80 protein-coding genes and 2 tRNA genes (1 of these 82 only partly in view) are annotated in these 86,405 nt (G+C 62.4%); 40 read left to right on the top strand and 42 right to left on the bottom strand.

Going from position 1 to position 86,405, the window contains the following annotated elements; all coding sequences use genetic code 11:
• Nucleotides 1-66: 66 nt before the first annotated feature.
• Nucleotides 67-402 carry an AAA family ATPase gene (locus ACSZPK_RS23780; protein WP_437884050.1) on the bottom strand — a complete coding sequence of 112 codons (336 nt, stop codon included), beginning with the start codon at nt 400-402 and terminating at the stop codon, nt 67-69.
• 507 nt (nt 403-909) lie between these two features.
• Here ACSZPK_RS23780 and ACSZPK_RS23775 point away from each other — a divergent pair.
• Nucleotides 910-1,197 carry a DUF1778 domain-containing protein gene (locus ACSZPK_RS23775; RefSeq protein WP_437884049.1) on the top strand — a complete coding sequence of 96 codons (288 nt, stop codon included), beginning with the start codon at nt 910-912 and terminating at the stop codon, nt 1,195-1,197.
• The gene (locus ACSZPK_RS23770; RefSeq protein WP_437884048.1) at nt 1,194-1,502 is read left to right on the top strand and encodes a hypothetical protein; all 309 of its coding nucleotides are present in this window, start codon (nt 1,194-1,196) and stop codon (nt 1,500-1,502) included. Before ACSZPK_RS23775 ends, ACSZPK_RS23770 begins: the two co-directional genes overlap by 4 nt.
• 371 nt (nt 1,503-1,873) lie before the next feature.
• Here the strand turns inward: ACSZPK_RS23770 and ACSZPK_RS23765 are convergent.
• The 9 genes from ACSZPK_RS23765 to thrS all read right to left on the bottom strand — a co-directional run bounded on the left by ACSZPK_RS23765 (nt 1,874) and on the right by thrS (nt 9,316).
• Nucleotides 1,874-1,950, bottom strand: a tRNA-Pro gene (locus ACSZPK_RS23765).
• A 76-nt stretch (nt 1,951-2,026) separates the two neighbouring features.
• Entirely contained in the window at nt 2,027-2,383 is a 357-nt protein-coding gene (locus ACSZPK_RS23760) for a MerR family transcriptional regulator (protein ID WP_437884047.1), read from the bottom strand.
• A complete protein-coding gene (ihfA, locus tag ACSZPK_RS23755; RefSeq protein ID WP_437884046.1) occupies nt 2,364-2,666 on the bottom strand; it encodes an integration host factor subunit alpha in 303 nt (100 codons plus the stop codon). Before ihfA ends, ACSZPK_RS23760 begins: the two co-directional genes overlap by 20 nt.
• 3 nt (nt 2,667-2,669) lie before the next feature.
• Nucleotides 2,670-5,048 (bottom strand): phenylalanine--tRNA ligase subunit beta, encoded by a 2,379-nt coding sequence (gene pheT, locus ACSZPK_RS23750; protein ID WP_437884045.1) that lies wholly within the window; start codon nt 5,046-5,048, stop codon nt 2,670-2,672.
• 41 nt (nt 5,049-5,089) lie between these two features.
• Nucleotides 5,090-6,106 (bottom strand): phenylalanine--tRNA ligase subunit alpha, encoded by a 1,017-nt coding sequence (pheS, locus tag ACSZPK_RS23745; protein WP_437884044.1) that lies wholly within the window; start codon nt 6,104-6,106, stop codon nt 5,090-5,092.
• Nucleotides 6,107-6,201: 95 nt separating this feature from the next.
• The gene (gene rplT, locus ACSZPK_RS23740) at nt 6,202-6,558 is read right to left on the bottom strand and encodes a 50S ribosomal protein L20 (RefSeq protein WP_044874620.1); all 357 of its coding nucleotides are present in this window, start codon (nt 6,556-6,558) and stop codon (nt 6,202-6,204) included.
• Nucleotides 6,559-6,587: 29 nt separating this feature from the next.
• The gene (gene rpmI / locus ACSZPK_RS23735; RefSeq protein WP_044401775.1) at nt 6,588-6,782 is read right to left on the bottom strand and encodes a 50S ribosomal protein L35; all 195 of its coding nucleotides are present in this window, start codon (nt 6,780-6,782) and stop codon (nt 6,588-6,590) included.
• 60 nt (nt 6,783-6,842) lie between these two features.
• The gene (gene infC / locus ACSZPK_RS23730) at nt 6,843-7,394 is read right to left on the bottom strand and encodes a translation initiation factor IF-3 (protein WP_437884064.1); all 552 of its coding nucleotides are present in this window, start codon (nt 7,392-7,394) and stop codon (nt 6,843-6,845) included.
• On the bottom strand, nt 7,394-9,316 hold the full coding sequence (gene thrS, locus ACSZPK_RS23725; RefSeq protein WP_437884043.1) for a threonine--tRNA ligase: 1,923 nt from the start codon (nt 9,314-9,316) through the stop codon (nt 7,394-7,396). Before thrS ends, infC begins: the two co-directional genes overlap by 1 nt.
• A 428-nt stretch (nt 9,317-9,744) precedes the next feature.
• On the opposite strand from thrS, the gene ACSZPK_RS23720 reads away from it, so the two are divergent.
• Nucleotides 9,745-9,960 (top strand): hypothetical protein, encoded by a 216-nt coding sequence (locus tag ACSZPK_RS23720; RefSeq protein ID WP_437884042.1) that lies wholly within the window; start codon nt 9,745-9,747, stop codon nt 9,958-9,960.
• A 331-nt stretch (nt 9,961-10,291) separates the two neighbouring features.
• Here ACSZPK_RS23720 and ACSZPK_RS23715 read toward each other — a convergent pair.
• A tRNA-Val gene (locus ACSZPK_RS23715) sits at nt 10,292-10,368 on the bottom strand.
• Nucleotides 10,369-10,543: 175 nt separating this feature from the next.
• Between ACSZPK_RS23715 and ACSZPK_RS23710 the strand changes: the two genes are divergently transcribed.
• On the top strand, nt 10,544-11,827 hold the full coding sequence (locus ACSZPK_RS23710; RefSeq protein ID WP_437884041.1) for an NAD(P)/FAD-dependent oxidoreductase: 1,284 nt from the start codon (nt 10,544-10,546) through the stop codon (nt 11,825-11,827).
• A gap of 3 nt (nt 11,828-11,830) precedes the next feature.
• Here the strand turns inward: ACSZPK_RS23710 and ACSZPK_RS23705 are convergent, their stop codons facing one another.
• The 11 genes from ACSZPK_RS23705 to pqqA form a co-directional block, all read right to left on the bottom strand.
• A complete protein-coding gene (locus ACSZPK_RS23705) occupies nt 11,831-13,561 on the bottom strand; it encodes a PAS domain-containing hybrid sensor histidine kinase/response regulator (protein ID WP_437884040.1) in 1,731 nt (576 codons plus the stop codon).
• On the bottom strand, nt 13,545-14,708 hold the full coding sequence (ercA, locus tag ACSZPK_RS23700) for an alcohol dehydrogenase-like regulatory protein ErcA (protein ID WP_437884039.1): 1,164 nt from the start codon (nt 14,706-14,708) through the stop codon (nt 13,545-13,547). Before ercA ends, ACSZPK_RS23705 begins: the two co-directional genes overlap by 17 nt.
• Nucleotides 14,709-14,784: 76 nt before the next feature.
• Nucleotides 14,785-16,623 (bottom strand): alpha/beta hydrolase family protein, encoded by a 1,839-nt coding sequence (locus ACSZPK_RS23695; RefSeq protein WP_437884038.1) that lies wholly within the window; start codon nt 16,621-16,623, stop codon nt 14,785-14,787.
• Nucleotides 16,623-17,006 (bottom strand): roadblock/LC7 domain-containing protein, encoded by a 384-nt coding sequence (locus ACSZPK_RS23690; protein ID WP_437884037.1) that lies wholly within the window; start codon nt 17,004-17,006, stop codon nt 16,623-16,625. The genes ACSZPK_RS23695 and ACSZPK_RS23690 overlap by 1 nt, the downstream gene beginning before the upstream one ends.
• Before the next feature lie 15 nt (nt 17,007-17,021).
• Complete coding sequence (locus ACSZPK_RS23685) at nt 17,022-17,549, bottom strand: GTP-binding protein (protein ID WP_437884036.1); 528 nt, start codon at nt 17,547-17,549, stop codon at nt 17,022-17,024.
• Nucleotides 17,546-18,196 (bottom strand): hypothetical protein, encoded by a 651-nt coding sequence (locus ACSZPK_RS23680; protein WP_437884035.1) that lies wholly within the window; start codon nt 18,194-18,196, stop codon nt 17,546-17,548. Before ACSZPK_RS23680 ends, ACSZPK_RS23685 begins: the two co-directional genes overlap by 4 nt.
• A 291-nt stretch (nt 18,197-18,487) precedes the next feature.
• Nucleotides 18,488-19,633: a pyrroloquinoline quinone biosynthesis protein PqqE gene (gene pqqE, locus ACSZPK_RS23675; RefSeq protein ID WP_437884034.1), complete on the bottom strand. Its 1,146-nt coding sequence runs from the start codon at nt 19,631-19,633 to the stop codon at nt 18,488-18,490.
• Entirely contained in the window at nt 19,605-19,874 is a 270-nt protein-coding gene (pqqD, locus tag ACSZPK_RS23670) for a pyrroloquinoline quinone biosynthesis peptide chaperone PqqD (RefSeq protein ID WP_437884033.1), read from the bottom strand. Before pqqD ends, pqqE begins: the two co-directional genes overlap by 29 nt.
• On the bottom strand, nt 19,871-20,623 hold the full coding sequence (pqqC, locus tag ACSZPK_RS23665) for a pyrroloquinoline-quinone synthase PqqC (RefSeq protein ID WP_437884032.1): 753 nt from the start codon (nt 20,621-20,623) through the stop codon (nt 19,871-19,873). The genes pqqD and pqqC overlap by 4 nt, the downstream gene beginning before the upstream one ends.
• 17 nt (nt 20,624-20,640) lie before the next feature.
• Nucleotides 20,641-21,555 (bottom strand): pyrroloquinoline quinone biosynthesis protein PqqB, encoded by a 915-nt coding sequence (gene pqqB / locus ACSZPK_RS23660; RefSeq protein WP_437884031.1) that lies wholly within the window; start codon nt 21,553-21,555, stop codon nt 20,641-20,643.
• Between the two features lie 55 nt (nt 21,556-21,610).
• Entirely contained in the window at nt 21,611-21,682 is a 72-nt protein-coding gene (gene pqqA / locus ACSZPK_RS23655) for a pyrroloquinoline quinone precursor peptide PqqA (protein WP_437884063.1), read from the bottom strand.
• 379 nt (nt 21,683-22,061) lie between these two features.
• On the opposite strand from pqqA, the gene ACSZPK_RS23650 reads away from it, so the two are divergent.
• The gene (locus tag ACSZPK_RS23650) at nt 22,062-23,987 is read left to right on the top strand and encodes a sigma-54-dependent Fis family transcriptional regulator (protein ID WP_437884030.1); all 1,926 of its coding nucleotides are present in this window, start codon (nt 22,062-22,064) and stop codon (nt 23,985-23,987) included.
• Nucleotides 23,988-24,094: 107 nt separating this feature from the next.
• On the opposite strand, the gene putP is transcribed toward ACSZPK_RS23650, so the two are convergent.
• Together putP and putA are read right to left on the bottom strand one after the other, a co-directional pair.
• Nucleotides 24,095-25,585, bottom strand: coding sequence for a sodium/proline symporter PutP (gene putP / locus ACSZPK_RS23645; protein ID WP_437884029.1), 1,491 nt, complete (start codon nt 25,583-25,585; stop codon nt 24,095-24,097).
• Nucleotides 25,586-25,979: 394 nt separating this feature from the next.
• The gene (gene putA, locus ACSZPK_RS23640) at nt 25,980-29,159 is read right to left on the bottom strand and encodes a bifunctional proline dehydrogenase/L-glutamate gamma-semialdehyde dehydrogenase PutA (protein WP_437884028.1); all 3,180 of its coding nucleotides are present in this window, start codon (nt 29,157-29,159) and stop codon (nt 25,980-25,982) included.
• 725 nt (nt 29,160-29,884) lie between these two features.
• Here putA and ACSZPK_RS23635 point away from each other — a divergent pair.
• Both ACSZPK_RS23635 and ACSZPK_RS23630 read left to right on the top strand, forming a co-directional pair.
• Entirely contained in the window at nt 29,885-30,043 is a 159-nt protein-coding gene (locus ACSZPK_RS23635) for a SymE family type I addiction module toxin (protein ID WP_437884027.1), read from the top strand.
• 387 nt (nt 30,044-30,430) lie between these two features.
• On the top strand, nt 30,431-30,682 hold the full coding sequence (locus ACSZPK_RS23630; RefSeq protein WP_437884026.1) for a SymE family type I addiction module toxin: 252 nt from the start codon (nt 30,431-30,433) through the stop codon (nt 30,680-30,682).
• Nucleotides 30,683-31,133: 451 nt separating this feature from the next.
• Here the strand turns inward: ACSZPK_RS23630 and ACSZPK_RS23625 are convergent, their stop codons facing one another.
• From ACSZPK_RS23625 to ACSZPK_RS23610, 4 genes are all read right to left on the bottom strand, one after another.
• Nucleotides 31,134-32,147 (bottom strand): IS110 family transposase, encoded by a 1,014-nt coding sequence (locus tag ACSZPK_RS23625; protein ID WP_437884025.1) that lies wholly within the window; start codon nt 32,145-32,147, stop codon nt 31,134-31,136.
• 238 nt (nt 32,148-32,385) lie between these two features.
• Entirely contained in the window at nt 32,386-32,676 is a 291-nt protein-coding gene (locus ACSZPK_RS23620) for a type II toxin-antitoxin system RelE/ParE family toxin (protein WP_437884024.1), read from the bottom strand.
• The gene (locus ACSZPK_RS23615; RefSeq protein WP_437884023.1) at nt 32,673-32,945 is read right to left on the bottom strand and encodes a CopG family ribbon-helix-helix protein; all 273 of its coding nucleotides are present in this window, start codon (nt 32,943-32,945) and stop codon (nt 32,673-32,675) included. Before ACSZPK_RS23615 ends, ACSZPK_RS23620 begins: the two co-directional genes overlap by 4 nt.
• Before the next feature lie 66 nt (nt 32,946-33,011).
• Complete coding sequence (locus tag ACSZPK_RS23610) at nt 33,012-33,704, bottom strand: NUDIX hydrolase (protein ID WP_437884022.1); 693 nt, start codon at nt 33,702-33,704, stop codon at nt 33,012-33,014.
• Between the two features lie 141 nt (nt 33,705-33,845).
• Between ACSZPK_RS23610 and ACSZPK_RS23605 the strand changes: the two genes are divergently transcribed.
• Genes ACSZPK_RS23605 through nadE form a run of 3 tightly spaced genes read left to right on the top strand, consistent with a single transcriptional unit; the run spans nt 33,846 to nt 36,532 of the window.
• The gene (locus ACSZPK_RS23605; protein ID WP_437884021.1) at nt 33,846-34,493 is read left to right on the top strand and encodes a nicotinamidase; all 648 of its coding nucleotides are present in this window, start codon (nt 33,846-33,848) and stop codon (nt 34,491-34,493) included.
• A 2-nt stretch (nt 34,494-34,495) separates the two neighbouring features.
• A complete protein-coding gene (gene pncB, locus ACSZPK_RS23600) occupies nt 34,496-35,689 on the top strand; it encodes a nicotinate phosphoribosyltransferase (RefSeq protein ID WP_437884020.1) in 1,194 nt (397 codons plus the stop codon).
• Nucleotides 35,690-35,704: 15 nt separating this feature from the next.
• Nucleotides 35,705-36,532 carry an ammonia-dependent NAD(+) synthetase gene (gene nadE / locus ACSZPK_RS23595; RefSeq protein ID WP_437884019.1) on the top strand — a complete coding sequence of 276 codons (828 nt, stop codon included), beginning with the start codon at nt 35,705-35,707 and terminating at the stop codon, nt 36,530-36,532.
• A 106-nt stretch (nt 36,533-36,638) separates the two neighbouring features.
• On the opposite strand, the gene dcd is transcribed toward nadE, so the two are convergent.
• On the bottom strand, nt 36,639-37,205 hold the full coding sequence (gene dcd, locus ACSZPK_RS23590; RefSeq protein WP_068826228.1) for a dCTP deaminase: 567 nt from the start codon (nt 37,203-37,205) through the stop codon (nt 36,639-36,641).
• A 164-nt stretch (nt 37,206-37,369) separates the two neighbouring features.
• On the bottom strand, nt 37,370-38,149 hold the full coding sequence (locus tag ACSZPK_RS23585; RefSeq protein ID WP_437884018.1) for a type IV pili methyl-accepting chemotaxis transducer N-terminal domain-containing protein: 780 nt from the start codon (nt 38,147-38,149) through the stop codon (nt 37,370-37,372).
• A 393-nt stretch (nt 38,150-38,542) separates the two neighbouring features.
• Here ACSZPK_RS23585 and ACSZPK_RS23580 point away from each other — a divergent pair, with 393 nt between their 5' ends.
• Both ACSZPK_RS23580 and ACSZPK_RS23575 read left to right on the top strand, forming a co-directional pair.
• On the top strand, nt 38,543-38,716 hold the full coding sequence (locus tag ACSZPK_RS23580; RefSeq protein WP_437884017.1) for a DUF1427 family protein: 174 nt from the start codon (nt 38,543-38,545) through the stop codon (nt 38,714-38,716).
• A gap of 20 nt (nt 38,717-38,736) precedes the next feature.
• Nucleotides 38,737-39,705, top strand: coding sequence for a quinone oxidoreductase family protein (locus ACSZPK_RS23575; protein ID WP_437884016.1), 969 nt, complete (start codon nt 38,737-38,739; stop codon nt 39,703-39,705).
• Between the two features lie 87 nt (nt 39,706-39,792).
• Here ACSZPK_RS23575 and ACSZPK_RS23570 read toward each other — a convergent pair whose 3' ends face one another.
• Nucleotides 39,793-39,969: a hypothetical protein gene (locus ACSZPK_RS23570; RefSeq protein ID WP_437884015.1), complete on the bottom strand. Its 177-nt coding sequence runs from the start codon at nt 39,967-39,969 to the stop codon at nt 39,793-39,795.
• A gap of 268 nt (nt 39,970-40,237) precedes the next feature.
• Between ACSZPK_RS23570 and ACSZPK_RS23565 the strand changes: the two genes are divergently transcribed.
• Both ACSZPK_RS23565 and ACSZPK_RS23560 read left to right on the top strand, forming a co-directional pair.
• Complete coding sequence (locus ACSZPK_RS23565) at nt 40,238-40,447, top strand: cold-shock protein (RefSeq protein WP_437884014.1); 210 nt, start codon at nt 40,238-40,240, stop codon at nt 40,445-40,447.
• 245 nt (nt 40,448-40,692) lie between these two features.
• Nucleotides 40,693-41,322, top strand: a complete 630-nt coding sequence (locus tag ACSZPK_RS23560; protein WP_437884013.1) for a hypothetical protein — start codon at nt 40,693-40,695, stop codon at nt 41,320-41,322.
• 55 nt (nt 41,323-41,377) lie between these two features.
• On the opposite strand, the gene ACSZPK_RS23555 is transcribed toward ACSZPK_RS23560, so the two are convergent.
• The 4 genes from ACSZPK_RS23555 to ACSZPK_RS23540 form a co-directional block, all read right to left on the bottom strand.
• The gene (locus tag ACSZPK_RS23555) at nt 41,378-42,007 is read right to left on the bottom strand and encodes a DsbA family protein (RefSeq protein WP_437884012.1); all 630 of its coding nucleotides are present in this window, start codon (nt 42,005-42,007) and stop codon (nt 41,378-41,380) included.
• A gap of 10 nt (nt 42,008-42,017) precedes the next feature.
• Complete coding sequence (gene trhO, locus ACSZPK_RS23550; RefSeq protein ID WP_437884011.1) at nt 42,018-42,956, bottom strand: oxygen-dependent tRNA uridine(34) hydroxylase TrhO; 939 nt, start codon at nt 42,954-42,956, stop codon at nt 42,018-42,020.
• Nucleotides 42,957-43,077: 121 nt separating this feature from the next.
• Nucleotides 43,078-43,386, bottom strand: coding sequence for a BolA family protein (locus ACSZPK_RS23545; RefSeq protein WP_437884010.1), 309 nt, complete (start codon nt 43,384-43,386; stop codon nt 43,078-43,080).
• Nucleotides 43,387-43,399: 13 nt separating this feature from the next.
• The gene (locus tag ACSZPK_RS23540; RefSeq protein ID WP_437884009.1) at nt 43,400-43,912 is read right to left on the bottom strand and encodes a DUF2059 domain-containing protein; all 513 of its coding nucleotides are present in this window, start codon (nt 43,910-43,912) and stop codon (nt 43,400-43,402) included.
• Between the two features lie 379 nt (nt 43,913-44,291).
• Here ACSZPK_RS23540 and ACSZPK_RS23535 point away from each other — a divergent pair, with 379 nt between their 5' ends.
• The 6 genes from ACSZPK_RS23535 (at nt 44,292) to ACSZPK_RS23510 (ending at nt 51,944) form a co-directional block, all read left to right on the top strand.
• Entirely contained in the window at nt 44,292-46,439 is a 2,148-nt protein-coding gene (locus ACSZPK_RS23535; RefSeq protein WP_437884008.1) for a TonB-dependent receptor, read from the top strand.
• A gap of 62 nt (nt 46,440-46,501) precedes the next feature.
• Nucleotides 46,502-48,082 carry a flavin monoamine oxidase family protein gene (locus ACSZPK_RS23530; RefSeq protein WP_437884007.1) on the top strand — a complete coding sequence of 527 codons (1,581 nt, stop codon included), beginning with the start codon at nt 46,502-46,504 and terminating at the stop codon, nt 48,080-48,082.
• A gap of 17 nt (nt 48,083-48,099) precedes the next feature.
• Complete coding sequence (locus ACSZPK_RS23525; protein ID WP_437884006.1) at nt 48,100-48,600, top strand: RidA family protein; 501 nt, start codon at nt 48,100-48,102, stop codon at nt 48,598-48,600.
• Between the two features lie 232 nt (nt 48,601-48,832).
• Complete coding sequence (locus ACSZPK_RS23520) at nt 48,833-51,259, top strand: TonB-dependent receptor plug domain-containing protein (RefSeq protein ID WP_437884005.1); 2,427 nt, start codon at nt 48,833-48,835, stop codon at nt 51,257-51,259.
• Nucleotides 51,260-51,354: 95 nt separating this feature from the next.
• Nucleotides 51,355-51,633: a type II toxin-antitoxin system RelE/ParE family toxin gene (locus tag ACSZPK_RS23515; protein WP_437884062.1), complete on the top strand. Its 279-nt coding sequence runs from the start codon at nt 51,355-51,357 to the stop codon at nt 51,631-51,633.
• 8 nt (nt 51,634-51,641) lie between these two features.
• A complete protein-coding gene (locus ACSZPK_RS23510; protein WP_437884004.1) occupies nt 51,642-51,944 on the top strand; it encodes a HigA family addiction module antitoxin in 303 nt (100 codons plus the stop codon).
• A gap of 40 nt (nt 51,945-51,984) precedes the next feature.
• Here ACSZPK_RS23510 and ACSZPK_RS23505 read toward each other — a convergent pair whose 3' ends face one another.
• Nucleotides 51,985-52,431, bottom strand: coding sequence for a bifunctional diaminohydroxyphosphoribosylaminopyrimidine deaminase/5-amino-6-(5-phosphoribosylamino)uracil reductase RibD (locus tag ACSZPK_RS23505; RefSeq protein ID WP_437884003.1), 447 nt, complete (start codon nt 52,429-52,431; stop codon nt 51,985-51,987).
• A complete protein-coding gene (locus ACSZPK_RS23500) occupies nt 52,431-53,753 on the bottom strand; it encodes an LLM class flavin-dependent oxidoreductase (protein ID WP_437884002.1) in 1,323 nt (440 codons plus the stop codon). Before ACSZPK_RS23500 ends, ACSZPK_RS23505 begins: the two co-directional genes overlap by 1 nt.
• Nucleotides 53,754-53,972: 219 nt before the next feature.
• Here ACSZPK_RS23500 and ACSZPK_RS23495 point away from each other — a divergent pair, with 219 nt between their 5' ends.
• The 15 genes from ACSZPK_RS23495 to ACSZPK_RS23425 all read left to right on the top strand — a co-directional run bounded on the left by ACSZPK_RS23495 (nt 53,973) and on the right by ACSZPK_RS23425 (nt 75,567).
• Nucleotides 53,973-55,556 carry an FAD-binding protein gene (locus ACSZPK_RS23495; RefSeq protein ID WP_437884001.1) on the top strand — a complete coding sequence of 528 codons (1,584 nt, stop codon included), beginning with the start codon at nt 53,973-53,975 and terminating at the stop codon, nt 55,554-55,556.
• Nucleotides 55,553-55,906: a 4Fe-4S dicluster domain-containing protein gene (locus tag ACSZPK_RS23490; RefSeq protein WP_437884000.1), complete on the top strand. Its 354-nt coding sequence runs from the start codon at nt 55,553-55,555 to the stop codon at nt 55,904-55,906. The genes ACSZPK_RS23495 and ACSZPK_RS23490 overlap by 4 nt, the downstream gene beginning before the upstream one ends.
• A gap of 12 nt (nt 55,907-55,918) precedes the next feature.
• Nucleotides 55,919-56,917 carry an ABC transporter substrate-binding protein gene (locus ACSZPK_RS23485; RefSeq protein ID WP_437883999.1) on the top strand — a complete coding sequence of 333 codons (999 nt, stop codon included), beginning with the start codon at nt 55,919-55,921 and terminating at the stop codon, nt 56,915-56,917.
• Complete coding sequence (locus tag ACSZPK_RS23480) at nt 56,914-58,023, top strand: alkene reductase (protein WP_437883998.1); 1,110 nt, start codon at nt 56,914-56,916, stop codon at nt 58,021-58,023. The genes ACSZPK_RS23485 and ACSZPK_RS23480 overlap by 4 nt, the downstream gene beginning before the upstream one ends.
• Nucleotides 58,020-59,354, top strand: a complete 1,335-nt coding sequence (locus ACSZPK_RS23475) for an LLM class flavin-dependent oxidoreductase (protein WP_437883997.1) — start codon at nt 58,020-58,022, stop codon at nt 59,352-59,354. Before ACSZPK_RS23480 ends, ACSZPK_RS23475 begins: the two co-directional genes overlap by 4 nt.
• Nucleotides 59,351-60,037 (top strand): peroxiredoxin-like family protein, encoded by a 687-nt coding sequence (locus tag ACSZPK_RS23470; protein ID WP_437883996.1) that lies wholly within the window; start codon nt 59,351-59,353, stop codon nt 60,035-60,037. The genes ACSZPK_RS23475 and ACSZPK_RS23470 overlap by 4 nt, the downstream gene beginning before the upstream one ends.
• Before the next feature lie 152 nt (nt 60,038-60,189).
• The gene (locus ACSZPK_RS23465; RefSeq protein ID WP_437883995.1) at nt 60,190-62,685 is read left to right on the top strand and encodes a TonB-dependent receptor plug domain-containing protein; all 2,496 of its coding nucleotides are present in this window, start codon (nt 60,190-60,192) and stop codon (nt 62,683-62,685) included.
• Nucleotides 62,686-62,703: 18 nt separating this feature from the next.
• Complete coding sequence (locus ACSZPK_RS23460) at nt 62,704-63,564, top strand: TauD/TfdA dioxygenase family protein (RefSeq protein WP_437883994.1); 861 nt, start codon at nt 62,704-62,706, stop codon at nt 63,562-63,564.
• Nucleotides 63,561-64,901 carry an LLM class flavin-dependent oxidoreductase gene (locus ACSZPK_RS23455; protein ID WP_437883993.1) on the top strand — a complete coding sequence of 447 codons (1,341 nt, stop codon included), beginning with the start codon at nt 63,561-63,563 and terminating at the stop codon, nt 64,899-64,901. The genes ACSZPK_RS23460 and ACSZPK_RS23455 overlap by 4 nt, the downstream gene beginning before the upstream one ends.
• Complete coding sequence (locus ACSZPK_RS23450; protein ID WP_437883992.1) at nt 64,898-66,250, top strand: NtaA/DmoA family FMN-dependent monooxygenase; 1,353 nt, start codon at nt 64,898-64,900, stop codon at nt 66,248-66,250. Before ACSZPK_RS23455 ends, ACSZPK_RS23450 begins: the two co-directional genes overlap by 4 nt.
• A 68-nt stretch (nt 66,251-66,318) precedes the next feature.
• Nucleotides 66,319-68,445, top strand: a complete 2,127-nt coding sequence (locus ACSZPK_RS23445) for a TonB-dependent receptor family protein (protein WP_437883991.1) — start codon at nt 66,319-66,321, stop codon at nt 68,443-68,445.
• Nucleotides 68,446-68,455: 10 nt separating this feature from the next.
• Nucleotides 68,456-69,796, top strand: a complete 1,341-nt coding sequence (locus ACSZPK_RS23440) for an LLM class flavin-dependent oxidoreductase (protein WP_437883990.1) — start codon at nt 68,456-68,458, stop codon at nt 69,794-69,796.
• Nucleotides 69,797-69,848: 52 nt separating this feature from the next.
• Nucleotides 69,849-72,305: a zinc-dependent metalloprotease gene (locus tag ACSZPK_RS23435; protein ID WP_437883989.1), complete on the top strand. Its 2,457-nt coding sequence runs from the start codon at nt 69,849-69,851 to the stop codon at nt 72,303-72,305.
• Nucleotides 72,306-72,353: 48 nt separating this feature from the next.
• Entirely contained in the window at nt 72,354-74,462 is a 2,109-nt protein-coding gene (locus ACSZPK_RS23430) for a TonB-dependent receptor family protein (protein ID WP_437883988.1), read from the top strand.
• 22 nt (nt 74,463-74,484) lie between these two features.
• Nucleotides 74,485-75,567, top strand: a complete 1,083-nt coding sequence (locus ACSZPK_RS23425; RefSeq protein WP_437883987.1) for an ABC transporter substrate-binding protein — start codon at nt 74,485-74,487, stop codon at nt 75,565-75,567.
• A 172-nt stretch (nt 75,568-75,739) separates the two neighbouring features.
• Here the strand turns inward: ACSZPK_RS23425 and mapR are convergent, their stop codons facing one another.
• Entirely contained in the window at nt 75,740-77,149 is a 1,410-nt protein-coding gene (gene mapR, locus ACSZPK_RS23420) for a GntR family transcriptional regulator MpaR (protein ID WP_437883986.1), read from the bottom strand.
• 250 nt (nt 77,150-77,399) lie between these two features.
• Between mapR and ACSZPK_RS23415 the strand changes: the two genes are divergently transcribed.
• The 4 genes from ACSZPK_RS23415 to ACSZPK_RS23400 all read left to right on the top strand — a co-directional run bounded on the left by ACSZPK_RS23415 (nt 77,400) and on the right by ACSZPK_RS23400 (nt 81,914).
• A complete protein-coding gene (locus ACSZPK_RS23415) occupies nt 77,400-79,070 on the top strand; it encodes a nitrite/sulfite reductase (RefSeq protein ID WP_437883985.1) in 1,671 nt (556 codons plus the stop codon).
• On the top strand, nt 79,067-79,576 hold the full coding sequence (locus ACSZPK_RS23410; protein WP_437883984.1) for a DUF934 domain-containing protein: 510 nt from the start codon (nt 79,067-79,069) through the stop codon (nt 79,574-79,576). The genes ACSZPK_RS23415 and ACSZPK_RS23410 overlap by 4 nt, the downstream gene beginning before the upstream one ends.
• Before the next feature lie 62 nt (nt 79,577-79,638).
• Nucleotides 79,639-81,594, top strand: a complete 1,956-nt coding sequence (gene cyoB, locus ACSZPK_RS23405; RefSeq protein ID WP_437883983.1) for a cytochrome o ubiquinol oxidase subunit I — start codon at nt 79,639-79,641, stop codon at nt 81,592-81,594.
• Nucleotides 81,595-81,680: 86 nt separating this feature from the next.
• Nucleotides 81,681-81,914, top strand: coding sequence for a hypothetical protein (locus ACSZPK_RS23400; RefSeq protein WP_437883982.1), 234 nt, complete (start codon nt 81,681-81,683; stop codon nt 81,912-81,914).
• A 27-nt stretch (nt 81,915-81,941) separates the two neighbouring features.
• Here the strand turns inward: ACSZPK_RS23400 and ACSZPK_RS23395 are convergent, their stop codons facing one another.
• The 3 genes from ACSZPK_RS23395 to ACSZPK_RS23385 form a co-directional block, all read right to left on the bottom strand.
• Nucleotides 81,942-83,240 carry an NAD(P)/FAD-dependent oxidoreductase gene (locus ACSZPK_RS23395; protein ID WP_437883981.1) on the bottom strand — a complete coding sequence of 433 codons (1,299 nt, stop codon included), beginning with the start codon at nt 83,238-83,240 and terminating at the stop codon, nt 81,942-81,944.
• Nucleotides 83,241-83,498: 258 nt separating this feature from the next.
• Nucleotides 83,499-83,921, bottom strand: coding sequence for a RidA family protein (locus ACSZPK_RS23390; RefSeq protein WP_437883980.1), 423 nt, complete (start codon nt 83,919-83,921; stop codon nt 83,499-83,501).
• A gap of 33 nt (nt 83,922-83,954) precedes the next feature.
• Entirely contained in the window at nt 83,955-85,094 is a 1,140-nt protein-coding gene (locus ACSZPK_RS23385; protein WP_437883979.1) for a tyramine oxidase subunit B, read from the bottom strand.
• Between the two features lie 225 nt (nt 85,095-85,319).
• Between ACSZPK_RS23385 and ACSZPK_RS23380 the strand changes: the two genes are divergently transcribed.
• On the top strand, nt 85,320-86,150 hold the full coding sequence (locus ACSZPK_RS23380) for a helix-turn-helix domain-containing protein (protein WP_437883978.1): 831 nt from the start codon (nt 85,320-85,322) through the stop codon (nt 86,148-86,150).
• 104 nt (nt 86,151-86,254) lie between these two features.
• On the opposite strand, the gene ACSZPK_RS23375 is transcribed toward ACSZPK_RS23380, so the two are convergent.
• On the bottom strand, nt 86,255-86,405 hold the 3' portion of the coding sequence (locus tag ACSZPK_RS23375; RefSeq protein WP_437883977.1) for an arylesterase. Its footprint extends 464 nt past the window's final position; the window shows 151 of its 615 coding nt (coding positions 465-615); the start codon falls outside the window, past its right edge; it ends in the stop codon at nt 86,255-86,257.

Below are 86,405 nucleotides of genomic sequence, written 5' to 3'. Positions count from 1 at the left end.
CATCTGCTTCATCGTGATACTCGGGCAACGGGATCGGCGTATTTCAACAGAAACGGGAAGTTAAATTCAGAGTTTCCTTAGCTCCGCCTCCGCAGCTAGCAATGCATTTTCTGCCTCAATGTTCCCTTCGTTGAGGGTGAAAACACCGGGCTGCGAGCTCTCTTGAAAATGGTTATCCATGAAAATGTGGTTGTAGACCACCAGCTCACGGTCAGGGTTTTGAGGTTGAACGTCGCAGTCGGAGTAAATCAGGTCGCCGGGATCCTGGAGGTAATTACCGATGGTGGTCTTACCCGTGCCATTGTGACCGTAGAACATGTTGACCTTGGTCAGCGGCCCGATCGTCAAATTCGTAACCGGGGAATAGCTAGTCACGCCTCGCAGAATGATTTGCTTTATCACTGGACAGTCCCATCGAGAAACGGCTACCAAGGTTCCATCCTAGTTCTGAGCAGTGAGATTAGGAAGCCATCATTACAAAGCACATTTTCAGTCGAGGATCACCTCGAAGGGGATGAGCCAGATTTATTAACGGAAGACTGACTGCTTTTGGCCGATTCTGTTGAAAAAGTCGGCCTCTGGGAGAACTGCTTTTTAGCAGTTCAAAAAACGCTCAATTCTGGCGTTGCTGTGTAAAAACCAAGACAGCTCCGTCTTCTGCCTTCTGAGCAAGCCAGATTTCAACGTCGCCCCCCTTTCGTGAGCAAAATCGCGGAGGGACTTTTTCAACAGAATCAGTCGAAAGCAGCCGTCATCTGGCTAAAAAAGCACGCCCTGAATCACTGATCCAACCGGTACAGGAAAGCATCTCCACGAAGCTCCTGGAGGCTATCAGTACGAAGAGACATCGATAAGGCACCACTTTGACGTACGATACTTCACATCAACCTTGGAGAGGCCACTTTCGCCATGAACACAGCCTCAGACACCAAGCAGAAACGGATCAACCTCCGCTTGCAGGACAGCGCCAAGAAAACCCTGGAACGCGCCGCGAGCTTCGAGGGCAAGACCGTCAGCCAGTTCATCCTGAACAGCGCACTGGCGCATGCCGAGAAGACCATTCACGAGCGTGAGGTCATGAGCCTGAAGGCGAGCGATGCAGAAGCGTTCTTCGATGCGCTGAGCAAGCCGGTCATGTTCAACAAGAAGTTGGCCGCCGTCCTTGAGAGTCATGGACAGCGTATCACCAGCCAATGAGCGAGCGAGTCGATCTGCTCATCACGCCATTGGCCACCAACCATCACCGGGCCGGCTTCCAGTGCGGCGTAGACGCACTGGACGACTACCTACACAAGCAAGCCGGCCAAGACGTGAAGCGCCGCGTTAGCCGTGTATTCGTCGCCACCACGCTGGAGCACCCAGACGTCATCACGGGTTGCTACACCCTTTCCAGCCTGTCGATCGAGTTCGACCAGCTTCCCGAAAAGCTTGCTCGCAGACTGCCCCGTCATCCACTCTCCGCCGCCTCGCCATCGGCCAGGATGCTCAGGGTCGTGGCATAGGCGGATTGCTGCTAGCCGATGCCATCAAGCGCACGCTGGCCGTCAGCAATCAGATCGCAATCTACGCCCTGGTCGCCGACGTCATCGACGACCGGGTTCGGGGATTCTACGAGCAATACGGGTTATTGCCGCTTGGCTCAGGTAGCCGTCGCTAGTTCCTGCCACTGCAATCCTTTTAATCACTCGCCAGACAGGAGCGCCCCTGTCGGCTCAGCTCACACGAAGCCCTCCACCGATCCCTCCTCACGGGTAGTGACCAGCGCAAAAAACTGCGTGGGGCAAAAAGTGGGGCAAAAATCGGAAGCCTTCAAAAACCACCAGGCATAAAAAAATCCAGTCACTGTTAAGTGACTGGATTTCTTGAGGTTTTTTGGTCGGGACGGAGTGATTCGAACACTCGACCCCTTGCACCCCATGCAAGTGCGCTACCGGGCTGCGCTACGCCCCGACATGCTTTCACCTAAGTAAAAAGCGAATGAACTATAAACTAAGCATATGAATTATGGAAGGTTTTTCTTGAAATTTTATTTACGCAAAACCTGTAGCACATCTTCAAGCTCGACGATCATCTGCCGGATCAGTTGCTTGTATTGGCCGCTATCATCCTTAACTTCATCACTAGACAGCCGCTGTCGAGCGCCGCCGATGGTGAAGCCTTGATCGTAGAGCAACCCACGGATCTGACGAATCATCAGCACGTCCTGACGCTGGTAGTAGCGACGGTTACCGCGTCGTTTGACAGGATTGAGCTGCGGAAACTCCTGCTCCCAGTAACGCAGAACATGCGGTTTCACAGCACAAAGATCACTGACCTCACCAATAGTGAAGTAACGTTTGCCGGGAATAGGTGGCAGTTCGTCGTTATGACTTGGTTCCAGCATAGGCCTCGACCCTGGCTTTCAGCTTCTGGCCCGGACGGAAAGTGACGACGCGGCGGGCGGTGATTGGGATTTCCTCGCCCGTCTTGGGATTGCGCCCGGGGCGCTGACGTTTGTCGCGCAGATCAAAATTGCCGAAACCGGACAGTTTGACCTGCTCGTTATCTTCCAGAGCGTGACGGATTTCCTCAAAAAACAGTTCGACCAACTCCTTGGCTTCCCGTTTATTCAGGCCTAGCTCGTCATACAGACGTTCCGCCATCTCAGCTTTAGTCAGAGCCCCCATACGCTACTTCCTTAACGTGGCGTTGAACCTTTGTTCCAGGGAGGTGAGTATGTTCTGGGTCGCGGCGCTCACCTCATCGTCATTAAGAGTGCGGGATGGATGCTGCCAGGTCAAGCCAACGGCGAGGCTTTTTCTAAGCGGATCAATACCTTTACCCTGATAGACGTCAAACAGCCTGAGGTCCGTCAACCACTCGCCTGCCGCCGCACGTATCGCCTCAAGGATGTCCTCGGAGGATTGTGCACGATCGACCAGTAACGCCAAATCGCGGCGCACTTCCGGGAAACGCGACAACTCCTTGAACGCGGGCATGCGACCGGATACCACTTCGGCCAGCAGTAGCTCAAACAGGAAGACTGTCTGATCGAGCCCTAGCTCGGTCACCAGTTGCGGATGCAACGCACCGATATAGCCGACTAACACGCCATTCCGCTCGATTCGGGCACATTGACCTGGATGCAACGCAGGGTGCTCACCCGGAGCGAAGCGGTATTCACCCAGCGCGCCGGCATACCCCAGGATGGCCTCGACGTCTGCTTTCAGGTCGTAGAAATCAACGGGCTCACGAACGTTCGACCAGGCTTCGGGCTCACGGCCACCGGTAATCACACCGGAGAGCATAGCCTCTTGCTTCAGTTCCCCCAGTTGCCCCACGAACCGTAGACCGCTTTCGAACAGACGTATGCGCGACTGCTGGCGGTTTAGATTGTGCTGCAGCGCCTTGACCAGACCCGGCCAGAGTGAGGAGCGCATGGCCGACATGTCCGCGGAAATCGGGTTGGCCAATTGCAGCGGCTGTACGCCTGGACTGAACAACTCGAACAACTTGGGATCAATGAAGCTGTAAGTGATCGCCTCCTGGTAGCCGCGAGCAACCAGCAGGCGACGCAGCGCCGGCAACTCAGCACGTGCCTCGGCTTTCGCCTGGGGTGCCAAACGCGCCTGCGGGTAACGCACCGGCAGACGGTTGTATCCATACAGACGCCCCAGTTCCTCGATCAGGTCGACTTCCAGGCTGATATCGAAGCGGTGACTCGGGATGCCAACACTCCACTGCCCTGCCTCTTGCACCTCGACCTTCAAACCCAGCGCGGTGAGCATCCGCTCGACATCGCTTACTTCGAGATCCATTCCCAGCATCTGGCTGACACGCTCGGCACGCAGGGTGATCAGCGCCAATTGAGGCAAATCGGCCGTACTGGCGACCTCGATGATCGGACCGACTTCACCGCCGACGATCTCCAGCAACAACGCAGTGGCGCGCTCCATGGCCGCACGCGCCAGGTCGAAATCGACACCACGCTCGAAACGATGCGAGGACTCTGTATGAAGGCCGTAGGAGCGGGCCTTACCAGCCACGGAGATGGTGTCGAAGAACGCGCTTTCCAGGAACAGGTCACGGGTCTTGGCACTGACACCGCTGTGCTCTCCCCCCATCACACCCGCAATCGCCAGGGCACGCTGATGGTCAGCGATGACCAGCGTATCGGCACGCAGAGCCACCTCCTGGCCGTCGAGCAGAACCAGCTTCTCGCCCTCTTCCGCCATGCGTACACGGATACCACCCTGGATCTCATCCAGGTCGAAGGCGTGCATGGGCTGACCCAGTTCGAGCATCACGTAGTTGGTGATATCGACGGCAGCATCGATGCTGCGGATATCGGAGCGACGCAAGCGCTCGACGATCCACGCGGGGGTCGGGCGGGACAGGTCGACGTTACGCACCACACGCCCCAGATAACGCGGGCACGCCTTGGGCGCCAACACCTCGACCGGACGCGTCTCATCCAGACTGACAGCAGCCGGTACGATTGAGACTGGCGACACCACAGCGCCATATATGGCTCCGACTTCACGGGCCAACCCCGCCAGGGACAAGCAGTCGCCCCGGTTCGGCGTCAGGCCCAGCTCGATACTGGCGTCGTTGAGCTCCAGGTAGGTGCGGATGTCCTGGCCAACCGGAGCATTGGCCGGCAGCTCCAGCAGACCATTGTTATCGTCGCTGATCTGCAGTTCGGATGCCGAGCACAGCATGCCGAACGACTCAACACCACGCAGCTTGGCCTTCTTGATCTTGAAATCGCCAGGCAACTCGGCACCGATCATGGCGAACGGAACCTTGATACCGGGGCGCGCGTTCGGCGCACCGCAGACGACCTGGAAAGTTTCGCTGCCACTGCTGACCTGGCAGACGCGCAGCTTGTCCGCATCGGGATGTTGCTCGGTACTGAGGATTTCACCTACGACCACACCACTGAAGGCGCCTGCCACCGGAATGACGGCATCTACTTCCAGACCGACCATGGACAAACGGGCCACCAGTTCCTCACGGGAAACCGCTGGATTGACCCAGCTGCGCAGCCACTGCTCACTGAATTTCATACTGTCTGTTCTCCTTTGAACGAATTCGATCGTGCCGTGCTCTAGCGAAATTGCGCCAGGAATCGCAGGTCGTTATCGAAGAACAGGCGTAAGTCGTTGACGCCATAACGCAGCATGGCCAGGCGCTCTACGCCCATGCCAAAGGCGAAACCAGAGAATTTCTCCGGATCGATTCCAGACATGCGCAGTACATTCGGATGCACCATGCCGCACCCCATCACTTCCAGCCAGCCGGTCTGCTTGCACACGCGACAGCCCTTGCCGCTGCACATCACGCATTGCATGTCGACCTCAGCAGACGGCTCGGTGAAGGGAAAGAAGGACGGACGAAAGCGGACGCCCAGGGGCTTCTCGAAAAACACCCGGAGGAATTCCTCGATAGTGCCCTTAAGGTCGGCGAAACTGATGCCCTCGTCGATCAGCAGGCCTTCGACCTGGTGGAACATCGGCGAGTGGGTGATATCGGAGTCGCAGCGATAAACACGGCCCGGGCAGACGATACGGATCGGCGGCTGCTGCGATTCCATGGTGCGTACTTGGACCGGCGAGGTGTGGGTGCGCAGCAGCATGTTCGCATTGAAATAGAAGGTGTCATGCATCGCCCGCGCCGGGTGGTGGCCAGGGATGTTGAGCGCTTCGAAGTTGTGGTAGTCGTCTTCGACTTCCGGACCTTCGGCAACGCTGTAACCGATGTGGGTGAAGAATTGTTCGACTCGCTCCAGTGTGCGAGTGACCGGATGCAGGCCACCAGACTGCTGACCACGGCCAGGCAGCGTGACGTCGACCTGTTCGGAAGCCAGCTTCTCCGCGAGCAGAGCCTGCTCCAGCACGAGTTTGCGGGCGTTCAGTGCATCCTGAACCTGATTCTTGGCAGCGTTGATCAGGGCACCCGCCTTCGGGCGTTCCTCTGCCGACAGTTTGCCCAGGGTCTGCATGAGGACGGTCAGATCGCCCTTCTTGCCCAGGTACTGAACCCGGAGCTGTTCCAGGCTGTTGACGTCTGTGGTGTTTAGCACGGCCTCAAGCGCTTGCGAGACCAGTGCATCCAGGTTTTCCATGTATGGACTCCAGATACGAAATAGGGGAAGAGCTGAAAGGCTCTTCCCCTATCTTTGACGTTGCCACCAGGCAAGCCCGGTGATTGTCGGGGGACTTAAGCCAGAACGGCCTTAGCTTTCTCGACAATCGCAGCAAACGCCGCTTTTTCGTTCACTGCCAGGTCAGCCAGGACCTTACGGTCGATCTCGATGGCCGCTTTTTTCAGGCCAGCGATCAGGCGGCTGTAGGACAGGCCGTTCTGACGAGCACCAGCGTTGATACGAGCGATCCACAGAGCGCGGAACTGACGCTTGCGCTGACGACGGTCACGGTAGGCATATTGTCCTGCCTTGATCACCGCCTGCTTGGCAACGCGGAACACGCGCGAACGTGCGCCATAGTAGCCTTTGGCGAGTTTCAGAATCTTTTTGTGACGAGCACGAGCGATAACGCCACGCTTAACACGAGCCATGAGTAATTACCTCTAAGTATCTTGACCGATTAACGAACGCGCAGCATGCGCTCGACTTTTGCCTTGTCCGACGGATGCATCAACTCGCTACCGCGCAGTTGACGCTTACGCTTGGTGGACATTTTGGTCAGGATATGGCTTTTGAAAGCGTGCTTGTGCTTGTAGCCCGAAGCAGTTTTGAGAAAACGCTTCGCAGCGCCGCTCTTGGTTTTCATCTTTGGCATGTTTGGTACTCCGCATTCATTAACAACTGATAACCATCAGGCCTGCCAGTGCCCGGGAGGTTATTTACGCTTCTTGGGAGCGATGACCATCATCAGCTGGCGTCCTTCCAGCTTGGGATGCTGTTCAACGGTGCCGAGTTCGGCGAGGTCGGCTTCGACCCGCTTCAACAGCTCCATGCCCAACTCCTGGTGGGCCATCTCACGACCGCGGAATCTAAGCGATACCTTAGCCTTGTCCCCATCTTCAAGGAAACGTACCAGGTTGCGTAGTTTTACCTGGTAATCCCCTTCTTCCGTCCCTGGACGAAACTTGATTTCTTTGATCTGCTGCTGATGCTGGTTCTTCTTCGCAATAGCAGCCTGCTTTTTCTTTTCGAACAGGTGCTTGCCGTAGTCCATGATCCGGCAAACCGGTGGCACTGCATCGGCGGAAATTTCCACCAGATCCAGCTTTGCCTCGTCGGCAGCGCGTAGCGCTTCATCGATCGAAACCACACCAATCTGTTGGCCGTCGGCACCGATCAAACGAACTTCACGTGCTGTGATGTTCTCGTTGATCGGCGCCTTTGGGGCGGCCCGCTTATCCTGTCTCATATCACGCTTAATAATGATTACTCCGTATCTTGGCGACCACGCCGGGAAACCGCTTGCTTGAGCTGTTCAGCGAACTGATCGAGGGGCATGGAGCCCAGATCGAGGCCTTCGCGGGTGCGCACAGCAACGGATCGAGTCTCAACTTCCCTATCTCCGATAACCAGAAGGTAAGGAACCTTGAGCAAAGTATGCTCGCGGATTTTAAAGCCGATCTTCTCGTTTCTCAAGTCAGACTTGGCACGAAATCCGCTTTGATTGAGGGTTTTCTCCACTTCGAGGGCAAAATCGGCCTGCTTGTCGGTGATATTCATTACCACCGCCTGGGTCGGCGCCAGCCAGGCCGGGAACGAACCCTCGTAGTGCTCGATCAGAATACCGATGAATCGCTCGAACGAACCGAGAATGGCCCGATGCAGCATGACAGGCGTCTTGCGGCTATTGTCCTCGGAGACATAGCTCGCCTCCAGGCGCTGCGGCATATTGGGATCGTATTGCAACGTGCCGCACTGCCAGGCACGCCCCAGGCAGTCGAGCAGCGTGAACTCGATCTTCGGACCATAGAACGCACCCTCGCCCGGCAGGTATTCCCACGGCAAGCCCGCATCATTCAATGCATCAGCCAGCGCCGCCTCGGCACGATCCCAGAACGCATCGTCACCGACACGCTTGGCCGGACGCGTGGACAGCTTCATCTTGATGTCGCTGAAGCCGAAGTCCGAATAAACCTGCAGCGTCAGCTTGATGAAGTCCGCCGCCTCTTTCTTTACCTGTTCTTCGGTGCAGAAGATGTGCGCGTCATCCTGAGTGAAGCCACGTACGCGCATGATTCCGTGCAGGGCGCCCGACGCCTCGTTGCGGTGGCAGGAGCCGAACTCGGCAAGACGCAACGGCAGCTCACGATAGCTCTTCAGGCCCTGGTTGAAGATCTGCACATGGCACGGGCAGTTCATCGGCTTGATCGCGTAGTCGCGGCTTTCCGACTCGGTGGTGAACATGTTGTCGGCGTAGTTGCCCCAGTGACCGGACTTCTCCCACAGGATGCGATCGACAACCTGCGGCGTACGCACTTCCTGGTAGCCGTTTTCGCGCTGCACGCCGCGCATGTACTGCTCCAGCACCTGATAGACGGTCCAGCCATTGGGATGCCAGAACACCATACCCGGTGCCTCCTCCTGGGTATGGAACAGGTCCAGGCGCTTGCCGATCTTGCGATGGTCACGCTTCTCGGCCTCCTCGATACGCTGGATATAGGCAGCCAACTGTTTCTTGTCGGCCCAGGCCGTACCGTAGATGCGCTGCAATTGCTCGTTCTTGGCGTCGCCACGCCAGTAGGCACCAGACAGCTTGGTCAACTTGAACGCCTTGAGGAAACGCGTATTGGGCACATGCGGCCCACGACACATGTCCACATATTCCTCGTGGTAGTACAAGCCCATCGCCTGTTCATCAGGCATATCGTCGACCAGACGCAGCTTGTAGTCCTCGCCACGCGACCTGAAGACATCGATGACCTCGGCACGCGGCGTCACCTTCTTGATGACGTCGTAGTCCTTGTCGATCAGCTCTTTCATGCGCGCTTCAATGGCCGCCACGTCATCCGGCGTGAAGGGGCGCTCGTAGGCGATATCGTAATAGAAGCCTTCATCGATGACCGGACCGATGACCATCTTTGCAGTGGGATAGAGCTGCTTGACCGCATGACCGATCAGGTGAGCACAGGAGTGGCGGATGATGTCCAGCCCCTCTTCATCCTTCGGCGTGAGTATCTGCAGCGTTACGTCGTTTTCGATCAAGTCGCACGCATCAACCTGCCTGCCATCGACCTTACCAGCAAGAGTGGCCTTGGCCAGCCCAGCACCAATTGATTGAGCCACTTCAAGCACAGTGACCGGTTTATCGAACGAACGCTGACTGCCGTCGGGAAGAGTAATGATGGGCATGGCGCCTCCTCTCCTAGTGGTGACCCCTACGAAAGGCCACATGGGTTGGGATGAGCCAGGAAGCGATCCGACGGTATGCCTGCCTGACAATGGCAGAGCCTTTCGGCTAACCAAACGGACCAGAGTCACTGGAAGTAAAAAACGAATGCTTTCAGAAAGTTATGCCGCTGACAAGTAAAGCAGACAAAAAAGGCAACATTCGAGCGTCCATCAGAGCATCCCGCCCAGGCAGGACCAAACACAATGCCCACTCAACAAGACACAAAGAGATATTGTTTTGCCATCATTCAATGGTAAAACAATCCCCACGAGCACAAGAATCCCAAGGGGGAACTCAACACCCACCCAACACAGAAGTGCTGAACCACAAGCTACTGGCGCACTCATACGCAGCAGACCAGCGCACTTGAATAACAAGAGACTCCAGCATGATCAGAACCGATGAAATCGCTCAGCAATTGAACCGATACATGGCAGGGTACGATTGCAAGGTCGAACGCAAGCAGGATCACTCCTTGACACTGCTGGTGACCCACCTGGCAAGCGACGAAACCCTGACGATCATTGGCTTTTGCGAAGAAGAACTTGAGTCAGAAAGCTCCATACGCCATATGGCCAGCGCGCTGTCCAAGGAGCTGGCCTGAAACGCCAGCGGTGACAACAAGTGATTTGCTATTCCCCTACAGGTGGCTTGCACGGAATGACGCTGAAATCGCCCCAAGCAAGTCTTCAACATCAATGAGCCAACGCCTCCGGGGAAGTAGCTGGTCGATACACGCAAGCGCTGATGGATCATGCCAATGGAAAAACGACCGAGCACTACGCAGTCAGGACACGAGAAAAAGAAGTGAGCTATCAGAGATAGAAAGCTGGCCTGAAGCTTCAGTCGGGCGGAGTTTTCGCCCAAAATCTCCCAAAACAAAAAGGGCGACCCTTTTGGATCGCCCTCTAAGCCCCGCACGATGCGGGCTTGTTTGGTAGGCACAATTGGATTCGAACCAACGACCCCCACCATGTCAAGGTGGTGCTCTAACCAACTGAGCTATGTGCCTGTCGTGTGGGGCGCATTCTACTGAGACACACAGTAGAGTCAACTGTTTTTTTCGCTAAGCTGCTGAAAAAGTGGATTTTTATTTGTCTGGGGTGAGAGTGGATATTTCTTGATCAGCTCTCTTATGCCAGGTAGCATCCAGACAAATGTAAAATATAAAAAACAGGCCTTTCGATATGACACACACAGCATATCCCTCCTCCTATTACGCCGCGTCAGCCAAGCATGCACCTGCACGCCCAGAGCTTCAGGGGAAAGCCGAAACCGATATCTGCGTGATCGGCGCTGGCTATACAGGCCTGTCCACTGCCCTGTTTCTTCTGGAGCATGGTTTCCGGGTCACGGTTCTGGAAGCGGCCAAGGTCGGATTCGGCGCTTCGGGTCGCAATGGCGGGCAGATCGTCAACAGTTATAGCCGCGATATCGATGTCATCGAACGTACCGTGCCGGCCCGGCAGGCTCAACTGCTCGGACAGATGGCGTTCGAGGGCGGTCGCATCATCCGTGAGCGCATCGACAAGTACCGAATCGACTGCGACCTGAAGAATGGCGGTGTATTCGCCGCTCTGAACAGCAAGCAGATGGGCCATCTCGAAGCCCAGAAAAAACTCTGGGAGCGCTATGGCCACAACCGCCTTGAGCTGCTCGATGCCAGGAAGATACGTGAGATGGTCGCCACCGAAGCCTACATCGGCGGCATGCTCGACATGAGTGGCGGGCACATTCACCCACTCAACCTGGCCCTTGGCGAAGCCTCCTCCATAGAATCGCTCGGTGGCGTGATCCATGAACAATCACCGGCAATACGCATCGAGCGTGGCGCCAACCCGGTCGTGCATACGCCTCGGGGATGCGTCAGGGCCAAGTTCGTGGTGGTCGCCGGTAATGCCTACCTGGGCAACCTGGTGCCGGAACTCGCAGCCAAGTCGATGCCCTGCGGCACCCAGGTCATCACCACCGAGCCTTTGCCTGACGACCTGGCCAACAGCCTGCTGCCACAGGATTATTGCGTCGAGGACTGCAACTACCTGCTCGACTATTACCGCCTCACTGCGGACAAGCGCCTGATCTTCGGCGGCGGCGTGGTCTATGGCGCTCGTGATCCGGCCAACATCGAAGCGATCATCCGTCCGAAGCTGCTCAAGGTCTTCCCGCAACTCAAGGACGTGAAGATTGATTACGCCTGGACCGGCAACTTCCTGCTGACCCTGTCGCGCCTGCCCCAGGTCGGTCGCATTGGCGACAACATCTATTACTCCCAGGGCTGCAGTGGGCATGGCGTGACCTATACCCACCTCGCTGGCAAGGTGCTGGCAGAGGCACTGCGTGGCCAGGCCGAGCGTTTCGATGCCTTCGCCTCCCTGCCACACTACCCCTTCCCTGGCGGGCAACTGCTGCGAGTACCGTTCAGCGCCTTGGGCGCCTGGTACTACACCTTGCGCGACAAACTGGGTATCTGACGCCTAATCGGCGACCATCTGGCTGAGCACGGCGCGCAGCTTGCCTGGCCGCACCGGCTTGTTCAACAAGGGAACGCGCAGAGCCTGTAGCTGCTGCCGACACTCATCGGAGCGGTCAGCGGTGATCATTACGGCAGGCACCGGTTGAGCGAAGTGTCGCCGCAGTGACTGGATGACTTCGCTACCGATAACGCCGTTGTCCAAGTGGTAGTCGATCAGCAATACATCCGGCGCCGCTCCGTGCAACTGCGCCAATGCGTCCTTCTCGTTCGCTGCGGTGATCACCTCGCAGCCCCACTGACCAAGCAATGCAGCCATGCTCAGCAGTATCTCGGGCTCATTGTCGAGAACCAGCAAGCGCTTGCCCGGCAACGGATTACCGGGACGTGCCATTGCCCTCGACGGCAGGGCGGGCTCGACTGGCACGGCGCTAGACAACGGCACCAGCACACTGAAGCAGGAACCCCGGCCGGGCCGGGAGCGTACATCGATGCGATAACCAAGAATGCCGGCGATTCGCTCGACGATGGCCAGCCCCAGGCCGACTCCCTTGCGATTGACCGAACGACCGGCATCCAGTTGATGGAACTCGCGAAAGATCGCCTGCAACTGATCCTCGGCAATCCCCCGCCCACTGTCCCATACCTCGATACGCAGCAGCTCGCCCTGGCGCCGCGCGCCCAGCAGCACGCCACCGCGCTCGGTATAGCGGCAGGCATTGCTGAGGAAGTTACGCAGGATGCGACTGAGCAGACGTGCATCGGTATGCAGCACATAGCGCGGAATCCGAGCGCGCAGCCGCAGGCCGCCCTGGGCGGCAACCGGCTCGAACTCCGAGGCCAGTGGCCCAAGCAACTCGTCGAGGCGATAGTGATCGAGGTCCGGCCTGATCGCCGCCTGGTCCAGCCGGGAGATATCCAGCAGATCCGAAAGCAGGTCTTCCGCACCTTCCAGCGCCTGATGAGCACGTTCGACCAGGTTCATGCTCGCGGTCTCCAGCGAGCGCTCACGCAAGGTGGAGATCAGCAGGCGCGCAGCATTGAGCGGCTGCAAGAGATCATGACTGGCCGCCGCCAGGTACTTGTCCTTGCTGCGGTTGGCCTCTTCGGCCACGTCACGCGCCTTGCGCAGTTCCTCCTCGGCACGCACCCGTTCGCCGATCTGCTCCAGCAGGTTCTCGTTGGCCATCAGCAATTCGTTGGTGCGCGACGCCACCCGCCGCTCCAGTTCCTCGTTGAGTTGTTGCAGACGCAACTGGGCCTGGCGGCGTTCGGTGACATCGGCGACGAAGCCTTCGATCAGTCCCGGCTCGTCGGGCTTGAGCAGGATGTTCATGACCACGTTGATGACCTTGCCGTCGCGACGCCGCAATCGCGTCTCGTAGCCAACCAGGCTGCGTTGCCGCAGCACGTCGCGTATCGCCTTGAGTTCCTCGCTACCGCCCAGGAACAGGTGCCCGGCCAGATGGCTGGCCGACCACAGCACCTCTTCCGGCGCCTGATAGCCGAGCATGCGCGCCAGGGCCGGGTTGGCGGCACGCACGCCCTGCTCGAGACTGGCCTGGAAGATGCCATGCACGGCATTCTCGAACAGCCATTTGTAGCGATTGCGTTCTTTCTCGAGCTCGTCGAGACGATCGACCAGTTCGGCGTAGTGACTCTTGCGTGCGGACTGGCTACCTAACCCCAGTAAACCGGTCAGAGCACCTTGCGGGTCGTCAGAGAGCTTCGCCATAGACCACTTCGACATCACGCACGCTGGAGATGCGCGGATTGGTGAGGATGCACGGATCGTCCATGGCATGGCGCGACAGGAAGGGAATATCGGACGAGCCGACGCCATGCAGGCGCAAGGTCTCGTGGAAGCCCACGGCGCGCTTGAAATTGATCAGGTGCTCGATCAGGCGCATGCGCACCTGCGGATGGGTCATGCCACGGCAATCGATCCCCAGGGTCTCGGCAATCACGCGAAAACGATCGGGGGCAGCGCTGTAGTTGAACGCCACCACATGCTCGACCAGCGCCGCATTGCACAGCCCATGGGGCAGATCGAGAAAACCGCCCAGGCTGTGCGACATGGCGTGCACCGCGCCGAGGATCGCGTTGGAGAACGCCAACCCCGCCTGCATGCTGCCCAACATGATCTTTTCGCGCAGCGCTATGTCGTGGGGGCTGGCGATCATCTTCACCAGGTTGCCGTTGATCAGGCGCATCGCCTCCAGGGCATGGGTATCGGTCAATGGCCCGCTGCCGGTGGAGACGAAGGCCTCGATGGCGTGCACCAACGCATCGATGCCAGTACAGGCGGACAGGAACGGGTCCATGCTGACCGTGGTTTCCGGGTCGATCAGCGACACATCCGGCACCACCGCCTTGCTGACGATGGAGAACTTCATTCGCTCTTGCTGGTTGGAGATGATCACGAACTGTGAAACATCGGCCGAAGTGCCGGCAGTAGTCGGAATGAGGATCAGCGGCGGACTGGGCACCCGAATGGTATCCACGCCCTCGAATTCGAGAATGCTGCGGCCATGAGCCGCGACAATGCCGATAGCCTTGGCGCAATCCATGGGGCTGCCGCCGCCCACTGCGACGATCACGTTGCAGCCCTGCTCGCGATACAGCTCGGCACCCAACATGACTTCCTCGACCCTGGGATTGGGCGAGACCTGGGTGTAAAGCGCGTAGTCGATGCCATTATTCGCCAGGCTGGCCTCGACATCGGCCACCCAACCGGCAGCCACCACGCCGGGGTCCGACACCAGCAAGACCTTGCGGGCACCGAAGGTCATGGCGAAGTTGGCGACGTTATGGCGGCAGCCGGCACCGAACACGATCTCGGGAGAAACGAACTTGCGCAGCGAGCTCAAGGTCTGGGACATGGTCATTTCTTGTTATAAAACGTTGCGCCCAGCCTACTGAAATCCGCGGCCTTTGCAATGCACCCAAGGGCGTAGATCAATGGTTACCGAGCTGGCGTTGATAAAACGCCAGTTCGGCCTCCATGACTTGCGCCAGGTGACGGGCCTGACGGAAACCGTGGCGCTCATCGGCGAACAGGTGGTACTCCACTTCGACCCCTCGCGCGTGCAAAGCCTCGACCATCGACTCGGTCTGCGCCGGAGGCACCACGGCGTCCAGCCCCCCCTGAAAGAAAATCACCGGCACGGTGATGCGATGGGCATGCAGCAGCGGGGTGCGAGCCTGATAACGCAGGGCATCGGCCTGCGGGTCGCCGATCAGCCAGTCCAGGTAGTCGGACTCGAACTTGTGGGTGATCTTGCCCAGCGCCAGCGGATCACTGACCCCATACAGGCTCGCGCCGGCACGAAAAACCCGCTGGAAAGCCAGGGCACAGAGGGCCGTGTAGCCACCTGCGCTGCCGCCCCGAATGAACGCCTGAGCCGGCTCGATCCGCCCCTGCTCGCCCAATACCCGCACCAGTTCGCAAGCATCGGCCACATCGACTTCGCCCCAGGCATGCCGCAGGTGCATGCGCCCAGCCCGGCCAAAGCCGCTGCTACCACGGTAATTCAGGTCGGCCACGGCAAAGCCGCGCTGGGTCCAGAACTGGATACGCGGATCGAACACCGGATAGCAGGCCGACGTGGGCCCTCCGTGCACGAACACCACCAGCGGCGGCCGTACGGCAGGGTCGACCTCATAGGCAGTATTGCTGGGTGGGTAGAAGAAAGCATGGGCCTGCCCCTCGCCGCTGGCGAAGGTGATCGCCTCGGGGCGCGAAACCTCCTCGCTCGCCAGTGGCTGCTCGCCACCGCCCAACACCTCGACAGCGCCACTGCAACGCTCAATGGCGATTACCGCTGAGGTGCAGTCCGGCGCCGCGGCAATGGCATAAAAAAATTGCTCGTCGGCGGCCAACTGGCGGAACCGCGTATAGCCCGGCGACAAATGCCGCTCGCCACCGGAACCGGCCTCGAGCAGCACACCGAAACCCTCTTCGAAACGACTCAGCAGCCAACTGTCACCCAGCGCCAGAGAGGTACACGCCCCCAGTTGCCAGGGCGCGGGGGCATGGTCGGCGCAAGCCAGGGGGACACCCGGCGGCTGCATCAGCTCTGCGCCCTGCGCCTGCCATGGCTGCCACCAGCCGGCCCGGTCGCTGAGTACGCACAGTCGGCCATGGCTATCGAAGCTTGGCTGCTGCAACGATTCGCCGCCGTCAGCGCCTGCAACGATACGCGCCGTCCCCGGCACTGCCTCCGTCCAATCAGCCACGCACAAGCGCGTCTCGGTCCAGGGCTGGTGTGGTCGGCTCCATTCGATCCAGGCCAGGCGATCATCGGCCGTGGCGACCCCGGCGTAGAAGTCCGCCCCTTCGACCAGCACCCGGCGCTCGCCATGCAGGTCGATACCGACCAGGCGGTGCACTACCTCTGCGCCCTGCTCCTCTTCCACGGCCAGGATCAGTTGTCGCCGAGCGTCGAAATGCAAGCCGCCGTAACGCCGCTGACCAACCGTCAACACACGAGGCAGTCCATCGAGCGCCTGCAGATACAGGTGTTGATCGGCCTCGTTGACGAAGGCGAATCCACTATCGGTCAGGCAGAATGCACCGCCACCGTATTCATAGACGCGACTGCGCAGGGAAAAGCCGGCCGGAGTGAGCTCCAGCGACTTACCTCCACGGTAGAAAATCAGGGTAGTGCGGCTATCCGCCGGGTCGAAACGCGTCCACCACACACCGCCGTGACCGGCTTTCAGCTCGCCGATTTCGCTGGCAGCACTGGCCGCCCGGTCGGCGCTCCAGGCACTTTCCCAGAAGCCGTGCGCCATCAGGCTTGCGCCAGAATATGAGCAGCTCGCTTGGCACGAAACAGCACCTGGCCAAGGGCCTCGCTGCGATTGGTCAGCAGATTGAGCACCATCGGCGACTGCGGATGAGCGATCTCGATAATGATCGAGAATCCGCCCGGCGCCTCGACGATGACGCTCTGCCCGATACCGATGCCGCCCTCCTGCCCCGCCATCACGCCGACCGCGGAAATGCTGCAGGCCATGGCAGCCAGCTTGCCCACCGCAATATCGCTACGTGAACGCGACGCCACCTCGAAGCCGTCGCTGGTCGCCACCACGGCGGCCAGGGCTCCGCTCAACTCGGCCATCAGTTCATCGAGCGACGCTTCGATACGGGCAGTCAATACGTGCGATACCGGCATGGTGTTCCTTAATGATCAGTAACGGTTTTCCAGTTGTATGAGCAGCAGGTCGATCAGTTGCAACACATCCTCGCGCTCGCGCACATCGGCGGAGACCACCGGAACCAGCAGGCCGCGCGCCGCCAGGTAGCCGGAGAAATCGTCCAGGTTCGGCCGCGGATGCCGCTCCAGGCGACCCACGCCGATCACGCAGGCACCCTCGCGGATCAGTGTGCTGAAGTTGTCCAGGTAGATAGCCAGGTCGGCGAGCGGCTCATCGCGCGAGTTGTCGACCAGGATGATAAGACCCAGGGCCCCTTTGGCCAGAACCTCCCACATGAAGGAGAAACGACGCTGCCCTGGCGTGCCGTACAGGCGCAGGCATTCGTCCGCGGAGACACGCAACTCACCATAGTCGAAGGCGACCGTGGTGGTGTCCTTGGCCAGGGAAGCATCGCTGTTGCCGACATCCGTCTTGATCGGATCGATATCGCTGATCGCCGATACTGCCGTGCTCTTGCCAGCGCCCATGGTACCGGTGAACAGAACCTTGTATTCCTTCATTCCCGCTCCGAATGCGTGACGGGCAGCCCCAGGCGGGAGCGAATCCTGGCGAATAGTCCTTTGAGTACCGGCTCTTTTATCGCCACCACCTCGCTGCGCGGCGACTCGACTCGCTCGGCGAAGCCGCTGTCCTCCATGGCCTGGAGAAAACGCCGACAGCTTGCCAGGTCGCAACCGGAGCGCTGGGCCAGTTCGCTTTCGGCGAAAGGCCGCGAAGCCATCAGGGTAGCCAGGCGTACTGCGCCGGGGTGGGCACGCAGCAGTTGCTGGGTTGGCCAGCGCAGCAGGCGAAATGACGCAGCGACCTCACGCCCCCGGCTTTGGCGCAAGTCAAGAATCTGCTCGCCAGCCCGCTCCAGATGCTCGAAGACATTTCCGGCGCGCAACGGCCACTGCAGATCGTTGCCAGTTGCCGTGCTGCGGCGAAAAGTCACCTTGGCACGGATATCCGGCACCAAGGTATCCGCCGACTCGAAGCCGATCACCAGCAGGTCGGGCTCGGTCGTCTCCACGACCTGCCATTGCTGCGATGTACGCCCGCCCAGCAGGCCGACGATAGATTTGAATACCATCTCTTCCCGAGCGGATACGCCGACCAGTCGATAGGTCAGGACGCTCTCCGATTCGGGGCGACGAATAGCAGCCATGGCGCTTACCCCCGATCCTTGAACAAACCGATGAACACCAGGCAAAAACGATAGCAGTCCTCGGGCATCAACAGCTCCCCGGGTAGAAACGACACTCCATCGAGCCGGCCGGGCTCGCGATGGCATGAATAGGGTTAACGCGCCGACTCGGCGACAGTTGCTCAGAGAATAGCGCCAATAACGAGAATCGAACTCATGTTTCCACATAAAGTTCTGACGTCGTCAACCTTTGCGAAAATCCTTCGACCAACGCTTGTATTTGGCCAGAAAGCCTGATCCAGAGCGGTTTAGTCAAGCCTTGGCAATCAATCGGGAGGCCCGTTCGTTACGGTATTGCAGGCTTTCCATGGGCCAAGGCGCCTGCTCCGCCTCCTCCCGGGCCGCGAGAATAATTCCATGGTGCGCGGACTTGCTGCACACCGGGTCCGCCGCATCGGCATCGCCAGTGAGCATGAAGGCCTGGCAGCGGCAGCCGCCGAAGTCCTTGTCTTTCTCATCGCATGAGCGACACGGCTCAGGCATCCAGGCATCGCCCCGATAACGGTTGAAGCCGAACGAGTCGAACCAGATGTGCTCGAGGCTGTGTTCGCGCACGTTGGGAAACTTCACCGGCAGTTGTCGCGCGCTATGGCAAGGCAAGGCGGTGCCATCGGGGGTGATATCGAGAAACAGCTTGCCCCAGCCGCTCATGCACGCCTTGGGTCGCTCCTCGTAGTAGTCGGGGGTGACGAAGATCAGCTTGCACGGATGATTCTGCGCCGCCAGGCGTTCGCGGTATTCCTGGGTGATCCGTTCGGCGCGCTGCAACTGCTCGCGGGTCGGCAGCAGGCCGGCGCGATTGAGTTCGGCCCAGCCGTAGAACTGGCAGGTCGCCAGTTCGACATAGTCGGCTTCCAGTTCGATGCACAGCTCGATGATGCGGTCGATGTTGTCGATGTTGTGTCGGTGGGTGACGAAGTTCAGCACCATGGGATAACCATGGGCCTTGACCGCCCGAGCCATCTCCAGTTTGTGGGCGAAGGCCTTCTTCGAACCGGCCAACAGGTTGTTCACCTCCTCGTCGGCCGCCTGGAAGCTGACTTGGATATGATCGAGCCCGGTCTCGGCGAATTCGGCGATGCGTTTTTCACTCAGACCGATTCCCGAGGTGATCAGGTTGGTGTAATAGCCCAGGTCGCGGGCGGCCTTGATCAACTGCGCAAGGTCCTGGCGCACCAGCGGCTCGCCACCGGAAAAACCGAGTTGGGCGGCGCCCAGTTCACGTGCCTGGCGAAACACCTCGATCCATTCGGCGGTGCTCAACTCCTGGCCGCCCTTGGCGAAATCCAGCGGATTCGAGCAATACGGGCACTGCAACGGGCAGCGATAGGTCAGCTCGGCCAGCAACCACAGTGGCGGGCCAACCGACTCAGGCGAATTCGATCCAGTGCTGGGCATGGGCCACCTCGATGAAGCTGTGGATGTCATCAGCGATGCCTGGGGCATCTGGAAAACGCGCAGCAAGCTCGGCAATGATCCTTGCCACATCGCGCTTGCCATCGATCAGCAGCAGCACCTCGGCAGCACTCTCGTTGAGCTTGATCATGCCCTCTGGATACAACAGCACGTGAGCCTTCTGCACGGGTTCGAACTGCAGGCGAAAGCCACGGCGAATGCGGGGCGTGGCATGTTCGTTCACAGTTCGATCCCCCTGTGCCAGACCGGTGTCCGGGTGACCGTGTGATACGGCGGGCGCTCCAGCTCATAGGCCATGCTCATGGCGTCGAGCATGCTCCACAGCACATCGAGCTTGAACTGCAGGATCTGCAGCATGCGTTCCTGCGCCTCACGGGTGGTGTAGTGCTCGAGCGTGATCCGCAAGCCATGCTCGACGTCGCGTCGCGCTTGCCCCAGGCGCGTGCGGAAATACGCATAACCAGACGGGTCGATCCACGGATAGTGCTGTGGCCAACTGTCGAGCCTGGACTGATGGATCTGCGGTGCGAACAATTCAGTCAGCGAGCTGCTCGCCGCTTCCTTCCAGTTGGCGCGACGGGCGAAATTGACGTAGGCGTCCACGGCAAAACGCACGCCGGGCAGCACCATCTCGGTGGACAACACCCGTTCACGCCCCAGCCCGACCGCCTCGGCCAATTGCAGCCAGGCCTCCAGGCCACCCTCCTCATCCGGGGAACCATCGTGGTCGAGGATGCGTTGCACCCATTCACGGCGCGCCTCGCGGTCCGGGCAGTTGGCCAGGATCGCGGCATCCTTGAGCGGAATGTTGAGCTGGTAGTAGAAGCGATTGGCGACCCAGCCCTGGATTTGCTCACGGCTCGCCCGCCCCTCGTACATGGCCACGTGGAACGGATGATGGATATGGTAGTAAGCGCCCTTGGCGCGCAGGGCCTGCTCGAACTCGGCGGGTGTCATGGCTGAAACGCTCATGCGGATATCCTCGTTGCCTACAACTCGATGCTCATGCCGTCCCAGGCCACCTCGATGGCGTGTTCGCCGAGAATGCGGCGTTCGTCGGAATCGATATCGAGGATCGGATTGGTGTTGTTGATGTGGATCAGGATCTTGCGTGGCGTCTCGAACAGGTCGAGCACCTCGATCATCCCGCCCGGGCCGCTCTGGCACAGATGGCCCATTTCGCTGCCAAGCTTGCTGCCGACCTCGCACACGCGCATTTCGTCGTCACGCCACAGCGTACCGTCGACCAGCAGGCAATCGGCCTGGCGCATCCAGCCCAGCAGCGCCTCGTCCACCTGGCCGAGGCCCGGTGCATAGAACAACGAACGACCGCTGCGGGTGTCCTCGACGAACAAGCCAATGTTGTCGCCCGGATGGGGATTGCCACGATGTGGCGAATACGGCGGTGCGCTGCTGCGCAACGGTATGGCGGTGAAGCGCAGCGCCGGGCAGGCGCTGATAGTGAATGGCTGGTGGTCGATACCGATACGGTTCCAGACCAGCCCGCCGTTCCAGTGTTCGAGCATGTTGAACAGCGGAAAACCAGTGGTCAGGTCCTGATGGACCATGTCGGTGCACCACACCTGATGCGGGCAGCCCTCGCGCAGGGTCAACAGCCCGGTGGTGTGATCGATCTGGCTGTCGAGCAGGATGATCCCCTCGATGCCGGTGTCACGCAGGCGTCGTGCCGGTTGCAGGGCCGGGAAATTCTCGATCTGGGTGCGGATGTCGGGCGACGCGTTACACAGAATCCAGTGCACGCCGTCGTCGCTCAGGGCAATGGATGACTGGGTGCGCGGCTGGGCGCGCAGGCGACCGCTGCGGATACCGCTGCAGTTGCGGCAATTGCAGTTCCACTGGGGAAACCCACCACCTGCGGCCGAGCCAAGAATCTGGATGTACATGGGGCAATCCCCGCACCTGAAAATGGAAGGCCCCGGCTAACCGGGGCCTGGCGGATCAGCGGTTGGCGAAGTACAGGGTGACTTCGAAACCGAGACGCATATCGGTGAATTCAGGTTTGGTCCACATGGTTCGATCCTCTTATTCTGACGCCGGGACATACCGACGGCCTTGAGTTAATCACCAGCAGCGGACTCCTTCGAATGATACTTTCGAACGAGCCATGCCCCTGATTTGGTAGTGCATCGCGACACTTGGCGCACTGCCAGCCATAGCTGTCGCAGCGGCGCTACAGTTGTCGCATCGCCGGCGGGCAGCCAGGCCGGGCCAACGCCCCGCCCATGGCGCCTGGACAATCCGGCATGCACCTTGCTGGATGTACCCGTTCGACGGATGGATGACTGCAAGCCCCGCCGGTTGCGGCTATGGTTGCAGCACGCGAGCTGACGAACGGCTCGAAAAACAACAAGACACCGGCCTGCGAGCCGGACAGAAAGAAGGTGTACCCATGACCTTTCAGACCGTGCAAACCTGCCCTGGCGACCTGGCTGCCTTCGTCAACGATCACTTCCCCGAGCGCAGCATCCGACCCGACGGGTTGATCGCCCAGTCCTGGTACCGCAGCATCACCGAACACCACCTGGACCCACGTGCGGCGGCAAGCAAGCGCATTCTCACGGCCACACAAATACGCCAGCACCAGGCCCAGCATCAGGAATACCTCACCATCGCCAGCCAGGGCGTGACCGGCCTGGCCAAGCGCGTGGTCCAGGCCGGCTTCGCGGTGCTGCTGAGCGACGAGAACGGCATCACCCTCGACGCCCGCCTGCCGGCCCAGCACGATGCCTATACCCGCTCCGGTCTGATCGTCGGTGCGTGCTGGGACGAATCGATTGCCGGCACCAACGGCATCGGCACCACCCTGGCCGCCGCCCAGGCCATGATCATCCACCGCGACGAGCACTTTCTCACCGCCAATGCCCGGCTGAGCTGCTCGGTGGCACCGATCTTCGATGAGCAGGGCCATCTGCGCGGCTGCCTGAACGCCACCTGCCTGAACAGCGATGGCCCCAAAGAGGCGCAGTACCTGACCCTGCAACTGGTGATCATGTATGCACGGCTGATCGAAAACGCCTGCTTCCGCCAGCGCTACCGTGACCGCCTGACCCTGGCGATCAAGCCCCGTGACGATATCAGCGACCTGGCCAATGAACAGTTGCTCGCCCTCGACGAGTCCGGGCGCATCACCGGCGCCAACCGCGCAGCCTTCGTCGCCCACCCCGAGCATCTGCTCGGCAGCCGCATCGAAAGCCTGCTGCCGGCCAACGTCAATGAACTGCTCAGCCTCACCAGCGGCGGCGCCCGGGGCGTGTGCCTGCGTTCGCTAGCGGACGAAACGCCGATGGACATCGGCCTGCGTTCGCCAGTCAGCCTGCAACCCAAAACGGCCACGGCGCCTCTCACCACGGGCAGCGAACATCCCGACCTCGACCAACTCAGCGGTCAAGACCCTCGCCTGCTGCAGGAAGTCCGTCGTGTACGCAAGGTCCTCGACAAAGGCATTCCGTTTCTGATCACCGGCGAAACCGGCACCGGCAAGGAGGCCTTCGCCCGCGCCATTCACCAGGCCAGCAGCCGCCATGCCGGCCCGTTCGTGGCCCTCAACTGTGCGGCGATCCCGGAAAGCCTGATCGAGAGCGAGCTGTTCGGTTACCGCAGCGGCAGCTTCACCGGCGCCAATCGCAAGGGCATGAAGGGCAAGCTGGAACTGGCCAACGGCGGCACCCTGTTTCTCGACGAGATCGGCGACATGCCGGCCCACCTGCAAACACGTCTATTGCGGGTGCTGGCCGAACGAGAAATCTTTCCCCTGGGCGCCGACACGCCGGTGCCGCTGGATGTCCAGGTGATCTCGGCAACGCACCAGGACCTGGCCAGCATGATCCGCGACAAGCTATTCCGCGAAGACCTGTTCTATCGCCTCAGCGGCATGACCCTGAGCCTGCCGCCATTGCGCGAACGCAGCGACCGCGCGGCGCTGATTCATGCATTGCTGGCAGGCTTGCCCGAGGCCAGCGCGCTGCAACTTGACGAACAGACTCAGGCAACGCTGGAAGCCCATCCCTGGCCAGGCAACATTCGACAACTGCTCAACACCCTGCGTTACGCGGTAGCCCTGGCCGAAGACGGCCGCATCGACAGCGATTGCCTGCCTGTCGAATTGCAGATGATGCCGCTGCCGCAATCGATCGCCACACCACCGCCCGGCCTCACCGAACAACTGGATAACGATGAAGCCCGCCACCTGCTGGCGGTGTTGCGCGAGCAACGCTGGAACATCAGTGCCGCCGCCGAACGTTTCGGCATCTCGCGCTCGACCCTGTACCGCAAGATGAAAAAGCACGCCATCGTGCAGCCGAATGAAGTGTTTTAGCTGCTATGCCTGCCCTCCCCCCCACAAAAAAGCCCGCAGTCTGCACGACTGCGAGCTCCTTCTAGCTCTTACTTGAAGCTTGAGACTTGCAGCTCGACGCTGCTCTTTCAGATGTGCGCGTCCTGGTATTCCCGCTCAGCTTCGTCGAAGCGTTTCTGCATCGCCGCCGACGGGCCGCTGCCGATCTTGCTGAACAGCACGATAGCCAAGGTGCCGAGGATGAAGCCCGGAATGATTTCGTACAGGCCGAGACCGATCCAGTTCTTCCACACGATCACGGTCACGGCACCGACCAGCATGCCGGCCAGGGCGCCATTGCGGGTCATGCCTTTCCACATCACCGACAGCAGCACCACCGGGCCGAAAGCCGCGCCGAAACCGGCCCAGGCGTAGGACACCAGGCCCAGCACCTTGCTCTCCGGGTTGTAGGCGATGGCGATGGCCACCAGGGAAATCACCAGCACCATGATCCGGCCGACCCAGACCAGTTCCTTCTGGCTGGCCTCCTTGCGCAGGAACGCCTTGTAGAAGTCTTCGGTCAGCGCGCTGGAGCAGACCAGCAACTGGCAGCTCAGGGTGCTCATCACCGCCGCGAGGATGCCCGACAGCACCACGCCGGCGACCCACGGGTTGAACAGAATCTTGGTCAACTCGATGAACACACGCTCGCCGTTCTCGGTCACCGGACCCGCCTGGGTCGGGTTATCGGCGAAATAGGCAATACCGAAGAAACCGGCCGCCACCGCGCCTGCCAGGCACAGGATCATCCAGGTCATGCCGATGCGCCGCGCCGCCGGAATCGACTTGACCGAATCGGCGGCCATGAAGCGCACCAGGATATGCGGCTGGCCGAAGTAGCCCAGGCCCCAGCCGAGCAGGGAAATCACCGCGACGAAGGACAGGTTGCGGAACATGTCGAAGTTGGCCGGGTTGGCCTGCTCGATGGTCACCAGCGCCGCGTCGTAGTCGCCCAGGGCGAGGATGGCGAACACCGGAGTGATCAGCAGGGCGAAGATCATCATGGTCGCCTGCACGGTGTCGGTCCAGCTCACCGCCAGGAAGCCGCCGACGAATACGTAGGCGATGGTCGCCGCCGCGCCGACCCACAGCGCCACGTCATAGGACAGGCCGAAGGTGCTTTCGAACAGACGCGCACCGGCAACCACGCCCGAGGCGCAGTAGATGGTGAAGAACACCAGAATCACCAGCGCCGAGAGCACGCGCAGGATGCGGCTGTGGTCTTCGAAACGGTTGGTGAAGAAATCCGGCAGGGTCAGGGCATTGCCGTTGTGCTCGGTCTGTACGCGCAGGCGGCCGGCAACGAACAGCCAGTTGAGCCAGGCCCCGGCGATCAGGCCGATGGCGATCCAGCTTTCCGACAGCCCGGAAGCGAAGATAGCGCCCGGCAAGCCCATCAGCAGCCAGCCACTCATGTCGGAGGCGCCGGCGGACAAGGCCGTGACGAAACTGCCCAGGCTGCGGCCGCCGAGGATGTAGTCGGAGAAGTTCTTGGTGGCGCGATAGGCCACGAAGCCGATCAATACCATGGCAGCGATGTACACCACGAAGGTGATCAGCATCGGATTACTAGCGGTCATTCTGGAATACCCTCACTTGTTTTTATCGCATTCGTTAATTGGCTGCGGCGGGTAAACCGCAGCCTCGGCAGATCGCGCCGTCCGCTTTTGGCGGGCCGCGCACAGCTCTTTCCTCAATCGTGAAAGAAGCCAATCGGTAGTGGCGTCATTCCCTCGCGCCTCGATACCGCTCCATCCGGAGCAGGCTGGAACGGGCTCTCAGAACCTGTTCACGATCTCGCGAGCTAGAGATAAACGGTGGCGAAAACGGCTGAGGAAGCGGAGTTTACGTGTTGTAAATGAGCATTCCGAAGTCGTTTTCAACGCCGTTTAGCCGACGCGCAGCAGATCGTGAACAGGTTCTCGCCCCGCTCCCGGCATTCGCCCTGATAGGACGAACGCCGTGCGTTGCCCCTTACTCGGCAGCCCCCAGTGATAGCAGCGAAGCGTTACCGCCGACCGCTGTGGTATTGACCGACGTGGTACGTTCGTTGGCGAAGCGCAGCAGGTAGCTCGGGCCACCCGCCTTCGGCCCGGTGCCGGACAGGCCGCAGCCGCCGAAGGGCTGCACGCCGACCACGGCGCCGATCTGGTTGCGGTTGACGTAGAGGTTGCCGACCCGCGCCAGCGACTCGATGCGCCGCGCCGTTTCCTCATTGCGGCTGTGCACGCCGAGGGTCAGGCCGTAGCCGGTGGCATTGATCGCCGCGACCACCTTTTCCAAATCGGCGGCATGATAACGCACGACATGCAGGATCGGGCCGAAATGCTCTTTCTTGAGCGCTTCGATGCCGTCGATCTCGAACGCCACCGGCGCCAAAAAGTGACCATTGAGCCCGGCCGGCAGCGTGGCTTCGGCGATCAGTTTGCCCTGCCCCTTGAGTTGCTCGATGTGTGCCAGCAGGCCGTCCCGGGCCTCGCTGTCGATCACCGGGCCGACATCGCTGACACGCAGGTGAGTAGGACCGACCACCAGTTCGGCCATCGCGCCCTTGAGCAGGTCGATGACCCGTTCAGCGATATCGCTCTGCACGTACAGCACGCGCAGTGCCGAACAACGCTGGCCGGCGCTGGTGAAGGCCGATTGCACGGCATCCTTGACCACTTGTTCGGGCAGCGCGGTGGAATCGACGATCATCGCGTTCTGGCCACCGGTTTCGGCGATCAGGGCGGCAATCGGGCCGGGCTTGTCCGCCAACTGACGGTTGATGATGCGTGCGGTATCGGTCGAGCCGGTGAAGCACACGCCAGCAACACGGGCATCACGGCAGAACACGCCACCGAGAGTCGCGCCATCGCCCGGCAACAGGGCAAACACGTCCTTCGGCAGGCCCGCTTCGAAGAGCAATTCGGTGGCGCGGGCGGCGATCAGGCTGGTCTGCTCGGCCGGCTTGGCCAGCACGCAGTTACCCGCGACCAGGGCGGCGCTGATCTGGCCAAGGAAGATCGCCAGCGGGAAGTTCCACGGGCTGACGCAGGCGAAGATGCCACGGCCCTCGTGGAACAGCTCGTTACGCTCGCCGGTCGGACCTTGCAGCTCTTCACGGCCCAAGCGCAAGCGCGCCTGTTGGGCGTAGTAGCGGCAAAAATCGACGGCTTCACGAACTTCATCGATGCCGTCCTGCAACGACTTGCCGGCTTCCAGGGTGCACAGGGCCATGAACTCGGCGCGGTGTTTTTCCAGCAGATCGGCCAGGCGTTCCAGTACGGTGGCGCGCTCATCGACCGGCGTGGCGTTCCAGCGCGGCCAGGCCGCCGCCAGCACGTCCAGTGCCTTGCCGGCCTGCTCGGCGCTGGCCCACTGGGCCGTGCCGACGACCTTGTTCAGGTCATAAGGGCAGCGGACTTCCTGAGCGGTGCCGCCGAGTTTCTCTCCGTTGATCACGGGACCGGCTTGCCAGGTCTTGGCCAGGTTGGCGTTGAAATCGGCCTCGAGATCGGCCCATTGGCTCTGGATATTCATGTTGATGCCCTGCGAGTTTTTCCGTGCCGCGCCAAACAGTGCCAGCGGCTGGGGAATTCGGTCGTTGCCGAGGGTTTTGAAAGTGCGCAATTGGGTGACCGGGTGATCGATCAGCGACGCCACCGGCACATTCGGGTCGACCAACTGGTGAACGAACGACGAGTTGGCGCCGTTCTCCAGCAGGCGCCGCACCAGGTACGGCAGCAGATCCTTGTGCGCACCGACCGGGGCATAGATGCGCACAGTCTTGCCATGCTTCTCCAGCACCGTGTCGTACAGCGCATCGCCCATGCCGTGCAGGCGCTGGAATTCGAAGGTACGCTCCTGCCCACTGGTCGCTTTGGCCTGCTCGGCCAGGGCCAGGATGCAGGTCACGGTGTGGGCGTTGTGGCTGGCGAACTGCGGGTAGATCACCCCGCGAGTGTGCTCGGACAACAGGTAGCGGGCACAGGCCAGGTAGGAGGTGTCGGTACCCTCCTTGCGGGTGTACACCGGGTAGCCGGTGGCACCCTGCACCTGGCACTGCTTGATCTCGCTGTCCCAGTATGCGCCCTTGACCAGGCGCAGCGGCATCTTCGCCCCCAGTTCCTTGCCCAGCAGGGTCAGCCACACCAGCACCGGCAGGCAACGCTTGGAATAAGCCTGGATCACCAGGCCGAACTCGCCCCAACCGGCGATGGCCGGGTCGCGCATGAGTTTTTCGTAGAGTTCCAGCGACAGCTCCAGACGGTCCGCCTCTTCCGCATCGACAGAGATACCGACGTCCAGCTTGCGTGCCCGCACCGCCAGTTCCAGCACGTTGGCGAACAACTCGGTGAGCACGCGCTCGCGCTGGGCCACCTCGTAACGCGGGTGCAGCGCCGAGAGCTTGATCGAGATCGACGGCCGCGGCGCCCGACCGACCTGCGGCTCGGCACCAATGGTGTCGATGGCCTTGCGGTAGTCGTTCATGTACTTCTCGGCATCGTCAGCGGTCAGGGCCGCCTCGCCGAGCATGTCGAAGGAATAGGTGTAGCCTTTTTCGCGCTGCGGGCGACCGTTCTTCAGCGCCTCGCTGATGGTGCGGCCAAGGACGAACTGCTTGCCCATGAGCTTCATGGCCTGGTTCATCGCCGCGCGGATCACCGGCTCGCCGGAACGCTGCAGCAAACGACCGAGCACATGCTTGGGTCGGCCATCGCGGGTTTGCGGATCGACCACCTTGCCGGTCATCACCAGCCCCCAGGCGGCGAAATTGACCAGCACGTTATCGCTCTTGCCCAGGTGGCGCTCCCATTCGGCGGCACTGAGCTTGTCGCGAATCAGCGCATCGGCGGTAGCCGAATCCGGCACGCGCAGCAGCGCTTCGGCCAGGCACATGAGCATCAGCCCTTCCTGGGTGTCGAGGCTGTACTGGCGCAGCAGTGCATCGAGGGTATCGACCGCATTGTCGCGGCTGCGCACCGCTTCGATCAGCGTGCGCGCACTGTTGCCGATGGCATCGATACCGGCGACGCCGGGGTCGGCGAGCTGCAACAGCTCGTTCAGGTAAGCGGCCTCGTCGACAGCGTAATTGGCGCTGATGACGGGAAAAAACTCGGCGGCAGTCTGCGAGAGAAAGTCGCCCTGCAAGACGTGACTGGCTTTGAACATCACGCCACTCCTCTTCTGGGACTGTTCTTGTTTCGGTCTAGCCCATATCGCCCGAGCGCAGTGACCGGCGGTCGAGAAACGGGATGAAGGACTTTAGTGACGTGGCCGTGACGGGTTCTTGCAGAAAGCTATGGAGTTTTTGCAGAAAGCTATGGAGAGCGAAGCGGCAAGCGCGGCGGTCAGGGTTCATTGCTGCGCTTGCCTTTTTCCGAAGCCCTATTCACTTAACTCATGACTTCGGAGTTATTCGATAGCACCTGGCTTGATATTCGGGAGGCATATCCAGCTCCGGCGCCTGAATCAAGAAAACTGGTAAATTTGGTTGGGCTTGAATGAATTGTTAGGTGGGCTGGACAGATTGATCTGTCCCCCACGAAGCCGCTAGATTCCTCGACAGGTGCTGAACACACCTTTCTCTAGGCGGACAACCGCTCCCGTAAGACAAGCGGTTTTTTTGTGTCTGTAAGTTTTGTATGAGCCTGAGTCCTTGGGCAATACTTGCTTATGGCCGGGTGGCGCGCAGCCATACAAGACCCTTCGGGGAAAATCTGCGGGCCGTCCTAGAGCGGTGTTCAAGCGCCCGGCCGCCTCTCTGAACAGGAGAAGAAATTGAACGATCTCTAGGGAGTTTGTATGACGACTCAAACTGACTCCCTTCTCAGTCGCCAACTCACGATTGGCTACACCTATTACGAAATATCGCAACCGTAATAAATAGCCGACAGTTGCACCCACCTGTTCCGTTTCTACGCTTACAGGGATATTGGCTACAACAAGCTGGTTTCGCTATTGGTCAGCGTGTATGCATCCAGGTTCCCGAACAGTTTCTGATCATAACCCCATCTGAAGTCTGGTCCTTACTTGGGCAGATATGCCGTAGCTAATCTGCCCATCCAATACACAAGCCAATCAACCTTAAAGAGGACGGATTTATTTACTGGACCACCCAAATAAATCAGTCCCCTTTCCGTAAGTCCGCTTCCGTACGCTGGTTAAGCATGACCTGGCTGGACAATCCACGGGCAGCCCAAGGCTTGACCCAAACGATGGGCAGCGTTAGATTTCGCTCCGGTGCTGAACACACCTTCGTAGGCGGAAGCCACTCCCGTTAGTCAGTGGTTTTTTTGTGCCCAGCGTTTTCTATGGCCGGGTGGCGCGCAGCTATGCAAGACCCGAAAGGGGAAAACTGCGGGCGGCCCTACGACCGTGTTCAAGCACCCGGCCGCCTCTCTGAACAGGAGGCGAAATAGAACGAATCGTAGGCGTACATCATGATTACCAAGAAGAGCCTTTCACCGAAGCCTCGCTATCTAACAATTGGCTACCAGGTTTACGAAAGCCGGCACAAAGACAAGGAGTGCCGCTATCGACAACGGCAAGTGCCATTTTTACGTTTAAGTGGTGACTGGCTATCTGCGGCCGGTTTCACTGTGGGTCAGAAAGCACGAATAGAAGTGACCGATCACGGTATTACAGTCCGACCTGAGCCAAGCAAGTTACGGAAAAAGGAAAGACGCTCGTGATGTTCTACTTTCTGATGGCTACTTAAGCTCACGAACCTTAAAGGGGACGCCCATTAGCCGGCCAGGCGTCAAGACTCAAAGCAACCCGCTCTGCTTTTTAACGGCAGAGTTTCTCCAGTGCCGAACCTGATGGGCTGTCCCGGTCGAGTCCGTTTCCTCGTTCTTGGCTGCGACCGAGTCGCGCCAGTCACCCATATGGATCAAGCGGCCGCTAACGCTAAGCGCCGCCCTGGCAGAAACCCGCCCCAGAGAAACGTTGGTGCCGCCAATGTGTCCAAACCGTTTCACAGAACTATGGCTCGTATAAAAACTACACGTCCAGTCTCTTCTGGCTCACTTGGCAGGCGACTCGGGTACAACACACTCAGGCGGTGGCAGCAGGCCTCCACTCAGACTCGCTGGCTAGCATCCAGTCCCCTTTCCGGCTGACCTGCTACCACCTTCACTCGCCTCAGGCGAAACAGCGGTTCACATCAAATGGCTGCTTCTCCTTGAGGATGTGATAGCTCGCCCGGGCCAGCTTGTGTGCCAAGGCCTTGGTGGCTATCACGTTGTTCGTTTTCGCTCTCTTCCTGTCGAAAAAGCGCTTGGCTTCTTCGTTAAAACGCCGCGCAAAATTAGCGGCTTCGACAAAGGCCCAGACCAGATAGGCATTGCCGTTCTTTGTGTTGCCTTCACCCTTTTTCTTGCCATTGGAATAATGGGCACTATTCACGCACCGTGCATAAGAGGCGAATTTGCCGACATCGGCAAAGCGCTCGATGCTTCCCGTCTCCAGCATGATCACGGTCGCCAGAACTTCACCAACGCCCGGCATTGACTTCAGCAGGGCGAATTCTGGGCGCAGGCGTGCACCACGCAGTAGGCGCTCTTCCAAGCAATGGATTTGCAGGTTGAGGGTCGCAATTACAGGCACATTAGCGTTGATCGCCAGCGTGACATCATCAGGCAGGCCCAGTGCGGCGACCGATGTGACAGACAGACGTTTCACCGCTGCGCTACTGATTCGGCTCCCCAACTGGCGCGCGATGATATTTTCCACAGCCAAGATATGTTGGGTTCGACTACGCACCAGTTGAATACGTTTTCGTGCAAGGTCGCGCAACGCCCGTTCTTGTGGCGGATGAACGTACCCCGTAGGCAGAATGCCAAGCCTCAGCAAATGCGCCAGGAAGGCCGTATCATCCTGATCATCGGAGTGCTTCAAACCGTCATAACGCTTCATCGCCACGGTGTTGGCCAGCTTCACGTCGAACCCGGCTCCTTTCAGTCCATCGACCAGCCAATACCAGTTGTAGGTAGATTCGACCACTACACCTTCCAACTCGGTACGGTGAGGTTCGAGCAACTGGATGATTTTGCTCAGGTCGTTGGGGCAGCGTCGACTGACCAAAATCCGATCCGTTTCGTCGGTGATCACCACGACGCTATTGTTCGAGTGCAGGTCTATGCCACAGAATTTCATCACGGCCTCCTCACAGCAAAAGACAATGTTCGCACTTTGAATTTTGCGCCTACTCGGGAGTGAGGAGGCCGGCTAGATGATTCTCAGATTTATTTACTGTGCCACCGAAATAAATCTGTCGCCTTTCTGATGACCGTCACACTCATGAAGTCTCGATTTACGCATGCACATAACATTTAGTTAAGAGCTGGCTTTTACCCGACTCCGAGTAAAAAAATCGAACACCTTGAGCCAGTAACTAATCTTCCTGACTACGCTCTTCATAGTGGTGCCATATGCGAAGAATCACGACAGTTTCGCTATATGCGGCATAACGAATTACATATTTCCCGAAGACGGCGTCACGAATAGCTTGGGGATCTGGAGCTAATTCAACTGCATGGCCCATTGCTGGGAATAGGCGGAGATTCTCGATACTTGCAATAAGCTCTGCTGCTACGCGTGCAGCAGCACGGGGATCTTTTTCAGCGATGAATGCCCGGAGACGAACCAAATCGGCTACGGAGTCTTCCGAGTAAACCAGTTTCATTGGCCCGTCTTCGGCGGCGGCAGTTCATTGGCACTGCCCCAGCTTTGGAGCCAGGTGTTTACTGCTTCACCGGACACGACCTTACCCTGTGCGACGGACTCCATCGCTTGCAGCGTTTCCTGCCAGCGGTTCTGCTCCAATGCCTGGCGCTCAAAAAACTCTTTAAGTGCCTGATTGATAATCCAGCTTTTACTCCGATGAAGTTTTTCGGCCATGGCGCCAAGATTTTCTTCGAGTTCAGGTTGTAGCCGAACGGTTGTGACGCTCATCAGGATGCCCTCCATACGGTCGAATGCAATGTATTACATGGCATTCTGTTGGGCAATCAAGCCCACCTACGACAACACACTGCGATCGAAGACGAACGGCTGCTCCGGTTGCGGCCGGTGCTCCAGCAAGTTCTGTGGGCGGCCCATCTTCGGGTAGTTCTTCTCGCCGGTCTCGACGATCCATCCGGCCTGCTTCATTTTCTCCAGGCGCCCGCGCAAGGTGGTGTGCTGCACCGCCTGGCCCAGGCTCGCCTGGAACGCCGCCAAGGCTTCGGTAACGGTGAAGCGCGCCGGTAGCAGGTACAACGGCAACGAGGTGTAGACGGCCTTGCCGGCCAGGCGCTCGCGGGACTGGGCGACCAGTTGCGCATGGTCGAACGGCAGCGGGAAACGCTCATCCAGCACCTCCTCGACCGGGACGAAGCGCAGGTCTTGGTCCAGCAGTTCGTCATCGGGACCAAGCAGGGCCAGGTAGAAGGTGCTCAGAGACCAACCACGCGGATCGCGCACCGCATTGCCGACCGTGGCCACCTGCTCCAGATACTGCGGCCGTGCCTTGGCCTTGCTGTGCAGGGCGCGCTCGGCGGCGCTGTCGAGATTCAGATCGGCGCTGCGACCGTTGACCAGCACGCCAGGCAGCGCCCATTGCCCTTCATATGGCGCTTGGGCGCGGCGACCCAACAGCAACTCCAGCCCTCCACGCGCATTCAAGCGCAGTGCCACGATGTCCACGCTGGCCAATACCTCGGCAGAACCCATTGTCTTTCCTCTTGCCTTCAGACTTATTTCATCTTGACGAATAAATCGTTTTTTTTCACGCCTTCTCGATAAAAACGCTTGACCACATATTCCACCAGATGGAATATGTAACCACTCGCCACGCAGTACAAGGAGCGCGTCATGAAAATCGCCAGCTTCGACATCGATGCCCAGAAAGGCTTCACCCCACTCTGCCCGGACGAACTGCCCGTGGCCGGCGGCGACCTCATCGCCCCCGCCCTCAACGACCTGGCCCGTCGCGCCACGCTGCGCCTGGGCAGCAAGGATGCCCACAGCCCCCAGGCCATCTGGGTGGTCGGCAGCCACGCCGAGATGCTCCAGCCGCTGCCCTTCGCCAACGCCGACCTGAGCTGGGTCAGCCACTGCGTGCCGGGCACTCCAGGCTTCGAACTGCTGGATGAATTGCCACGACCGCTGGACTACGACTTCTTCGTCTGGAAAGGTGTCGAGCCAGACCTGCACCCCTACGGCGCCTGCTACCACGACCTGGCCGAGAAACGCAGCACAGGCGTGATCGAATTTCTTCGGCAAAATGGCGTCGATACGGTCTTGGTTGGCGGCTTGGCCCTGGATTACTGCGTCAAGACCAGCGCCCTGCAACTGCGCCGCGCCGGCTTCGAGGTCGCGGTCTACCTGCCGGCCTGCCGCGCCATCGCCGAAGAGACGGCAAACAAGGCCTGCACGGACATGCAGGAAGCGGGTATCGCGCTCTACAGCAGCCTCGATGCGCTGGACGCGGCCCTCAATAAACAAGCAGTGGAGAAGTAATCATGGGTGAGAGCGTATTCGCCGAACGGATCGTGCAGAACCTGCTCGACACCGATTTCTACAAGCTGACCATGATGCAGGCGGTGCTGCACAACTACCCCAACGCCGAGGTGGAATGGGAGTTCCGCTGCCGTAACAGCGAAGACCTGACGCCCTACCTGGCGGAGATTCGCTACCAGATCGAGCGCCTGGGCGAGTTGAGCATGAGCGTCGATCAACTGGCCTTCCTCGAACGCATCCCGTTCATCAAGCCGGACTTCATCCGTTTTCTCAGCCTGTTCCGCTTCAACCTGCGCTACGTGCAGACCGGCGTCGAGGATGGCCAGGTGTGCATCCGCCTGCGCGGCCCCTGGTTGCACGTGATCCTGTTCGAGATCCCGCTGCTGGCGATCATCAGCGAGGTGCGCAACCGCTATCGCTACCGCGAAGTGCTGCTGGAACAGGCCAGCGAACGCCTCTACCAGAAACTCGACTGGCTCAAGGCCGAAGCCTCTGCGAGCGAGCTGGAAGGCTTCCAGATCGCCGATTTCGGCACCCGCCGGCGCTTCTCCTACCGCGTGCAGGAAGAGATGCTGCACATCCTCAAGCGCGACTTCCCCGGTCGCTTCGTCGGCACCAGCAACGTGCACCTGGCACGCGAACTGGACCTCAAGCCGATCGGCACCATGGCTCACGAATGGCTGATGGCCCACCAGCAACTCGGCCCGCGCCTGATCGACAGCCAGATCGCCGCGCTGGACTGCTGGGTCCGCGAGTACCGTGGCCTGCTGGGGATCGCCCTGACCGACTGCATCACCATGGATGCCTTCCTCGGCGACTTCGACCTGTACTTCGCCAAGCTCTTCGACGGTTTGCGCCACGACTCCGGTGACCCACTGGCCTGGGCGGAAAAAGCCATCGCCCACTACGAGAAGCTCGGCATCGACCCGCAGAGCAAGACCCTGGTGTTCTCCGACGGCCTCAATATGGAAAAGGCGCTGACGCTCTACCGCGCATTGCATGAACGAATCAACGTAAGCTTCGGCATCGGCACCAACCTGACCTGCGACATCCCCGGCGTCGAGCCGATGAACATCGTGATCAAGATGACCGCCTGCAACGGCCAGCCGGTGGCGAAGATTTCCGACACGCCGGGCAAGACCCAGTGCCGCGACGAGAACTTCGTCAGCTACCTGAAACACGTTTTCCGCATTTAGCTAGAGGACATCGACATGAGCAACCGCCAAGCAGAAATAGCCGCCGCCCTGGACGTGGTGCCGCCATTCCGTGACGACCGCGCGCTGGAGCAGGAAATCGAGCGGCGCAAGACCTTCATCAAGAACACCCTGCGCAATTCCGGCCTCAAGGTGCTGGTACTGGGCATCAGCGGCGGCGTCGATTCCACCACCGCCGGCCGCCTGGCCCAACTGTCGGTCGAGGAACTGCGCAACGAAACCGGCGACCACGACTACCGTTTCATCGCCGTGCGCCTGCCCCACAACACCCAGCATGACGAACACGACGCCCAGGATTCGCTGAAATTCATCCGTGCCGACGAGAACGATGTGGTCAACATCGCTGGCAGCGTGCTCGGCCTCGGCGAGCAGGTCGTCCATCTGCAGAAGCTCAGCGATGCCCGCCGCGACTTCGTGCTCGGCAACGTCAAGGCGCGCATCCGCATGGTCGCCCAGTTCGCCATCGCCAACGCCAACAATGGCCTGGTCATCGGCACCGACCACGCCGCCGAAGCGGTGATGGGCTTCTTCACCAAATTCGGCGATGGCGCCTGCGACCTCGCCCCGCTCAGCGGGCTGGTGAAAGGCCAGGTGCGTGCCATCGCCCGCACGCTGGGCGCGCCGGAGCACCTGGTGCAGAAGACCCCGACCGCCGACCTGGAGGAACTGCGCCCCGGCAAGCCGGACGAAGACGCCCATGGCGTGACCTACGCGCAGATCGACGCCTTCCTGCATGGCGAGCCGGTCAGCGACGAAGCCTACGCGATCATCGTGCGCACCTACGACAACACGCGCCACAAGCGCGAGCTGCCGCTGGTACCTTGATGCGGGGAATCGGAATCGCCAGGCGCTCTTCCGGCAGTGCGCCAGGACCTATGAATACGCATGCGAACCTCCACCGCTCAACAGGGCTTGAGCGGTGGAGGGCTGGTCAGGTCTTGGGCAGGGTGACACCGGTCTGGCCCTGGTACTTGCCGCCACGGTCGGCGTAGGAGGTTTCGCAGGCTTCGTCCGACTGCAGGAACAGCATCTGCGCCACGCCTTCGTTGGCATAGATTTTCGCCGGCAGCGTGGTGGTGTTGGAGAACTCCAGGGTCACGTGGCCTTCCCATTCCGGCTCCAGCGGCGTGACGTTGACGATGATGCCGCAGCGCGCGTAGGTGCTCTTGCCCAGGCAGATGGTCAGCACGTCACGCGGAATGCGGAAGTACTCGACGGTGCGGGCCAGGGCGAAGGAGTTCGGCGGAATGATGCAGACCGGCCCTTTGACGTCGACGAAGCTTTTTTCGTCGAAGTTCTTCGGGTCGACCGTAGCCGAATGGATGTTGGTGAACACCTTGAATTCATCGGCGCAGCGTACGTCGTAGCCGTAGCTGGAAACCCCGTAGGAGATAAGGCGCTCGGCGCCTTCGGTGCGCACCTGGCGCTCGACGAAGGGCTCGATCATGCCGTGTTCCTGGGCCATGCGGCGAATCCACTTGTCCGATTTGATGCTCATGGCGGGCGTCCTGAATTGGCGACTGAAAAAGGTCGTGCATCTTACCGGCTGGCAGGCCCCGGTTCAAAGCCTGCCGATTACCGTTACGCTTCCCCGGCCATTGCCAGCGCCTCGCTGAAAGGCGATGGCTCAGCCAGTTACACGCCGGGCTTGCAGTTGCTTCATCAGAGCTGGTCACCCTTCAGGCCTGCATACAGCCGGGTCATTTCGTTGAGCTGGCGGAACATCGAGTCGGCATTGACCGCGACGATGGTCGGCACGAATCCCTCGGAAGCGAATGCCTTAGCCGCGAACTGCCATTTGGCGTCGGTCTTGCGCAGGGCCTCGGCGATCTCGGGGCTCGGCGCCTCGGTCGCCATCAGTTCCTTCATGATCGCGCCGAACTCCTGCACCGATGCCTCGAACTGGGCATCCAGGTCCGGTGCCGCGACGCCCCAGGCACGGGCCATGTAGAACAGCGCGGTACGCTGGGTCAGCACGCGGTTCCAGCCGCTGCGGTTGATCGAATGGGACGCAGCGTCGCCATTGGCCTTCTCGAACAGATCGGTCACCTGCTGGCATTGCTTGACCAGCACCTCGGCCTTGGCCAGTACCGCCACGGCCTGTTTCTTGTCAGGGTTGGCACTGACCAGTGGACGGTACTCGCCCCAGGTCTTCTCCACATCGGCCAAGGCGGCGCGAACTTCATCATTGGGCGCGGCGCTCTTGAGCTTGGCGTGATGATCCTCGAACAGTGCGAGGCTTTCTTCGCGCTGACGCATGGCATTGTCGACCTTCACATCGGAGCCAATCATCATGTAGTCCTTGGCGACGATCTGGCCCAGGGTACGTTGCAGGCCGGCCATGTTCATGGCTTCCAGCGGCGCCATCTGCGCCCAGCCGGAAACACTGACCAGCAGACAGCCAAACATCAGCAGCGCACGCAAGCAGGTTTTCTTCGACACGATAATTCCTCGATTCGTATTTCTCTGGATTTCTATGGCAAGTGACAAAATACAATCGCTCACCACGCAAGCGGGGGCGTGACGAGAAAGCCATCCGCTGTACGACTTTTATGGGAATGGACGTACCAGGCCAACGCCAGCAGATGCGCCGCAATTCTAATCCATATGGTCAGAAATCGTGTGTCATTGAGAAACGTCAGTTAGCCGTCTATCCGTTTTCGTCACGAATTAGTGAACCACTTATCAACCGTTTACGAACGCCTTCGGCGGCCAACCGCTGACGCCAGGCGTGCGCATCCTTTTGTCCGATAGACCGAATATCTTGACCGACTGCTCTGATTTTCCGGCCATACACTGCCTCCAGCCAAACAACCGGACCTGAATCCACTCGCCATGAATTACCTGATCGCCCTGCTCGTCGGCCTGGCCGTAGGCATCCTCTACGCTTTGCTCGGGGTACGTTCGCCGGCCCCACCAGCAGTTGCCCTCATCGGCCTGCTCGGCATGCAGCTTGGAGAGCAACTGTGGCCGCTGGGGCGTGAACTGGTTGGGCGCTGGCTGCAATGAACCCTCTCGAGGACGCTACGATGCAAGCACTGCAATTCTCCCGTACCGGCGACCTCGCCGCCCTGCAACTCGTCGATATCGACCGGCCACGGCCTGCCGCTGGCGAAGTGCTGGTGGAGGTGCGCGCCGCCGGCCTCAACCCGAGCGATGTGAAGAATGTGCTGGGCCGCTTTCCCTACACCACCCTGCCCAGGGTTCCCGGGCGCGACTTCGCCGGCGTTATCGTCGAAGGGCCACCGCAGTTACTCGGCAAGTCGGTATGGGGCACCGGCAAGGGCCTGGGCTTCACCCGCGATGGCAGCCATGCGCACTACCTGAGCCTGCCGGCAGACGCAGCGGCGAGCAAACCCCGGTCACTCAGTTTCAGCCAGGCCGCCGCGCTTGGCGTGCCCTACACCACCGCCTGGGATGCCCTGCAACGCAGCCAGGTCGGCAACGGTACGCGCCTGCTGATCATCGGGGCCAACGGCGCAGTGGGCGCCGCCGCACTGGGACTGGCCAAGGCGCTGGGGGCCGAGGTGCTGAGCGCCGTGCGCAATCCCGTCGAACATGAGCGCCTGCTCGCCGCCGGCAACGCTTGCCTGCCACTCGACCAGCCGGAGCAGCTCGCCGCCCAGGTGGAAGCCGTGTTCCCCGGCGGCGCCGAAGTGATCTTCGACACCACCGGTTTCTGGCTGCCGGCCAGCGTATCGGCCTTGGCCAGCTTCGGTCGGATCGCCTACATCGCGGCGCCGCTCGATGGCATGGTCAACCTGCCAGCGCTGAATCTATACCGACGCGGCGGCACCCTGATCGGGGTCAACTCGCTGCTCTACAGCCCCGAGCAGTGCGCCCGGATGCTCGACCAGTTCGGCCAACTGTTCGACAGCGGCCTGCTGAGCCCACCGGGCAGCCTGCGCGAAATGCCATTGAGCGAAGGCCCCCAGGCCTATGCCGCCGTCAACGCGCCGGGGAGCTGCGAGAAGATCATCCTCTTGCCCCATGGCTAAAAGCCGATGCTGTCGGGGCTCGACGACTGCTCCGCCTTGCAAGCGGTTTTATCTGGCCCCGGGTCTTCGAAGAACTTGAAACGCAGCCTATACCTTTGCCAGCTGAGCCCTGGCGCTTGCCTTCGTCCACTGGGACTTCCTGACCGCCAAGGCCTCGCCGCTGCGCCCGGTGGGCACCGAGGTCACCGCGCCGCCTTGAGAGAGAAAACTATGGGTCTGCTCAGCCAGCCTGGCTCTGAGGGTATCGCGGACAGGGTCCGACATGGACATGACTCCTTGAGCAAATGAGCTCGCACTATGACAGGCCAGGCAGCGCAGCACCTGTCAATTCGACCGGCTGTAATGAATTGTCCATGTCGAAAATATCTAGCTAACCAGCAAAACCCCTGTATGCTGCGCCGCACTGCCTGCCCGGTTTAGTGGCACCGGTTTGATGTTCGTCTCTGATCTCCATCTCCTCGGCCTCCCTTCACTCCGCATTCAGTCAATCAGGCCTAATCCTGATTGATCCTTAACCTTGGAGACTCAAATCATGGCAACTCGCCAAACTGGAACCGTCAAATGGTTCAACAACGAGAAAGGCTTCGGTTTCATCACGCCTGAATCCGGTCCGGACCTCTTCGTCCATTACCGCCAGATCGAAAGCAGCGGCTTCAAGTCGCTCGACGAAGGCCAACGTGTTTCCTTCGTCTCGGCTCAAGGCCAGAAAGGCCCGCAAGCCGAGCAAGTACAGGTCATCTGAAGCCGTCGCATGACGGACAGTGTGAAAACCTGGCCGTCCGAGCCGCTGAAGACAATGCCCGTATCGGTCGATACGGGCATTGTTTTTTCTGGGCTACCTCCAGGGAAAGACACGCAATCAAGAAGGCCTGTGTCCACCGTCGCCGGACAAACGGGTTCTCGAGGACCATCTGGTTCTGGCGTCAACCGACAGTGGCACTATGCTGCAAGGCATGAATCCGACAAGAACAATCGGGGAAATCGGAGATGAGTGACGACACCAGCCAGGCCGCCGCACCCGCCGAGAACGCCAGCAGCGGAACCGCCGGAGATCAGGAACGCTTCGAGCAGTTGGAGAAAGCCGGCAAAGCCAATCGCCGGATCATCCATATCCTGGCCGGCGTGCTCGGCCTGGTGGTGATCGTGGGCATCACCGCAGGGTCGCTCAGTCTGTTCAAACACACCGACCCCAGCGCCAGCCTGGCCAGCGTCGAAGCCCTGCAACAGAAGGTCGGCGCCCTCGAACAGCAACTGAACAGCCTGCAACTGCAGGTCCGGGACCAGGAAAAGCTCCTGGCATTGACGACCGCTCCAGCCGCCCCACCAGCCGTGGCGCCGCCCGTTGCCAGCGCACCGGCACCGGCCAGGGACCACGACGATGGCAAGCGTAATGTCCAGCAGGTGGCCAAGATGCTGCTGGGCCAGGAACAGAGCTATCAGGAAGCGTTGGCCGGCCTGAAGATCGGCATGACCGACCTGGCTGGCATGATCGCCGGTTCACGCAGTTGGGTGGATTACTACGGCGAATCCGTGGACAAGCAGGTGGCTGCCAGCCGGGCACGGGTCAAGAACCTGCAACAGTGGTACAGCGCAGAAATGAGCGACGATAACCAGTGACATACCGCTCTGGCTTCGCCGCCGCCTGAAACAGCACAGGCCCTACGAACAGCCCCTAGGCCTTGCCCCGCTCCAGCCAGCGCTCGAGCAACGGCGCCAGGTCGCCCAGCGGCTGATAGCCATTGGTCAGCAGGGCAAACTGGCCATCGCGCTCGGCAAGCACGGTCGGAAAACCGGCGATACCAAGGTCCCGCGCCCAGGTGAAATCAGCCTCGGTAGCCTGGTGCATGGCTTCGCTGTCGAACATTTCGGCGAACTCGATGCGTGGGATACCCGCTCGCTCGGCCAGTTCGACCAACAACGGTACACGAGTAACATCCAGCCCCTCGCGATAGAACGCCTGGTGAATCAGCCTGGCCAACGGCCAGGCACTTTGCTCATCCAGGCTGCGCGCAGTGACCAGCGCCCGGCAGGCCGGCGCGGTGTCATACACCAGCCCGGCCGGCAGGCCATTGAAGTTGAACAGTTGCCCAGTGCTGGCGTTGACCGCCTGCCAATGTGCGAGAATGCGCACTTCGCTCGCCGGGTCCAGTGCTACCCGCTCACGGCGCAGCCCTCCCACCACCAGGTGCAACGGCACGCCAGCGGCGCTCGCCTGCGCGGCCAGCGCCTCGACCACGGGCGCGAAGCCCCAGCACCAGGAACACATGGGGTCCATCACGTAGATCAGGCGGGGTTCGCGCATGGCACGCTCCTCAGTTGTCTGTCAGGGCCTTGTAGTTGTAACCGATCGGGTGTGGCAAGTTGCGCGCCTGGGCGATTTCGATCTGTTTCTGCCGCTCGCGCGCAGCGTGGCGAGTCTTCTCCGACAACGAATCCCAGCAGTGCGGGCAACTGATGCCCGGCGTGTAGTGCTCGGACTGGCGCTCCTCGACGGAAATCGGGTTGCGACAGGCATGGCACTGGTCGTAGTCACCCTCGGAGAGATCGTGACGCACGGTCACCCGATTGTCGAAGACGAAGCAGTCGCCCTGCCATTTGCTCTGTTCCTGCGGCACTTCCTCCAGGTACTTGAGGATGCCGCCCTTGAGGTGGAACACCTCTTCGAAGCCTTCGCCAAGCATGTAGCTGGAAGCCTTCTCGCAACGGATGCCACCGGTACAGAACATCGCCACTTTCTTGTGTTTCGCCGGGTCGAAGTGAGCCTTGATGTAGTCGGGGAACTCGCGAAACGTGGTGGTCTTCGGATCGATGGCGCCTTCGAAGGTGCCAATCGCCACTTCGTAATCGTTACGGGTGTCGATCAGCAGCACCTCAGGGTCGCTGATCAGGGCGTTCCAGTCCTGCGGTTCAACGTAGGTGCCGACCTTGAGGTTGGGGTCCACGCCCGGCACACCGAGGGTGACGATCTCTTTCTTGAGCTTGACCTTGGTGCGATAGAACGGCTGCTCGGCGCAGTAGCTTTCCTTGTGATCGACATCGGCCAGGCGCGGATCGCTGCGCAACCAGGCGAGCAGGCCGTCGATACCGGCGCGGGTGCCGGAAACGGTGCCGTTGATGCCCTCTTCGGCGAGCAGCAGGGTGCCCTTGACGCCGTTGTCGAGCAGGGTTTGCAGCAGGGGTTCGCGCAGCGCGACGTAGTCCGGCAGGGAGACGAACTTGTACAGCGCCGCCACGACGATGGAATCGGTCATGGAGCTCTCCTCAGTGGCTGTCCTCGCAAAGGACGAACCGGGGATGAATGAAAACGCCGGAGCTAGGCTCCGGCGTGGGTGGATTCTAACGCAACTGTATGACAGGTTGCAGAAGCGTCATTCAATGATCGTGCTTGCTGCCACCCCGGCAGGTCGGCGAATCCGGTGCTGCACCCTGGGCCAGCCACTCGCCGGGGGTGTAGGTGTGCAGCGCCAGCGCGTGGAAGCGCCCCATCAGTTCGCCGAGGGTGGCGTAGACCTTCTGGTGCCGCTTCACCGCGTTGAGCCCGTCGAATGCCGGACTGACGATCACCGCCTTGTAGTGGGTTTCCTGGCCACGGCTGTGCATGTGGCTTTCGTCGAGCACGTCGAGGTGCTCGGGCTGCAAGCCTTGTTGCAGGCTCTGCGAAATGGCGTCACGCATGCTCATGCCAGGAATCTCCTTACTTCTTCTTGCCGCCGGCGGCGGGTGGATTGAGCTCGGTGCTCATGTCCTGCAGCAGTTTGTTGACTTCAGGCACCGCGCTTTGCAGGTGCTTCTGCGACAGCTCCACCGACCGTGCCGCCAGTTGCGGCATGCGCTCCAGTACCTTACGGCCGACCGGGCTCTGGTAGAAAGCCAGCAGCTCTTTCAGCTCGGCCTCGGAGAAGTTGGTGGTATAGAGCTTGACCATGTCCGGCTCCAGCTTGTCCCAACCGATGGCGCGGTCAAGCACGGCATTGGCCTTGGCCTGGTAGCTTTCCAGCAGGGCTTTCTTGCTTTCCGGCGCCTTCGCCTCGGCGAAACGCTGGGCGAACATCTGCTGCACCTGAGCGTACACCGGCACGGCCAGCTTGTCGGCACGGGTCAGTTGCAGGAATTTCTTGGCATCCGCGTCGTGGCTGGCGGCATCGGCGAACACGGGGCTGCTGGCGACCAGCAGGATGGAACAGAACAGGAGTCGCAGACGGCTCATCGGTTTTTCCTTTAGCGGAGGGTGAAGGGTTACGGACACCGATAACGCCCGAGCGTTCGCCGCGACGTCGAAGATGGCGCGCCATTCTGCTCATCCAGGCCGTCCTTCTCAAGCCCCCGAAAACGCTCATGCACGACGGAGCAGTCGGCACAAAATGCATTTATTAAATTTTAATATCATATATAAATGCGTTTTTCGATAATTAACTTAGAACTAGAAAGTCTTTCACAAGGTTTTTTTAGAGGAATATGTTTTCTCCAGACCGACCCCGAACCGGTGGAGGCAAAGGTATCTGTTGCCTTCTTCGTCTCGGCCCAATCGTCGATCTGCATGGCTTCAGGTATCCGACATCACATTCACGATGGCACGGAATCGCCCCATGACCCTTTCGCCCAACACCGCACTCAATCGCCTGTCCCTGGCCATCGCCGTGGCGGCCCTGTCGCCTAACCTGTTCGCCGCCGACGAGAACAAGTTGCCCACCGTGACCGTCACCGCCGAGCACCGCGAAGAGAACCTGCAGAAAACCCCGCTGGCGATCAGCGCCTTCGACGAAACCACCTTGCGCGATTCGCAGATCAACAATGTGCGCGACCTTTCCGGGCGGGTGCCGAACCTGACCCTCAATCGCCAGTCGATTTCCTACAGCGCGCAGACCTACGGCATTCGTGGCATCGGCGAGACCGACCCGATCCAGGAAGCCGCCGTGGCCGTCTACGCCGACGACCTGTATATCCCACGCGCCATTTCTTCGATGGTCGACTTCAACGACGTCGAACGCGTGGAAGTGCTGCGCGGCCCGCAAGGCACCCTGTACGGGCGCAACAGCGCGGCCGGCGCGGTGCGGGTGATCACCCGTGATCCGACGCAGGAAACCCGTGGTTTTCTCGAACTCGGTATCGGCACCTACAATGCCCAGAATGGCCGCCTGCTGGTCAGCGGCCCACTGGTCGACAACACCTTGTTCGGCAGTTTCTCGGCGATCCGCCTGAGCCGCGACGGCACGGTGCGCAACCGCACGCGGGACAAGGACGTCAACAACATCGATATCCAGTCCTATCGCGGCAAGCTGCGCCTGGCACCGGCCGATTCACCGTGGGATATACAACTGACCCTGGCCGGCACCATCGACCGTGGCGACACCACCAGCTACTCGCCCTTCGACCCCGCCACCGGCCAGTTCGACAAGTTCAAGACCTACAGCAGCCTCAACCCGAAGAACAAGCTCGACCAGGGCAGCGCCGTGCTGCGGGCGATCTACACCCTCAACGACAACCTGAACTTCAAATCGGTCAGCGCCTGGTCGCAGTTCAACCAGCCAGTGGACTACGACAACTCCGGCCAGGCCAACAGCGGCAATGCCGCGCCGATCCAGAACAACCTGATCAACTACAAGCAGCGCTACGCCACCCAGGAATTCCAGCTCAACGGCGACTACGACACCTTCAGCTACACCCTCGGCCTGTACCTGTACAAGGAGCGCTTTCGCGCCGAGCGCGACAGCCTGACCTATTCGGTGGCCGCCGACCGGGTCAACGCCTCCGGCCAGTACAGCACCACCGACACCGAGAGCTATGCGCTGTATGGCCAGAGCAACTACAAGCTGACCCCGCGCCTGTCGCTGACCACCGGCCTGCGCTACACCAGCGAGCACAAGAACTTCGACTACCGCAACTACGCGATCACCCTCGATAGGCAGATCACCGGCACCAACTTCACCGCCGAGACCAGTGATTCCTGGGCCTCGTTCAGCCCGAAGATCGGCCTGGAATACGCCTGGAACGACGACCTGGTGCAATACGGCTACGTGGCCAAGGGCTTCAAGGCCGGCGGCTTCGACAACCGTGCGCCAACACAGGTGGCCGCCGAACAGGGCTTCGACCCGGAGAACGTGACGACCTATGAAGTGGGCTTCAAGGGCGACTTCGCCGACGGCCGCCTGCGCAGCAACATCGCCTTCTTCTACAACGACTACGAAGACCTGCAGACCAACGCCTGGGACCCGGCCATCAGCGCCAACCTGCGCACCAACGTCGGCAGCGCCCACACCTACGGCGTGGAGCTGGAAAACACCGTATTGCTCGCCCGCGACCTGCGCCTGACCGCCAACCTCGGCTACCTGAAGAGCAAGTACGACGACTTCCAGAACGCCAGCGGCCCCGGCACCAGCGCCGATGGCAAGGAAATGGTCTTCGCGCCGAAGTGGAACGCCAGCCTCGGCCTGAACTGGACCGTGCCGGTCAACCTGCCCGGCGCACTGGTGGCCGCCACCGACTACCAGTACCAGACCCGCTCCTACGCCAACCCGCTCAACGCCGACATCTACGAGGTGCCGGCCCAGGGTTTCTGGAACGCCAGCACCAGCTACGCCAGCGGCGACGGCCACTGGACCACCACGCTGTCGGTGAAGAACCTGCTCAACCGCGCCTACCCGCAGAGCATCGCCTATTCCGCCGCCAGCCGTACCGCCTACTACTCGGTCAACGACCCGCGGACCGTGCTGCTGAGCGTGCGCTACGACCTGTAGCACACACGCCATCCCCGGCCAGCCGCTCTTGGCTGGCCTCCCCTCGAAAAGGAAAACTCGATATGGGATTCACCCGTAGGGACCTGATTGCCCACTTGATGACCGCCGGCAGCGTGGGCGCTGCATACGCCAGCCTGTCCGCCTTCGGCCTGTTATCCAGCACCGCCTCGGCCAGCACCTTCGAACCGCTGGGCCTGCCCGCCACCTCTGGTAATGGCAAACGCGTGCTGGTGGTCGGCGCCGGCATCAGCGGCCTGGTCAGCGCCTATGAGCTGCGCAAGGCCGGTTTCGAAGTCCGCCTGCTGGAAGCCCGCGAGCGCATCGGCGGGCGCGCCTGGACACTGCGCGGCGGCGACGAGATTGCCCTCAACGATGGCAGCAAGCAGCAGGTGCGCTTCGACGACGGCTTCTACTTCAACGCCGGCCCCGCCCGCCTACCCAGTCATCACCTGACCATCCTCGGCTATTGCCGCGAACTGGGTGTGCCGCTCGAGGTGCTGGTCAACAGCAGCCGCAATGCCCTGGCCCAGCCCGACCTGAGCCAGCCACCGCTGTTGTTGCGCCAGGCGGTCAACGACACCCGTGGCCATCTCAGCGAACTGCTCTCGCGCAGCGTCAGCAGCAAGGCGCTGGACAAGGAACTGGATGGCGCCGACCAGAAGGCCCTGCTGGATTTCCTCAAGGTCTACGGCGACCTCGACCCACAGCACGCATATAAAGGCTCGGTGCGCGCTGGTTACACGCGCTTCGCCGGCGCGGGCGAGCAGACGCCGATCCAGCGCCCGCCCGTGGCGCTCAAGCAACTGCTCAACCCCAACCTGTTGCTGCCGCTGGTGTTCGACGAGATCCCGGAATTCTCCGCCACCATGTTCCAGCCGGTCGGCGGCATGGACCAGATCGCCAAGGCGCTGTACGTCAAGGTGCGTGACACGGTGCAGCTACACGCCGAGGTGCAGTCGATCCGCACCGGCGACAACGGTGCCCAGATCACCTGGCGCGACCGACGCAGCGGCAAGACCCAGGTGGAAAACGCCGACTACGCCGTGGTGACCATTCCCCTGCCGCTGCTGGCCAAGGTCGAACACAACTTCGGCAAGACCACCCAGGACGCCATCGAGCTGGCCAAGCCGGACCTGGCCAACAAGGTGGCCTGGCAGGCGCCACGTTTCTGGGAAAGCGACTATCAGATCTACGGCGGCCTCTCCTACATCAACCACGATGCGCGCCTGCTCTGGTACCCCAGCGACCACCTCAACAGCGCCCAGGGCGTGCTGGTCGGCACCTACAACAATGGCGAGGTGGCGAAAAGGTTCGCCAGCCAGTCCATCGATCAGCAACTGGCCTCGTCGCGCCACGCGGTCGAGTCGCTGCATCCCGGCCATGGCGGCAAGTTGCAGCGCGGCGTGGTAGTGAACTGGTCGAAGGTGCCGTTCAGCGAAAGCCCGTGGATCGTCAATGACGAAGTCGCCGAGCCGGGCTACGACCACCTCAACAAACCCCTGGGGCGTACCTGGCTGGCCAGCGATGCCCTCGCCCACGGTGGCGTCGGCATCTGGCAGAACAGCGCCGCCGACTCCGCTCGCCGCGTGGTCGGGCAGATCGCCCAGCACGCCCTGCAACAGCAACGCGGCGTCGCCGCCTGAACAAGGAACGTCATTCCATGAACAAACCCACCCTGCTACTCGGAGCCCTCATGACCCTGTCCGCGATCAACGCCCAGGCCGATGCGATCAAACGTGTCGACCCGCCCGGCTCCAACTTCCCCATCTCGCAACTGATCAGCGTACCCGCCAGCGCTTCGTTGACCTTCGTCAGCGGCACCCTGCCCGACGTCGCCGACCCCAAGGCCACGCCACAGACCATCGCCGCCTACGGCAATACCGAAACCCAGACCCGCTCGGTGCTGAAGAAAATCCGCACAGCCCTGCAAAGCCAGGGCCTCGATCTTGGTGACGTGGTGCAATTGAAGGTGTTCCTGGTCGGCGATCCGGCCAACGGCGGCAAGCTGGACTTCGCCGGCTTGCAGGCGGCCTACACCGAGTTCTTCGCCACCGCCGAGCAGCCGAACAAACCGACCCGTACCGCCTTGCAGGTGGTCGCCCTGCCACTGCCCGGCGCGCTGGTCGAGATCGAAGCGATAGCCGCCAAAGCCGGCAAGTAAGTCACCGAAAATTAGAACCTGCCCACGCTCTCGCGAGCTAGAGATAAACGGCGGCGAAAACGCCTGAGGAACAGTCGGAGTAGCGCTCGACTTTACGTGTTGTAAATGAGCATTCCGAAGGCGTTTTCAACGCCGTTTAGCCGACGCGTAGCAGAGCGTGCTTCCTGCCAGGTCAGCCTGGCGGGCAGGCCTTCCGCATCCCGAAAAACCAGCCGTCTCACGGAGAGAGAAGATGCCCCTTGCGTTCAAACTGCCCAGCCCCGCGTTACTTCCCCTGGCCATCGGTGCTGCCTGGCTGAGCAACCCAGCCCACGCCGAAGACACTCAACCCAGCGCTTCGCCACAACTCGGCACGGTGATCGTCACCGGCAACCGTGGCTCGGAAAAACGCACCGTCACCACCAGCCCGGTGCCCATCGATGTGATCAGCGCCAAGCAATTGCAGGAGACCGGCAAGCCCGGCCTGATGGAAGCCCTCAGCGCCAGCGTGCCGTCCTTCACCCTGCCGGAGAAGACCGGCTGGGACGCCAGCGGCATGGCCCGGGCACCGAGCCTGCGCGGCCTCAACGCAGCCCAGGTGCTGGTGCTGGTCAACGGCAAGCGCCGCCACACCAGCGCCACCCTGAACATCAGCGGCATCCACGCGGGCGCGGCACCGACCGACCTAGACTTGATCCCGATCAGCATCATCGACCACGTCGAGGTGCTGCGTGACGGTGCGGCCGCGCAGTACGGCTCCGACGCCATCGCCGGGGTGATCAACGTGATCCTCAAGGCCGACGAATCCGGCACCTCGGTGACCAATGCCGGCCAGGGTTACGACGGCAAGAAGCAGACCGTGCAGCAGAGCCTGAACAAGGGCTTCGAGATCGGCGACGGCGGTATCGTCCAGCTCGCCCTGGATGCACGCAGCCAGAACGACGACAACAAGGCCAGCGCCAACGGCTACAGCTATGCCGAGGCCTACGACAAGGCAGGCAAGTCGACCTACGGCGGCTACGGCACGCCGAAGATCAACCTGCTGACCCTCGGCTACAACGCCGAACTGCCAGTCAGCGACGACCTCACCCTGTATTCCTTCACCACCTACTCGCACCGCAAGGCCGAACAGGGCCAGAACTTCCGCCTGCCGACCATCACCAACACCATCACCACCGGCCCCAACGGCTATCCCAGCGGCTACACACCGACTTGGTACATCGAGGAAGACGACTTCCAGGCGGCGTTCGGTGCCAGGGGCGATATCGGCGAGTGGGCCTGGGACCTGTCCAGCACCTACGGGCGCAATGCGGCGCTGCAAGGCACCACGCACAACCAGAACCCGTCGCTCGGCGAGGCCACGCCAAACAGCTTCGAGTCCGGCACCTGGATCTCCACGCAGTTGACCAGCAACCTGGATATCAACCGCAGCTTCGACATCGGCCTGGACAAACCGCTGGACCTGTCCTGGGGCCTGGAACATCGTCGCGACACCTACCAGGTGCGCGACGGCGACTGGGCCTCCTGGGCCAACGGCGGTTATTGCCGAGCTGCCGGCGATTGCGCATCCTCCGGCGCCCAGGTCACCAACGGTATCTCCCCAGCGGAGGCCACCAGCACCAGCCGCAACAGCCTGGCCACTTACATAGACGTCGGTTTCAACCCGCTGCCGCAGTGGTACCTGGGCAGTGCCTTGCGCTACGAGCACTACAACCGCGGCATCGGTGCCACCCGCAGCGGCAAGCTGAGCACCCGCTACGAGTTCACCCCTGAGTTCGCCGTGCGTGCCACGGTGAGCAACGGTTTCCGCGCACCGTCGCTGGCCAACAGCCTGTTCAGCGCGCGCTCGACTACTTATGGCGTGGTCAATGGCGTCTACCAGTCGATCAACTACGGCGTACTCCCCGTCGACTCGGCAGCGGCCAAGGCGCTCGGCTCCACAGCGCTCAAGCCGGAACGCTCGACCAACTACAGCCTGGGCCTGACCTACCAGCCGGACGAGCGCCTGTCGTTCACCGCCGACGCCTACGTGATCAACGTGCGTGACCGCATCACCCTCACCGGCACCCTGCTCGGAGATGAGGTTACCCAAACCCTGCTGGCCAACGGCATCGACTCGACCTCAGGCGGCCAGTACTTCACCAACGGCGCCAATACCCGCACCAAAGGCATCGACCTGGTCGGCAACTACGACCAGAACCTGGGCGAGTGGGGCAAGCTGAAGTGGACCGCCGCGTTCAACTGGAACCAGACTGAAATCCTCAGCTACAAGCAGAACGTCACCATCCTCGGCGCCAACTACGAGTTGATGAACCGCCAGGCGCGCAACTTCCTCACAGAGGTGCAACCGCACACCAAGCTGATCCTCGGCGGCAACTGGCAGCTCGACCGCTGGACCACCAACCTGACCCTGACCCGCTACGGCTCCTGGCGCGAGGTGAATGATGCGACCAACCGCAGCCTCGACCGCGAATACAAGGCCCGCTGGATCACCGACCTGGACGTGGGCTACCAGATCACCAAGGACCTCAACCTCGCAGTCGGCGCACAGAACCTGTTCGACGTCTACCCCGAGCGGCAGAACCCCAGCAGCAAGACCATGACCAAGGGCTATGGCTCCTATTCGCCCTACGGTTTCACCGGTGGTTACTACTTCACGCGGTTGACGTACAACTTCTGACCCTCGGCCCTACTGCCGCCAGCAGCGGGCTCTTGAAGAAAATTAAGGTAAGCGTATAGTGTAAATTAACGAATAACGTTAAGCATTAACGTCCTATAATTCGCAGCTTTGTATGTGCAGACACGGAAGCACTCTTCACTACAGGAAGAACGAGGCTCTGGAGCGATATCAAGTCAGTCGCGGAACGCAAGCTGACGATGCTCGATGCAGCCAAGGAACTCATGGATCTGCGCGCCCCTCCCGGAAATAGACTGGAGGCTCTGCGTGGCAACCGAGTGGGACAGCACAGCATACGAATCAACGATCAATGGCGACTGTGCTTTGTGTGGACTCAGGATGGTCCGGAAAATGTTGAAATTGTTGACTACCACTGAGGTGCATCATGGCTAAGAACGGCATGCGACCCGTCCACCCTGGCGAAATCCTGCGTGAAGATTTTCAGCGCGAAATGGGTTTCAGTGCTGCCGCCCTCGCTCGTGCGCTGAATGTTTCCACACCGACAGTGAACAACATCCTGCTCGAACGCGGCGGTGTTTCTGCCGATATGGCACTACGTCTGGCCACCTGCCTGGGCACGACAGCCGAGTTCTGGCTCAATTTGCAGACAACCTTCGACCTGCGCAAGGCTGAGCTGGAACACGGAGACGAAATCGCCGAGGTGGTGCAGCGTTTGGCAGTTGCCTGAGAACTGATTCGAGCGCCGCCCTGAACGAAGCGTCCCCGCGCTATACGAGGTGCCGCTGTTCAAGCAGGTACCTGCCAAGGTCATGCTGGGCCTGCTGTGCACCAAGTCCGATAAATACCTCGATACCTGCTTCCAGCAGGATGCGAACTCCTGCCCCGGCATTACGCGGATCCGGGTCTAGAATCGCAACGTAGACCTGTTCGATGCCGCCATGGCGCACCAGCGCCTGGGCGCACGACGGGGTGCGGCCATGAAAGGAACAGGGTTCGAGGGTCACGTAGGCCGTCAAGCCGGTGATGCCTGGCGGCAAACACGACAACGCCAGCGCCTCGGCATGCGGCTGCCCTGGCGGCTGTGTGTGCCCACGGGCAATCACCTCACCCGCCTTGACCAACACACAGCCCACCGGCGGGTTGGGCAGGCAACCCGGTAGCGCTCGACGCCCTTCGGCCAGAGCAAGATTCATGAAGTATTCGCTTAGGCTCATCAGCCGCGCTTGTTGCCAGGAATCTCCAACCCCAGGTTCTCGCGCAACGTGCGGCCCTCATACGCCCGGCGATAGACCCCACGCGCCTGCAGGATCGGCACGACTTCGTCGGTGAAGCGGCGGAACTGCTCCGGATGGCCGATGTAGATGTTGAAGCCATCCAGTGCCCGGGCATCGAACCAGCGGATCATTTCGTTGGCGACCGTCTCGGCCGAGCCGACGAAAGCACTGGGCTTGAGTTGCAGGCCGGCGGCCACCGCCTGGCGCAGGGTCCAGCCCTTGCTCACGGCCTGCTCGGTGGTCGCCTTGGCGGCGGTGTAGAAGCTGCTGCGGGCGTATTCGAGGGCCTCGACCGGGAAGGGTGCGTCGAGGTCGTACTGGCGGAAATCGTGCCAGCCGAAGGAGCGCCCGAACTCGGCCAGGGCCTGCTCGAAGCTGTGGTCGGCCTGGTGGTAGTGACGCTCGATCTCGCGCGCCTGCGCATCGCTGTCGCCGACATAGATCTGCGCGCCCGGCAGGATGATGATCTTCTCCGGATCGCGCCCCTGGCCCGCGGCCCGCGCCTTGATGTCGCGGTAGAACGCCTGGCCCCTCTCCACGCTCGGCGCATGGGTGAACACCACATCGGCGATGCTCGCCCCGAGGTCGCGGCCCTGCTCGGAATCGCCGGCCTGGAAGATCACCGGCTGGCCCTGGGGCGAGCGCTGGATGTTGAGCGGCCCGACCACCGAGAAATACTCGCCCTTGTGATCGATGCGATGCAGCTTGTCGCGGTCGAGGAACCGGCCGCTGTCGCGGTCGCGGAGCAGCGCACCGTCCTCGTAGGACTGCCACAATTTCTGCACCACCTGCACATGTTCGAGGGCACGCCCGTAGCGGGTGTCGTAGTCGTAATGCTCGTCGCGACTGTAGTTGCCCGCCGTGCCGGCATCGCCGCTGGTGACCACGTTCCAGCCCGCCCTACCCTTGCTGATCAGGTCCAGCGAGGCCAGGCGCCGGGCGACATTGAACGGCTCGTTGTAGGAGGTGGTCAGGGTGCCGACCAGGCCGATATGGCGCGTGCTTACCGCCAGTGCCGAGAGCAGGGTCAGCGGTTCCAGGCGATTGAGATAGTGCGGCGGCGAATCCGGCGTGATGAACTGGCTGTCGACGATGAACAGCAGATCGAACAACGCCGCCTCGGCTTGCCGCGCCAGGTCTATGAACCACTGGATATCGACGCTGGCATCGACGGGAATCGCCGGATCGTGCCAGAGATTATGTCGCCCCGGTCCACCAACGCCCATCGGCACGGCGCCCAATATGATCTGTCTGGTCCCCATACGAAGGATTTCCATTTTGCAAAAGGAAGGATGTATCGGCCTCCATTAAATACTTAATATTGATATTTAAAAACATATTAAATAAGTAAATTACATAATTAGCTTAGAACCACAAAGACTTTCACAGTCGTTTCTTAGAGAGATAAGGTCATTTCCATGACCGACCCCATCTCCTGGCGGAGGCCGTTACCCACGACCTGAACCAGGAGCATGCCATTCATGACCGCCCTTCCGACATTGCGACTGTCCACCGACGTACTGGTGATCGGTGGCGGCTTGGCCGGTACCTGGGCGGCCATTGCCGCGGCCCGCGAAGGGGCTCGCGTGGTGCTGGCGGAAAAGGGCTTTTGCGGCACCAGCGGAGTGACCGCCACCGCCGGTCCCGGCCATTGGTGGGTGGCCCCCGAGCAGCGTCAGGCAGCCATCGACAAACGCCTCGCCAGCGCCGCCAAGCTGGGCGATGGCGACTGGATGGCACGTATTCTGGAAACCACCTGGCAAACCCTGCCTACCCTCGACCGACTCTATGGCTTCCCGCTCAACGAGCACGGTGAAAAGCAATACCGCGCCCTGCGCGGACCTGAATACATGCGGGCCATGCGCCAACTGGCGGTGGAGCATGGCGTGACCGTGCTCGATCACAGCCCGGCCCTGGAATTGCTGAAGAACGACCAGGGCGACCTGGCTGGTGCCCGAGGCCTGCAACGCCAGCACCAGCGCGATTGGCAGGTACAGGCACCGTCCGTGGTGCTGTCTACCGGTGGCTGCGCCTTTCACTCGCGCCTGCTCGGCAGCCGCAACAACACCGGCGACGGCTACCTGATGGGCGTGGAAGCCGGTGCCGACCTCTCGGGCATGGAATTCTCCAGCTACTACTGCATCGCCCCGGCGAGCAGCACCATGACCCGCTCGATGGTCTACACCTTCGGCCGTTACTACGATGCCGCCGGCCGCGAACTGGCGATCAGCCAGGGGCCGGATTTCACCGAATCGCTGGCCCGTGCCCTGCTCGAAGGCCCGGTGCATTGCCAGCTCGACCGCATTCCCGAAGCCATCCGCGCGCGCCTGCCCTACGTGCAGCCGAACCTGATGCTGCCGTTCGACCGCAGCGGCATCGACCCGTACCGCGACAAGTTCCCGGTCACCCTGCACGGCGAAGGCACAGTGCGTGGCGTCGGCGGCCTGCGCCTGGTCGACGAGCACTGCCAAACCCGCCTGCCCGGCCTGTTCGCCGCTGGCGACGCGGCCAGCCGCGAGGCGGTGACCGGGGCGATCTCCGGCGGCGGCGCGGTGAACTCCTCCTGGGCCTTGTCCAGCGGGCAGTGGGCCGGACGCGGCGCGGCCCTGCACGCGCGCCGCCATCCGGCACGCTCGACGCGCAGCCACGGTACCGCCCGCGTCGGGCTGCTGCCCATCGGCCTCGACCGTAACGACAACGCCGAGCTGATCCGGGTGATACAGGACGAGTTGCACCCCTACGACAAGAACCTGTTCCGCAGCGGCAGCCAGTTGCAGCGCTCGCTGGGCGAACTGGACAACGCCTGGGACCGCCTGCGGGAACAGAGTCATGCCAGCGATCCGGCCCAGGTGCTGCGCTGGCGCGAGACCGCGGCGATGCTCGCCAGCGCACGCTGGTGCTACGGCAGTGCCCTGGAGCGCAAGGAAAGCCGTGGCATTCACCAGCGCAGCGATGCCCCGGCGCAGTCCGCCAGCTTCGACGTACACCTGCGCAGTGGCGGGCTCGATGCGCCCTGGGTGCGGCGCGACGCCATCGCCCACAACCGTAGCGAGGTGTCGGCATGATCGAGTTGATCCTCAGCGACCGCTGCGACGGTTGCAACCAGTGCGTGGCGGCCTGCTCCAGCGACGTGCTGGCGGTGGGCGCCGACGGCCTGCCCTTCATCGCCCGCCAGGCCGACTGCCAGACCTGCTTCATGTGCGAGCTGTATTGCAGCAGCGACGCCATCTACGTCCACCCCGATTGCGAAAACCGGGTGCCAGTGGATGCCGAACAGATTCGTAACAGTGGCCTGCTCGGCCAGTACCGCCGCGATTCCGGCTGGGACGAATGGGCCAACGATCCGCGCTACGCCAACCAGCACTGGCGCATGGAAGAAATCTTCGCCCTTGCCCGCAGCGCCCCCAAGAACTGACAGGAGACACCCATGCGGATCCGCCCCCTCATTGCCGCCCTGCTCGGCAGCAGCCTTTTGTTTGGCGGCACGCTTCACGCCGCCGACCTGGAACCGCTGCGCGTGGCCAACCAGAAGTCCTCGTTCAAGCTGCTGCTCGAAGCCGCTGGCGAACTGCAGAACGTTCCCTACCGCATCGAGTTCTCGGAGTTCGCCGCCGCCGCGCCGCTGGGCGAAGCACTCAACGCCGGTGCCGTGGATGTCGGCGGTTTGGGCGATGCGCCCTACGTGTTCGCCCTGGGCGCCGGCGCGCCGCTGAAAGTGGTCAGCATCACCCACGCCGACGGTCGCTTCAGCACCTCGATCCTGGTGCCCAAGGATTCGCCACTGAACAGCGTGGCCGATCTCAAGGGCAAGCGCATCGTCACCAACCGTGGCTCCATCGGTCATTTCCTGGTGATCCGCGCCTTGCAGGACGCTGGCCTGAAAACCTCCGACGTGACCTTCGTCAACCTGCTGCCCACCGACGCCCGCAGTGCCCTGGAAGCCGGCAACGCCGATGCCTGGTCGACCTGGGACCCGTACACCACCATCGCCATCACCCAGAACGGCGCACGCATTCTGCGCAAGGGTGACGACCTGCTGACCAACCACCTGTACCTGGCCGCCACCAGCCAGGCGATCGCCAGCAAGCGCGTGCAGCTCGATGACTTCGTGCAACGCGTCGACCGCGCCTGGCAATGGGTCAACAGCCATCCGCGCGAATACGCCGAAGCCCAGGCCCGGGTCACCGGCCTGCCGGTCGAGGTGCACCTGACCTCGGCCAGCAACACCGACTTCCAGCCCGTGGCCATCACCGACGCGGTGATCGCCAACCTGCAGAAGACCGCCGACACCTACCTGGCCGAGGGCGTACTGACGCGCCCAGTGAACGTCTCCCAGGGCTTCGACAAGAGCTTCAACGCCACTCGCCACCTGCTGGACAAGCAGGTGGCGGAAATCTCCAGCCGGAACACCGAGGTGACCCAATGAGTCTTTTCCAACCCGGCCAGCTCGGCGAGCTGGAACTGGCCAACCGCCTGGTCATGGCCCCGCTGGGTCGCGCCCGCTCCGATGAGCGCAGCCGCGAGCCGCTGCCCCGTGTCGCGACCTACTACAGTCAGCGCGCCAGTGCCGGGCTGATCGTCTCCGAGGCCACCCACGTGGCAGCGGAAAGTGTCAGCCGCCCCGGTGGTTCGGCGATCCACGACGACGCCCAGGTCGAGGCCTGGAAACCGGTCACGGCGGCGGTGCATGCCGAAGGCGGACGCATCTTCCAGCAACTGTTTCACCTTGGGCGCAAGGCGCATCAATCGCGTACGCCCAACCACCAACTGCCCGTCGCCCCCTCGGCCATCGCCGCCCGTGGCGAAGTCGCGACACCCGATGGCCAGCAGCCCTTCCCGGTGCCTCGCGCCCTGGCGCTGGAGGAAGTCGCCCAGCGTGTCGAGGACTTCCGCCGCGCCGCACGCAATGCCGGCCAGGCCGGTTTCGACGGCGTGGAGATCCATGCCGCCAACGGCTACCTGATCGACCAGTTCCTGCGCGACGGCGCCAACCAGCGCAGCGATGCCTATGGCGGTAGCGTCGAGAAGCGCGCGCGCTTTCTCCTGGAGATCGTCGATGCCGCCATCGACGAGCTGGGCGCCAGCCGTGTCGGTGTGCGCGTGTCACCGCACTTCCGGGTCGACGGTATCGACGACAGTGATCCGGCGGCGCTCTATGCCTATGTCGCCGATCAACTGCAGGCACGCGGCATCGCCTACCTGCACCTGATCGAGCCAGACAGCACGCCTGCGAACGAGCGCCTGGCCCCCGACCTGCGCCAACGCTTCAAGGGCGCTTTCATCCTCGCCGCCGAGTTCGACCGCGACAGCGCCATACGCGCCATCGCCGAAGGCCGCGCCGACTTCATCGCCTTCGGCCGGCTGTTCATCGCCAACCCCGACCTGGTCGAGCGCTTTCGCAGGCAGGCGCCACTCAACACGCCCGACGAGGCCAGCTTCTACGTCGGCGGCGACCACGGCTACATCGACTACCCCTTCCTCGGCGAAACCCAATTCCACGCCGAGCGAGCCGCTACAGGAGAACCCGCATGAGCAAGCGACAAATCAAACTCGGCGCCATGATCCACGGCGTCGGCCATGGCTGGGGCGAGTGGCGCCACCCGGATGCGCTGGCCGACGCCAGCGTCAATTTCGGCTACTACAAGCAGCAGGCCAAGCTGGCCGAGGACGCCAAGTTCGACTTCGCCTTCATCGCCGACAGCCTGCACATCCACGCCAAGTCCAGCCCGCACTACCTCAACCGCTTCGAGCCGCTGACCATCCTCTCGGCCCTGGCCGCAGTGACCGAGCACATCGGCCTGGTGGCGACGGTGACGGTCAGCTACACCGAGCCGTTCCAGGTCGCGCGCCAGTTCGCTTCGCTGGACCAGATCAGCGGCGGTCGTGCCGGCTGGAACGTGGTCACCTCGTGGTTGTCCGGCACCGCCGACAACTTCGGCAAGGCCGAGCATCCGCCGCATGCCGTGCGTTATCGCATCGCCCGCGAGCACGTCAATGTGGTCAAGGGCCTGTGGGACTCCTGGGAAGACGATGCCTTCACCCGCGACAAACAGAGCGGCGAATTCTTCGACCCGGACAAACTGCACACCCTCAACCACCAGGGCGAGTTCTTCAAAGTCAAAGGGCCGCTGAACATCCAGCGCTCGCGCCAGGGCCAACCGCTGATCTTCCAGGCCGGCACCTCGGAAGACGGGCGCAACTTCGCCGCGCAGAACGCCGATGCGATCTTCGTCAACCCCGAGTCGTTCAGCGAGGCCCGCGCCTATTACCAGGACCTCAAGCAACGCGCCGCCAAGCATGGGCGCAATCCCGACGAGTTGTTCATCCTGCCCGGCATCCGCCCGATCATCGGCCGCGACGCCGAGGAAGTGGCAAGCCGCTACCAGCAGGCCGTCGAGCTGGTCAGCATCGAGGACGCCATCGTCGCCCTCGGCCGGCCATTCAACGACTACGACTTCTCCAGCCATGACCTGGATGCGCCCTTCCCCGACCTCGGCGACCTGGGCAGCAACAGCCAAAGAGGCGGTTCCGACAAGATCAAGCAACAAGCCCGTGAAGAGCACCTGACCCTGCGCGAAGTGGCCTTGCGCTTCTCCCAGCCGCGCCGCGACTTCGTCGGCACCCCGGAGGAAGTGGCCAACGCCCTGCAGGACTGGTTCGAGGACGGCGCCGCTGACGGTTTCATCGTCAACTCGCTGCTGCCCGACGGTCTGGCCTACTTCACCGAATACGTGGTGCCGTTGCTGCAAGCGCGTGGCCTGCTGCGCCGCGAATACGACGGGCACACCCTGCGCGACAACTTCGGCCTGGCCGTGCCCAGCAATCGCAACACCCTGCGTCGTACACAAGGAGAAGTGGCATGAGTGAATCGCTGAATGGCCTGCTGGCCGAGCTGCACGCCGAGCGCGTGCGCACCTGGGCGCCCGAGGCGCTGAAAGTCAACGTCGAGCAGCGTCGCAAGCTGGTCGACGAAGCGCGTCGCGAGCAGTTCGTCAGGGCCGGCGACATTATTGCGCCGTTCGAACTGCTCAAGGTCGAGGGCGGCTCGCTGAGCCTGGATCAACTGGTCGCCAACGGCCCGGCGGTGCTGGTGTTCTTCCGTTTCGCCGGCTGCCCGGCGTGCAACATCGCCATCCCCTACTACGAGCGCAACCTGCAACCGGCGCTGAAGGCGCGCGGCGTGCCGCTGCTGGCGGTCAGCCCGCAGGTGCCCGAGCGCCTGGTGGAGATCAAGAGCAAACACAACCTGACCCTGCAAGTTGCCAGTGACAAGGACAACGCCCTGGGCCGACGCCTGGGCATCCTCTACACATTTGACGACGCCTCGCGCCTAGCCTCGCTGAGCAAGGGCCCGGGGATCGGCGAAGTCACCGGCACCGGCACCTGGGAGTTGCCGCAGCCGACCGTGGTGGTGCTCGGTGCGGACAAGCGCGTGCACTTCGCCGAAGTCAGCCCGGACTGGCTGGTGCGCAGCGAGGCGCAAGTGATCATCGATGCGCTGGATGAGGTGTTGGGTGTCACCGACAAGGTGGCGAGAAGCGCGTGATGTAGTTCGTAGGGTGGACCGGGACGCGTAGTCAACGCGAAGCTTGTCCACCGCTCTGCATGGCCCATGGTGGACAAAAAGAGCGTTGTCCACCCTACAAAAGCCGAAGCCCCCATAACGCGGCTCTTTCTCTCTGAAAAAGGATGCGGCCCATGTGCGCGCAAGGATTCGTTCACCCCGAAAACCGCCTGCCCTATGCCCTGTCACTGCTTTGCCTGGCACTGCCGGCGGCATCCTGGGCCGAGGACAAGGACACCGTGCTCGGCACCGTGTCGGTGATTGCCACCGGCAACCGCAGCAACACCCTGACCGTGGCGGACAGCCCATCGCCCATCGACATCATCAGCGGCGAGCAGATCCGCAAGACCGGCAAGGCCAGCCTGCGCGAGGCATTGGGGCGCATCGTGCCGTCGTTCAGCGCACCGGCGCAGTCCGGTGGCGGCACCTCCAACTCGGTGCGCCCGGTGTCGATCCGTGGCCTGTCCGGCGACCACCTGCTGGTGCTGGTCAACGGCAAGCGCCGGCACAACACCGCCGTCTACAACAACTTCGCCCGTATCGCCAGCGGCAGCGTGCCGGTGGACCTCGACCTGATCCCCACCTCGGCCATCGAGCGCATCGAACTGCTGCGCGACGGCGCCTCGGCGCAATACGGCTCCGACGCCATCGCCGGGGTGCTCAACATCATCCTCAAGAGCCAGGACAGCGGCGGCAGCGCCAGCATCACTGTCGGCCAGCAGGAAGACAAACCCGGCGACCTGACCCAGACCGGGATCAACAGCGGCTTCGCCCTCGGCGACAACGGCGGCTTCTTCAACACCTCGCTGGACATCCGCCTGCAAGGTCCCTCCTACGCCGCTGGCGATGCCCAGGGATCGTGGTACTACCCGGTCTTGAATGGCCAGTCGGTGCCTTTTGGCACCGCCGGCGCAACGGCCGACCCGCGCGAGGGATCGGTCGATCGCCTGCTGGAAAAAGGCTACGGCCGCTCCAACCGCGACAAGGTCTACAACCTCTCGTACAACGCCGAGCTGCCAGTCAACGATGTCACCCTGTATTCCTTCGCCACCTACAGCGACCGCACTATCGTCGATACCCGTGGCAGCTTCCGCGCCACCAACGTCTCATCCATCCCGGAAATCTACCCGGACGGTTTCCACGCCCAGCGCCTGATCGACGAGCAGGATTTCCAGGTCGCCCTCGGCGGCAAGGGCGACCTCGCCGGCTGGGCCTACGACCTCAGCACCACCTACGGCAAGGACGACGTACGCCTAGGCGCGCAGAACACCCTCAACGCCTCCATCGGCCCGACCAGCAAGACCACGTTCTATCTCGGCGCCCAGGAATTCCAGCAATGGACCAGCAACCTCGACCTCACCCGCCCGTTCGAGGTCGGCCTGGCCAAGCCGCTGCAACTCTCGGCGGGTATCGAGCACCGCTGGGAGAAATACCTGCAAGGCGCCGGAGAGCCGGACTCCTACCGCGACGGCGGCTACGAGTATCCCGTCGGCCACCCGCGCGCAGGGCAGAAGCCCTCGCCCGGCCTGCAATCCTTCACCGGCACCTCGCCAGGCGATGCCGGCTCGCTGGATCGCGACAGCTACGCCTTCTACATCGACGCCGGCAGCAACCTCACCGAGCGCCTGTACACCAGTGCCGCCTTCCGCTTCGAGCACTACGACGACAGCTCCGGCAACACCGCCAGCGGCAAACTCTCCAGCCGTTATGAACTGGCGCCGGGCCTGGCCTTGCGCGGTACCTTCAACACCGGTTTCCGCGCGCCATCGCTGGCCCAGCAGATATTCTCGGTGACCCAGAACACCGGCGTGCTGCAGGCCGATGGCACCACCCGCACGATCCAGGCGCGCTACCTGCCGCCCGGCAGCGCCGAAGCGCAAGCCCTCGGTGCCAAGGACCTGGAGCCGGAGCAGTCGACCAACTTCAGCGTCGGTGTGTCCTGGGAGCCGGCACGCAACGCGCGCATCACCCTCGACGCCTACCGCATCGAGATCAAGGACCGTATCGTCAAGAGCGAGATCATCCAGGTCAGCGACACTTATTCGGCGCAATACAACCTCAATGGTGTCGACAGCCGTACCGACGGTGTCGACCTGGTCAGCGAGCTGCACAGCGACTACGGTCGCTTCGGCCAGGTGCGCTGGTCGGCGCTGTACAGCTACAACCGCACCACCATCCGCGACATCAAGGACAACGGCGCGGCCGCCCTGCTCGGCAGCAACTACGTGACCTTCGGCCACCAGGCGCAGACCGACCTGACCAAGGGCAGTCCGCGCGACAAGCTGGTGCTCGGTGGCAACTGGCGCATCGGCGATTTCATCACCGACCTGCAACTGACCCGCTACGGCAAGTACACCGAGGCCGGCACCACGGCCGCCACCGACAAGCAATTCGGCGCCAAGTGGATCACCGACCTCGACATCACCTACCTGATCAGCGAAAGCCTGTCCGTCGCGCTTGGCGCCAACAACCTGTTCGGTGTGCGCCCCGACAAGCAGAGCGCGAACCTGACCCGTACCAACCTGGTGGGCAACCCCACCGAGATCAACAACCCCGACGAGTACGGCAGCTTCAGCCCGTACGGCCTCAACGGCGCGTTCTATTACGCGCGCCTTTCCTACGACTGGTAACAACGAGAGGACAGCAGCATGCCCGCAGAAAACGTCGTCGCGCTCACATCCACCCTCAAGGTCACGCCCCTGGAACCCACCCTCGGCGCGGAAATCACCGGCATCGACCTGGGCAAGCCGCTCAGCCCGGCGCAACGGGACGAAATCCACGCCCTGCTGCTCAAGCACAAGGTGATCTTCTTCCGCGACCAGCACATCACCAGCGCGCAGCAGATCGCCTTCGCCGGCCAGTTCGGCGAACTGTACGAACACCCCACCACCCAGCAGCAGGACAGCAGCAAACCCCAGGCCCACCTGATCCTCGCAAAGGAAGCCCGCGAGGCCTACGGCAACGCGCCCAAGGGCCGCTGGCACACCGACACCAGTTGGCTGCTCAGGCCCACCTATGGCGCGGTGCTGCGCGCCATATCGCTGCCGGAGCTGGGCGGCGATACGGTGTGGGCCGATGCCGGGCTGGTCTATCGCGGCCTGTCGGACGAGTTGAAGGCGCGCATCGACAACCTCTACGTCACCCACAACTTCAAGTCGTCGCTGGACAAGGTCGGCTATGACTACCCGATCCTCGCCCATCCGCTGGTGCGCACCCATCCGCAAACCGGCGAAGACGCGCTGTTCATCAACTTTTCCATGTCGCCCCAGGTGATCGGCTGGTCGGTGGAGGAAAGCCGCGCGCTGGTCGCCGAACTGCTCAAGGAGTTCGGCAACCCCGAGTACCACGTGCGCTTCAAATGGACGCCCGGCAGCGTGGCGTTCTGGGACAACCGCGCGCTGCTGCATTACCCGGTCTACAACTACGGCGACTTCGAACGGGCGATGGAACGCGTGCTGATCGCCGATGACGACATCCCCCATCGCGTACGCAAGCAGGCGGCGCGTTGATAGCGCGACAACTGCACCTGGCCCTGTTCGTCAGCCACGCCGGCTCGCACCTGGCGGGCTGGCGCCTGCCCCAGGCCGAAGTCGGCAATGCGCTGGATATCCGTTACTACCAGCGTCTCGCCGAACAGGCCGAAGCGGCCAAGCTGGACCTGCTGTTCGTCGCCGACAAGCTCGCGCTGGACGACATTCACGGTGGCGACTTCGACGCCGCCGTGACCTGGCGCCCGAGTGGCGCGCCGGAACCGCTGGCGCTGCTCTCGGCGCTCAGCGTACTGACCTCGCGCATCGGCCTGGGCGCGACCATTTCCACCAGCTACCACCAGCCGTATCACGTCGCCCGCCAGTTCGCCACCCTCGATCACTTCAGCAATGGTCGCGCCGCCTGGAATGCAGTGACCTCGGTCAACGACGGCGAGGCCCGCAATTTCGGCTTCGACCGTCACCTCGGCCACGCCGAGCGCTACGCCAAGGCCGCCGAATTCCTCGATGTGGTGCGCACGCTCTGGGACAGCTGGGAAGACGACGCCCTGCTGCTGGACAAGGCCAGTGGCCGTTACGCCGACGCCAGCAGAATCCATTACACCGAGCACCACGGCGAGCACTTCAAGGTGCGCGGCCCGCTCAACCTGCCGCGCCCGCCCCAGGGCCACCCGGTGCTGATCCAGGCGGGCGTGTCCGCGGCCTTCCAGTCCCTGGCGGCGCAAAACGCCGAGGTGATCTTCCCGGTGCAATCGACCCTGGAGAAAGCCAAGGCCTTCTACCGCCAGTTCAAGGAACAGGTGGTCGCCGCCGGACGCAGCGCCGATGGGGTCAAGGTGCTGCCAGGCCTGTATCCGATCATCGCCGACAGCGACGAACAAGCGCAGGCGCTGGCCAATGAGCTGGACGAACTGATCCTGCCACTCGCCGGCCTGGCGTTCATGTCCGCGAGCATGAACTACGACCTCGCCCAGCACGACCCCAAGGCGCCGGTGCCGGACATTCGCGCACACATCCGCGGCAGCAAGGGCCGTTTCGACGTCGTCATCGGCAACGCCATCGAAGCCGGCTGGACCCTGGAGCAGCTCGGCCGCTGGTACGCCTCCAGCCTGGCCTTCGCCAAATTCATCGGCTCGCCGCACACGGTCGCCGATCAGATCCAGCAATGGTTCGAAAGCGAAGCCGCCGACGGTTTCGTGGTCATGCCGCCGTACACCCCTGGCGGCGCCGAACGCTTTCTCACGCAGGTGGTGCCGGAGCTGCAACGACGCGGCATTTTCCGCACGCAATACCAGGGCAGCACCCTGCGTGAACACCTTGGACTGGAAAAACCCCAACGATCAGGAGCCTCATCATGAGCGACCGCCAACTGCACCTGGGCCTGCTGTTCAACGCACCGGGCAACGATCCGGCCAGTACCGCCGCCGACGAACAGGGCCGTATCCGCCTGACCGGCCTGCAGCATTACGTCGAGGCGACCCAGGCCATGGAGCGGGCCAAATTCGACTTCGTCATGGTCGCCGATGTCACCGTCCAGGAAACCGCCCACCCGCAGGTGCCGCGCCCCGAGCCGGTCACCCTGTTCTCCGCGCTGGCTGCGGTGACCCGGCACATCGGCCTGGTGCCGACCGTTTCGACCACCTTCACCGCGCCGTTCAACCTGGCCCGGCAGATACTTTCGCTGGATGTGCTCAGCGGCGGCCGCGCGGCGTGGAACGTGGTGACCAGCAGCGCCGGCGAACGCAACTTCGGCGAACAGCCGCTGCCCCTGCACAGCGAGCGCTACCGCCGCGCCCTGGAGCATGTGGAGGTGGTACGCAAACTGTGGGACTCCTGGGAAGACGATGCCCTGGTCAACGACTACGGCCAGCACGTGGCGGTCGATGCCTCGCGCATTCACCGCATCGCTCACCGTGGCGAGTTCTATCAGGTCGAAGGGCCGCTCAACATCTCGCGTTCGCCCCAGGGTCACCCGGTGTTGTTCCAGGCTGGCTCGTCCGCCGACGGCAAGGCCTTTGCCGCACATTTCGCCGAGGCCATCTACACCGCCCAGCACACCATTGCCGAAGGCAAGCGTTTCTACGACGATCTCAAGGGCCAGGCGCGCAAGCTCGGGCGCGACCCGGCGCATATCAAGATCCTGCCGGGGCTGAGCACGGTCATCGCCGACTCGGACGAAGCCGCCCGACGCCTCAACGAAGAAATCCTCGACAACCTCGGCCCGGCTGCCCTCGACGCCCTGGCCAAGCAGCTCGGCGGCATCGACCTCAGCGACCTGGAGCCGCACCACACCATCCCGCCGGAACGCCTGCCCGCCGTGCTCGCCGTAGAAGGCCGGCAGAGCCGCTACGGGGTGTTCCGCCAGCACGCCGTGGAACAACGCTGGACCCTGCGCCAACTGCTCGAACTGCAAGCCGGTTCGGCCGGTCATGGGCGCATCGTCGGCAGCCCCGAGCGAGTGGCCGAGCACATCGAGAACTGGTTCCGCCAGGGCGCCAGCGACGGCTTCATCGTCATGCCCGGCCAGGGCCTGGAGGGTGCGCGCCTGTTCGCCGAACAGGTGGTGCCGCTGCTGCAACGCCGTGGTCTGTTCCGCAGCGACTACCAGCACCAGACCCTGCGCGGCCACCTCGGCCTGCCCATCCCACGCAGCCGCTACGGCGCCAGCGAGCAGGAGGTGCGCATCGCCGCCGAGAGCGCCCAATAAACCATCTGCCGACGCAAGGAGGCGTCTTCCCAAAAACCAAACCAACAACCCACGAAAGAGCCCCTTGCATGTACACCTACACGCCGTCTGCGCGCCTCGCGCGCAAGCACCTGGCCGTGGCGATCAGCCTTGGCCTGATAAGCCTCGCCGCCCACGCCGAGACCACCACGGAAACTGAAAGCACCACCCTCGACACGGTGGTGGTCGAACAGAAAAAACTCACCCCGAGCGAAACCGCCAAGACCCGCCTACGCGAAATTCCCGGCGGCGCCAGCGTGGTTTCCGGCGACGAGCTGGAAAAAGGCCGCGCGGCACCGCAGGACATCTTCGCCTACCAGCCCGGCGTGTTCGTGCAGAACGTCGGCGGCAACGACGGTATCCATGTGTCGATCCGCGGTTCGGGCATTCTCTCCAACGTCGGCAACATGCCGCTGGGCATCAAGTACCTGGTCGACGGCCTGCCGCTGACCGGCCCGGGCGGCGCCTCCTACGAGCTGTTCGAACCGCTGGGCCTGGAGCACACCGAAGTGCTGCGCGGCGCCAACGCCTTCGAGTACGGCGCGTTGTCGCTCGGCGGCGCGGTCAACTTCGTCAGCCGCAGCGGCCTGACCAACCCCGGCACCCGCCTGCACTACGAGGGCGGCAGCTTCGGCTACCACAAGTCCCAGATCGCCACTGGCGGCGTGGTCGGCGATGCCGACTACTACGTCAACGTCACCGAGTCGCGCCGTGACGGTTTCCAGGAACAGACCTTCAAGAAATCCGAAGGCTTCAGTTCCAACTTCGGCTACCGCTTCAGCCCCAACCTGGAAACCCGCCTGTACCTGCGCTACCGCGAGGAATACCACGAAGCCTCCGGCGCCCTCACCCGCACCCAGTTGCGCGACGACCGCAAGCAGACCAGCGCAGCGTTTCGCATCGGCCGCAACCTGGTCGACAAGTACGGCTCGTTCCAGGTCGGCAGCCGCACCACCTGGCAGATCGACGACAGCTCCAGCCTGGAATTCGGCGTCGGCTACTACAAGCTGCCGCAGCGCCTGAACACCTACAGCGCCTCGCCGAGCACCTCGGACTACCGCGACCTCAGCACCAGCCTGCGCTACCAGCGCCACGACGAACTGTTCGGCCTCGACAGCGACACCACCCTTGGTTGGTTCCGCACCACGCAGACCACCGGCCGCACCGACACCTACCGGCGCAACGCCGATGGCTCGCTCACCCGCACCAAGTACAACCGCTACAAGGGTTCCGAGGACAACGTCCTCGCCCTCGGCAACAGCCTGGGCCTGACCCCGACGGTGAAGCTGCAAAGCGGGCTGTCGGCGATCCAGGTCAAGCGCGACGTGTCCATCGAGCAGAGCGCGGCAGCGATCAACGCCGGCCATTCCGCCAGCGTCGACTACGACAAATGGAGCCTGGCACCGCGCCTGGGCGTGACCTGGCAAGCCACGCCCGAGCTGCAACTGTTCGCCAACGTCAGCCGCTCGCTGAACCCGGCGGCGACCTGGCAATACTCGCCGTCGACCTATGCGACCAACCTCAACTACGTCAAGCCGCTGGAGGACCAGAAAGCCAATACCGTCGAGTTCGGCCTGCGCGCCACCGGCGATGGCTACGATGCCAGCCTGGCGATCTACCGTGCCTGGGTGAAGAACGAGCTGCTCACCGTGGAACTGGCTCCCGCCACCGGCACCACGGCCGCGCTGACCAGTGCCTTCAACGGCAGCCCGACCATTCACCAGGGCATCGAAGCCGGCCTGACCAATACCCTGTGGGCCGGCGGCGGCGACCAGGTCCTGCTGCGCCAGGCCTACACCTTCAACGACTTCCGTTTCCGCGACGACAGCGTATTCGGCAGCAACCAACTGCCCGGCGTGCCGCGCCACTACTACCAGGCCGAACTGCGCTACGAGCAGGCGGGCGGCTTCTCCGCCGGGCTCAACCTGACCGCCGCGTCGAGCTACTACGTCGACTTCGCCAACACCTTCAAGGCCAACGGCTACGCCCTGCTCGGCGCGCGCCTGGGCTACACGCCGAACAAGCAATGGTCGCTGTTCCTCGACCTGACCAACCTCACCGACAAGACCTATGCCTCCGGCACCGCCACCGTCTACAACGCCCAGGGCAAAGACACCGCGGTGTTCTATCCGGGCGACGGCCGCGCTGCCGTGGCCGGTGTGAGCTACACCTTCTGAGGACGCGAGCATGAGCCAGAAACGACAGCTTCACCTCGGCGCCTTCCTCTTCGCGCCGGGCAACCACGCCGGCGGCTGGCGTCATCCCGACGCCGTGCCGCACACCGACATGGACTTCGCCGAGTACCTGCACCTGACCCAGGTCGCCGAGCGCGGCAAGTTCGACACCGTGTTCTTCCAGGACACCAGCGCGGTGCCCGGCGACACCCTCAGCGATGGCGGCAGCACCGGCTTCGCCCGCGCGGTCTACCTGGAACCGGTGTCGCTGATCGCGGCGCTGGCCAGCGTCACCCGGAACATCGGTTTGATCTCCACGGCGACCACCACCTACAACGAGCCATACCACGTCGCGCGCAAGTTCGCGACCATCGACCACATCAGCGGCGGTCGTGCCGGCTGGAACCTGGTGACCTCGCAGATCGAGGACGAGGCCGGCAACTTCGGCCGCGACCACCATCTGCTGCACGCCAAGCGCTACGCCCGTGCCGAGGAATTCCACGACGTGGTGCGCGGCCTGTGGGACAGTTGGGAAGACGATGCCCTGGAGCGCGACAAGGGCAAGCGCTACTTCGACCCGCAGAAGGTTCACCGCCTCGATCACCAGGGCGAACACTTTCGTGTGCGTGGGCCGCTCAACGTGGCGCGCACGCCCCAGGGCCACCCCATCGTGTCCCAGGCTGGCGCCTCCGAGGCCGGCCGCGAACTGGCTGCGCGCACCGCCGACCTGGTGTTCACCGCCGCCCTGACCCTGGAGGAAGCGCAAGCCTTCTACCGCGACGTGAAAGCGCGTACGCGCCGGCATGGGCGTGATCCCGCGCACATCAAGATCATGCCCGGCCTGCTGCCCATCGTCGGCCGCACCGAGGAACAAGCCAGGGCCAAGTACCAGCAACTGATCGACCTGCTGCCAGCCGACCTCGGCATCAAGCCCATCGCGCGCCTGGCCGGCGCCCTCGACCTGTCGCAGTACCCGCTGGATGGCCCGCTACCGGAGCTACCGTCGAACAACTCCGCCATCGGCCGGCAGAAGCTGCTGGTCGACCTGGCGCGCCGGGAGAACCTGACCATCCGCCAACTGGCCCAGCACTTCGCCTGTGCCGGCGGTCATCGGGTGATCTACGGCACCGCCGCGACCATCGCCGACAGCATGCAGGAATGGTTGGAGAACGAGGGCGCCGACGGTTTCATCATCCAGTTCCCGTTCTTCCCCACACCGCTGGAAGACTTCGTCGAACAGGTGGTGCCCGAGTTGCAACGGCGCGGGATTTTCCGTGAGCAATACGCCGGCCCGACCTTGCGCGAAAACCTCGGCCTGCCCCGTCCCGTCCATCCCGCGCAACGTGCGCGGTAAAAAAAACGACTCGGGCGTCACGCCCGAGATCGATCATTGACAAGGCGTTGCCATGAAAACCTTTGCCTCTATCGCATTGCTGTTTTGCAGCCTGCTGGCCGGCCTGGCCCTGGCCGCCCCGCCAGCGGCGGACTGGCCGGCTCGCGCCGCGCAGTACCGCTCGTTGCCGGGCGGACTGTTCCCGCTGTTCGTCGACCCGGCGCAGAATCGCGTCTTCATCCAACTGCCACCTGCCAACGAGGATGGCACGCTGGCCCAGGTGCTGCACGTCGCCACCGTGGTCAAAGGCCTTGGCGTCGGCCTCAGCGCGCCGCGCATCGACCGTGGGCAGATCGTCCCCGCGCGCATCCTGGCCTTTCGCCTGGTCGGCGACCAGGTGATCGGCGAGTACCGCTCGCCACAGTTCACCGCCTCCGCCGGCGGCCAGGAACAAGCGGCCACCCGCCAGTCGTTTTCCGACACCCTGGTGTGGCAGGCGCCGGTACTCGCGCGCCTGGCGGACGGTTCGTCGATCGCCGACCTGTCGGGGTTTCTCGGCCGTGATCCGTTCGGCCTGCAGGCCGTGCTGGCGTCATCGGGCAAGGGCAGCTTCGAGCCAGCCACCGAGCTGACGCTGATCGACGGTGATCACCTCAACGCCTTCGCCGACGGCATCGACGTGGACACTACCTTCACCTTCCGCGTGCGCCAGGCGGGCCCTGAAATCACCGCCATCAAGCCGGATGCGGCGCAGGTCAGCGTGGGTATCCGCCACAGTTTTCTGCGCCTGCCGGACGCTCACTACCAGCCACGCCGCTTCGATCCGCGCACCGGTGCGGTGGATGTGCAGGTCACCGACTTCTCCGCGCCGCTGGGCGCACCGATCCTGCAACGCTACGCCAAGCGCTTTCGCCTGGAGAAGCTCGATCCGGGCTCGGCGCCGTCGAAGGTCAAGAAACCGATTGTCTTCTACATCGACAACAGCGCGCCGGAACCCTTGCGCAGCGCACTGCTCGACGGCGCCCGCTGGTGGGCCAAGGGTTTCGAGGCCGCCGGCTTCATCGATGCGTTTCGCGTCGAGGTGCTGCCGGAGGGCGCCGACCCGTTCGATAGCCGCTACAACGTGATCTTCTGGGTCAACCGGGCGACGCGCGGCTGGTCCTGGGGGCAGATGGTCAGCGACCCGCGCACCGGCGAAATCCTGCGCGGCTCGGTGTTGCTGGATTCGCAACGCATCCGCCACAACCTGATGATCTATGAAGGCCTGCTCGGCACGCGGCAGACCGGCCAGGGCGGCAGCAACGATCCCGAACAGATCGCCCTGGCCCGCCTGCGCCAACTGGTGGCCCACGAGCTGGGCCATGCCCTGGGCTTCCAGCACAACTTCGCCGGCAGCGCCCAGCAGCGCAGCTCGGTGATGGACTATCCGGTGCCGCGCATCCGTATCGAAAATGACCAGCTCGACTTCAGCGACGCCTTCGCCAGCGGCATCGGCGCCTGGGACCTGTTCAGCGTCGACGCGCTCTACGGGGATGAAAACGGCCTGGCCGAACGCATCGCCAAGGGCGCCGAGACCTTGCGCTACGCCACCGACGTGGATGGCCGCTCGGACCAGACCTGGCTGGTCAACGGCAGCTCCTGGGACGATGGCGACGACCCGCTCGAAGCCCTCGCCCACGCCCTGCAGGTGCGCCAGATCGCCCTGAAGCGCTTCGGCCTGGACAACCTGCACGAAGGCGAGGCCGTGAGCGAACTGCGCCAGCGGCTCGTGCCGGTCTATCTCTATCACCGCTATCAGGTGGTGGCCGCGGCCAAGTTGATCGGTGGCAGCAGCTACCGCTACCCGGTCAAGACCGCCGATCTCAAACCGGGGTCGCTGTTCGAGCCGGTCGCCGATCAACTCCAGCAGCAGGCCTTGCAGGCGCTGCTGAAGACCCTGGAGCCCGCCGGGCTGCGCCTGTCCGACGAACAACTGGCGCTGCTCTCGGCCCAGACCAGTGCCAGCAACGACCCCCGCAGCGCCCAGGAGAGCTTTCTCGGCCGCCAGGGCCGGGGCTTCGACCAGTACGTGGCCGCGGAAGTCGCCGCCGACATCACCCTCAGCGCCCTGCTCGCCCCCGAGCGACTCAATCGCCTGGTGGAACGGCAAACGTCGAACTGGGGGCTCGATGCCTACCTGCAGCAACTCATCCAGGGCGCCTTCAGCCTGCCGAGCCATGATCCCAGGGAAGCCGAGATCGCCCGTCGCGTCGAGTTCCGTACCCTCTACATGCTCGCCAGGCACGCTGGCGGGGTGGTGATACCGGCCACCTACGGCGCGGTGTTCCCGCGCCGCGACGAGCCACTGTCAGCCAGCGCGCGGGCGCTGATCGAGCGCCATCTGCAACGCCTCGCGCGCACCTTGCAAACCCGCCAGCGCAGCGGCGAAGACGCCGCCCACGACGCCTGGCTGCTGGGCCTGCTGCATGACCGCACCCAGTTTGCCGATCCCACGCTTGACGTGCGCATTCCCCCAGGCGAGCCCATCTGACCCAGCGCCTGCCACAGGCAGGCGACCTCATCCCAACGAGAAGAATCCATGAACCACCCAACCTTGCGTCAATTCCTCGCCTGCTGCCTCGGACTGCCAGGCACCTTCGCCATGGCCGCGACGCCCGACCCGGACAGCGGCGACGAACGCCTGGCCACCGTCGTCGTCGAAAGCAAGCGGCTCGAAGGCGCCGACAGCGCCGAAAAACGCCTCGACAACGTGCCCGGCGCCACCAGCGTCATCCGCAACGCGGATGTCGAACAAGGCCGCGCCGCCAGCATGCAGGACGTGCTGTCCGGCCAGCCCGGGGTCTTCGTCACCTCCGCTGGCGGCAACGACGCGGTGCATGTCTCGATCCGTGGCTCGGGCATGCTCTCGCCCATCGGCAACATGCCCAATGGCGTGAAGTACCTGATGGACGGCGTGCCGCTGACCGGTCCGGCCGGCGCCTCCTACGAGCTGTTCGAACCGCTCAACCTCGACTACACCGAAGTGCTGCGCGGCGCCAACGCCTTCGAACAGGGTGCCCTGACCCTCGGCGGCGCGATCAACTTCGTCGGCAAGAGCGGCCGCAGCGCCCCCGGCACCCGCCTGCACTACGAGGGCGGCAGCTTCGGCTACCAGAAAAGCCAGTTCGCCCATGGCGGCGTGATCGGCGACAGCGATTACTACCTGACGCTGGTCGATTCGCGCCGCGACGGTTTCCAGGACCACACCTTCAGGAAGTCGCGGGTGCTCCACTCCAACTTCGGCCATGTCTTTTCGCCCGACCTGCAAACCCGCCTGCAGATCCGCTACGGCGAAGAGTTCCACCAGACGCCTGGCCTGCTGTCGAAAAGCCAACTGCAGGACAACCCACGGCGCACCAGCAGCTCGGTGCTGGCCAACCGCAGCCAGGTGGACAAATACGCCTCGTTCCAGATCGGCAGCACCACCCGCTACCGCCTCGACGATGCCTCCGAAGTACAACTGGGCCTGGGCTACTACAAGCTGCCACAGCGTTCCAACGCCCACAGCACCACGCCGGGCGCCGGCGACTACGCGGACTTCAGCACCACGCTGCGCTACAGCCGCCACGATGAGCTGTTCGGCCTGGCCAACGAACTGGAGCTCGGCTGGTTCCTCACCCGGCAGAACGTCGGCAAGACCTACGCCTACCTGAGCAACGGCAATGGCAAGGTGACGCGCAAGCAGAACAGCTACAACGGCTCGCTGGACAACGTGTTCTCCATCGGCGACACCCTGTCGCTGAGCGACAGCCTACGCCTGCTGGTGGGGCTGTCCGCCGCCCAGATCAAACGCGACATCGCCATCGACTACAGCGCTGCGCCGAACAACAGCCAGTACCCCAGCGCCCTCGACTACGACGAATGGAAGCTCGCCCCGCGCCTGGGCCTGACCTGGCAGGCCAGCCCGGAGTTGCAACTGTTCGCCAACGCCAGCCGTTCGCTGGACCCGGCGGTCACCTGGCAATACTCGCCGTCGACCTACAGCACGGCAGTCAACTTCGTCAAACCGCTGGTGGTGCAGAACGCCAATACCGTCGAGCTGGGCCTGCGCTTCAGCAATGAACGCATCGATGCCTCCGCCGCCATCTACCGCAGTTGGGTCAAGGATGAACTGCTGATCGTCGAAGTCGAGCCCGCGACCCAGACTTCCAGTGCCATCACCACGGCGTTCAACGCCTCGCCGACCATTCACCAGGGGGTCGAACTGGGCCTGTCGACCGCGCTGTGGCAGTCAGCCGGACGCCGCCTGGACCTGCGCCAGGCCTATACCTTCAACGACTTCTACTTCCGTGGCGACGAGCAGTTCGGCACCAACCAGTTGCCGGGCATACCGCGCCACCTCTACCAGGCCAGCCTGAAATACCAGGACGGCGGCTTCCACGCCGGGCTGTCCGCCACCGGCGTGTCGGGCTACTACATCGACTTCGCCAACACCCTGGAAGCAGCGCCCTACTGGCTGTTCGGCGCCAATCTCGGTTACGACTACAAGGATCAGTGGTCGGTGTTCCTCAGCCTGAACAACCTCACCGACAAGAAATACGCCTCGGCGGTCAACGTCACCTACGACGCGGCCGGCAACCACAACCTCGAAGCCTTCTACCCCGGTGACGGACGCAGCCTGACCGCTGGCGTCAGCTACCACTTCTGAGTCCCTGACAGTGATGATGACCATGACCCGATTCGTCTCTCTCGTCCTCGCCGCGCTGGCCATGCTTGCCATCGCCGCCTGCGACCAGCCCACGCCGCCCAGTGCGCAACAGGTAGCCGACGCCAGCCCCGACCTGTCCAGGGTCGTGCTGCGCGTGGGCGCGCCAAACAAGATCGGCAACCGTCCCTACCTGGAAGTGGCCGGGCAACTGGAGGACGTGCCCTACCAGATCGAATGGTCGGAGTTCTCCGCCACGCCGGCGCTGCTCGAAGCGTTGCGCGGCGGCAACATCGACATCGGCGGCAACGGCGGCGCCACCGGCATCCTGTTCGAGGCGGCCAACAACAACGCCAGCGGGGTCAAGGTGGTGGCCGCGGGGCGTCCCGTCGCGAGCGACATCAGCGAGACCGGCGGCGCCATCCTGGTACGCAAGGATTCGCCCTACCACAGCATCGCCGACCTCAAGGGCGCGCGGGTGTCGATCATGAAAGGCACCGGCACCCAGTACCTGCTCGGCCAGGCCCTGGAGAAAGAACATCTGGACTTCGCCGACATCCAGTTGCTCAACCTGACCAACGACGCCGCCCTCGCCGCCCTGCTCGCCGAGCACATCGACGCCTGGGGCACCTGGGACCCGCAGGTCAGTGTGCTGCAATCGCATCCGGACCTGCGCCTGCTCGGCTGGCTGGGCAACCGCGAAGACAGCTACACCATCCAGTACGCCTCGCCCCAGGCACTGGCCGACCCGGCCAAGCGCGCCGCCATCGACGACTTCCTGCAACGCCTGGCCCGTTCCACCGTGTGGGTCGCCGCGCACCCACAGCAATGGGCAGCGCTCAGTGCCAGGTTGGCGCGCATCGATGAAGGCGTGATGCTGCGGATCGCGCGCAAAACCCAGACCGAGTATGGCCTGAGCGACGAACAGCAGAACGTGCTGGAAAACTCGTTTCGCCGCGAAGCGCAGTTCTGGCAGCAGCTTGGCGTGACGTCCCGGACGCCGGATATCCAGGGGCTGTTCGACACCGGCTTCAATGCGGGCATGCGTGCCGCGACCGAGGATGCGAAGAAACACCTAGGCACACAGGCTAAGGTCGCCAGGGAGTGAGGCCATCAGAAACGGACATTCTATGAACGCCCGCCCCTCCTTAATCGTCATTCCCGCGAAAGCGGGAATCCAAAAAAATTGGCGTATTTGGATTCCCGCTTTCGCGGGAATGACGGCTAAACACACCGCGTAGGAACGCTCATCGCACGAACATCCCACACCAACACTTCAATTAAAACGCCGCCAGGATTCGCCCCAGGGTCGCCATCGCCTGCTCGCTCTGCGCGTCCCACGGGTGGCCATGGTTGAGCCGCGCGCAATGGCCGAAGGCGCGGGTCGCGGAGAAGATCGGCCCAGGCGCCAGGCTGATGCCCTGGGCCAGGGCCAGGCGGAACAGTTGCAACGAATCGACCCGCTGGGGAAATTCGAACCAGAGGAAATACCCTCCGGCAGGCCGAGTGACCCGCGTTTCATCCGGGAAATGCCGCGCCGCCGAGGCCAGCATCGACGCCTGCTGGCTTTCCAGCAGGTGCCGCAGCTTGCGCAGATGACGGTCGTAACCGCCGTGTTGCAGGTAATCGGCCAACGCGGCCTGGGCCGGCACCGAAGGCGAGATGGTGGTCATCAGCTTGAGCCGGGCGATGCGCTGGGCATAACGCCCGCCCGCCACCCAACCGACCCGGTAGCCCGGCGCCAGGCACTTGGAAAACGAGCCGCAGTGCATCACCAGCCCTTCGCTGTCGAAGCTCTTCACCGGCCGGGGCGGCTGCACGCCGTAATACAGCTCGGCGTACACATCATCCTCGATCAATGGCACCTGATGCCGGCACAGCAAGTCGTAGAGGCCCCGTTTCTTTTCGTCGCTCATGCTCGCCCCCAGCGGGTTCTGCAGCGAGCTCATGAACCAGCAGGCCTTGATCGGCAACTGCTCCAGGCTGTCGGCCAAGACCTCCAGGTCGATGCCCTCGCGGGGATGCACGGGAATCTCCACCGCCTTGAGTTTCAGGCGCTCCAGTACCTGCAGGGTGGCGTAGAACGCCGGGCTTTCGATGGCGACCAGATCGCCAGGCGCGGTGACCGATTGCAGGCACAGGTTGAGTGCCTCCAGCGCGCCGTTGCTGATCACCAGTTCCTCCAGCGGCAGGCGCACGCCGCTGACCATGTAGCGCAGGGCGATCTGCCGGCGCAGGTCCGGGTTGCCCTGGGTCATGTCGGCGATGATCGCCTGGCCGGTCATCTCGCGCACACTCTGGGCCATGGAGCGTGCCAGGCGTGGCAAGGGAAACAGCTCCGGGCTCGGGAAGGCCGAGCCGAAGGGCACGGTATCGGGGTCCTTGAGCGAGTCGAGCACCGAGAACACCAGTTCGCTGACATCGACCTCGGTGGTCTGCGCCGGGCGTACATGCTGCTCGGGCTCATGCAGCGGCCGCCGGGCATGCTCGCGCACGAAGTAGCCGGAGCGCGCCCGTGCCTGGATCAGGCCACGGTCTTCCAGCAGGTAATAGGCCTGGAACACGGTCGACGGGCTGACCCCGTAGGTGCGGCTGGCATGGCGCACCGAGGGCACCTTTTCACCCGGCGCGAGGACGCCGGTGCGGATCAGCACCGCGATCTCATCGGCGAATCTTTCGTAGCGTTTCATTCGGCGAACCTGGCTGCGCGACAGTGCATCATCGGCCAGACACATGATTCAGTACAGAACCAGATTATTTATAAAAAACCATATCAGTCGCTGTTCAAAAGAGTTCCTGGTTTCAGTCCACCAATAACGCCATGCTTGCAGATCATCTGATACGGTTTTTTCTGAATTATCTGAGGCTGTTTCGTAACACGCGCCTTGCCCATAGTGAACGCCTGTTGTTCGCCTCGCCCGGAGGCCAAGAGGGTTCCGCATGTATCACTATGACGACTACGACCACGCCCTGGTGCGCGAGCGCGTGGCCCAGTTCCGCGACCAGGTGCAGCGGCGCATCAGCGGCGAACTGAGCGAGGAAGAATTCCTGCCGCTGCGCCTGCAGAACGGCCTGTATATGCAGAAGCACGCCTACATGCTGCGCGTGGCGATCCCCTACGGCACCCTGTCGTCGCGCCAGTTGCGCACCCTCGCCAGCATCGCCCGCGACTACGACCGCGGGTATGGGCACTTCACCACGCGGCAGAACATCCAGTTCAACTGGATCGAGCTGGAACAGGTGCCAGACATCCTCGAACGCCTGGCCGAGGTGGAAATGCATGCCATCCAGACCTCCGGCAACTGCGTGCGCAACATCACCACCGAAGCCTTTGCCGGGGTGGCGGCGGACGAGATTCTCGACCCACGGCCGCTGGCGGAAATCCTCCGCCAGTGGTCGACGATCAACCCGGAATTCCTGTTCCTGCCACGCAAGTTCAAGATCGCCCTGTGCGCCGCCGAGGAAGACCGCGCCGCCGTGGCCATGCACGATGTCGGCCTTTATGTTTATCGCGGCGCGAGCGGCGAGCTGCTGCTCAACGTGATGGTCGGTGGCGGCCTGGGCCGCACGCCGATCCTCAGCCAGCAGATTCGCGACGGCCTGCCCTGGCAGCACCTGCTGTCCTACGTCGAGGCCATCCTGCGGGTCTACAACCGCCACGGCAGACGCGACAACAAGTACAAGGCGCGGATCAAGATCCTGGTCAAGGCCCTGGGTATCGAAGCCTTCGCCGCCGAGGTCGAGGCCGAGTGGGCGCATATCAAGGACGGCCCGGCGCAACTGACCGACGCAGAGTACCAACGGGTCGCCGCGGCGTTCACGCCGCCTCGCTACGAGCGACTGGCCGAACATGATCTGGACTATGGCAGCGCGCTGCTTGGCGATCCAGCCTTCGCCCGTTGGACCTCACGCAACCTGCATCCACACAAGGTGCCCGGATATGCCAGCGTGGTGGTATCGACCAAACCTGGCGCCGCACTGCCGCCCGGCGACATGACGGCCGAGCAGATGGACGTCGTCGCCGAACTCGCGGAGCGCGTCGGTCTAGGCGAAATCCGCGTGGCCCACGAGCAGAACCTGGTACTGCCCGACGTGCGCAAGTCAGACCTTTATCCGCTCTGGCAACAGCTGGACGCCGCCGGCCTGGGCACGCCCAACATCGGCCTGCTGACCGATGTCATCGCCTGTCCGGGTGGCGACTACTGTTCGCTGGCCAACGCCAAGTCGATTCCCATCGCCCAGGCGATCCAGCAGCGTTTCAGCGACGCGCAGGCGCTGCACGCCCTCGGCGACCTCAGCCTGAACATCTCCGGCTGCATGAATGCCTGCGGCCATCACCACATCGGCAACATCGGTATCCTCGGCGTCGACAAGAACGGCAGCGAGTGGTACCAGGTCACCATCGGCGGCGCCCAGGGCAAGGACAGCGCCCTCGGCAAAGTCATCGGCCCTTCGTTCAGCGCCGACGAGATTCCCGACGTCATCGAACGCCTGGTCGAAACCTACGGCGAACACAAACAGGACGACGAGCGTTTCATCGATACGGTTCAGCGTCTCGGTATCGAGCCGTTCAAGGCCCGCGTCTACAACAAGGACCGGGAGCCGGCATGAACAACCTGATCGTCTTGCATGAAGGGCAGGCAAAGGTACGCCTGGATGATCCGTGGACCTTGTTGCGTGAAGACCTCGAGGCGCCCTGCTCTGGCCCATTGATCCTGTCGCTGAAAGACTGGCTCGCCAGCCAGAGCGAGGCCGTCCTGACAGGCGCCAAACCCAGCCCGGACGGGGTTCTCCTGATACCAGACGACGACCCGCTGGAGCTCGAACCCTGGCTTGCGGTCCTGCCACTGATCGCCATCGACTTCCCCAGCTTTCGCGACGGCCGTGGCTACAGCCAGGCCTACCTGCTGCGCACCCGCCTGGGCTGGCAAGGCGAGTTGCGCGCGGTCGGCGACGTGCTGCGCGACCAGCTCGCGCACATGCGCCAGTGCGGCTTCGATGCCTTCGCCGTGCGTGCGGACAAGCCGGTCGATGACGCCCTCAAGGGCCTCGCCGGCATGAGCGTGCTCTATGGCCGCTCGGCGATAGAACCGCGGCCGCTGTTCCGCCGCCGCTAGCCCCACCCGATCCCCACTGCCCCAAGGAGTCCGTACGCCGCTCGCCGGCGACGTTTCTAGCCATGTTCGGAAAACTCACCCTCGATGCGATTCCCCTGCACGAACCGATCCTCGTGGTCACGATGATCGCCGTGGCACTGGGGGCTGTAGGCCTGTGCGCCGCCCTCACCTACTTCAGGAAATGGTCCTATCTGTGGAGCGAGTGGCTGACCTCGGTCGACCATAAGAAGATCGGCGTGATGTACATCGTCGTCGCCCTGGTCATGCTCCTGCGCGGCTTCGCCGACGCCATCATGATGCGCACGCAACTGGCGCTTTCCCACGGCGGTGCCGAGGGCTACCTGCCGCCGCACCACTACGACCAGATATTCACCGCCCACGGCGTGATCATGATCTTCTTCGTCGCCACGCCGCTGGTGGTGGGCCTGATGAACATCGTCACGCCGTTGCAGATCGGCGCGCGCGACGTGGCCTTCCCGCTGCTCAACTCGTTGAGTTTCTGGCTGTTCGTCGGCGGCGTGCTGCTGACCAACGCCTCGCTGTTCATCGGCGAGTTCGCCCAGAGTGGCTGGGTCGCCTACCCGCCCTTGTCCGGCATCGAATACAGCCCTGGCGTCGGCGTCGATTACTACATCTGGAGCCTGCAACTGTCCGGCCTCGGCACCCTGCTGACGGGCGTGAACTTCCTGGTCACCATCCTCAAGATGCGCGCACCGGGCATGACGATGTTCAAGATGCCGATCTTCACCTGGACCATCTTCTGCACCAGCGTGATCATCGTCGCCGCCTTCCCGATCCTCACCGTGGCCCTGGCGATGCTGAGCCTGGATCGCTACCTGGACTTCCACCTCTTCACCAACAGCCTCGGCGGCAACCCGATGATGTACGTGAACCTGGTCTGGGCCTGGGGTCACCCCGAGGTGTACATCCTCATCCTGCCGGCCTTCGGCGTGTTCTCCGAAGTCACCGCGACCTTCGCCCGCAAGCGCCTGTTCGGCTATCACTCGATGGTCTGGGCGACCCTCGCCATCACCTTCCTGTCGTTCGTGGTGTGGCTGCACCACTTCTTCACCATGGGCTCGGGGGCCAGCGTCAACGCCTTCTTCGGCATCGCCACGATGATCATCGCGATTCCCACGGGGGTGAAGATCTTCACCTGGCTGTTCACCATGTACCGCGGGCGCCTGGAATTCACCTCGCCGATCCTGTGGACCCTCGGCTTCATGGTGACCTTCTCCATCGGCGGCATGACCGGCGTGCTGCTGGCGGTGCCCGGCGCCGACTTCCTGCTGCACAACAGCCTGTTCCTGGTCGCCCACTTCCATAACGTGATCATCGGCGGCGCGGTGTTCGGCTACATGGCCGGCATCACCTACTGGTTCCCCAAGGCGTTCGGCTTCCGCCTGCACGAAGGCTGGGGCAAGGCCTCGTTCTGGTTCTGGCTGGTCGGCTTCTATCTGGCCTTCATGCCCATGTACATCCTCGGTTTCATGGGCATGACCCGACGCCTGAACACCACCAGCAACCCGGAATGGGTGCCGTACCTGCAAGTCGCGGTAATCGGCGCGGTACTGATCGGCCTGGGCATTCTCTGCACCGTGATCCAGATCGCCGTGAGCATCAAGAATCGCAAGCAACTGGCCGACCACACGGGCGACCCGTGGAATGCGCGCACCCTGGAATGGTCGACGTCCTCGCCGCCGCCGTTCTACAACTTCGCCGTGACGCCGCGTGGGGATCGTGTCGACGAGTTCTACGAGATGAAACGCGAAGGCCTGCCGACAGCGCCCGAGCGCTACCGGCCGATCCATATGCCGCGTAACACCGGCGTTGGTTTGATCGCCTCGGCGCTACTGACGCTGATGTGCTTCGCCCTGGTCTGGCATATCTGGTGGCTGACGCTTGCCACCTTCGTCGGCGCCATCGCCTGCTTCATCGTGCGCAGCTATGACGAAGACACGGACTACTACGTGCAGCCCGATGAAATCGAAGAGATAGAACGGTCGGCCAGAGGCTGACCTTGCCAAGAAGAGCCTTGCCCCAAGGCTCTTCTGCCCATTGAAGAAGCACACGCTGCCTGCGCTTCGCTCGATTGGAAAAGCCCATGAGTATTCTGTTTCTGGTGACGAGTTGCCTGGAGCTGCTGCTGGCCTGCATCACCTATCGCAGCGGCTTGCCCCGCTTCGCCTTGGCCATCGCGATGTGTGCGCTCAGCGCGCAGGCACTGCATCAACTGGCGCTGACGGGCTTGGGCTTCGTGGCGCTGTTCGCAGGGCTCGGGCTGATCCTGTCGAGCATGAAGGTCATCGACACCCACACGCTCGATGAGCCTGACTGATCTGGCGAAGCGAACCAGTCAAAGCCGTTACAGGAAGCGCTCGAAGCGATAAGGCGCCGGATCGATGATCGGCGTGTGACCGGACACCAGGTCCGCCGCCAGGTGACCGGCTGCCGGCGAGGTGCCGAAACCGTGGCCGGAGAAGCCGGAGGCGACGGTCAGCCCCGGAATCTTCGCGACCGGACCGATCACCGGATTGGAGTCCGGCGTGACGTCGATGGTGCCGGCCCAGGTCTGTTCGATCTGCGCTTGCTCGAACACCGGCCAGGCGGCCTTGAGGTTATCCATCGCCTCCTTGTTCAGCGCCTGGTTGGCGGCGGGGTCCTGGACACGAACCTTCTCGAACGGCGAGACCTTGTTGCCGCTCCAGCGCCGCGCCAGCCCCAGGTCCCTGAAGAACTCCTTGCCCAGGCCGATACGCATGAAACTGCGCTGCGCCTTGATCTGCGGCAGGTAACGCATGCCCAACAGCAAGTGGTCAAGGGTCAACGAGGCATCCAGGGCGCCGCGTTGGGTGATGATGAAGCCGCCATCCTTGTGTTTGCGGAAGGAGAAGTCCGGCGCGCCGACGGCGATATCCGTCGGCCCCTCCATGGGTCTGGTGCGCAGTACCGAGCAGATCAGCGGCAAGGTCGGGAAGTTGATCCCGAGGTTGCCGAGGAAACGCCGCGACCAGTAGCCGCCCGCCAGCAGAACCTGCTCACAGCGAATTTCACCTTTCTCGGTGAGCACGCCGCTGACGCGCCCTGCATTGGTGACCAGATCACGCACTGCACAGTTTTCGATGATCACCGCGCCCTTGGCCATCGCCGCCTTGGCGATAGCACTGGAGGCCAGGGTCGGCTCGGCACGGGCATCGGACGGCGTGTAGAGTCCACCGACCCACTGGCCACGGCCACCCGGCACCTTGTCGGCGATCTCTCGCGCGCTGAGCAGGCGCGAGTCCAGTGACAGATGCTGCACCGAACTCAGCCAGGCCTCGTGCATGGCCATCTGAGCCTCGGTGCGACCGATGAACATGATGCCTGCCTGGCGATAGCCGACATCGGCACCGAGCCGCTCGGGCATCTGCGCCCACAGACGATCGGACGCCAGCGCCAGGGGAATGTCCTCGGCATGCCGATTGGTCTTGCGTACCCAACCGAGGTTGCGCGACGACTGCTCACCCGCGATGCGTCCTTTCTCCAGCACCACGACCGGAATGTTGCGTTCGGCCAGGGTCAGCGCGGCGGTCAGGCCGATGATCCCACCGCCGATGATCACCACGGTGGTCGCCGAGGGAAGCGGCTGGGCGGGAATGTTCACGGGCTCGATAGTGGGCGCCATTGGAAACCTCGGTGGTACGTGTTGTGGTTGTAATGACCAACCGCTCTGCCCGGCAGTCAGGTTGGCTGTTTTGAGGCACAAACGGTGATTCGTAGAGTGGACAACGCGAAGCTTGTCCACCGCTCTGCATAGCCAACGGTGGACAAGAAGAGCGTTGTCCACCCTACAAAAGCAGGTGTCCGCTTGTGCCCCGAACCGGCCATTCGCCAAGGTGCAGGATTGAACATGCCCCAGAGGCGAAAGCATCGGCTTGCAGCCTTACTGCGCCAGGGTGATTTCCGTCACCTCGGCACGCGACGCGCCACGGAACGCGGTCACTTCCAGCTCGACCTTGTAGGCCAGGCCACCCAGCGGCGGGCAGGTGACGGTGGTAGCAGGATTGATGCCACGGAACTTCTCGCCAATGATCGCCATCACCGCCGGCACGTCCTGCGGGTCCTGCACGTAGACGCGGGAGAAGATCACATCGGCCAGGCTCGACTCGACGGCGACCAGCGCCGCTTCGATATTGGCGAACACCTGGTGAGTCTGCTCGGTGAGGTCTTCCGGGATCAGCTTGGTCTGCGGGTTACGCCCGGCGGTGTTGGATACGTAGATCCAGTTGTCGACGGCGACCAGGCGCGAGTAGCTGGCCTCTTTCTCGAACTTGGAACCGGTGGTGAGCTTGATGATCTGGGTCATGTCGAATGCCTTGTTGGATGGAGGTTGCAGTGCTCAGCTGAGCACCGGGGTTTCCCACAGGTTCAGCTTCACGCCGATGCCTTTCTCGACGGCCTTGCGATACACCACGGTGCCCCAGGCGACGTCTTCGACCGGCATGCCACCGACCGACATCAGGATGATTTCCTCATCGTTCAGGCGGCCCGGCGCGTCGCCGGCGATGATCTTGCCGATGTCCTCGACCTGCTCCGCGTGCAGCTTGCCCTCGGCGATCATGTCCATGAAGCGCACACCTACCAGCGGCACGCAGTTATGTGCAGGCTTGGGCAGTTCCTCGAACCAGGCGTGATACATGCCGGGGTTGTCCACCACCTTGCGCACGTCGCCCTGCTCCATGCCTTCGTCGAAGCTGCAAGCGGCCGGCATCGCCAGGAACGCGCCTGGCTTGACCCACGTCTTGCGGATGATCGGATACAGCGCAGGGTTACCCACTTCCTCGGAGCTGCAGTAGCTCACCAGGTCGGAGCCGCGTACCACCTCTTCGAGGCTATCGACCACCTGGACCGTGGTGACCTGCGGGTAGGTTTCCTTGACCCAGTCGATGAAGCTGTTGAGGCTCTTCTGGCCCCGGCCCTTGACCTTGATCGTATCGACCTGCGGGCACGCGGCGATGAACGCGGCGACGGTGGTCTTGCCCATCACGCCAGGGCCGAGCAGGCCGATCACGCGGGAGTCCTTGCGCGCCAAGTGGCGAGCGCCCACGCCCGGAATGGCGCCAGTGCGGTAGGCGGACAGCAGGTTGGCCGACATGTGCGCCAGCGGAGCGCCGGTGTCCGGGTCGGTCAAGGTGAACATGAGGATCGAACGCGGCAGGCCTTTCTCGCGGTTGGCGATGTTCGAGCCATACCATTTGACCCCGGCGGTGCAGAAACTACCGCCCAGGTAAGCGGGCATCGCCATCATGCGCCGGTCCGCAGTCGGCTTGGGCATGTTCGGGAACGGCGAACTTTCCGGGAACGTGATCATGGCGCCGTGCGAGTCATTGTTCGGCCCTGCCATGCGATAGTCGCCCCGATACAACAAACCAAACATTTCTTCCATCGTATCGACACAGGCCGGCATGTCCGTAACGCCTGCGCGGACCATGTCCTGTTCGGAAAGATATAGGAAATCGATATGGGTACTGTTGGTCATGTTGTTCTCGGAGTGACAGTAATACGAAGGCCAGTTCGCCCAACAACTTGCCGTTTATTAATTACGGCAGGTGTTATGGCGTAAACGGTTTCGCAGTGTACGGAGCACACCTGGAGCGGTATTGTAGATTTCGGAAATCGACGAACAACCCTGGCGGCGCGCTTCTTGCTGGGAAGTTTTTCGTGTATTAAAGGCGCCACAGGTCAGCATACCCAGGCCACTCCAATGACAAGAACATCCGCCGCCCCGCTATCGCGCAACGTGAGCGAACAACCCTGGTTCGTGCTCGCGTCGTCGCAGTATTCGATCAATGCGTCGCGGCATTCGGCAATCTCGCACTTCTATTCATTCGATGTCGCCGAATCGGCCAGCCGGATCATGGCGATCCCCGACGGCTGCGTGGACATTCTTTTCGACTGCGATGCCGAGCGCCCTGCCGCGCGGGTTTGCGGTACACCACTGATGGCCCGGCACGTCGATCTGCAGCCCAGCCACCGCTACTTCGGCGTGCGCTTCACACCAGGCCTGATCCCCGCCTTCGTCGACGTGCAGGCTGCCGACCTGACCGAGCAGGAAATCGACCTGCAGGAAGTGATGCGCCTGGCTTCGTCCATGCTCGAACGCATCGCCCAGGCAACGACGCTCGGCGAGCAGATGGCGATCTTCAACGCCTTCGTCGATCCGAGCCTGACCCGCAAGGTGTCCGACCTGACCGCCCTGGCCTTACAGAAGATCATCCTGCACAAGGGCGACATACGCGTCGGCCAACTCGAAGCCTTCACCGGCTACACCAGCAGGACCCTGCAAAAACAGTTCAGGCAGGACACCGGGATCGGGCCGAAATCCTTCTGCCGGATAATACGCTGCCAGGCAACTTTGAACCTGATATCCAGCCAGCACGATATTTCCTATCCTGAACTTGCGGCGGAACTTGGATTTGCCGATCAATCGCACTTTCTGCGCGACTTCAAGAAACTGGTAAGTGCCACGCCGCATGATTACCGACAGCGGATCATGCGCGAGTCGTATATGAGCCGAATAACCTTCGACGAATAAAACCGCACCAACAAAGTGCAGCCGCACCATGGCAGCGCAAAACTAAAATAAATCAACCCAATCGCGGCGGTGCTGTTTGCAAGGAGGCAGATAGGCCTCCTTATTCATGACTTCTTCAACAACGGTTTCAGTGTCGGCCAGACATTATCCAGCAGCAGCGGCTGCGCATTGGCCGCTGGGTGGATGCCGTCGGCCTGCATCATCGACGGGATACCCGCCGCGCCCTCGAGGAAGAATGGCACCAGCGGCACGTCG

Source organism: Pseudomonas sp. LRF_L74 (genome assembly GCF_965644255.1).
GTDB lineage: Bacteria > Pseudomonadota > Gammaproteobacteria > Pseudomonadales > Pseudomonadaceae > Aquipseudomonas.
Note: the sequence above shows the minus strand (reverse complement) of the source record. Positions and strands in the feature narration are given on the sequence as shown.

Coding starts and splice junctions, on each gene's coding strand:
- ACSZPK_RS23775 (WP_437884049.1), top strand. CDS start 910: ATGAACACAGCCTCAGACACCAAGCAGAAACGGATCAACCTCCGCTTG.
- ACSZPK_RS23770 (WP_437884048.1), top strand. CDS start 1,194: ATGAGCGAGCGAGTCGATCTGCTCATCACGCCATTGGCCACCAACCAT.
- ACSZPK_RS23760 (WP_437884047.1), bottom strand. CDS start 2,383: ATGCTGGAACCAAGTCATAACGACGAACTGCCACCTATTCCCGGCAAA.
- ihfA (WP_437884046.1), bottom strand. CDS start 2,666: ATGGGGGCTCTGACTAAAGCTGAGATGGCGGAACGTCTGTATGACGAG.
- pheT (WP_437884045.1), bottom strand. CDS start 5,048: ATGAAATTCAGTGAGCAGTGGCTGCGCAGCTGGGTCAATCCAGCGGTT.
- pheS (WP_437884044.1), bottom strand. CDS start 6,106: ATGGAAAACCTGGATGCACTGGTCTCGCAAGCGCTTGAGGCCGTGCTA.
- rplT (WP_044874620.1), bottom strand. CDS start 6,558: ATGGCTCGTGTTAAGCGTGGCGTTATCGCTCGTGCTCGTCACAAAAAG.
- rpmI (WP_044401775.1), bottom strand. CDS start 6,782: ATGCCAAAGATGAAAACCAAGAGCGGCGCTGCGAAGCGTTTTCTCAAA.
- thrS (WP_437884043.1), bottom strand. CDS start 9,316: ATGCCCATCATTACTCTTCCCGACGGCAGTCAGCGTTCGTTCGATAAA.
- ACSZPK_RS23720 (WP_437884042.1), top strand. CDS start 9,745: ATGATCAGAACCGATGAAATCGCTCAGCAATTGAACCGATACATGGCA.
- ACSZPK_RS23710 (WP_437884041.1), top strand. CDS start 10,544: ATGACACACACAGCATATCCCTCCTCCTATTACGCCGCGTCAGCCAAG.
- ACSZPK_RS23705 (WP_437884040.1), bottom strand. CDS start 13,561: ATGGCGAAGCTCTCTGACGACCCGCAAGGTGCTCTGACCGGTTTACTG.
- ercA (WP_437884039.1), bottom strand. CDS start 14,708: ATGTCCCAGACCTTGAGCTCGCTGCGCAAGTTCGTTTCTCCCGAGATC.
- ACSZPK_RS23695 (WP_437884038.1), bottom strand. CDS start 16,623: ATGGCGCACGGCTTCTGGGAAAGTGCCTGGAGCGCCGACCGGGCGGCC.
- ACSZPK_RS23690 (WP_437884037.1), bottom strand. CDS start 17,006: ATGCCGGTATCGCACGTATTGACTGCCCGTATCGAAGCGTCGCTCGAT.
- ACSZPK_RS23685 (WP_437884036.1), bottom strand. CDS start 17,549: ATGAAGGAATACAAGGTTCTGTTCACCGGTACCATGGGCGCTGGCAAG.
- ACSZPK_RS23680 (WP_437884035.1), bottom strand. CDS start 18,196: ATGGCTGCTATTCGTCGCCCCGAATCGGAGAGCGTCCTGACCTATCGA.
- pqqE (WP_437884034.1), bottom strand. CDS start 19,633: ATGCCCAGCACTGGATCGAATTCGCCTGAGTCGGTTGGCCCGCCACTG.
- pqqC (WP_437884032.1), bottom strand. CDS start 20,623: ATGAGCGTTTCAGCCATGACACCCGCCGAGTTCGAGCAGGCCCTGCGC.
- pqqB (WP_437884031.1), bottom strand. CDS start 21,555: ATGTACATCCAGATTCTTGGCTCGGCCGCAGGTGGTGGGTTTCCCCAG.
- ACSZPK_RS23650 (WP_437884030.1), top strand. CDS start 22,062: ATGACCTTTCAGACCGTGCAAACCTGCCCTGGCGACCTGGCTGCCTTC.
- putP (WP_437884029.1), bottom strand. CDS start 25,585: ATGACCGCTAGTAATCCGATGCTGATCACCTTCGTGGTGTACATCGCT.
- putA (WP_437884028.1), bottom strand. CDS start 29,159: ATGTTCAAAGCCAGTCACGTCTTGCAGGGCGACTTTCTCTCGCAGACT.
- ACSZPK_RS23630 (WP_437884026.1), top strand. CDS start 30,431: ATGATTACCAAGAAGAGCCTTTCACCGAAGCCTCGCTATCTAACAATT.
- ACSZPK_RS23625 (WP_437884025.1), bottom strand. CDS start 32,147: ATGAAATTCTGTGGCATAGACCTGCACTCGAACAATAGCGTCGTGGTG.
- ACSZPK_RS23620 (WP_437884024.1), bottom strand. CDS start 32,676: ATGAAACTGGTTTACTCGGAAGACTCCGTAGCCGATTTGGTTCGTCTC.
- ACSZPK_RS23615 (WP_437884023.1), bottom strand. CDS start 32,945: ATGAGCGTCACAACCGTTCGGCTACAACCTGAACTCGAAGAAAATCTT.
- ACSZPK_RS23610 (WP_437884022.1), bottom strand. CDS start 33,704: ATGGGTTCTGCCGAGGTATTGGCCAGCGTGGACATCGTGGCACTGCGC.
- ACSZPK_RS23605 (WP_437884021.1), top strand. CDS start 33,846: ATGAAAATCGCCAGCTTCGACATCGATGCCCAGAAAGGCTTCACCCCA.
- pncB (WP_437884020.1), top strand. CDS start 34,496: ATGGGTGAGAGCGTATTCGCCGAACGGATCGTGCAGAACCTGCTCGAC.
- nadE (WP_437884019.1), top strand. CDS start 35,705: ATGAGCAACCGCCAAGCAGAAATAGCCGCCGCCCTGGACGTGGTGCCG.
- dcd (WP_068826228.1), bottom strand. CDS start 37,205: ATGAGCATCAAATCGGACAAGTGGATTCGCCGCATGGCCCAGGAACAC.
- ACSZPK_RS23580 (WP_437884017.1), top strand. CDS start 38,543: ATGAATTACCTGATCGCCCTGCTCGTCGGCCTGGCCGTAGGCATCCTC.
- ACSZPK_RS23575 (WP_437884016.1), top strand. CDS start 38,737: ATGCAAGCACTGCAATTCTCCCGTACCGGCGACCTCGCCGCCCTGCAA.
- ACSZPK_RS23570 (WP_437884015.1), bottom strand. CDS start 39,969: ATGTCGGACCCTGTCCGCGATACCCTCAGAGCCAGGCTGGCTGAGCAG.
- ACSZPK_RS23565 (WP_437884014.1), top strand. CDS start 40,238: ATGGCAACTCGCCAAACTGGAACCGTCAAATGGTTCAACAACGAGAAA.
- ACSZPK_RS23560 (WP_437884013.1), top strand. CDS start 40,693: ATGAGTGACGACACCAGCCAGGCCGCCGCACCCGCCGAGAACGCCAGC.
- ACSZPK_RS23555 (WP_437884012.1), bottom strand. CDS start 42,007: ATGCGCGAACCCCGCCTGATCTACGTGATGGACCCCATGTGTTCCTGG.
- trhO (WP_437884011.1), bottom strand. CDS start 42,956: ATGACCGATTCCATCGTCGTGGCGGCGCTGTACAAGTTCGTCTCCCTG.
- ACSZPK_RS23545 (WP_437884010.1), bottom strand. CDS start 43,386: ATGAGCATGCGTGACGCCATTTCGCAGAGCCTGCAACAAGGCTTGCAG.
- ACSZPK_RS23540 (WP_437884009.1), bottom strand. CDS start 43,912: ATGAGCCGTCTGCGACTCCTGTTCTGTTCCATCCTGCTGGTCGCCAGC.
- ACSZPK_RS23535 (WP_437884008.1), top strand. CDS start 44,292: ATGACCCTTTCGCCCAACACCGCACTCAATCGCCTGTCCCTGGCCATC.
- ACSZPK_RS23530 (WP_437884007.1), top strand. CDS start 46,502: ATGGGATTCACCCGTAGGGACCTGATTGCCCACTTGATGACCGCCGGC.
- ACSZPK_RS23525 (WP_437884006.1), top strand. CDS start 48,100: ATGAACAAACCCACCCTGCTACTCGGAGCCCTCATGACCCTGTCCGCG.
- ACSZPK_RS23520 (WP_437884005.1), top strand. CDS start 48,833: ATGCCCCTTGCGTTCAAACTGCCCAGCCCCGCGTTACTTCCCCTGGCC.
- ACSZPK_RS23510 (WP_437884004.1), top strand. CDS start 51,642: ATGGCTAAGAACGGCATGCGACCCGTCCACCCTGGCGAAATCCTGCGT.
- ACSZPK_RS23505 (WP_437884003.1), bottom strand. CDS start 52,431: ATGAGCCTAAGCGAATACTTCATGAATCTTGCTCTGGCCGAAGGGCGT.
- ACSZPK_RS23500 (WP_437884002.1), bottom strand. CDS start 53,753: ATGGGGACCAGACAGATCATATTGGGCGCCGTGCCGATGGGCGTTGGT.
- ACSZPK_RS23495 (WP_437884001.1), top strand. CDS start 53,973: ATGACCGCCCTTCCGACATTGCGACTGTCCACCGACGTACTGGTGATC.
- ACSZPK_RS23490 (WP_437884000.1), top strand. CDS start 55,553: ATGATCGAGTTGATCCTCAGCGACCGCTGCGACGGTTGCAACCAGTGC.
- ACSZPK_RS23485 (WP_437883999.1), top strand. CDS start 55,919: ATGCGGATCCGCCCCCTCATTGCCGCCCTGCTCGGCAGCAGCCTTTTG.
- ACSZPK_RS23480 (WP_437883998.1), top strand. CDS start 56,914: ATGAGTCTTTTCCAACCCGGCCAGCTCGGCGAGCTGGAACTGGCCAAC.
- ACSZPK_RS23475 (WP_437883997.1), top strand. CDS start 58,020: ATGAGCAAGCGACAAATCAAACTCGGCGCCATGATCCACGGCGTCGGC.
- ACSZPK_RS23470 (WP_437883996.1), top strand. CDS start 59,351: ATGAGTGAATCGCTGAATGGCCTGCTGGCCGAGCTGCACGCCGAGCGC.
- ACSZPK_RS23465 (WP_437883995.1), top strand. CDS start 60,190: ATGTGCGCGCAAGGATTCGTTCACCCCGAAAACCGCCTGCCCTATGCC.
- ACSZPK_RS23460 (WP_437883994.1), top strand. CDS start 62,704: ATGCCCGCAGAAAACGTCGTCGCGCTCACATCCACCCTCAAGGTCACG.
- ACSZPK_RS23450 (WP_437883992.1), top strand. CDS start 64,898: ATGAGCGACCGCCAACTGCACCTGGGCCTGCTGTTCAACGCACCGGGC.
- ACSZPK_RS23445 (WP_437883991.1), top strand. CDS start 66,319: ATGTACACCTACACGCCGTCTGCGCGCCTCGCGCGCAAGCACCTGGCC.
- ACSZPK_RS23440 (WP_437883990.1), top strand. CDS start 68,456: ATGAGCCAGAAACGACAGCTTCACCTCGGCGCCTTCCTCTTCGCGCCG.
- ACSZPK_RS23435 (WP_437883989.1), top strand. CDS start 69,849: ATGAAAACCTTTGCCTCTATCGCATTGCTGTTTTGCAGCCTGCTGGCC.
- ACSZPK_RS23430 (WP_437883988.1), top strand. CDS start 72,354: ATGAACCACCCAACCTTGCGTCAATTCCTCGCCTGCTGCCTCGGACTG.
- ACSZPK_RS23425 (WP_437883987.1), top strand. CDS start 74,485: ATGACCCGATTCGTCTCTCTCGTCCTCGCCGCGCTGGCCATGCTTGCC.
- mapR (WP_437883986.1), bottom strand. CDS start 77,149: ATGAAACGCTACGAAAGATTCGCCGATGAGATCGCGGTGCTGATCCGC.
- ACSZPK_RS23415 (WP_437883985.1), top strand. CDS start 77,400: ATGTATCACTATGACGACTACGACCACGCCCTGGTGCGCGAGCGCGTG.
- ACSZPK_RS23410 (WP_437883984.1), top strand. CDS start 79,067: ATGAACAACCTGATCGTCTTGCATGAAGGGCAGGCAAAGGTACGCCTG.
- cyoB (WP_437883983.1), top strand. CDS start 79,639: ATGTTCGGAAAACTCACCCTCGATGCGATTCCCCTGCACGAACCGATC.
- ACSZPK_RS23400 (WP_437883982.1), top strand. CDS start 81,681: ATGAGTATTCTGTTTCTGGTGACGAGTTGCCTGGAGCTGCTGCTGGCC.
- ACSZPK_RS23395 (WP_437883981.1), bottom strand. CDS start 83,240: ATGGCGCCCACTATCGAGCCCGTGAACATTCCCGCCCAGCCGCTTCCC.
- ACSZPK_RS23390 (WP_437883980.1), bottom strand. CDS start 83,921: ATGACCCAGATCATCAAGCTCACCACCGGTTCCAAGTTCGAGAAAGAG.
- ACSZPK_RS23385 (WP_437883979.1), bottom strand. CDS start 85,094: ATGACCAACAGTACCCATATCGATTTCCTATATCTTTCCGAACAGGAC.
- ACSZPK_RS23380 (WP_437883978.1), top strand. CDS start 85,320: ATGACAAGAACATCCGCCGCCCCGCTATCGCGCAACGTGAGCGAACAA.